Annotated in this window: 78 protein-coding genes, 1 other RNA gene and 3 pseudogenes; 14 read left to right on the top strand and 68 right to left on the bottom strand. The window is 59.0% G+C overall.

Features of this window, described 5'->3' with window-relative positions:
* Nucleotides 1-112 precede the first annotated feature (112 nt).
* Together I6L32_RS23485 and I6L32_RS23480 are read right to left on the bottom strand one after the other, a co-directional pair.
* Nucleotides 113-536 (bottom strand): annotated as a pseudogene (locus tag I6L32_RS23485) (ATP-binding protein).
* Nucleotides 518-802: an ATP-binding protein gene (locus tag I6L32_RS23480; protein WP_254203951.1), complete on the bottom strand. Its 285-nt coding sequence runs from the start codon at nucleotides 800-802 to the stop codon at nucleotides 518-520. Before I6L32_RS23480 ends, I6L32_RS23485 begins: the two are co-directional and overlap by 19 nt.
* Nucleotides 803-1,512: 710 nt before the next feature.
* Between I6L32_RS23480 and I6L32_RS23010 the strand changes: the two genes are divergently transcribed.
* On the top strand, nucleotides 1,513-1,788 hold the full coding sequence (locus I6L32_RS23010; RefSeq protein WP_216945396.1) for a hypothetical protein: 276 nt from the start codon (nucleotides 1,513-1,515) through the stop codon (nucleotides 1,786-1,788).
* 334 nt (nucleotides 1,789-2,122) lie between these two features.
* On the opposite strand, the gene I6L32_RS23005 is transcribed toward I6L32_RS23010, so the two are convergent.
* Nucleotides 2,123-2,317, bottom strand: a complete 195-nt coding sequence (locus I6L32_RS23005; protein ID WP_216945394.1) for a helix-turn-helix domain-containing protein — start codon at nucleotides 2,315-2,317, stop codon at nucleotides 2,123-2,125.
* A gap of 293 nt (nucleotides 2,318-2,610) precedes the next feature.
* Here I6L32_RS23005 and I6L32_RS23000 point away from each other — a divergent pair, with 293 nt between their 5' ends.
* A complete protein-coding gene (locus I6L32_RS23000; protein ID WP_216945386.1) occupies nucleotides 2,611-2,856 on the top strand; it encodes a hypothetical protein in 246 nt (81 codons plus the stop codon).
* 1,155 nt (nucleotides 2,857-4,011) lie between these two features.
* On the opposite strand, the gene I6L32_RS22995 is transcribed toward I6L32_RS23000, so the two are convergent.
* From I6L32_RS22995 to I6L32_RS22970, 6 genes are all read right to left on the bottom strand, one after another.
* On the bottom strand, nucleotides 4,012-4,395 hold the full coding sequence (locus I6L32_RS22995; protein ID WP_302056403.1) for a DNA replication terminus site-binding protein: 384 nt from the start codon (nucleotides 4,393-4,395) through the stop codon (nucleotides 4,012-4,014).
* A 1,519-nt stretch (nucleotides 4,396-5,914) separates the two neighbouring features.
* Complete coding sequence (locus I6L32_RS22990; protein ID WP_210538248.1) at nucleotides 5,915-6,517, bottom strand: hypothetical protein; 603 nt, start codon at nucleotides 6,515-6,517, stop codon at nucleotides 5,915-5,917.
* A 343-nt stretch (nucleotides 6,518-6,860) separates the two neighbouring features.
* Nucleotides 6,861-7,751 (bottom strand): hypothetical protein, encoded by an 891-nt coding sequence (locus I6L32_RS22985; RefSeq protein WP_210538247.1) that lies wholly within the window; start codon nucleotides 7,749-7,751, stop codon nucleotides 6,861-6,863.
* A gap of 570 nt (nucleotides 7,752-8,321) precedes the next feature.
* A complete protein-coding gene (locus tag I6L32_RS22980) occupies nucleotides 8,322-9,179 on the bottom strand; it encodes a hypothetical protein (RefSeq protein WP_210538246.1) in 858 nt (285 codons plus the stop codon).
* Between the two features lie 177 nt (nucleotides 9,180-9,356).
* On the bottom strand, nucleotides 9,357-10,253 hold the full coding sequence (locus tag I6L32_RS22975) for a hypothetical protein (RefSeq protein ID WP_246876657.1): 897 nt from the start codon (nucleotides 10,251-10,253) through the stop codon (nucleotides 9,357-9,359).
* A 590-nt stretch (nucleotides 10,254-10,843) separates the two neighbouring features.
* The gene (locus tag I6L32_RS22970; RefSeq protein WP_210538245.1) at nucleotides 10,844-11,719 is read right to left on the bottom strand and encodes a hypothetical protein; all 876 of its coding nucleotides are present in this window, start codon (nucleotides 11,717-11,719) and stop codon (nucleotides 10,844-10,846) included.
* Between the two features lie 301 nt (nucleotides 11,720-12,020).
* Between I6L32_RS22970 and I6L32_RS22965 the strand changes: the two genes are divergently transcribed.
* The gene (locus I6L32_RS22965) at nucleotides 12,021-12,830 is read left to right on the top strand and encodes a hypothetical protein (RefSeq protein WP_210538244.1); all 810 of its coding nucleotides are present in this window, start codon (nucleotides 12,021-12,023) and stop codon (nucleotides 12,828-12,830) included.
* A 76-nt stretch (nucleotides 12,831-12,906) separates the two neighbouring features.
* On the opposite strand, the gene I6L32_RS23590 is transcribed toward I6L32_RS22965, so the two are convergent.
* From I6L32_RS23590 to I6L32_RS22945, 4 genes are all read right to left on the bottom strand, one after another.
* Entirely contained in the window at nucleotides 12,907-13,737 is an 831-nt protein-coding gene (locus I6L32_RS23590) for a hypothetical protein (RefSeq protein WP_270822672.1), read from the bottom strand.
* 176 nt (nucleotides 13,738-13,913) lie between these two features.
* The gene (locus I6L32_RS22955; protein ID WP_254203950.1) at nucleotides 13,914-15,065 is read right to left on the bottom strand and encodes a methyl-accepting chemotaxis protein; all 1,152 of its coding nucleotides are present in this window, start codon (nucleotides 15,063-15,065) and stop codon (nucleotides 13,914-13,916) included.
* Between the two features lie 265 nt (nucleotides 15,066-15,330).
* A complete protein-coding gene (locus tag I6L32_RS22950; RefSeq protein ID WP_026141915.1) occupies nucleotides 15,331-16,311 on the bottom strand; it encodes an IS5-like element IS5 family transposase in 981 nt (326 codons plus the stop codon).
* A gap of 275 nt (nucleotides 16,312-16,586) precedes the next feature.
* A complete protein-coding gene (locus tag I6L32_RS22945) occupies nucleotides 16,587-17,618 on the bottom strand; it encodes an IS630-like element ISAhy2 family transposase (protein WP_202041482.1) in 1,032 nt (343 codons plus the stop codon).
* Nucleotides 17,619-17,698: 80 nt separating this feature from the next.
* Between I6L32_RS22945 and I6L32_RS22940 the strand changes: the two genes are divergently transcribed.
* Nucleotides 17,699-18,211 carry a transposase gene (locus I6L32_RS22940; RefSeq protein ID WP_254203908.1) on the top strand — a complete coding sequence of 171 codons (513 nt, stop codon included), beginning with the start codon at nucleotides 17,699-17,701 and terminating at the stop codon, nucleotides 18,209-18,211.
* Between the two features lie 184 nt (nucleotides 18,212-18,395).
* Here I6L32_RS22940 and I6L32_RS22935 read toward each other — a convergent pair whose 3' ends face one another.
* The 5 genes and pseudogenes from I6L32_RS22935 to I6L32_RS22915 all read right to left on the bottom strand — a co-directional run bounded on the left by I6L32_RS22935 (nucleotide 18,396) and on the right by I6L32_RS22915 (nucleotide 21,631).
* Nucleotides 18,396-18,596 (bottom strand): acyl-CoA/acyl-ACP dehydrogenase, encoded by a 201-nt coding sequence (locus I6L32_RS22935; protein ID WP_164522547.1) that lies wholly within the window; start codon nucleotides 18,594-18,596, stop codon nucleotides 18,396-18,398.
* 127 nt (nucleotides 18,597-18,723) lie between these two features.
* Entirely contained in the window at nucleotides 18,724-19,587 is an 864-nt protein-coding gene (sul4, locus tag I6L32_RS22930) for a sulfonamide-resistant dihydropteroate synthase Sul4 (protein WP_128681947.1), read from the bottom strand.
* 104 nt (nucleotides 19,588-19,691) lie between these two features.
* The gene (folK, locus tag I6L32_RS22925) at nucleotides 19,692-19,976 is read right to left on the bottom strand and encodes a 2-amino-4-hydroxy-6-hydroxymethyldihydropteridine diphosphokinase (protein WP_122129129.1); all 285 of its coding nucleotides are present in this window, start codon (nucleotides 19,974-19,976) and stop codon (nucleotides 19,692-19,694) included.
* A gap of 126 nt (nucleotides 19,977-20,102) precedes the next feature.
* Nucleotides 20,103-20,941 (bottom strand): annotated as a pseudogene (aadA1, locus tag I6L32_RS22920) (ANT(3'')-Ia family aminoglycoside nucleotidyltransferase AadA1).
* A 57-nt stretch (nucleotides 20,942-20,998) separates the two neighbouring features.
* The gene (locus I6L32_RS22915) at nucleotides 20,999-21,631 is read right to left on the bottom strand and encodes a type B-3 chloramphenicol O-acetyltransferase CatB8 (RefSeq protein WP_010635894.1); all 633 of its coding nucleotides are present in this window, start codon (nucleotides 21,629-21,631) and stop codon (nucleotides 20,999-21,001) included.
* A 168-nt stretch (nucleotides 21,632-21,799) separates the two neighbouring features.
* Here I6L32_RS22915 and intI1 point away from each other — a divergent pair, with 168 nt between their 5' ends.
* The 4 genes from intI1 to I6L32_RS22895 all read left to right on the top strand — a co-directional run bounded on the left by intI1 (nucleotide 21,800) and on the right by I6L32_RS22895 (nucleotide 26,980).
* Entirely contained in the window at nucleotides 21,800-22,813 is a 1,014-nt protein-coding gene (gene intI1, locus I6L32_RS22910) for a class 1 integron integrase IntI1 (protein ID WP_000845048.1), read from the top strand.
* Between the two features lie 336 nt (nucleotides 22,814-23,149).
* Complete coding sequence (locus I6L32_RS22905) at nucleotides 23,150-23,710, top strand: recombinase family protein (RefSeq protein WP_001161490.1); 561 nt, start codon at nucleotides 23,150-23,152, stop codon at nucleotides 23,708-23,710.
* A gap of 3 nt (nucleotides 23,711-23,713) precedes the next feature.
* On the top strand, nucleotides 23,714-26,680 hold the full coding sequence (locus I6L32_RS22900) for a Tn3-like element TnAs1 family transposase (protein WP_216945382.1): 2,967 nt from the start codon (nucleotides 23,714-23,716) through the stop codon (nucleotides 26,678-26,680).
* Nucleotides 26,681-26,737: 57 nt separating this feature from the next.
* Entirely contained in the window at nucleotides 26,738-26,980 is a 243-nt protein-coding gene (locus I6L32_RS22895) for a transposase (protein WP_000844627.1), read from the top strand.
* Between the two features lie 31 nt (nucleotides 26,981-27,011).
* On the opposite strand, the gene tetR(A) is transcribed toward I6L32_RS22895, so the two are convergent.
* Nucleotides 27,012-27,662: a tetracycline resistance transcriptional repressor TetR(A) gene (gene tetR(A) / locus I6L32_RS22890; protein ID WP_000164043.1), complete on the bottom strand. Its 651-nt coding sequence runs from the start codon at nucleotides 27,660-27,662 to the stop codon at nucleotides 27,012-27,014.
* Between the two features lie 105 nt (nucleotides 27,663-27,767).
* On the opposite strand from tetR(A), the gene tet(A) reads away from it, so the two are divergent.
* Complete coding sequence (gene tet(A) / locus I6L32_RS22885) at nucleotides 27,768-28,967, top strand: tetracycline efflux MFS transporter Tet(A) (protein WP_000804064.1); 1,200 nt, start codon at nucleotides 27,768-27,770, stop codon at nucleotides 28,965-28,967.
* Nucleotides 28,968-28,998: 31 nt separating this feature from the next.
* Here tet(A) and I6L32_RS22880 read toward each other — a convergent pair whose 3' ends face one another.
* Entirely contained in the window at nucleotides 28,999-29,883 is an 885-nt protein-coding gene (locus I6L32_RS22880; RefSeq protein WP_000058717.1) for a DMT family transporter, read from the bottom strand.
* A 137-nt stretch (nucleotides 29,884-30,020) separates the two neighbouring features.
* Nucleotides 30,021-30,413, bottom strand: coding sequence for a cysteine hydrolase family protein (locus tag I6L32_RS22875; RefSeq protein ID WP_001351729.1), 393 nt, complete (start codon nucleotides 30,411-30,413; stop codon nucleotides 30,021-30,023).
* A gap of 3 nt (nucleotides 30,414-30,416) precedes the next feature.
* Between I6L32_RS22875 and I6L32_RS22870 the strand changes: the two are divergent.
* A pseudogene (locus tag I6L32_RS22870) lies at nucleotides 30,417-32,168 on the top strand (Tn3-like element TnAs1 family transposase); the annotation flags it as partial.
* A 292-nt stretch (nucleotides 32,169-32,460) separates the two neighbouring features.
* Here the strand turns inward: I6L32_RS22870 and I6L32_RS22865 are convergent.
* From I6L32_RS22865 to I6L32_RS22845, 5 genes are all read right to left on the bottom strand, one after another.
* Nucleotides 32,461-32,793, bottom strand: coding sequence for a hypothetical protein (locus tag I6L32_RS22865; RefSeq protein ID WP_210538569.1), 333 nt, complete (start codon nucleotides 32,791-32,793; stop codon nucleotides 32,461-32,463).
* A gap of 111 nt (nucleotides 32,794-32,904) precedes the next feature.
* Nucleotides 32,905-33,801, bottom strand: coding sequence for a hypothetical protein (locus I6L32_RS22860; protein WP_246876688.1), 897 nt, complete (start codon nucleotides 33,799-33,801; stop codon nucleotides 32,905-32,907).
* A 144-nt stretch (nucleotides 33,802-33,945) separates the two neighbouring features.
* Nucleotides 33,946-34,782 (bottom strand): aminoglycoside O-phosphotransferase APH(6)-Id, encoded by an 837-nt coding sequence (locus I6L32_RS22855; RefSeq protein ID WP_000480968.1) that lies wholly within the window; start codon nucleotides 34,780-34,782, stop codon nucleotides 33,946-33,948.
* Nucleotides 34,782-35,585: an aminoglycoside O-phosphotransferase APH(3'')-Ib gene (gene aph(3'')-Ib, locus I6L32_RS22850; protein WP_010794532.1), complete on the bottom strand. Its 804-nt coding sequence runs from the start codon at nucleotides 35,583-35,585 to the stop codon at nucleotides 34,782-34,784. Before aph(3'')-Ib ends, I6L32_RS22855 begins: the two co-directional genes overlap by 1 nt.
* Nucleotides 35,586-35,650: 65 nt before the next feature.
* On the bottom strand, nucleotides 35,651-36,265 hold the full coding sequence (locus I6L32_RS22845; RefSeq protein ID WP_000904906.1) for a recombinase family protein: 615 nt from the start codon (nucleotides 36,263-36,265) through the stop codon (nucleotides 35,651-35,653).
* A gap of 125 nt (nucleotides 36,266-36,390) precedes the next feature.
* Here I6L32_RS22845 and I6L32_RS22840 point away from each other — a divergent pair, with 125 nt between their 5' ends.
* A complete protein-coding gene (locus tag I6L32_RS22840; RefSeq protein WP_010794533.1) occupies nucleotides 36,391-39,276 on the top strand; it encodes a Tn3 family transposase in 2,886 nt (961 codons plus the stop codon).
* 204 nt (nucleotides 39,277-39,480) lie between these two features.
* Here I6L32_RS22840 and I6L32_RS22835 read toward each other — a convergent pair whose 3' ends face one another.
* The 3 genes from I6L32_RS22835 to I6L32_RS22825 form a co-directional block, all read right to left on the bottom strand.
* Nucleotides 39,481-39,753 (bottom strand): hypothetical protein, encoded by a 273-nt coding sequence (locus I6L32_RS22835; protein WP_042041025.1) that lies wholly within the window; start codon nucleotides 39,751-39,753, stop codon nucleotides 39,481-39,483.
* Nucleotides 39,740-40,639 carry a hypothetical protein gene (locus I6L32_RS22830; RefSeq protein WP_254203949.1) on the bottom strand — a complete coding sequence of 300 codons (900 nt, stop codon included), beginning with the start codon at nucleotides 40,637-40,639 and terminating at the stop codon, nucleotides 39,740-39,742. The genes I6L32_RS22835 and I6L32_RS22830 overlap by 14 nt, the downstream gene beginning before the upstream one ends.
* Nucleotides 40,640-41,479: 840 nt before the next feature.
* A complete protein-coding gene (locus tag I6L32_RS22825; RefSeq protein ID WP_210538567.1) occupies nucleotides 41,480-41,815 on the bottom strand; it encodes a hypothetical protein in 336 nt (111 codons plus the stop codon).
* An 876-nt stretch (nucleotides 41,816-42,691) separates the two neighbouring features.
* Between I6L32_RS22825 and I6L32_RS22820 the strand changes: the two genes are divergently transcribed.
* Complete coding sequence (locus I6L32_RS22820; protein ID WP_210538566.1) at nucleotides 42,692-43,144, top strand: hypothetical protein; 453 nt, start codon at nucleotides 42,692-42,694, stop codon at nucleotides 43,142-43,144.
* 70 nt (nucleotides 43,145-43,214) lie between these two features.
* Here the strand turns inward: I6L32_RS22820 and I6L32_RS22815 are convergent, their stop codons facing one another.
* Together I6L32_RS22815 and I6L32_RS22810 are read right to left on the bottom strand one after the other, a co-directional pair.
* Nucleotides 43,215-44,333 carry a tyrosine-type recombinase/integrase gene (locus tag I6L32_RS22815; RefSeq protein ID WP_210538565.1) on the bottom strand — a complete coding sequence of 373 codons (1,119 nt, stop codon included), beginning with the start codon at nucleotides 44,331-44,333 and terminating at the stop codon, nucleotides 43,215-43,217.
* Nucleotides 44,330-45,445 (bottom strand): DNA-binding protein, encoded by a 1,116-nt coding sequence (locus tag I6L32_RS22810; RefSeq protein ID WP_210538564.1) that lies wholly within the window; start codon nucleotides 45,443-45,445, stop codon nucleotides 44,330-44,332. Before I6L32_RS22810 ends, I6L32_RS22815 begins: the two co-directional genes overlap by 4 nt.
* Nucleotides 45,446-45,745: 300 nt before the next feature.
* Between I6L32_RS22810 and I6L32_RS22805 the strand changes: the two genes are divergently transcribed.
* Complete coding sequence (locus tag I6L32_RS22805; RefSeq protein ID WP_210538563.1) at nucleotides 45,746-46,219, top strand: hypothetical protein; 474 nt, start codon at nucleotides 45,746-45,748, stop codon at nucleotides 46,217-46,219.
* 124 nt (nucleotides 46,220-46,343) lie between these two features.
* On the opposite strand, the gene I6L32_RS22800 is transcribed toward I6L32_RS22805, so the two are convergent.
* The 9 genes from I6L32_RS22800 to I6L32_RS22760 form a co-directional block, all read right to left on the bottom strand.
* The gene (locus I6L32_RS22800) at nucleotides 46,344-47,057 is read right to left on the bottom strand and encodes a hypothetical protein (RefSeq protein ID WP_210538562.1); all 714 of its coding nucleotides are present in this window, start codon (nucleotides 47,055-47,057) and stop codon (nucleotides 46,344-46,346) included.
* 2,958 nt (nucleotides 47,058-50,015) lie between these two features.
* A complete protein-coding gene (locus I6L32_RS22795; RefSeq protein WP_109113040.1) occupies nucleotides 50,016-50,240 on the bottom strand; it encodes a hypothetical protein in 225 nt (74 codons plus the stop codon).
* Nucleotides 50,237-52,186, bottom strand: coding sequence for a hypothetical protein (locus I6L32_RS22790; protein WP_210538351.1), 1,950 nt, complete (start codon nucleotides 52,184-52,186; stop codon nucleotides 50,237-50,239). Before I6L32_RS22790 ends, I6L32_RS22795 begins: the two co-directional genes overlap by 4 nt.
* A gap of 27 nt (nucleotides 52,187-52,213) precedes the next feature.
* Nucleotides 52,214-52,618, bottom strand: a complete 405-nt coding sequence (locus I6L32_RS22785; protein ID WP_210538350.1) for a hypothetical protein — start codon at nucleotides 52,616-52,618, stop codon at nucleotides 52,214-52,216.
* Nucleotides 52,619-52,640: 22 nt separating this feature from the next.
* Nucleotides 52,641-53,693 carry a hypothetical protein gene (locus I6L32_RS23470; RefSeq protein WP_236748028.1) on the bottom strand — a complete coding sequence of 351 codons (1,053 nt, stop codon included), beginning with the start codon at nucleotides 53,691-53,693 and terminating at the stop codon, nucleotides 52,641-52,643.
* A 3-nt stretch (nucleotides 53,694-53,696) separates the two neighbouring features.
* On the bottom strand, nucleotides 53,697-54,893 hold the full coding sequence (locus I6L32_RS22775) for a hypothetical protein (RefSeq protein ID WP_210538349.1): 1,197 nt from the start codon (nucleotides 54,891-54,893) through the stop codon (nucleotides 53,697-53,699).
* Nucleotides 54,894-55,008: 115 nt separating this feature from the next.
* Nucleotides 55,009-58,629, bottom strand: a complete 3,621-nt coding sequence (locus I6L32_RS22770) for a curculin (mannose-binding) lectin protein (RefSeq protein ID WP_216945377.1) — start codon at nucleotides 58,627-58,629, stop codon at nucleotides 55,009-55,011.
* Nucleotides 58,626-58,994 carry a hypothetical protein gene (locus tag I6L32_RS22765; protein ID WP_180907223.1) on the bottom strand — a complete coding sequence of 123 codons (369 nt, stop codon included), beginning with the start codon at nucleotides 58,992-58,994 and terminating at the stop codon, nucleotides 58,626-58,628. The genes I6L32_RS22770 and I6L32_RS22765 overlap by 4 nt, the downstream gene beginning before the upstream one ends.
* Nucleotides 58,991-61,837 carry a tape measure protein gene (locus tag I6L32_RS22760; RefSeq protein ID WP_210538347.1) on the bottom strand — a complete coding sequence of 949 codons (2,847 nt, stop codon included), beginning with the start codon at nucleotides 61,835-61,837 and terminating at the stop codon, nucleotides 58,991-58,993. Before I6L32_RS22760 ends, I6L32_RS22765 begins: the two co-directional genes overlap by 4 nt.
* A gap of 496 nt (nucleotides 61,838-62,333) precedes the next feature.
* Between I6L32_RS22760 and I6L32_RS22755 the strand changes: the two genes are divergently transcribed.
* Entirely contained in the window at nucleotides 62,334-63,626 is a 1,293-nt protein-coding gene (locus I6L32_RS22755) for a HEPN/Toprim-associated domain-containing protein (protein WP_210538346.1), read from the top strand.
* A 122-nt stretch (nucleotides 63,627-63,748) separates the two neighbouring features.
* Here I6L32_RS22755 and I6L32_RS22750 read toward each other — a convergent pair whose 3' ends face one another.
* The 28 genes from I6L32_RS22750 to I6L32_RS22620 form a co-directional block, all read right to left on the bottom strand.
* Complete coding sequence (locus tag I6L32_RS22750; protein WP_210538345.1) at nucleotides 63,749-64,498, bottom strand: hypothetical protein; 750 nt, start codon at nucleotides 64,496-64,498, stop codon at nucleotides 63,749-63,751.
* Nucleotides 64,495-64,932, bottom strand: coding sequence for a hypothetical protein (locus I6L32_RS22745; protein ID WP_210538344.1), 438 nt, complete (start codon nucleotides 64,930-64,932; stop codon nucleotides 64,495-64,497). Before I6L32_RS22745 ends, I6L32_RS22750 begins: the two co-directional genes overlap by 4 nt.
* Complete coding sequence (locus I6L32_RS22740; RefSeq protein WP_210538343.1) at nucleotides 64,929-65,345, bottom strand: gp436 family protein; 417 nt, start codon at nucleotides 65,343-65,345, stop codon at nucleotides 64,929-64,931. Before I6L32_RS22740 ends, I6L32_RS22745 begins: the two co-directional genes overlap by 4 nt.
* Complete coding sequence (locus tag I6L32_RS22735) at nucleotides 65,342-65,650, bottom strand: hypothetical protein (protein WP_210538342.1); 309 nt, start codon at nucleotides 65,648-65,650, stop codon at nucleotides 65,342-65,344. The genes I6L32_RS22740 and I6L32_RS22735 overlap by 4 nt, the downstream gene beginning before the upstream one ends.
* Before the next feature lie 95 nt (nucleotides 65,651-65,745).
* Nucleotides 65,746-66,654: a Mu-like prophage major head subunit gpT family protein gene (locus I6L32_RS22730; RefSeq protein ID WP_202014440.1), complete on the bottom strand. Its 909-nt coding sequence runs from the start codon at nucleotides 66,652-66,654 to the stop codon at nucleotides 65,746-65,748.
* A 54-nt stretch (nucleotides 66,655-66,708) separates the two neighbouring features.
* Nucleotides 66,709-67,854, bottom strand: a complete 1,146-nt coding sequence (locus I6L32_RS22725; RefSeq protein ID WP_210538341.1) for a phage protease — start codon at nucleotides 67,852-67,854, stop codon at nucleotides 66,709-66,711.
* Between the two features lie 202 nt (nucleotides 67,855-68,056).
* Nucleotides 68,057-68,503, bottom strand: coding sequence for a phage virion morphogenesis protein (locus tag I6L32_RS22720; RefSeq protein WP_210538340.1), 447 nt, complete (start codon nucleotides 68,501-68,503; stop codon nucleotides 68,057-68,059).
* The gene (locus tag I6L32_RS22715; RefSeq protein WP_210538339.1) at nucleotides 68,503-68,703 is read right to left on the bottom strand and encodes a hypothetical protein; all 201 of its coding nucleotides are present in this window, start codon (nucleotides 68,701-68,703) and stop codon (nucleotides 68,503-68,505) included. The genes I6L32_RS22720 and I6L32_RS22715 overlap by 1 nt, the downstream gene beginning before the upstream one ends.
* Nucleotides 68,700-70,175 carry a phage minor head protein gene (locus tag I6L32_RS22710; protein ID WP_210538338.1) on the bottom strand — a complete coding sequence of 492 codons (1,476 nt, stop codon included), beginning with the start codon at nucleotides 70,173-70,175 and terminating at the stop codon, nucleotides 68,700-68,702. Before I6L32_RS22710 ends, I6L32_RS22715 begins: the two co-directional genes overlap by 4 nt.
* A complete protein-coding gene (locus I6L32_RS22705) occupies nucleotides 70,175-71,746 on the bottom strand; it encodes a DUF935 domain-containing protein (RefSeq protein WP_210538337.1) in 1,572 nt (523 codons plus the stop codon). Before I6L32_RS22705 ends, I6L32_RS22710 begins: the two co-directional genes overlap by 1 nt.
* Nucleotides 71,746-73,305: a terminase family protein gene (locus I6L32_RS22700; protein ID WP_210538336.1), complete on the bottom strand. Its 1,560-nt coding sequence runs from the start codon at nucleotides 73,303-73,305 to the stop codon at nucleotides 71,746-71,748. Before I6L32_RS22700 ends, I6L32_RS22705 begins: the two co-directional genes overlap by 1 nt.
* On the bottom strand, nucleotides 73,305-73,880 hold the full coding sequence (locus I6L32_RS22695) for a DUF3486 family protein (protein ID WP_130627555.1): 576 nt from the start codon (nucleotides 73,878-73,880) through the stop codon (nucleotides 73,305-73,307). The genes I6L32_RS22700 and I6L32_RS22695 overlap by 1 nt, the downstream gene beginning before the upstream one ends.
* A gap of 2 nt (nucleotides 73,881-73,882) precedes the next feature.
* Complete coding sequence (locus I6L32_RS22690; RefSeq protein WP_010674005.1) at nucleotides 73,883-74,179, bottom strand: hypothetical protein; 297 nt, start codon at nucleotides 74,177-74,179, stop codon at nucleotides 73,883-73,885.
* Entirely contained in the window at nucleotides 74,176-74,478 is a 303-nt protein-coding gene (locus tag I6L32_RS22685; RefSeq protein ID WP_128296927.1) for a DUF2730 family protein, read from the bottom strand. Before I6L32_RS22685 ends, I6L32_RS22690 begins: the two co-directional genes overlap by 4 nt.
* A 59-nt stretch (nucleotides 74,479-74,537) precedes the next feature.
* Nucleotides 74,538-74,765: a TraR/DksA C4-type zinc finger protein gene (locus I6L32_RS22680; RefSeq protein WP_042074576.1), complete on the bottom strand. Its 228-nt coding sequence runs from the start codon at nucleotides 74,763-74,765 to the stop codon at nucleotides 74,538-74,540.
* Between the two features lie 21 nt (nucleotides 74,766-74,786).
* Entirely contained in the window at nucleotides 74,787-75,008 is a 222-nt protein-coding gene (locus I6L32_RS22675) for a hypothetical protein (protein ID WP_043133770.1), read from the bottom strand.
* The gene (locus I6L32_RS22670) at nucleotides 75,001-75,303 is read right to left on the bottom strand and encodes a hypothetical protein (protein WP_069652688.1); all 303 of its coding nucleotides are present in this window, start codon (nucleotides 75,301-75,303) and stop codon (nucleotides 75,001-75,003) included. The genes I6L32_RS22675 and I6L32_RS22670 overlap by 8 nt, the downstream gene beginning before the upstream one ends.
* Entirely contained in the window at nucleotides 75,300-75,887 is a 588-nt protein-coding gene (locus tag I6L32_RS22665; RefSeq protein WP_130627554.1) for a glycoside hydrolase family 108 protein, read from the bottom strand. Before I6L32_RS22665 ends, I6L32_RS22670 begins: the two co-directional genes overlap by 4 nt.
* 285 nt (nucleotides 75,888-76,172) lie before the next feature.
* Entirely contained in the window at nucleotides 76,173-76,490 is a 318-nt protein-coding gene (locus I6L32_RS22660) for a hypothetical protein (RefSeq protein WP_216945375.1), read from the bottom strand.
* An 826-nt stretch (nucleotides 76,491-77,316) separates the two neighbouring features.
* On the bottom strand, nucleotides 77,317-77,553 hold the full coding sequence (locus I6L32_RS23735; RefSeq protein ID WP_216945373.1) for a Mor transcription activator family protein: 237 nt from the start codon (nucleotides 77,551-77,553) through the stop codon (nucleotides 77,317-77,319).
* A 95-nt stretch (nucleotides 77,554-77,648) separates the two neighbouring features.
* Entirely contained in the window at nucleotides 77,649-77,972 is a 324-nt protein-coding gene (locus I6L32_RS23465) for a phage protein GemA/Gp16 family protein (protein WP_367950700.1), read from the bottom strand.
* A 261-nt stretch (nucleotides 77,973-78,233) separates the two neighbouring features.
* Nucleotides 78,234-78,623, bottom strand: a complete 390-nt coding sequence (locus I6L32_RS23460; RefSeq protein ID WP_254203947.1) for a hypothetical protein — start codon at nucleotides 78,621-78,623, stop codon at nucleotides 78,234-78,236.
* A gap of 54 nt (nucleotides 78,624-78,677) precedes the next feature.
* An RNA gene (locus I6L32_RS22640) (hammerhead ribozyme type II) lies at nucleotides 78,678-78,746 on the bottom strand.
* Nucleotides 78,747-78,959: 213 nt separating this feature from the next.
* Nucleotides 78,960-79,217, bottom strand: coding sequence for a DUF3164 family protein (locus tag I6L32_RS23730; RefSeq protein ID WP_367950701.1), 258 nt, complete (start codon nucleotides 79,215-79,217; stop codon nucleotides 78,960-78,962).
* Nucleotides 79,218-79,287: 70 nt separating this feature from the next.
* Entirely contained in the window at nucleotides 79,288-79,398 is a 111-nt protein-coding gene (locus I6L32_RS23725) for a DUF3164 family protein (RefSeq protein WP_367950699.1), read from the bottom strand.
* A gap of 212 nt (nucleotides 79,399-79,610) precedes the next feature.
* Nucleotides 79,611-79,838, bottom strand: a complete 228-nt coding sequence (locus tag I6L32_RS22630; protein WP_216945371.1) for a hypothetical protein — start codon at nucleotides 79,836-79,838, stop codon at nucleotides 79,611-79,613.
* Between the two features lie 55 nt (nucleotides 79,839-79,893).
* Nucleotides 79,894-80,112 carry a hypothetical protein gene (locus I6L32_RS23455; protein WP_254203946.1) on the bottom strand — a complete coding sequence of 73 codons (219 nt, stop codon included), beginning with the start codon at nucleotides 80,110-80,112 and terminating at the stop codon, nucleotides 79,894-79,896.
* Between the two features lie 484 nt (nucleotides 80,113-80,596).
* Nucleotides 80,597-80,982: hypothetical protein (locus tag I6L32_RS22620; RefSeq protein ID WP_216945369.1), on the bottom strand; the 386-nt coding region annotated here is incomplete at its 5' end.

The raw sequence follows: 80,982 nt of genomic DNA, 5'->3' as shown, positions 1-80,982 counted from the left end.
TCCGGCCATGGCCGTTTCGTGTGATCCGCCAGCATGATCTGACCTTCGTTATCCTCTCTTTTTACCCGACTTCTTCACCCTGAACCAGTGTTTTTTACGTTGTGACTCACCGTTAATTCCAGTCGGTGGCATTGTGGATCACTCTGTCTAACAGCGCATCTGCAACAGTTGGATTATCCATTAAGCCGTACCACTCCGAGACGGTAACTGACTGACGATGATTGTGCTGCGTTTGCTCGTAGCGATCTTCAATGACGTCCAGTAAATCGCTGACTTGTTTACCTTAAATCCCTCAAGGCCCCAATCATCTAGGATCAACATATCTACCTTTTGTAGCTGTACCAGTTGTTTCAGATAGCTACCATCAGCATGCCCCATTTTCAGCTTTCCAGTAACCGACCTAACCGGTAATACAGCACGCGTTTATTCTGTCGGCAAGCTTGCTCACCTAAGGCGCAGGCAAGATAGGTTTTTGCCGCTGCCGTGGGCCCGGTTATCAAGATATTCTGGTGGTACGTCAGGTGATGTCCTTGCATAAGTGTGTAATTTGTTCAGCTCGCAAGCCGCGCTTTGCCGGATAGCGTAAGCCTTCTGGTGTCGCTTTAAGGCGCAGATTGGCTTGTTTGCGCAAGCGTTGTAAGCGGGTGTTATCCCGCGCCAGATGTTCTTGCTCGACCAGCAATCCCAATCGTTCATCGAAGCTAAGTTCGGCATAGGTATGGGGCGCAAGACGTTGTTGCTCCAGCGCACTGGCCATGGCCGCCAGCTTAAGCTGGCGCAGTTGGATAAGCAGTGAGTCCATTGGTGGTCCTTATTGGTAGTATTTTGAGCCACGGATGTTGGTGTGTGTGCCAGGGATAATGGTTTTAGTTTCATCCGGTTGCCAGCGCATATCTTCACCGTTTTTCAGTAGCTTTTTGATGACCGGTATATAAGGTAGTTGGCGACTGATGGCCAGTGCGCAGGCCTTTTCCAGCCGGTCACTGCCATAGCGCTTTTGCTCGCTCAGGATCCCAGGCAGGTGCGCTGCGCTTGGATAAGATGGTCTTTGTTACGCTCAACCGCTAAGACCACCGCCAGCGTGTTAGTGCCGATATGGGTTGCCCAGCTGCGAATGCGCTCAGGGCTCCATTCCAGATGGGCAGCATGGTTTTTGGCATATGCGCTATATCAGTCGTGTGCCGGTAGCGGTATAGCGCGCGGATGCTGAGCGACGCATTTCGCCTATGGTAAACCTTTATCAGCGTCTGCGTTGCACTGATTTCAACCCGCTCACCGACTAAACGGTGTGGCACCGAGTACCAGTGATAGTCGTATGTACGTGGTAGTCTTTGGCGACTTTGGCAATGCGATAATCGGTGTACTCATAAGCGTAAGGCGGCAGTGGTTGTAATGCAGGCGCATCGAGCAAGTTAAACAACTGCTCACGGCTGGCACCGTTGTAATGCTTCATTGGCCGCTGATTGAGTTCTGTATTCAATGCGCGGATGGCCTGATTTAACGCTGCCAGTGATGAAATACCTGATGGCGCAGCCGGCTAATACCCAGCGTTCCACAATCAGCACAGCCGATTCGACTTTGCTTATCCTGCGGTTTGCGTGGTCGGGTCGGCATCAACGCACAGCCATAATGTCTGGCCAGCGCTTTGTAATTGTCGTTAATCACCGGCTCGAACTTATCCGCTTTATCAACCGCCGCTTTGAGATTGTCGGTATCAATAATGCGGGTACGCCACCTAAAAAGGTCAGGCAACGACTGTTCGCCATCAGCCAGGATTCCCTATCCTGACCTTTACAGGCTTCAATATAGGTGTAGTTAGATGCGCCCAGGTGGCGACGAAGATAGCGGCCGGTTTTATCTCACCTGTTTCTGGGGTTCACAATCGGCACTGTCGGGCCACGAAGTCGATAAACTGCTTCTCACCGGCTCTTGATGCTGTCGCATCGAGCGTTTTTGTACAGCACACCAACGCCGGTAATGTTCACAGTACTGCGTGTAGCCAAGTGCTTTACTGCCGTGCTCTGCCTGATACTCCTGCCATAACAGCAGTTTGGTGACGCCTTTTCTACGCAGCTCAAGATGTACCTGCACCCACGACGGCAAGACCCGCTGCGTACTGTAATCACGGCAGGAAAATAACTTTGTCGAGGCTATCAAGCGGATAGTCGGCTGCCAGCGGCCAACTGAGGCCTAAGTTGTTAAAGCGGATAACCAAATCACTGATGGTTGCCCGGCCAATATTTAGCGCCTGAGAGATTTGCCTGTCACTTAACTTGGCCTCAAATTTGAGGCGGAATATATCCAGATAAGTTTGCATATCTGTCCTTACCATTTTTCTTTTTACGTGTCATGACTACTCCGGCAAAACAGTTAAAAAACTGTTATGCCAAAGACCGTAAAACGAAGGAAGAACAAACTGGCCGGACGATACCGAAACAGGTGGCCGGATGAAGCCGAAATCAGTGGCCGGATGATACCGAAATGGGTGGCCGACTCAGCCGAAATCGCTGGCCAGATCATCCCGAAATATGCTTTTGTAATCGGAAAGGGGGTGTGGATTGACAGTCATTATCGGGCTCTTGACAAAGAAACGGGGCTGAATTAGAAGCAATGGAAGAACAGAAGAAGTTAACCTATCGAATGCAGAATAGGGAGCTTGAAATTCGTGAGGAACTATCGCGAAACTTCAGCTGGTCATCTAGATATTCCCCCTATGCCGATGGACACCCAGAGTATGACATGCCTTATGATGAAGAGTTGGAGGAGCGAACGATTGAAGACCTGACTACTGAGCTGCGGGCAAAAAAAAAACCACGCCTATGGGCGTGGTTTTTTTTTTTTAACTTCGGGCCTTAATTCGCAGGATGCGTGACCGCTCAAAAGCGGCTGCATCCTCCCGGCACATAAACCAGAAACGAATTGCAAAGGCTAAGCCGACGACTTCAAGTGCTAAAACAATGTTGATCCACATAATGAGATCCTTGGCCGAAAGGCCTGGTTGAGGTAGCCAGATGGGCGGATTGGAGGTTGGCAGCCGCGGTTAGCGGTACAGGCTGGTTATGCCATCGCCTGTCAACTCACTCTCGGGAGAGAGCGGTTTGGGCTGTGCACATGTGAGTGTGCTCAGGCCAAACATGACAGTCTGAGAACGACAAAACGCAGCCAAGGCTGCGTTTTGTGATTGAGGTGACTCCGATGCATTTCTGCGTGTGCTATGCGGATAAACCGAAGGAGAATGAGCACTTTGGCTAAGTTAGCCTATATGCGGTCGCCATGCAACGACAGTTATTTATTGCCATGATGTTTGTAACCAATTTCTTGATCATCCCGGGTTCTTGTTTCCCTCCAGGGGCAGGGGATGGCTCTGTTCACTGTTTGGTAAATGTCGGCGGGAACGTTCTTGCCTATCACGCTCGGCCCGATCCAACGCGACGCGATAAGTGATACTACCGCGCATAAAGCCAATCAAGGCGTTGAAGCTGAGGCAAAATGCCTGGCACAGTTCTGCGGCTTGTTTCATGCTTGTCTTTGGGTGAGCGATTATGCGTCAGCAGTTTCCATAAACTGCAGGTCACGGTCGCTGGGCCCGTCTGGAATAATGATGCCTGTTGGAGGGGTGATGTCGAATACTTCCAGGATCGCTTGCTCTGGAGAGTAACCCATATCGAAGACAAACTGGCGCAGCCTAGTGATGTCTGCTGCCGTGCTCGTTCTGCCCGCCGGTCGGCTTCAATCATCTCTAGTTTGGTGGCACTCGATACCTGGGGTACATAAGGTTGTTGCGTTGATTGGCTTGATGTTGACCGCCAGATACCCTTTTTGTATGGCTCGTCGTGCGCTGAACTCTACTTTCATGCCGACTTCGGGGGGGGTCTCCCCCAGCCAGTTTTGAGGGTAATGAAGTAATCGACGCCGGAGATGTCTGCGATGGTGCCGATGGGACCTGTATCATTGATCACTGTACCAACGACAAAGCCTCGTAGAGGGCCAAATGCCGATGCACATGATTTTCTACTGCTCCTGGTAAAGCCAGAGGCGCGAGATAAGCGGCTCATTGGCGGTTGTTTTTGCTTGCCGCGGAGGGCGTTTTTGGGTGATGTCGTAGTTCTTTAGAAGACCGATCTTCACTTTCTGAGCTCCGAGAATGAGAACCGGGGTCGATGCTACTTGCATACGACGACTGTTTCCTTCCACCAACCAGGCTTGTGGGTGGACTGGATTGGGGCGCCGGATGACAAGGCGAGCATCATCGGAGAGGGCGGATAGCAGCACAATTTCATCCTCTAGCTGAGCGACCCAACCAGCTGATCGAGTACATGCGCGGGGGTGATCCTGTGATGCTCTGAGCGTACCGATGATCTGTTGTTTGGTCATTCTCGTGCATGGTGTTTTTATGAGCCCAACAGAACGAAATTGGAACGGGCCGTGTCGCCGGCGATTGTGATTTGTCGGTAAAACTGCAAAGTGATCAACCCCTCGAACATGCCTTTTGCTATGCAGGAACTCCCACCGGGTATTGGGTCCCCCGAGTATCGGACCTGAGGTTTGTCACCAAGTCTCGGAAGGTTTATCGGTCTGCATTTATGGCCTCAATTATACCGAACAGCTCCTCGCTGTGCCTGGAGTGAATCTGAATTGCTCCCGGCAAGCGGTACACTAGGCGAGTGTTTTCACCAGCGTCAGCGTAGAGATGGCCCCAGGCATGGTGAGCAGCATACAGAGCCTCAAGACCGTGAGCGGGAGTCACCGCTAATAGAGGGAGTGTCGTGCGGGTATCCGTGCCTCGGATCGTGCGGGGGGAGGGCAAAGGTGCTGCCTTGGATGAGCTCGCTATCGTCTATAAAGTCTCGCAGCATGGCCAACAGCTGGTGTTGACGCCGCTCCAGAAACGCGGAGCTGTGCAGCCAGTTCGTGTTTATTCATGAGGCATTCCATCGAGGGTTTCAAGCTGGTGTTATTATGACCAGGTAGAGGGCACTTTCTCAACCAACATTCCTAGTGACTATTTTCAACCAGAGCACAGCCCTTCGGCTGGTGAGCTCCCCCTGGGCTATTTTGTTCTATACCTGCCCCCGAGTGCCAGGTTAGACCTCGAACCGACACTTCTGCTGTGCCCGCGTTCGCGCGAAGAGAAAGGGGGAGAAAATGAAGAGAAAGAGAGAAAAATGAGATCTAATTTAGTTCTCGGGCTACACGAAATGAACACCGGTTCAGCAGGTTGGTGTCTTGTAGCATTTAAGGATATAGGAATTGTTGGGTGAGATTTTCTTTTTGGCCACATCCTTCGTCCGGCTCTAACTCTGCAAGTCCACCACCCTATGGCACCACCTAGTGGTTATCACTGCCTACTCACGACATAAAAAAGCCCCGCAATGCGGGGCTCTCTCTTGGAATTCAGTCTATCACTGCATCCAATGTTGAACAGGCCTCATGAGAGGTAAACCTTTTACTCTGAGCAGTTCAGTACCGCCTTACGCAGATTCTGATCTGACTCTATATTCAGTACAGACTCGAGAATAACTTGAGCCAAGCAATCTCCATCATTGTTATTTCGCATGATCGTAGTCGAAGATGCATCCAAGACGGGTGTAATCTAACTAGCTCAACAAGCCAGGCTGAGGTTTTGCCACAGGCAGTGACCAAGGCATCCATTATATCGCTTGCCCCCCCTGTCGTGATTGAGAGGTCCGCGTAAGTGCAATTGCCAAGTGTTAACAAGCAGGTAACCCATGGTGCTATCGAACATCGGTTTGGTAGCCATTGTGTTAGTAGCTGTTTCTTGCAATGAGTTGTGCATTTGTATTCCAAAAGCCCAGAGGGCTGGTTAAGCCTTCAAAACGAATGTTGAGGCGAAAGGCCGTTGGCCTAGTTGATGAAATAGAGGTATAGCCGCCCAAAAAATCAGACTGACGACCTATTCGTTATGGAAAAGAACATATCCTGCTCCGATTTTGCTGGCATCTCTGAACACCGGCCACAATCGTTCTGGGATTACTCCTTCATCGAGGGCGTCGTAGTTCGCCATATTAAAAAGAAACTCATAAGTTGGGTTGTCATGGTGATGGTTGCCCTTATGAGAGAAGGAGGCGTGCTCACGCACCCAATCCCACTCCGGGACGTCATATGCGCAGTCATAATCTCCGACGGTTTCAGGCATGCTGATTTCCAGCACGTGACAGATACGGCCGGCAGTGACTGCCGGTATCCGAAATTTTCCGTCTCTGAGAGCAATGACCTCGATTACTGCGTTCCGCATTAACGACGCGATACTCTCAACGACCCTTAGAAGCTCTGGAAGAGCGAGGTTTTCATAGGTTTCGCTAGGCACATAGCTACATAGGGAATCGCCTGATTTGACAGAATTCAGAAGATCTTGGTACGCAGAAAGCCACTGTTGTTTATCAATATGTGGGAATACTTGAGCCATCGCATGAGCGAAAAGCACATCATCGATTGCTTGGTTCATAAATTGGACCTCGTTGAAATTGGGCTTTACGCCCGGGTTGATGTTGGTCACGAGTGGCACATTGCGGACCGAGTGCCATAAGACAGCCTTGGGCTGTTTCTGCATGTGCGCTGACGCCGGAGAAATTCCGGTGAACGGACATGCAGAATCAGCCAACTAGGGCTTGGGTGATATATGACAGGTGGGGTACCTGCAGAATGCAGGGAGAGTTGAAGTTGGTGCCTGGCCGGGCGGCCTGTCCCCACGTGGGCACCGAGGACAACTGCAGGATACCGAATATCATGAACAGGAGCAACAGCATCAACATCAACTTAGGTTGCCCTAAGCGAGGCAAAGCAGCAATGTATGGGGGGGGCACTGCCCCCCTACAAATGTGCAGAGTTTCCTGATCGAATTAGCCACCCCTCAAGGTTGCCATCCAACTCTGTGCCTGCGCCGTCAGTATCCCTCCGCCGGCGCTCTCCAGGAGCGTCCGCAAACTGCCGACCACGGCGCCGATCACTGGCCATTTGGGGTTAGGGGAGGCGGCCTGGGCCTTGAGGGTGTCCAGATCGGCCTGCAGCTCTGCACACGCCTCTCCCTGCAGCTGCCCTTGCGCGATCACCTGCTGCAGCCACGGCAACAAAGCCGCCAGCGCCTCGGTCTTCTGCTCGCCTGTCACCGTCTGTTTTTGTTGGCCGCCGGGCGAGCCCAACATCATTTGACCTCCGATGACATCCCCCCCAATGAAAATATTGGTCACCGATTCCGCCTGCTTCTGCTCCTGGGTTGTAAAGCTCATCCCTTCACCCTGGATCCCCAACTCATCCAGATCGAGTGCCCATTCAAGGACCTTAGTACGCACCGCGCCGATCAAACGCTGGACCTGGTTTGCTCCAAATCGAACTTGTGGTGCGATTGGCATTTTATAGAGAGCCGCTACCATCTTCGATTGAGACGGGTCCATGGGCAACACTACGTATTCTGTCCCTGAAGCCAATGGTTCCACTCCATCGATGGGGTAATAGAAGGGACATGTTGTCATCACCTCGTGAAGCTCTGCATTCATGACCGGTAGCAGTACAAGACCTTTCCCCGGGTTAATGGCGTAGAGTTGCCCCGTCAAAATCCGGTACGGAGGGATAACAGCCGACTCTGGGTAGCCATCAAGTTCGTTTTTGATCCAGCTAATCCAGTCAGGCTGCTTGAGCTTACGTGCGGCCACCAGTGCGTTTCGCAGTAGATCGGTTGTCTTGACTTCGGGATTACTGGCCATGGTGATTAGTTGAGGGATAAGGGCGGGCATCAATGCGTTCCTGGGCGATATTGGGTCCTCATTATACCCGGGTTCGGTCGTGCGGGTTGTAGTGCTACAAGCGGAGAGGATCCGCTCCGAGTCAAAAAAAAGGGAGGCCGAAGCCTCCCTCCAAAAAGTCACTTTTTGAACCAGTTTCACTGGCCTACGTGTAGGTGAAAGTGAAGAGAAATCTTCACTTGATACACGCAGATCAGCATCAAACCGCTAGCGATAATCATGCTTGATAGCATATAGATCTCCATATCAAATCAGGCGAATCCGTTCACCTGTGGGTTATTGGCCTCTTGGCTAGCCATAAAGACTCGCTCTTGTGCCCGTGTTGACATTATACGCCATGCCCCCCAACATTTTTCATAAATTACAGATAAATCATGCAGATAAAATATAATTCTCACGCTGGTATCACATCACTCGCCCCCCAATACTTGACCAGCCCTGTTTATCTACGAAGTATTCCCCGCGCCCACAATATGGGCGGCACCAGTTGATCTGGCTTGTATCTCGCAACGCCACCCGCCGCACGAAGAAAACGTGGCCTGCTGCCTCTGCCGGACTTGCTCAGTGGCCGTTAAGGGTTGCCAGCCACTTCAGCACCAGTTCGCTCAGAACTCCGCCGCCGGCGCCTTCCAGAATCGCCACAACAGTGCTGGCCACCGCAGCGATCACCGGCCATTTCCACTTGGGGGCGGCGGTCTGGGCCTTAGTAGTATCCAGCTCGCTCTGAAGCACATTGCCGTTTGCCAGCTGCAGTGGCATCTCCTGCGCCACCCCAGGCTGGTCCGTAGCCTGCTGCTCGCCGGTGATGGTTTGCTGTTGCTGGCCCCCGGGCGAGCTCACCATCAGTTGACCACCGTTGAACCCGCCCTCGATGCGAATGGTAACCGGCGCCAGCGGCTGGGGTGAGGAGGGCATTTCATCCCCCTCGATCCCGGCCTCAACCAGGTCGAGCGCCCAGGTCAACAGTTGGTCCCGGACCGCATCAACAAGTGCGCGGATCTGATTGCCGCCAACCACCCGTACTGGCTCCATTGAGATATTCAGGTCTTGCATCAGCATGGCCATCATCTCCGGCGGGAGAACCATGCTCACATTTTTCCCGGGAATAGCCACGTCCTCCAACCCGCTGATGGGCTGACCAATGCTGCATGTCGAGACAACTTCTGCGAATTCAGGGTGGTTGATGATGATTGGGATCAGCCCTCGAAAGGGATTCCGAGCTTTCAACTCACAACGTATGACACGATAGGAGGGCAGCTTGGCATCATCCGGATAGCCCCGCAGCTCATGGTCGATCCAGGTAGCCCACTCAGCCTGTTTTAGCATACGGGCGACCACCTTGGCCTTGCGGAGCAGATCGGTGGTCTTAACTGCCGGATCACCGACCAGGGCAATCAGGTCAGATAGCGAGGTGGACATCGAGGTGCTCCTGGGCGACGAGGGAGGCCCAGTGTACCCGATCTGGCCCGGTTAGTTGCAACGCTGCAAGCGGGTCGGATCCAGCCGGTCCGCTCTGACTGGATTTCAGTTTGGCTTTGGCCGTTGGCCCAGAAAACAAAGCGGGGCTGCAGCCCCGCCCATGCCCTCCGATATCGATCAGCTGCCGCTCAAGGTGGCCAGCCACCCCAGTGCCTGCGCAGCCAGCACCCCGCCGCCAGCCCCTTCCAAGATCCCCCGCACACTGTTGGTCAGCGTCCCAATCACCGGCCAGCTCTGCGTAGAGGCATTGGCCAGCGCCTGTAGGGCAGTCAGGTTGGCCTGCAGCTCGGCCTGCACCGGTGGCGAGAGTTTCCCCTCGTCTATCACCTGCTGCAGCCACGGCAACAAGGCAGCCAGCGCCTCGGTTTTATGCTCGCCGGTCACCGTCTGCTGTTGCTGGCCCCAAGGCGAGTTCAGCTGGACTTGTACACCGGTGGCATTCCCCCCAATGTGAATGCTCATCGAGGGCACCTGCTGCGCCTGTTGCTGCTCCTGGGCGGTGAATGTCATCCCTTCCCCCTGGATCCCAGCCGCCTCCAAGGCTAACGCCCAGTTCAACACCCGGTTCTTTATCGCATCGAGGCAGCCGGCAAGTTGGCCATGAGTCAGTGCAATCACCGGCTCCAAGTTAGTGCTCAGTATCTGCTGGATATGCAGTACCTCATCAGGCGGCCGCCGAAAACGCACAGACGCGCCGGCGGCCATCAATGTTTCGAGCTCCCGCAGCGGGTTGTTCAAGGGGGTAATCGACAGGCGTTCTGCTACCCCTCCATCCTCGACCAGCAAGGGAGTGGTGTCCCCGCCTGGGTGGATGGCATACAAGACGCCACGGGGGCGCCGGTAGGCCGGCAGCTCATCAAAGGTGTCGTAGCCATCGAGCTCGTGCTGTAGCCAAGCGGCCGCCTCGGTCTGCTGCAGTCGGCTGGCGGCCACCAGGGCGCGGCGCACCAGATCAGAGGTGGCCCCCCCCGGATCGCTGGCCAGGGTAATCAGTTCGGGGATGAGGGCGGGCATAGAGTGCTCCTGGGCGACGATAGAGTCTCTAGTTTAGCCGCCCTGCAAGCGGTGAGGATCCCGCTTGCCCTCGCTGGCTGGTTTGAGGGCGGGCTTTGGCCGCTGACCAAGAAAACTAAGCCCCGCAAACGCGGGGCTTGGTCATTCAATAACGGATCACATAACCCGTTTAAAGTAAGGTATATGATCGGCGCTCCAGATCTGCACTGGACGGTCAGGGATATTCACCCTTAACGATTTGCCTCGTACTCGGCTTTCCTTTTCCAACATGATTTGGCGGCTGACTCTGTGCAGCCTGTGCCGGTGATCCAGTGTCCTCTGAACAGACCGACCACTTTCACTGAAGATCCTTTGCCTTGCAGCGACACGGCAACCACTTCACCGTCTATCGCGATCCAGTCCTGCTTTGATACGAACATACAAACCTCGCTATCACGTGATGTTCAACTCACCGAAATGCTACGATCACGACGCAGAACAGATGCCATCATTTCAGCAGCGCGGCAGCTTCCATTTTCCCAGGCACTTTGGCCGTTGGCCCAGAAAACAAAGCGGGGCCGCAGCCCCGTTCATACCCCGACCGATAGCGATCAGCCGCCGCTCAAGCTGGCCAGCCACTTCAGCACCAGCTCGCTCAGCACCCCGCCGCCGGCGCCTTGCAGCACGGCCAGCACGCTACTACCGGCCAGCACGACGATCAGCGGCCATTTCCGTTTGGCGGTGGCGGCCTGGGGCTTGAGGGTGTCCTGCTCGTTCTGCCGCGTGTCGCGGTCTGCCGGCTGCAGTGGTGCATCCGCGTTCCCCTGCGCCAACCCGGACGGGCAAGCGGCCTTCTGCTCGCCGGTGACGGTTTGCTGTTGCTGGCCTCCCGGCGAGCTCACCATGACTTGGCCACCGTGGACTCCGCCCTCGATGTGAACGGTCACCGGTACCAACGGCTGGGGTAGGGAGGGCATCTCGTCCCCCTCGATCCCGGCCTTGGTCAGCTCGAGTGCCCAGTCCAACACCTTGTCACGGACTTGAACTACGACGGCATGCAGTTGTGATGCGTCCAGTTGATGCACGACCTGGTACTGATCGCGGGCTTTCGCTGACAAGCCATCGTAAACGCGATGCCCAGAGGGGAGTTGCACATAGAGGGAGCCTTGTGACCCCAGAACCTCCAACTTGCTGATCGAATCAAAACAGAGGTGAGCCTGAGCGGGAATCTCACCGTCAGCTTGGAACGTAAACAGATCAGTCAATTTGCCTGTCTGGACATCCCGCAGGTACACCGGGGCACGGATAAAACGGTATAGAGGAAGAGGATCTGACTCACGGTAGCCCCGCAGCTCCAGGTCGATCCAGGCTAACTGGTCGGATAGCTGGCACCGGTGGGCGATCACCTTGGCCTTGCGCAGCAGATCGGCGGTCTTGACGGCTGGATCGCTGGCCTGGGCGATGAGTTCAGGGAGTAGGGCAGGCATCGAGGCGCTCCTAGGCGACAAAAGAGCCCCAGTGTACCCGATTTGGCCTGCTCGCTTGCAGCGCTGCAAGCGGGGCGGACCCCGCTCGCCCTCGCTGACCCGATTGGGGGCGGGCTTTGGCCACTGACCAATAGTGCAAAACGGGTCGGAGAGCAGGTCAGCGCGTCAAGCTGGCTATGCAACTGATCATAGTAGCTGGCAGGCTGGTATCTATTTCTTCTGATTGTTTTTTCTTATAGATACCGACATGGCTCCTGCCATAAGTACCATAGGCATGGACTCAATGAAGGAGACTTGCCCAATGACCAAGAGAAGAATCGATGCCGTCGAAGTGTGCGAAGGTATTCTCAGAAAGGAGATAGAAAACAACGAGAAGAACAACATATGGCCTTCCATCAACGCCACGGTCAGGGTACTGCTCCGGCAAAGCCGGACCATGGCCCCCGTTTATGAAGAACTCTGCGAGCTGCTCCCCCTAGAACGGTACGTGACGAGTTTTTTGGATGCGCTGATCAGCACATTCACCTTCTGGGATGAAGATGACATGCGCAAGGCTAGGGAAGAACGTGGCAGGCTCATCCAAATCAACGAGGACATAGCGGATCTCGCAACTCGCTTGGGTGATTTGCTGAGGGAGAGAGAGGACATCTGTAATCGAGCGGGATTTGGGTGTGAAAGAGAAACCGGTCTGGCGGCGCTATTTGATCGTGCGGGTGAGCACAACCCGCTCTATACCCTGTACCCCCAGGATGAATTTATACGCCTTACGCACAGATACGAGCACAAGTATTGGCCGAGTATCGAAGACCTGCTCAGTGAGCTCGCAAGCGATGCGGAACAATCGGAGGTGTATGCCCACGATGCGGAAACGGAGGCTGGCACCTCATCTAGAAAGCCATCACAGTACGACGTCCTTCGCGCGTTCCAAGCAAAACTCGATGACTACGCACTCGGCGGCGAACTTCCATCCAAACTCAGACTGTCTGACAGCGCCATGGCCACCATCCTGAACTGTATCACGGAGCTCGATGCAGACTCCTTGGTCACAGCCGAATACATCAAGAGCTTTCGACAGAAGGAGCGAGCGAGAGCCAAATCACGGCAGAAGTAGGTCGCGAACCGTGGGGTTGACCGTTCACCCAGCATACACCGCAATGCCGTTGCGCCGCCCACCCCCCGGATATCGCTCAGTTGCCGCTCAAGGCGGCCAGCCTGCCCAACACTGTTTCCGTCAGTACCCCGCTGCCGGCCCCTTCCAGGATCGCCCGCACACTGTTGGCCACGGCGCCGATCACCGGCCACTTGGGCTTAGGGGAGGCGGCCTGGGCCTTGAGGGTATCCAGCTCGGCCTGCAGCTCCGCACACGCTTCTCCCTGCAGTTGCCCTTGCGCGATCACCTGTTGTAGCCACGGCAACAAGGCCGCCAGGGCAGCTTCCTTCTGTTCACTGGTCACAGTCTGCTGTTGCTGACCGCCGGGCGAGTTTTGCATCACCTGAAGACCATGAGCATCTCCATTGATGTGAATGTGGGTCACCGGCGCCACCTGCTGGGCTTGCTGCCGCTCTTGGGAAGTGAAGCTCATACCTTCCCCCAAGATCCCCTCCTTTTCAAGCTGCAGTGCCCAATTCAAGACCTGATTTCTGACCGCCCCCAAGATCCGGTTCATGCTGGCCAACGTGAACCGACGAAGAGGGGTACAGTTCGTATCACATGCCGCCCGCAAAGCATCAGCTTCGCGCGGGGAAAATTGCATATGAATATCGTCAGATTCAGCGCACCACCCCTCAATCTCGTCAACAGGCGTGTCAAAGTGGCAGAGTTGCCATCGAAATGCAGCCTCTGCAGACGGAAAGACCACCCCCTTCAGCCCATGGTGCCCATCGATCAGGACTTCTCCTTGCACATGCCGATAGACTGGGATGGCATCATCCGGCCCGTATCCATTGAGCTCGTGTCCAAGCCAGGTAACCCACTCGGGCAACTGCAGGCGGTGGGCCGCCACTAGGGGGAACCGCAGAATTCGGAAAAAATCGTACGCTAAGCTAACGGTGTTCTCGTGACAGCTCTTTGACTAGGCTTTCTAAGGCCATTCTGATAGCCCTGACTTCCTGAAAAGCCATGGCTAAAATTTGTGCGGCTAAAAGGGATAACCGATGGTAAAGTAAGTTATCCCTGTCGAGATACTGAAAAGCGTTATCCTCGTTTTTCCCAAAACTGTTTTGCCAGTTCGCTCAGAGCGCTAGTTAACTGAGCGACAGATTTCGCACTTTGCAAATTATTCTGCCCGGTCTGTACATTGGTATCAGCAGCATCGCGTATATTGATAATACTGCGGTTTATGTCTTCACTTACTGCTCCCTGCTGCTCGACCGCAGTCGCTATTTGCGCGTTCATGTCGGTAATTTCGTTAACGCGTTGGCCAATTCCATCAAGAGCTGTAGCTGCTTCCTCTGCGTGAGCTACACTCGTGTGCGCTTGCCGACTACTTTGCTCCATGACTGTAACAGCGGATTGCGCTCGCTCTTGTAGAGCGCTGATCATGCTTTGAATATCCGTTGTCGATTGCTGTGTGCGAGCAGCAAGACTGCGAACCTCATCGGCGACAACAGCAAAACCACGCCCCTGCTCACCAGCACGCGCGGCCTCAATTGCTGCGTTGAGTGCCAACAAATTCGTTTGCTCGGCGATCCCTCGTATAACGTCAAGAACTTTTGATATCTCGTTACTTTGACCTTCAAGCTCATGAATAACCTGAGCGGCTTGCCTAATTTCACCTTCAAGGGCAGTGATTGACTGGCTTGTGTGGGCTACCAGACGCTGGCCAGATGCCGTCTCAGTGTCTGCTCTTCCGGCCGCATCTGCAGCATGCTGTGCATTGCTCGCAACCTCTTGAATGCTTGCCACCATTTGGTTTACTGCCGTTGCTATTTGATCTGTCTCTGCCTGCTGCTCAACTGTAAGTACATTGCTTGACTCAATATCCTTTAGTAGGCCTCGGGTGTGTTCGCTAAGCCGATTTGATGCATCACCTATGCGACCTACTATGGCGCCTGTTTCAGCTTGCATCATTCGTAAAGCAAACTCTATTTGGCCAAACTCATCGGTGCGCCCAGTGTAGAGGGATTGACTTAATGGGTTATTGGAAATATTCCTGGCTCTTTCAACCAGTCTTCCAAGAGGAGAGAGAATAGCCAAAACACTAACAGAGCTTAAGCTTCCTGACATTAAAGTGGCTAACAATAAGCTGCTTATTGATGTATCAGTAAGCATGCCGGCAGCCATTGCGCTTGATATAATACTACCCCATATGAGCAAGAGTATTTTCACGGAAAAGCTAGCAGCCAATTTCGGCCTCGCGGCCTTCCCGCTTCTCAATTGAGCATATAATTTTTCCGCAGCCAAAACCTGCTCAGGTTCAGGCTTGGTCCTTACAGACTGGTATTCAACAATCGAACCATTCTTAGGGAAGGTGCGAATAAGCGGGGAAATTCTTCTCGGCTGACTCAGTCATTTCATTTCTTCATGTTTGAGCCGATTTTTTCTCCCGTAAATGCCTTGAATCAGCCTATTTAGACCGTTTCTTCGCCATTTAAGGCGTTATCCCCAGTTTTTAGTGAGATCTCTCCCACTGACGTATCATTTGGTCCGCCCGAAACAGGTTGGCCAGCGTGAATAACATCGCCAGTTGGTTATCGTTTTTCAGCAACCCCTTGTATCTGGCTTTTACGAAGCCGAACTGTCGCTTGATGATGCGAAATGGGTGCTCCACCTTGGCCCGGATGCTGGCTTTCATGTATTCGATGTTGATGGCCGTTTTGTTCTTGCGTGGATGCTGTTTCAAGGTTCTTACCTTGCCGGGGCGCTCGGCGATCAGCCAGTCCACATCCACCTCGGCCAGCTCCTCGCGCTGTGGCGCCCCTTGGTAGCCGGCATCGGCTGAGACAAATTGCTCCTCTCCATGCAGCAGATTACCCAGCTGATTGAGGTCATGCTCGTTGGCCGCGGTGGTGACTAGGCTGTGGGTCAGGCCACTCTTGGCATCGACACCAATGTGGGCCTTCATGCCAAAGTGCCACTGATTGCCTTTCTTGGTCTGATGCATCTGCGGATCGCGTTGCTGCTCTTTGTTCTTGGTCGAGCTGGGAGCCTCAATGATGGTGGCATCGACCAAGGTGCCTTGAGTCATCATGACGCCTGCTTCGGCCAGCCAGCGATTGATGGTCTTGAACAATTGGCGGGCCAGTTGATGCTGCTCCAGCAGGTGGCGGAAATTCATGATGGTGGTGCGGTCCGGCAAGGCGCTATCCAGGGATAACCGGGCAAACAGACGCATGGAGGCGATTTCGTACAGAGCATCTTCCATCGCGCCATCGCTCAGGTTGTACCAATGCTGCATGCAGTGAATGCGTAACATGGTTTCCAGCGGATAAGGTCGCCGGCCATTACCAGCCTTGGGGTAAAACGGCTCGATGACTTCCACCATGTTTTGCCATGGCAGAATCTGCTCCATGCGGGACAAGAAAATCTCTTTTCTGGTCTGACGGCGCTTACTGCTGAATTCACTGTCGGCGAAGGTAAGTTGATGACTCATGATGAACCCTGTTCCATGGCTCCAGATGACAAACATGATCTCATATCAGGGACTTGTTCGCACCTTCCCTAATAGATCAAGCCCGAGTGAACATGCTCAGAGACTGGAAGCATTCCGGCTTTAGCATCGAGAGCGAAACCAGACTATTCAACAAGGCCGATCGAGAAGCCCTCGGCCAGTATGTCGTTCGCGGCGCTACCTGTGCAGAAAAAATTCAGTATGATCCAGCTTCCGACACGATAATCTGGACAGCTAAATAACTGATCCCAATAGTGCTACACCTTCGCTGTGCCATAGCCATTCCCCGGGAAAGGAGACACGGTATCCATGAAGTGTTTCACTCGGGCCAGCAGGTTTGCCATCCCTATGCATTGATGATTGCGCGTGATGGTTTCATGTAACTTGTGCCATAGCCGTTCTATGTGATTAACCCAAGGGCTGTAAACTGGCTGGAACACCAGGCAGAACTTGGGATTCTTCTTCAACCATCGCTCGGTCTGTTTGCTTTTGTGAATGATGTAGTTATCGAGGATCAACGTGATGGTTTTGGCTCGTCGGTAGTGGTGGCGCAGCTTTTCCAGCATGGCAATAAACAGCGATGAGTTTTTCTTGATCCCGCTGACGTAAAGTACCCTTCCGTTGCCTGCGTGGAGAACGCCTGCCAGATAATGCTTGGCATTCTGCCCCGGTGTGACAACCCGCTTTTGCTGCGCTCTGAACATCCAGTCGGCTCCTAATTTGGGATTGAGGTCTATATCGACTTCATCCTCATAAAACACCGGATTATCGGCATCACAGCGGGCCAGCGCGGCGTCGATATTCGCCATTTTTTCCTGATAGGCTGGGTCTTTTATCCGCAAGGTCGGCACGGGCCTGCGCCAGACAATGCCCATACGAGGTAACCATCGGCGGAGCGTGGAGGCTGCCACATTGAGCCCTGTTAACCGATTGATTTTTATAGCCAATAGTTCGGTACACCAACGGCTGCGCTGATAACCAAAATCTTGCGGAGAAAACTGCATGAGCAGCACCAGTAAGGTGACAATCTTGGCGATAGGTAAGACTGGGGCACGGCCAGCCGGTAAGGCTTCTAGCGCATCTATGCCTTCATCTCGATACCACCGAAGCCAACGACCGATGGTCGAGCGCGCAGCGCCGGTAAGGTGATGAACATCGGTGATCGTGCGTCCTTCATGTAACAGCAAGATGGCCATCAAGCGACGAGCATGTCCTTTATCACGGGTGGCATGGATGATTTTGTGAATGCGGCGCCGTTGTGGTCGTGGCAGAGGTGGTAGGATAGGCATCAACTCAGTCCTTTGGGTGTGGCTTGTTTTGTTTAGCGACTAATCAGATCGCACAAACTGGACTGAGTTCCCTTCCTCCGGTGATCTACTATTCGGAACAGCTATTTAGCCCAAAGGGATTCTACAAAGGAAAAACAGAGACCTTCAAAGGCTTTGAATTCGTCGACCAGCTTGTGGCCCATTTACCACCAAGGCGGGTTCAATTGCTTCGTCGCTATGGCGTATATGCGGGCAAAGTCCGCAAGCAGTGGCAAGAGCGCCCCAATATTTATAGCCTGGCCCCAGAAAGTTGGCAAAAAGGTCATCCACGCGAATCCAAAATTGTTCCAGCCATACCTCAGGAGAAACCGGAAACTGTCCAAGTTTCCGATGCCTGGTCCAAGTTGCGCAAACAAAGTTGGGCACGGTTGTTACAGAAAGTCTATGAAGTTGACCCGTTTGTTTGCCCAAAATGCCAGGGAACAATGTCGGTTGTGGCGATAATCGAGGATCCCAAGGAGCTTGCCAAGATTATTAACTGGGCAAAGCAGCAGGAACGGGAGCAGCCAGTGGCCGTCTGTGCTCGTTCACCTCCTGAGCTTGCTTTGGTGTAGGTATAATACCCAAAAACGAAGTTTATGCGGAACAGGATAACACCTCGAAATCGGAGTTTATATGGCTTCGTGGGGGAGTTATGTGTTTGAGCTTTGTCGCATTAACGCGAATCAGGGGTTGACGGCAGAAATAGACTGGAATTACACTTCTTGGAGTCGGCGTTGCCGGAAAATTCTGATTGGATTAGTTGTTCGGGGTGCGAAAACAGTCGTAGTTCGGGGGAAAAACCGAATTTTGACCCGAAACCGCAAAAAACCCGAAATGACAGTTCCTATCAGTTTCTTCGTCCGCATCCCGAAACACTTTCCGTATGCGCTCTTCCGCCAGGCGGCGGATGGCATCGGTTAGCATCTTTTGTTCCTGGTCTAGTTCAAAATCGATCATGTGCAGCTCCTATAAAATGTGTCTAAATTCAGTGTGTTTGTGGTTTGATTCGTAATGCGTAATGCGTAATAAACCTTACGCATTACGTTTTACGCATTTCACTAGTGACTGATAGCACTGAAATCCTTTAACGTCTCACGATTGCATCTGTCATACGGGCGACCCGAACGATTGCTTTGACGTCATGGACGCGCACAACGTCGGCTCCTCGGTCAATGCCAATGGCGACGGTGGCCGCCGTTCCTTCTATGCGCTGGTCTGGCGGCAAATCGAGCGTATAGCCAATAAATGATTTGCGCGACGGACCTATTAAGATGGGAAATCCCATTGTTTTGAACTGATTAATCTGGTCGAGCAGTTGCAAACTTTGCTCGACGGTTTTACCGAAGCCGATGCCGGGATCCAGGATAATTTGGGACTCTTTTACGCCGGCTTTTAAGGCGATGTCGATGCTTTCTTGTAATTCACGTTTAACGTCGGTGATGAGGTCGTCGTATTTTACCCCGATGAAGCGCCCGCCCAGCTTTTTTTCTTGCGCTATGTTCTTTGGTTTGCTGCGGTTGTGCATAAGGACGATGGGGCAGCCGGCTTGTGCTGCCAGGCCGGCCATGTCCGGGTCCATGCGCAGCCCCCTGACGTCGTTGAGCCAGCTGGCGCCTGCCGCCAGGGCCGCTTCGGCCACGGAAGCGCGGTAGCTGTCGATGGAAATAACGACGTCCACAGCCTGGCGTACGGCCTGCACCACCGGCAGCACCCGCGCCAGTTCTTCCTCTGCGCTTATAGGTGAGCTGCCAGGGCGGGTACTCTCGCCGCCAATGTCGATGATGTCTGCGCCGTCGGCTACAAATTGTTTGGCCTGGGCTACCGCTTTGGCGATGACATCTTCTTCAACCATAACGCCATCTCCAGAAAAGCTGTCTGGAGTGACGTTGAGGATGCCCATGATGTAGGTGCGTTCACCCCATTTGAAGCTGGTTAGTGTGGTTGACATCAATAGCAGTTCCTTGAAAATTTTTTACACCCTCTCCCCAGCCCTCTCCCACCGGGAGAGGGAGATGTTCCCTCCCCATTTTAGGGGGAGGGTTAGGGTGGGGGTTAAGTGCCCATGAAGTTTGGTTGATCCGGTAAACGGTAAACGGCCGTTGTGGCCTCATCTACGGATGAGGATACGTCAGCCAGCATTTGGGCTACAGACTTTTGGGTCTGGGGATGTTCGTAATCGGGCGCAATGTCAGCCAGGGGTGCCAGGACAAAAGCACGTTCATCGACGAAGGGATGAGGAATAGCCAGGATATCGTCGTTCATGATCATGTTGTCATAGAAAAGGATGTCGATGTCGATGAGGCGCGGCCCCCATTTAAAAGTGGGTTTACGCCCAATTTCAAAACTGGAAGAAAAACGCTGTCTTTCTTACAATTTCCACAAATCCGACAAAATCCACTTTTAGTTTTATTATAAATTGATGACATTTTCTCCTCCGCCCGAAGGGTCAAGCTAACGCTTGAGTTAAGCCGCGCCGCGAAGCGGCGTCGGCTTGAACGAATTGTTAGACATTATTTGCCGACTACCTTGGTGATCTCGCCTTTCACGTAGTGAACAAATTCTTCCAACTGATCTGCGCGGGAGGCCAAGCGATCTTCTTCTTGTCCAAGATAAGCCTGTCTAGCTTCAAGTATGACGGGCTGATACTGGGCCGGCAGGCGCTCCATTGCCCAGTCGGCAGCGACATCCTTCGGCGCGATTTTGCCGGTTACTGCGCTGTACCAAATGCGGGACAACGTAAGCACTACATTTCGCTCATCGCCAGCCCAGTCGGGCGGCGAGTTCCATAGCGTTAAGGTTTCATTTAGCGCCTCAAATAGATCCTGTTCAGGAACCGGATCAAAGAGTTCCTCCGCCGCTGGACCTACCAAGGCAACGCTATGTTCTCTTGCTTTTGTCAGCAAGATAGCCAGATCAATGTCGATCGTGGCTGGCTCGAAGATACCTGCAAGAATGTCATTGCGCTGCCATTCTCCAAATTGCAGTTCGCGCTTAGCTGGATAACGCCACGGAATGATGTCGTCGTGCACAACAATGGTGACTTCTACAGCGCGGAGAATCTCGCTCTCTCCAGGGGAAGCCGAAGTTTCCAAAAGGTCGTTGATCAAAGCTCGCCGCGTTGTTTCATCAAGCCTTACGGTCACCGTAACCAGCAAATCAATATCACTGTGTGGCTTCAGGCCGCCATCCACTGCGGAGCCGTACAAATGTACGGCCAGCAACGTCGGTTCGAGATGGCGCTCGATGACGCCAACTACCTCTGATAGTTGAGTCGATACTTCGGCGATCACCGCTTCCCTCATGATGTTTAACGCCAGAATTAAGCCGTGCCGCGAAGCGGCGTCGGCTTGAATGAATTGTTAGACGGCAAACTCGCGCCAATACTTATGCAGACCAAAAATATTTGACGAGCACAGCAGAGGCATTGCTGTCTTAATTTTATCTAGTGGCCAGTTCCACCACTCCATCTCCATGAGCAATGAGATTTCCTCATCGGAGAAGCGCTTCTTAATTTGCTTTGCGGGATTTCCCCCGATGATGGCATAAGGCTCTACATCTTTTGTCACCAACGAGCGACTACCTATCACGGCACCGTCTCCAATTTTGATGCCAGGCATAATCATTGCCTCCGAGCCTATCCAGACATCATTGCCAATGACGGTATCACCTGCTCTTTGGAAGGCGTCGAGTGCTCTTGAGAAAGCAGGCTCCTCTTGCATATAGAAGAAGGGGAAGGATGATGCCCAGTCATGCCGATGCCCCTGATTGCCAGCCATGATGAAGGAAGCCCCGCTTCCTATAGAACAAAAGCTGCCAATGATCAATTTATCAACGTCATCACGATCTGGAAACAAGTATCGCGCGCATTCATCAAATGAGTGCCCGTGATAGTAGCCAGAGTAATAGCTATACCGGCCTACTCTGATATTTGGATTTTTCACTTGCTCAGAAAGAAGTTCCCCTTTGAAAGGGCTGTTAAAGTAGTTTTTCATCAGAGTTCGTGGAACCTTTTCTTGCCGTCTAACTTTGTTTTAGGGCGACTGCCCTGCTGCGTAACATCGTTGCTGCTCCATAACATCAAACATCGACCCACGGCGTAACGCGCTTGCTGCTTGGATGCCCGAGGCATAGACTGTACAAAAAAACAGTCATAACAAGCCATGAAAACCGCCACTGCGCCGTTACCACCGCTGCGTTCGGTCAAGGTTCTGGACCAGTTGCGTGAGCGCATACGCTACTTGCATTACAGTTTACGAACCGAACAGGCTTATGTCCACTGGGTTCGTGCCTTCATCCGTTTCCACGGTGTGCGTCACCCGGCAACCTTGGGCAGCAGCGAAGTCGAGGCATTTCTGTCCTGGCTGGCGAACGAGCGCAAGGTTTCGGTCTCCACGCATCGTCAGGCATTGGCGGCCTTGCTGTTCTTCTACGGCAAGGTGCTGTGCACGGATCTGCCCTGGCTTCAGGAGATCGGAAGACCTCGGCCGTCGCGGCGCTTGCCGGTGGTGCTGACCCCGGATGAAGTGGTTCGCATCCTCGGTTTTCTGGAAGGCGAGCATCGTTTGTTCGCCCAGCTTCTGTATGGAACGGGCATGCGGATCAGTGAGGGTTTGCAACTGCGGGTCAAGGATCTGGATTTCGATCACGGCACGATCATCGTGCGGGAGGGCAAGGGCTCCAAGGATCGGGCCTTGATGTTACCCGAGAGCTTGGCACCCAGCCTGCGCGAGCAGCTGTCGCGTGCACGGGCATGGTGGCTGAAGGACCAGGCCGAGGGCCGCAGCGGCGTTGCGCTTCCCGACGCCCTTGAGCGGAAGTATCCGCGCGCCGGGCATTCCTGGCCGTGGTTCTGGGTTTTTGCGCAGCACACGCATTCGACCGATCCACGGAGCGGTGTCGTGCGTCGCCATCACATGTATGACCAGACCTTTCAGCGCGCCTTCAAACGTGCCGTAGAACAAGCAGGCATCACGAAGCCCGCCACACCGCACACCCTCCGCCACTCGTTCGCGACGGCCTTGCTCCGCAGCGGTTACGACATTCGAACCGTGCAGGATCTGCTCGGCCATTCCGACGTCTCTACGACGATGATTTACACGCATGTGCTGAAAGTTGGCGGTGCCGGAGTGCGCTCACCGCTTGATGCGCTGCCGCCCCTCACTAGTGAGAGGTAGGGCAGCGCAAGTCAATCCTGGCGGATTCACTACCCCTGCGCGAAGGCCATCGGTGCCGCATCGAACGGCCGGTTGCGGAAAGTCCTCCCTGCGTCCGCTGATGGCCGGCAGCAGCCCGTCGTTGCCTGATGGATCCAACCCCTCCGCTGCTATAGTGCAGTCGGCTTCTGACGTTCAGTGCAGCCGTCTTCTGAAAACGACAGTCAGAATAGAGTCTGCTTTCCCATTTTTTGACACATGCCCGCGAAGGTTATAGATTTCAGCCTGACAGAAATGGGCTTTGAGGCACAACGGAACAGAAAGTGCACTTAAGCCGCCTTCAACCAAGGAGACATCGTGCAGGGGCACCGCATCGGCTACGTCCGGGTCAGCAGCTTTGACCAGAACCCGGAACGCCAGCTGGAACAAACCCAGGTGAGCAAGGTGTTCACCGACAAGGCATCGGGCAAGGACACCCAGCGCCCCCAGCTCGAAGCGCTGCTGAGCTTCGTCCGCGAAGGCGATACAGTGGTGGTGCACAGCATGGATCGGCTGGCCCGCAACCTCGATGACCTGCGTCGCTTGGTACAGAAGCTGACTCAGCGCGGCGTGCGCATCGAGTTCCTGAAGGAGGGCCTGGTGTTCACTGGCGAGGACTCGCCGATGGCCAACCTGATGCTGTCGGTGATGGGGGCCTTCGCTGAGTTCGAGCGCGCCCTGATCCGCGAGCGGCAGCGTGAGGGCATCGCCTTGGCCAAGCAGCGTGGCGCGTACCGGGGCCGCAAGAAAGCCCTGTCCGATGAGCAGGCTGCTACCCTGCGGCAGCGAGCGACGGCCGGCGAGCCCAAGGCGCAGCTTGCCCGCGAGTTCAACATCAGCCGGGAAACCCTCTACCAGTACCTCCGCACGGACGACTGACACATGCCGCGTCGCTTGATCCTCTCGGCCACGGAGCGGGACACCCTGCTTGCGCTGCCGGAAAGCCAGGATGACCTGATCCGCTACTACACCTTCAACGACTCCGACCTGTCGCTGATCCGCCAGCGACGCGGCGACGCCAACCGCCTCGGCTTCGCCGTGCAGCTCTGCCTGCTGCGCTACCCCGGTTACGCGCTGGGAACCGACAGCGAGCTGCCCGAGCCGGTCATCCTGTGGGTGGCGAAGCAAGTCCAGGCCGAGCCGGCGAGCTGGGCAAAGTACGGCGAGCGCGACGTGACCCGTCGCGAGCATGCCCAGGAACTGCGCACCTACCTGCAACTGGCCCCGTTCGGCCTGTCCGACTTCCGCGCCCTGGTGCGCGAGCTAACCGAGCTGGCCCAGCAGACCGACAAAGGCTTGCTGCTGGCCGGTCAGGCCCTGGAGAGCCTACGGCAGAAACGACGCATCCTGCCGGCGCTGAGCGTGATTGACCGGGCCTGCTCGGAAGCCATTGCGCGAGCCAATCGGCGGGTCTACCGCGCCCTGGTCGAACCACTCACGGACTCGCATCGGGCCAAGCTGGACGAGCTGTTGAAGCTCAAGGCCGGCAGCAGCATCACCTGGTTGACCTGGCTGCGCCAGGCACCGCTGAAACCCAACTCTCGGCACATGCTGGAACACATCGAGCGGCTGAAGACATTTCAGTTGGTGGACTTGCCCGAAGGCCTGGGCCGGCACATCCACCAGAACCGCCTGCTCAAGCTGGCCCGCGAGGGTGGGCAGATGACGCCCAAAGACCTCGGTAAGTTCGAGCCGCAGCGCCGCTACGCGACCCTGGCCGCCGTGGTGCTGGAGAGCACCGCGACCGTGATCGATGAGCTGGTCGATCTGCATGACCGCATCCTGGTCAAGCTGTTCAGCGGCGCGAAGCACAAGCATCAGCAGCAGTTCCAGAAGCAGGGCAAGGCGATCAACGACAAGGTGCGCCTGTACTCCAGGATCGGCCAGGCGCTGCTGGAAGCGAAGGAAAGCGGCAGCGACCCCTATGCCGCCATCGAGGCGGTGATTCCCTGGGACGAGTTCACCGAGAGCGTCAGCGAGGCCGAGCTGCTGGCCCGGCCGGAAGGCTTCGACCACCTGCACCTGGTCGGCGAGAACTTCGCCACCCTGCGCCGTTACACGCCGGCCTTGCTGGAGGTGCTGGAACTGCGCGCCGCGCCGGCCGCGCAAGGCGTGCTGGCAGCCGTGCAGACCCTGCGTGAGATGAACGCCGACAACCTGCGCAAGGTGCCGGCCGATGCACCCACGGCCTTCATCAAGCCGCGCTGGAAGCCGCTGGTGATCACCCCGGAAGGCCTCGACCGGAAATTCTACGAAATCTGTGCCCTGTCCGAGCTGAAGAACGCCCTGCGCTCCGGCGACATCTGGGTCAAGGGCTCGCGGCAGTTCCGCGACTTCGACGACTACCTGCTGCCGGCCGAGAAGTTCGCCGCACTCAAGCGCGAGCAGGCCCTGCCCCTGGCGATCAACCCGAACAGCGACCAGTACCTGGAAGAGCGTTTGCAGCTGCTGGACGAGCAGTTGGCCACCGTCACCCGCCTGGCCAAGGACAACGAGCTGCCCGATGCCATCCTCACCGAGTCAGGGCTGAAAATCACCCCGCTGGATGCGGCGGTGCCGGATCGGGCGCAGGCGCTGATCGACCAAACCAGCCAGTTACTGCCGCGCATCAAGATCACCGAACTGCTGATGGACGTGGACGACTGGACGGGCTTCAGCCGCCACTTCACCCACTTGAAGGACGGGGCCGAGGCCAAAGACAGGACGTTGCTGCTGTCCGCAATCCTCGGTGATGCGATCAACCTCGGGCTGACCAAGATGGCCGAGTCGAGCCCCGGCCTGACCTACGCCAAGCTGTCCTGGCTGCAAGCCTGGCACATCCGCGACGAAACCTATTCGGCGGCCTTGGCCGAGCTGGTCAACCACCAGTATCGCCACGCCTTTGCCGCCCACTGGGGCGACGGCACGACCTCATCCTCCGATGGCCAGCGCTTCCGCGCGGGTGGCCGGGGCGAGAGCACCGGGCACGTCAACCCGAAGTACGGTAGCGAGCCGGGACGGCTGTTCTATACCCATATCTCCGACCAGTACGCGCCGTTCAGCACCCGCGTGGTGAATGTCGGCGTCCGCGATTCCACCTATGTGCTCGACGGCCTGCTGTACCACGAGTCCGACCTGCGGATCGAGGAGCACTACACCGACACGGCCGGCTTCACCGATCACGTCTTTGCCCTGATGCACCTGCTAGGCTTCCGCTTCGCGCCGCGCATCCGCGACCTCGGCGAAACCAAGCTGTACGTGCCGCAGGGCGTGCAAGCCTACCCGACGTTGCGCCCGCTGATCGGCGGCACCCTGAACATCAAGCACGTGCGTGCCCACTGGGACGACATCCTGCGCCTGGCCAGCTCGATCAAGCAGGGCACCGTCACCGCCTCGCTGATGCTGCGCAAGCTCGGCAGCTACCCGCGCCAGAACGGACTGGCCGTGGCCCTGCGCGAGCTGGGCCGGATCGAGCGCACGCTGTTCATCCTGGACTGGCTGCAAAGTGTTGAACTGCCCCGCCGCGTGCATGCCGGCCTGAACAAAGGTGAGGCGCGCAACTCGCTGGCCAGGGCGGTGTTCTTCAACCGCCTTGGGGAAATCAGGGATCGGAGCTTCGAGCAGCAGCGCTACCGGGCCAGCGGCCTCAACCTGGTGACGGCGGCTATCGTGCTGTGGAACACGGTGTACCTGGAACGCGCCACCCAGGGGTTGGTCGAGGCCGGCAAGCCGGTGGACGGCGAGCTGCTGCAATTCCTGTCGCCGCTGGGCTGGGAGCACATCAACCTAACCGGCGATTACGTCTGGCGGCAGAGCCGCAGACTGGAAGACCGGAAGTTTCGGCCCTTACGGATGCCCGGAAAACCTTAGCGTACGATTTTTTCCGAATTCTGCGGGCTCCCCTATCTCATCTGCGCAAGGCAGAACGTGAAGACGGCCGCCCTGGACCTCGCCCGCGAGCGCCAGGCGCACGAGGCCGGCGCGCGGACCCGCGCCACGGCCCACGAGCGGACGCCGCAGCAGGAGCGCCAGAAGGCCGCCAGAGAGGCCGAGCGCGGCCGTGAGGCTTGGACGCTAGGGCAGGGCATGAAAAAGCCCGTAGCGGGCTGCTACGGGCGTCTGACGCGGTGGAAAGGGGGAGGGGATGTTGTCTACATGGCTCTGCTGTAGTGAGTGGGTTGCGCTCCGGCAGCGGTCCTGATCAATCGTCACCCTTTCTCGGTCCTTCAACGTTCCTGACAACGAGCCTCCTTTTCGCCAATCCATCGACAATCACCGCGAGTCCCTGCTCGAACGCTGCGTCCGGACCGGCTTCGTCGAAGGCGTCTATCGCGGCCCGCAACAGCGGCGAGAGCGGAGCCTGTTCAACGGTGCCGCCGCGCTCGCCGGCATCGCTGTCGCCGGCCTGCTCCTCAAGCACGGCCCCAACAGTGAAGTAGCTGATTGTCATCAGCGCATTGACGGCGTCCCCGGCCGAAAAACCCGCCTCGCAGAGGAAGCGAAGCTGCGCGTCGGCCGTTTCCATCTGCGGTGCGCCCGGTCGCGTGCCGGCATGGATGCGCGCGCCATCGCGGTAGGCGAGCAGCGCCTGCCTGAAGCTGCGGGCATTCCCGATCAGAAATGAGCGCCAGTCGTCGTCGGCTCTCGGCACCGAATGCGTATGATTCTCCGCCAGCATGGCTTCGGCCAGTGCGTCGAGCAGCGCCCGCTTGTTCCTGAAGTGCCAGTAAAGCGCCGGCTGCTGAACCCCCAACCGTTCCGCCAGTTTGCGTGTCGTCAGACCGTCTACGCCGACCTCGTTCAACAGGTCCAGGGCGGCACGGATCACTGTATTCGGCTGCAACTTTGTCATGCTTGACACTTTATCACTGATAAACATAATATGTCCACCAACTTATCAGTGATAAAGAATCCGCGCGTTCAATCGGACCAGCGGAGGCTGGTCCGGAGGCCAGACGTGAAACCCAACAGACCCCTGATCGTAATTCTGAGCACTGTCGCGCTCGACGCTGTCGGCATCGGCCTGATTATGCCGGTGCTGCCGGGCCTCCTGCGCGATCTGGTTCACTCGAACGACGTCACCGCCCACTATGGCATTCTGCTGGCGCTGTATGCGTTGATGCAATTTGCCTGCGCACCTGTGCTGGGCGCGCTGTCGGATCGTTTCGGGCGGCGGCCGGTCTTGCTCGTCTCGCTGGCCGGCGCTGCTGTCGACTACGCCATCATGGCGACGGCGCCTTTCCTTTGGGTTCTCTATATCGGGCGGATCGTGGCCGGCATCACCGGGGCGACTGGGGCGGTAGCCGGCGCTTATATTGCCGATATCACTGATGGCGATGAGCGCGCGCGGCACTTCGGCTTCATGAGCGCCTGTTTCGGGTTCGGGATGGTCGCGGGACCTGTGCTCGGTGGGCTGATGGGCGGTTTCTCCCCCCACGCTCCGTTCTTCGCCGCGGCAGCCTTGAACGGCCTCAATTTCCTGACGGGCTGTTTCCTTTTGCCGGAGTCGCACAAAGGCGAACGCCGGCCGTTACGCCGGGAGGCTCTCAACCCGCTCGCTTCGTTCCGGTGGGCCCGGGGCATGACCGTCGTCGCCGCCCTGATGGCGGTCTTCTTCATCATGCAACTTGTCGGACAGGTGCCGGCCGCGCTTTGGGTCATTTTCGGCGAGGATCGCTTTCACTGGGACGCGACCACGATCGGCATTTCGCTTGCCGCATTTGGCATTCTGCATTCACTCGCCCAGGCAATGATCACCGGCCCTGTAGCCGCCCGGCTCGGCGAAAGGCGGGCACTCATGCTCGGAATGATTGCCGACGGCACAGGCTACATCCTGCTTGCCTTCGCGACACGGGGATGGATGGCGTTCCCGATCATGGTCCTGCTTGCTTCGGGTGGCATCGGAATGCCGGCGCTGCAAGCAATGTTGTCCAGGCAGGTGGATGAGGAACGTCAGGGGCAGCTGCAAGGCTCACTGGCGGCGCTCACCAGCCTGACCTCGATCGTCGGACCCCTCCTCTTCACGGCGATCTATGCGGCTTCTATAACAACGTGGAACGGGTGGGCATGGATTGCAGGCGCTGCCCTCTACTTGCTCTGCCTGCCGGCGCTGCGTCGCGGGCTTTGGAGCGGCGCAGGGCAACGAGCCGATCGCTGATCGTGGAAACGATAGGCCTATGCCATGCGGGTCAAGGCGACTTCCGGCAAGCTATACGCGCCCTAGGAGTGCGGTTGGAACGTTGGCCCAGCCAGATACTCCCGATCACGAGCAGGACGCCGATGATTTGAAGCGCACTCAGCGTCTGATCCAAGAACAACCATCCTAGCAACACGGCGGTCCCCGGGCTGAGAAAGCCCAGTAAGGAAACAACTGTAGGTTCGAGTCGCGAGATCCCCCGGAACCAAAGGAAGTAGGTTAAACCCGCTCCGATCAGGCCGAGCCACGCCAGGCCGAGAACATTGGTTCCTGTAGGCATCGGGATTGGCGGATCAAACACTAAAGCTACTGGAACGAGCAGAAGTCCTCCGGCCGCCAGTTGCCAGGCGGTAAAGGTGAGCAGAGGCACGGGAGGTTGCCACTTGCGGGTCAGCACGGTTCCGAACGCCATGGAAACCGCCCCCGCCAGGCCCGCTGCGACGCCGACAGGATCTAGCGCTGCGTTTGGTGTCAACACCAACAGCGCCACGCCCGCAGTTCCGCAAATAGCCCCCAGGACCGCCATCAATCGTATCGGGCTACCTAGCAGAGCGGCAGAGATGAACACGACCATCAGCGGCTGCACAGCGCCTACCGTCGCCGCGACCCCGCCCGGCAGGCGGTAGACCGAAATAAACAACAAGCTCCAGAATAGCGAAATATTAAGTGCGCCGAGGATGAAGATGCGCATCCACCAGATTCCCGTTGGAATCTGTCGGACGATCATCACGAGCAATAAACCCGCCGGCAACGCCCGCAGCATCGCGACCGTCATCGGTGAGAAGTTCGGCAGGTATTGGGTGGTGACAATGTAGGTGCTGCCCCAAATGGCAGGTGCTATCGCTGTGAACAATAAATCGGGCGTGCGTAATGACATGCGATTACAAGACCTCCGCTACGGCGATGGGTTTTTGAGAGTTGCAGGCGCCGCGATGACCGCACCCTGACTTGGACTGGCCCTGCCTCGCACCAATCCACCTGCGGCTATGGCCGCGATCATGCGAGGCCCGAAAATTACACGACCTGTACACGTCCGCCGAACCCGGAACGCAACAGAGCTTCGTGGGCATCCCGATCCGGGTCGTAGCAGCAGTCCTGGACCAAACGCACGTCGTAGTCCGCATCACTAGCCCAGGCGACGCTTGAAAGAACAACGCCGGTGGTGCTTATCCCGGCCATGACAAGCGTGCTTACGCCGCGCGTCCGAAGGTCGGCGTCGAGCGCCGTGCCATAAAAGACGCTGGCTCGCGGACATGCATAGAAAAGGTCGCCCCGTTCGATCGCAAGCCCTTCGACGGGCAGACCGGTGCGAAATCGTCCGCTCGGGAGATACGGTGAGATTTGGCGATTCGTCGCCGGCGGCGCATGTTCATACTCTTCGCCGAGCGAAAAGTTGGGGAACAGCACGGGCCGGCCGCGCAAGGCGTGCTGGCAGCCGTGCAGACCCTGCGTGAGATGAACGCCGACAACCTGCGCAAGGTGCCGGCCGATGCACCCACGGCCTTCATCAAGCCGCGCTGGAAGCCGCTGGTGATCACCCCGGAAGGCCTCGACCGGAAATTCTACGAAATCTGCGCCCTGTCCGAGCTGAAGAACGCCCTGCGCTCCGGCGACATCTGGGTCAAGGGCTCGCGGCAGTTCCGCGACTTCGACGACTACCTGCTGCCGGCCGAGAAGTTCGCCGCACTCAAGCGCGAGCAGGCCCTGCCCCTGGCGATCAACCCGAACAGCGACCAGTACCTGGAAGAGCGTTTGCAGCTGCTGGACGAGCAGTTGGCCACCGTCACCCGCCTGGCCAAGGACAACGAGCTGCCCGATGCCATCCTCACCGAGTCAGGGCTGAAAATCACCCCGCTGGATGCGGCGGTGCCGGATCGGGCGCAGGCGCTGATCGACCAAACCAGCCAGTTACTGCCGCGCATCAAGATCACCGAACTGCTGATGGACGTGGACGACTGGACGGGCTTCAGCCGCCACTTCACCCACTTGAAGGACGGGGCCGAGGCCAAAGACAGGACGTTGCTGCTGTCCGCAATCCTCGGTGATGCGATCAACCTCGGGCTGACCAAGATGGCCGAGTCGAGCCCCGGCCTGACCTACGCCAAGCTGTCCTGGCTGCAAGCCTGGCACATCCGCGACGAAACCTATTCGGCGGCCTTGGCCGAGCTGGTCAACCACCAGTATCGCCACGCCTTTGCCGCCCACTGGGGCGACGGCACGACCTCATCCTCCGATGGCCAGCGCTTCCGCGCGGGTGGCCGGGGCGAGAGCACCGGGCACGTCAACCCGAAGTACGGTAGCGAGCCGGGACGGCTGTTCTATACCCATATCTCCGACCAGTACGCGCCGTTCAGCACCCGCGTGGTGAATGTCGGCGTCCGCGATTCCACCTATGTGCTCGACGGCCTGCTGTACCACGAGTCCGACCTGCGGATCGAGGAGCACTACACCGACACGGCCGGCTTCACCGATCACGTCTTTGCCCTGATGCACCTGCTAGGCTTCCGCTTCGCGCCGCGCATCCGCGACCTCGGCGAAACCAAGCTGTACGTGCCGCAGGGCGTGCAAGCCTACCCGACGTTGCGCCCGCTGATCGGCGGCACCCTGAACATCAAGCACGTGCGTGCCCACTGGGACGACATCCTGCGCCTGGCCAGCTCGATCAAGCAGGGCACCGTCACCGCCTCGCTGATGCTGCGCAAGCTCGGCAGCTACCCGCGCCAGAACGGACTGGCCGTGGCCCTGCGCGAGCTGGGCCGGATCGAGCGCACGCTGTTCATCCTGGACTGGCTGCAAAGTGTTGAACTGCGCCGCCGCGTGCATGCCGGCCTGAACAAAGGTGAGGCGCGCAACTCGCTGGCCAGGGCGGTGTTCTTCAACCGCCTTGGGGAAATCAGGGATCGGAGCTTCGAGCAGCAGCGCTACCGGGCCAGCGGCCTCAACCTGGTGACGGCGGCTATCGTGCTGTGGAACACGGTGTACCTGGAACGCGCCACCCAGGGGTTGGTCGAGGCCGGCAAGCCGGTGGACGGCGAGCTGCTGCAATTCCTGTCGCCGCTGGGCTGGGAGCACATCAACCTAACCGGCGATTACGTCTGGCGGCAGAGCCGCAGACTGGAAGACGGGAAGTTTCGGCCCTTACGGATGCCCGGAAAACCTTAGCGTACGATTTTTTCCGAATTCTGCGGGCTCCCCCACTAGGGCGCGGCGTAGCAGATCAGCGGTTTTAACGGCCGGATCGTTGGCCAGGGCAATCAGTTCGGGGATGAGTGCGGGCATGGACGTGCTCCTAGGCGATATTAGGCCCCCATTGTACTCGGTTTCGGTGGTTTGGATTGCAGGACTGCAAACGGCAGGATCCCGGCCCCACGCTGGCCGGTTTTTCCCGCCGCTTTGGCCGCTGACCAAGAAAGCAAACGCCCCGCATAAGCAGGGCGTGATCTGGGCACCATCGTTACAGGCCGTACTGGCCCACCTCGTGGATCCATTTTGTATCGTCATTGCCTGGCCGACCCGCGGTATACCCTGCCCAACAGAAGAACAGCAGGGCGCCTATCACCAGCAACACCTGCACAACCGTGAACCCCGCTCTGGCGCCATAACGATTTTTTTTCAACGCCTCCAGTATCCAGATCCCAGCGGCAACAAACAGCAGGATCAGCAGCGCTGTCATGCCCTCCTGTCTGATCCCCGCGATCAGCATCTTCAACGCATCCCAAACCCAAACCATCATGTCACCCTCCAGAACTACCAAGCCACGCTGTTTCGCGCAAAACACTGTATCCATATACAGTCTCGCAAGCGTACCATGCCGCCCCGCTCGAGCGCACCACCGACCATCCTCCCTTGTCGGGTGAGCGGCGGGATCAGCGCAACGCGGCAGCCGTCCCCCGTTCCATCAGCTGCCGCTCAAGGTGGCCAGCCAGCCCAGCGCCTGCGCCGCCAACACTCCCCCGCCGGCGCCTACCAGCACAGCCCGCACGCTGTCTGCCACGGCGCCGATCACCGGCCATTTTGGGTTAGGGGAGGCGGCCTGGGCCTTGAGGGTGTCCAGTTCGGCCTGCAGCTCTGCACACGCTTCTCCCTGCAGCTGTCCTTGTGCAATCACCTGCTGCAGCCACGGCAACAATGCAGCCAGCGCCTCGGCCTTCTGCTCGCCTGTCACTGTCTGCTGTTGCTGGCCGCCGGGCGAGCTCTGCATGAACTGAAAACCGGGGGCATCCCCCCCGATATGGATGTTCACCGGCGCCAGCTGCTGGGCCTGCTGCTGCTCCTGGGAGGTAAAGCTCATCCCGTCCCCCTGGATCCCCGCCTCGGCCAAGTCGAGTGCCCAAGTCAGCAGCTTGTCTCGGACCGCCTCAATAAGCCCACGAACTTGGTTTGACCCCAAGGCGAGTTCTGGCACGCCTGGCAGTGAAAGCTCTTGTATCAGAAATTGGCTCTGTTCGGGGGTGAAGAACGAACGAACAACTTCACCAGGTACAGCCAGGTCCTCCAAGGCCCCCATCGGATGACCAAACCGGGATTCCGTTATTAACCTGTTCATCTCGGCATTCCTAATTGGCAATGGAAGCCTCCCATGACCAGGCACATCGACTTTGAGCTCACCTTGCAGCACACGGTAGGGCGGTAAATCCCCGGGCTGCGGATAGCCTTGCAGTTCATGGTCTATCCAAGCGGCCCACTCGGGCTGCTTGAGCAAGCGGGCGGCCACCATAGCCTTGCGCAGCAGGTCGGTGGTTTTGACGGTCGGATCGCTGGCCATGGCGATCAGCTCGGGGATAAGGGCGGGCATCGGATGCTCCTATGGGTCGACAAGGGAGGCCCATTGTAGGGGTCGTTTGCGGGAGAGGGCGAAATCCTACGCTAAGGCTTTGGCCAACGATATTCTCCGGTAAGATTGATGTGTTCCGAGGGGATAGGAGAAGTCGCTTGATATCTAGTATGACGTCTGTCGCACCTGCTTGATCGCGGCCGCGATAGCTAGATCGCGTTGCTCCTCTTCTCCATCCGCGTTCCAAGCTGCGGAAAGGCACCCATAAGCGTACGCCTGGTCGAGCAGGCGACGCGGATCGACGTCCAGCGCACGAGAGAATGCGTCCGCCATCTGTGCAATGCGTCTGGGATCGAGACAAAGGTCGTCTCTGTCAGCCGGATCGTAGAACATATTGGCGGCGCCAAAGCCCACTTCACCGACCAGACCGACGGGATCTATCACCAGCCAGCCGCGACTGGAGAACATGATGTTTTCATGATGCAGATCGCCATGTAGCCCACGCAGTTCCGAGGCATTGCTCATCATTTGATCGGCTATAATCGCCGCGTGGACGTAGTCAGTTTGACAACCTGCGTTTTGATCATCGCGCGCCCGCTGAAACAAAGCTGCAAAGCGATCCCGGATCGGGAGAAGGGCAGAAGGCAGGGGTTCCTCAGATGCGGCATACAGCTTCGCCATTAGTTCCGCTGCAATTTCGGTCGCCTGGTAGTCGCCGTGCTCGGCAACGATGTGAGAGAGCATTCGCTCCCCGGCATATTCGAGCAACATCAGATTGTTCTCACGACCGAGCAACCGGACTGCTCCCCTCCCATTGCGCCATACCAGATAGTCGGCCCCGCGCAGTTCATCAGCAATGTCTTCTATAGGTTTCAATCCCTTGACGATTGCAGGAGTCCCGTCTGGCAATGAAACTTTCCAAACGAGGCTGGAAAAGGTGTCCGCAATGAGAACAGGTTGCGAAACGTGCCAATGAGCAGGAAAAACAGGCGGCATGAACATCAACCCCAAGTCAGAGGGTCCAATCGCAGATAGAAGGCAAGGCGTTCGCGGTCGGGGGCTTCGATCCCCAATACATTGAATAGGACAGCGAAGGCGCGCTCTGCTTCATCTGGCGCTGCCCAGTTCTCTTCGGCGTTAGCAATCATGAGTGCCAAATCGGCATAGCGATCTGCTGTTCCGAGCCGCCCAAGGTCGATCAGACCCGTGCATTGAAGAGTTTTAGGGTCCACCATGAAGTTCGGCATGCAGGGATCACCATGGCAAACAACCATATCGGTGCGCTCTTGGTCGAGCCGCACCGGTAGCTCTCGTTCGACACGAGCCAAAAGATCGAGCTGCGGCGTACTCTTGTCCTCGTCCGGTAAGAAGTCGGGATTGACGGCATTGCGGGACACCACATCAACGGCGCGTCCGAACATTCGCGACAGCCTGCGCTCAAACGGACATTGATCAACCAATAGGCTGTGAACAGCGCCAAGTTGCTGCCCCATTGACGGCCACGCTTTGAGCAAATCCGCTCCAGACAGATCAGCCGCCGGTACTCCCGGAATTGCCGTTATCACCAAGCATGCACCCTCCTGTTCCTCCTGCCAGTTGATCACCTCGGGGCAAGCCACACCTCGACCTTTGAGCCAAATGAGGCGGTCACGCTCTCCAGCGAGCTCACCGCGGCGGGAAGCAGGTGCGATTTTCGCGAAGGCATGCCCGTCACCACGTCGAAAAACAAAATCACCAGATTCTCCGCCTCTGACAGGCAACCAGTCAGAATGCGATTCACCAAAAAAAATATTAGTTCGATTCAATGGAGGTTCCTTCAGTTTTCTGATGAAGCGCGGAGGTGGCTCAACCTGCGAAAAGAAACGAGTTGCTACGTAAGTCCGAGAACATGCTTTCCATGGTCTCTGAGCTCGCCTTTGGGACCGACATATCGGTAGAGAGTGACGCGCTCGATGCCGAGTTCCTTGCAGAGATCGGAAACTGAAGTATCGCGCTGGGCCATGGCGGCTTGCGCGAGACGCACCTGAGCTTTGGTGAGCGCGAATTTTCGTCCGCCCTTGCGACCGCGCGCTCTCGCGGAGGCGAGACCCGCCATGGTGCGCTCTCGGATCAGATCCCGCTCGAACTCGGCTAAGGTGGCGAAGATTCCGAACACCATGCGACCGGACGCAGTCGTGGTGTCGATCTGAGCGCCCTTTCCAGTCAGAACCCGCAGGCCGATCTTGCGGTCTGACAGCTCCTTCACCGTGTTGACCAGATGGGCAAGCGATCGTCCGAGGCGATCGAGCTTCCAGACCACCAGCACATCGCCGTCACGCAATGACTTGAGGCAGGCAGTCAAGCCAGGGCGATCATCACGACCGCCGGAAGCAAGATCATCATAGATATTGTCCCGTTCGACACCTGCGGCGCGCAAGGCGTCGTGCTGCAGGTCGAGAGACTGCGAGCCATCGGCTTTGGAGACGCGGGCATATCCGATCAGCATGTATCACAAACGTTGGTTTGAGGCGGCGCTTCGGCCACGATTGCATTGACCTCTGGAAATGTATCTCAACCAGCTTCATAAATAAAGCGTCTTGAACGCTATCAGATTTTGAAAAAGGAACATGTATGCCGCGTCGCGTCACTCTAACCGATCGGCAGAAAGACGCGCTGTTGCGCTTGCCGACTTCACAGACGGATTTGCTCAAGCACTATACGCTGAGTGATGAAGACCTTGGGCATATCAGGCTGCGTCGGCGCGCTCACAACAGGTTCGGCTTCGCCCTGCAATTGTGTGTCCTGCGCTATCCCGGCCGGGTGCTGGCTCCAGGCGAACTGATCCCTGCAGAGGTCATCGAATTTATCGGAGCGCAGCTTGGCCTGGGTGCCGACGATCTCGTAGACTATGCTGCCCGCGAGGAAACACGGCACGAGCATCTTGCCGAGTTACGGGGGCTCTACGGCTTCCGCACCTTCTCCGGACGTGGTGCGAGGGAGCTGAAGGAATGGTTGTTCCGAGAAGCCGAGATGGCGGTGTCGAACGAGGATATCGCCCGTCGCTTCGTAGCCGAGTGCCGACGCACCCGCACTGTCCTTCCCGCGACATCCACGATCGAGCGGCTTTGTGCCGCGGCTCTCGTCGATGCCGAGCGACGCATCGAGACGAGGATCGCCAGTCGGCTGCCTATGCCGATCCGAGAACAGTTGCTGGCATTGCTCGAGGAGACGGCTGATGATCGGGTGACCCGTTTTGTGTGGCTGCGCCAGTTCGAGCCTGGCTCGAACTCTTCGTCGGCCAACCGGCTGCTCGACCGGCTCGAATATCTGCAACGCGTCGATCTCCCCGAGGATCTGCTTGCCGGCGTTCCTGCCCATCGGGTGACTCGTCTGCGCAGGCAGGGTGAACGGTATTATGCCGACGGCATGCGCGATCTCCCGGAGGACAGGCGGCTTGCGATCTTGGCTGTTTGCGTCTCGGAATGGCAGGCGATGTTGGCCGACGCAGTGGTCGAAACCCACGACCGGATCGTCGGCCGTCTCTACCGTGCTTCGGAGCGTATTTGCCATGCAAAGGTCGCAGACGAAGCGGGGGTGGTGCGTGACACCCTGAAATCCTTCGCCGAGATCGGGGGCGCCCTGGTCGATGCACAGGATGATGGCCAGCCGCTGGGCGATGTCATCGCGAGTGGGTCAGGGTGGGACGGCTTAAAAACCCTTGTTGCAATGGCAATCAGGCTGACCGCCACCATGGCCGACGATCCGCTCAATCATGTGCTCGACGGTTATCACCGCTTCCGCCGATTCACTCCACGCATGTTGCGCCTGCTCGATCTGCGAGCTGCGCCCGTTGCACTGCCGCTTCTGGAAGCGGTGACGGTCCTTCGTACCGGTTTGAACGATGCCGCGATGACCAGCTTCTTGCGGCCCAGCTCGAAATGGCATCGCCACCTTCGGGCCCAGAGGGCTGGCGACGCTCGCCTATGGGAGATCGCGGTGCTGTTCCATCTGCGCGATGCGTTCCGCTCCGGAGATGTCTGGCTTACTAGGTCCCGGCGCTATGGCGATCTGAAACACGCACTCGTTCCGGCACAAGCCATCGCGGAAGGCGGTCGTCTCGCTGTGCCATTGCGGCCGGAGGAATGGCTGGCAGACCGGCAAGCTCGCCTCGACATGCGGTTGCGCGAGCTTGGCCGTGCCGCTCGCGCAGGCACGATCCCGGGCGGGTCGATTGAGAACGGCGTTCTGCATATCGAGAAACTCGAAGCCGCCGCGCCGACAGGCGCCGAAGATCTGGTGCTCGATCTCTACAAGCAGATCCCGCCCACGCGCATCACCGATCTCCTGCTGGAGGTGGATGCGGCGACCGGCTTCACCGAAGCGTTCACCCATCTGCGCACAGGAGCACCCTGCGCTGACCGGATCGGGCTAATGAACGTTATCTTGGCGGAAGGGATCAACCTCGGCTTGCGCAAAATGGCGGATGCGACAAACACCCACACCTTCTGGGAATTGATCCGCATTGGACGGTGGCATGTCGAGGGCGAAGCCTATGACCGGGCGCTGGCCATGGTGGTCGAGGCACAGGCAGCGTTACCCATGGCCCGGTTCTGGGGCATGGGCACGTCGGCTTCGAGCGACGGACAGTTCTTCGTCGCTACAGAGCAAGGTGAGGCCATGAACCTGGTCAACGCGAAATATGGCAATACCCCGGGCCTGAAAGCCTATAGCCACGTCTCCGACCAATATGCGCCGTTCGCAACCCAGGTGATTCCTGCAACGGCAAGCGAAGCGGCTTACATCCTCGATGGCCTGCTGATGAACGATGCTGGACGCCATATCCGCGAGCAGTTCACCGACACGGGCGGCTTCACCGATCACGTCTTTGCCGCATGTGCCATTCTCGGCTACCGGTTCGCTCCGCGCATCCGCGACCTGCCATCCAAACGGCTCTACGCGTTCAATCCGTCGGCCGCCCCGGCGCACCTGCGAGCGTTGATCGGCGGAAAGGTCAACCAAGCCATGATCGAGCGCAATTGGCCCGACATCCTGCGCATCGCCGCCACCATTGCTGCCGGGACCGTCGCGCCAAGCCAGATTCTGCGGAAACTCGCCTCCTATCCGCGGCAGAACGAGCTCGCGACAGCCCTGCGGGAAGTCGGTCGCGTCGAGCGCACCCTGTTCATGATCGACTGGATTCTGGATGCCGAACTCCAACGGCGTGCCCAGATCGGGCTCAACAAAGGCGAAGCTCATCATGCGCTGAAGCGGGCAATCAGCTTCCACCGCCGCGGTGAAATCCGCGACCGTTCCGCCGAAGGCCAGCATTACCGCATCGCCGGCATGAATCTGCTCGCCGCCATCATCATCTTCTGGAACACCATGAAGCTCGGCGAGGTCGTTGCAAACCAGAAACGCGATGGAAAGCTGCTATCGCCCGATCTCTTGGCCCATGTTTCGCCGCTCGGATGGGAACACATCAATCTCACCGGAGAATATCGCTGGCCAAAGCCTTAGCGTAGGATTCCGCCCCCTCCCGCAAACGACCCCTTGTACCCGGTTTGGCCCTGTCGGTTGCAGGGCTGCAAGCGGCAGGATCCCGGCCCCTCGCTGGCCGGTTTTCCCCGGTACTTTGGCCGCTGACCAATAAAACAAAGCCCCGCAGGGCGGGGCAATGTGTGACGGCAAGGCCGGTGATCACGGTCGGAGCGGGGGAGGCGGTCACCTGACTTTGTGGAAGATGATGAGGATCAGGGGGACGCAGATCAGGAAGCCCAGGGAGGCCGCGTCAAACACCACACCGGTGGCTTGCATCACCGCGTCCATCATGGCGCGGTGATACTCCAACGAGACGGGGCCGGTCCCGATCACGCTCTCCTTCTCCGCAATGTGCCCGAAACTTGTCGAGGCCACCCCCAGCCAGAGGTAATAGCCCAGCGACACCAGCGCAATGCCGGCCCAACGCAACACGGTTTTGGTCTTACTTGCTGACATGGTTTTCTCCACCTAATAACCCCCCTACCGTGCCGCCAGAGTACGGCGAGACTGTGCCAAGGGCAGACGCGGCCTCGGCCATGGCCCGGTATGCGCGGGTGTCTGGGTTGTCCTCGTTCGCCGGCATCACTCCATCGGTATTCGGGTATTGCCGCCGAAACTCGCTGGTCATATCGACAACCAGCATCGAGGGCTCGGCACTTTTCTTCATCAGGTAACGCTGCAGCGACAACGGTACGGCAAAGTCCTCTTCCGACTCAACCCGCATCTGGGAGTGGGTGGTATAGCCGCCCTGGAACACCACGGATCCCGCCATTTTCAGGCCATCGGTGGCGTGGGTCGTACAGTTCTTCCCGGTTACATCGTACTGATCGATGGTGTGGCCACCGCGCCGGGTCATGTCGCCCATGGTGGGGGTGGGGATCGCCGGCGTCCCCTTTTTCCACAGGCGCTCGAAGTAGGCGCGGGTGATCGCGGGATCCGCGTCATCAATGCGAAATGCCTTGGCGCTCACGCCGTACAAGGCTGTTTGGTAGTAGGTTCGCGCATCCCCGAACTGGAAGAAGTTCAGCACCCCATCGCCAACGGCTCCCAGGGAGCCGCCCGTGCGGCCAAACCGCCCGTAGGTGTAAACATAGGGGTTGTTGTCCTGATGCACCGACACGAAGGCATGGCCGGCGCCGATGATCTCGGTCCACAGAAACACGCCGTTGGCCAGCGGGTTAACCGACTGGGTGCCGTCATAGGTGGGCTCAAGCCAGCAGCCTTGGGCCTGCGCCACGGGTGTGACGCTGATCGGGTGGTCTTTGCGTAGATAGGAGATCGGTTCGGCGGTTGCCAACCGCTTGTCTTGCCATAACCCCAGCCCTTTGCCGTACTGCCTCATACGCTCCGGCGTCATCATGCCCCCTATGGCAGACTCAAAAATGCCATTGTGTCATGTGTGGGTAAGCCGGCCAACCGAGGGGATGGCTTGATAAGTCACGGCCTGACCGTTGCAGTGCTGCAACCAGGGTCAACGCTGGGCGGTAAGCGCAGCGCGGCAGTGTCCTTTTACCCGCCGCTTTGGCCGCTGACCAAAAGCCAAATGCCCCTTGGCCACCCCCACACCCCAAGATGTTGTGTTGCTGCAGCTGGCCGGTGCCACTATATCTAGTGGATCTGCCAAGGATCTGGCCCGCGCCGCCCCCTCCCTGGCTCCCCCCGCGCTTTTGACTTTTCGCGCCATCCGGTAAAACACCCAAACCGGCGCCGGGCCGGTGCGGATTTATTGCCACTGACAGCGGCCCCCGGGATCTGGCATCCTGCCGATCACCGACTCACCCCCGCGACGAGGCTCCCGATGCAGATCGCCCCCCTTGTTCATGATCATGGCCAGGCGCTTGGCCATCTTCACCCGGACGACCTCCAGGAGTGCCCCGCCAGCAACCATGAAGAGTGGCGACTGCAAAACCGGCGCAGGCGCGGCATGTGCCGGCCCAGGGCAGGGGAGGCCGCCAAGCGGGTGGTGCTGTTGCCCATGGCTGGCCAACGTGCTACGTCAGGTCGGGATGCACGGTCTGGGGGCATATCTGCAGCGACATCATGGCTATCCGAGCAGGCCGAACATTGGTTGTCACGGCTAGCCCTGAACCGTGGGCAACTTCCACGTCCAGAGGTGAACTGAAAGCAAAAAAAACCCCGCATAGCGGGGTTCGATCGATTTTTACTGATATCAGTAGCAGTGCTACACGTACTTATTGACCCAGTGCGTAAACATGAATCCTGCGGCGACAACCAGAACGGCAAGAATATTAACAGTAGATGATTGAGCAAGTATTGTGCCTGCGTACTTGTAGACCAGTATTGGTTTTATTGCCAACACTGACCAGCCCAAGAGGATTGGCCAATACCTCGCATACCCCAAAGCCACCGTAATAACGCCTACAATGATGACGGGGATGAGATTGCGGCCTGCATCAACGACAGTATCAAGCGGCACGCCAATTGTTTTGGAAAGCCATAATAAAGCAAGAAGCACCGCGATTGCGATGACAACCACAAAACCACCACTGTTATTCATAGAACGCTCCTGATTTTTCATTATATTGGTGCATATCGAACTCCATTATTTTTGCTCAGCCGGTGGATTTCACCGCCTGTATCTTTGCTGATAAGCCTGGACGGATTGCCCGGGTTTGTGTTGGTCGCAAGTGGCACATTGCAGACCTAGTGCCATGAGACAGCCTTAGGCTGTTTCTGCATGTGCGCTGACGCCGGAGAAACATCGGTGAACAGACATGCAGAATCAGCCAACGAGGGCTTGAATGATAGATTGCGAAAAGGAACTGCCGGCAAGGTGAGGTCCGGGAATTGAAAATTGGGGCCAGGCCGATGGGCCGATCCCCTCACAGGCTCCGAGGACTGCGGCCAGATTACTCTTGTGCACGGAAAGCAGCAAGAGGAGTCGAATAGAAAGCCGAATTGGTGAACACAGTTGGAAATCTGACTCTACGTATCATGCATGCCGATATTAACTGCCATTCATGACAACAGGCTCAAAACCCCACAATGTTTCGACCTCATCAAACCGTGGTGCTTCAGCTCTGCTCAGCCACATCATGATAGCCTCAGTATGATTTGAAGCTAAGTCAATGCCTTGATCCCTGCACTGCTGAAGCCATGTCAATACAGAAGGGGATCTAGAGTCAATAATGATCTCTGTTGACTCCAATTCGATCTGGCAGCGGGATGGAAGAATGCTCGCGTACATGATCATGATTTCGCCCAATGAAGGGGCAGTTTGTGTATCTGTTGCCATAGTGTCTGTCTATCAATTTTTCCCTCGGCAGCATAGCTCAAAGCACTTCCGATAATCGGGTGTCAAAAGACAGGGGGGTTTTTGCATCCCTGTAGATAGCCTGTAGAATGCCAGAAAACATATGAAAATGAGTGGGTTATGACGCAAGAATTCGGCAAAACATTCAAGGTTTACCGGCAGGATCTATCAATGGCCGCCACCTTCCAGGCAGTGAAGGCTCAGGCCGGTTATCTAACTGTGCGACTTGAGTTGGCCCCCATGTCCGGAAGCAATGCGCACTGGGAGAATAAGTGGGGGATTAACATTTCATTCAAGGAGCTGCATGCAGTTGCGTCCGTCCTAACTGGCATTAAGAAGACTTGCACAGGCACATTTCATGGAGAAGGGAAAAACCATAGTTACGACTTTTCAAACAATGGGGCAGGGATACAATTGGTGATACATTTTGCAGGTCATCGCCGCTCGATAACCCTCAACGGAAGTGATTCATTTTGGTTGTCTACCCTGGTCATTGATGCCATTGCGAAAAATGCCCCCCCGGGGTTTGCAAGCAATCTCATAATGCCGCTCATCCAAAGAACTCAGTTTTGATCCGATTATTACTTGGCGCCAATTACCACTCATTGGCGCCATGAACATTGAGGCGGTTTATAATTCTTGGTTAATTATCCCCCCCCTCGGAATAGCGGCTAAATACATCTTCCTCTGCAATAACAGCTCGCATTTCATCCCTACTCGTTTCAGTGTAAATCGAGGTGGTTGATATGTTTGAGTGCCCCATCAAATCTGACACTGTTTGAATGTCACTACGTTTTAGATTTTTTTGTGCGAAGGTATACCTTAGGTCATGTGGCGTGGCTCTCTCAATACCAGCCAAGATCAGCCTTTGCTCCATCATACGGTTTACGCTTGAACGGTCGAGAGGTCTCAATTGCCCAAGCATGTGAGTCGGAATCCGCTTCCTAATTACATCATTCTCTGTATATCGTACCGCTTTACCACCTCTATTGATTGAGCAGAATAATGGCCCAAGGTCATCACCTCTGACCTCTGTCCAATTTCCAAATATTTCACGCAGCCCTCTAGGCATGGGCAGTGTTCTTGGCTTATTCCCTTTACCTTTGTATACCAGCAATTCCCCATCAATAGCACCAGCCCACCGAATATGTTCAATCTGTAGGCCAACAACTTCCATCCGCCGTAATCCACACCCCCTCATAACAGACAGCATTGCCATATCACGAAGTCCTTTTGGGCTTTGATCTGCCCCCAACATACTGAATAAACACGATATTTCTTCGTCAGTTAAGCTCCTGTGGGGGCGAATTTCGCCACGCCCTTGCGAACCCTTGATGTTCTTTGACGCCATGATAGCATCATATTCGCCTTGATTTTCATCCGGGATCATCCGTAGCAATTTTGCAGTTTTTAATACTGAGCGAATCATGCTCATATGTCGATGTATCGTCTTTGGGGCTAACCCTTGTTGTTCGAGATAACGCATTGTTATCTGGTAATGATTGGACGTCATAAGATGCCACGGAGCAACTTCAGGTTCTGAGCTATACAATAGCTGGCTTATTTTACCTAATGTTGATTTCGCCGTCGAACGGCTGCCAGAAGATAGTGTAGCGAGGTATCCTGTATATGGTGAATCAGGAAATTGGTCAATTCTGCCAGCAAGTGTGTTATCACCGTACCGAGCGAGAGTTGTTGACTGCCTCTGCATGGTAGACTCCCTGCTGTCCGCGGGAATTAATTCACCCTTGAATTTATTCAACTAACCTTCCCCCCTAACATGCGTAGCATTTCGTTCATAGTCTGCAGTTTTGCTTCCTGCTGAATAATTACAACTCTTGCCGCTTTTAGTTCATCCTGTGCGACCGTGGCATTGTTGTTGGCAGCAAGAATTTGTTCTGAAAGCTGAACAATATCATATTCAAGTTTATGTACTTTCATAACTAACTGTTGCTCTGCAAGCCCAGCATTTTGCAACTGCTGACGCAGGGTTTCGCATTCGTTCTTTACTGTATCCATGTCGGTCAATTGGTTCTGAAACATGAGAGCCTTATGCTCTAGCTCAATGCTATTCCGCTGGCATGAACGCAATGCTTCTTGTGTGGCGTCAAGCTGACTTGCTTGGGCAAGTAATTGATCTTTGGCCTGGAGCAATTCCGCCTTTGACGAGGAATTTTCAGATTGAAGTTGACCTACGGTGGAATGGGATTCAGCAAGCTGACTCTGTAATTCAACGCGTTGCGCAGTCGACATATCGAGGGCTGATTGTAAACGGGTGGCTTCGAGCTGAAACGCTGTCGATTTTTCTTTTTCATTCTGGGCTATTGCTTGAGTGTCATCGACAAGAATCCTGGCGTCCTGCAAATTATCTGATGCCATTTCGAGCGCAGAGGTTAGTCTAGCCACTTCCAACTTGGAAGAACTTAGGGCTTCTGAAACTTCGGCATGCCGATTTTGAAGCTCCTGAGCCTGCGCATTCATCTGGTCATTAAGTGCCTGCTGCCGTTCGAGTTGTTCCACCAACACAACATTCTCTGCCTCGATTGCCTCGATTGCTGATTCATTCATCTTGGCCTGATCATCCATTCGACGCCGCTCGGCAAGTAGGTCCATTTGTGAGCATTCTGCCGCAATGCGCCACACCTGCTCGATGAGTTCCATGCCGGCGGCCGATACCGACGAAGGCACATTAGTGCTGCTCGGGGCAGGGCGATTTGCGCTTTGCCATTCCCTCAACACCGGGCCGACCTGGGAGTTAGAGCCACGGCCTAGCCTTTGAATAATGAGCTTGTATGTTGGCGCATGGCCAGTAGAGGCAACCTCCTCAATGGCATTCCAGATATCGTCTCGCTGCAAGGCTACCTTCGTTTTCATATCCCCTCCCAATGATGATCGCTCAAAAATATTAACTTTGTAGTGTGTAGTATGTCCCTACATACGACATTACACAACAACCAGAAGCGTGCATGGAGGTAAGCGGCGCTAAAATCCGATTCACAATCTATACCAGCCGTCAAGATAACCCACTAAAAATACATAACGCAATGAAATGTATATTCTATTGCGTTAGATTTCTGCTGGGGGTAGGATTGCACTTGTCGTTGTAATCATTGCTACATTGCGACATTACATGCGATGTGAATGAATCCATGGCCATATGCTACCAGTCACGATATGGTTGATGAGCTGGAAAACAAAGAAGAAGGAGGATGTGTGAGGAGCTTGTTTTTGGGGGTTGACCACCGATTTGTCGCGCTGGCCTTTCTGGGGTCCACGGTTGCGGCCGGTTGCGCACTGCGGTTTGGGTCTGGAGCAGATTTCGCAGCTGGTTATTATGCACTCACAGCGCTGATCATGGCCATAGGACTAGGGTGCCTGTATGGCGGGGTATCAGCGAACTACCAGGGCTTAAGTTGGCAATTATTCCAGTACCCATACGACACAGGTGCCCGTGCCCGCCTGGCATCGCTGTTGGTTATTCGCCGCCGAGCAGCGATTGGGTTCGGAATTGCAATGGCAATGACCAACAATTGTCTTATGTTGGCGGCATTTGGGAGCGATGTATTTTCTGTCACTTCACTCGGGGTATTGGCGGGAGGCTTTTTCGTGTTGGCGTGTCAGTGGCATTCCAAAAGGAAAGTGGCTTAATACGAACTTGAATGCGATTGATGAATCGTCAAAAAAGCCCACTCTCTTTGAAATCTAGCGCCTTGAGCTACCCATTTCCCAAAACGCCTCGAATCGTCATCTCTCACGATGTAGATCTGCACTCTCAGGCGCAAAAGGCACCGAAATCGGCTGCACTTTCAGGAAGTGTCATCTCCCATGGACGAGGTGTTGGCTCGTAATAACGGATCCCTACCGTTTTAGCAGCGTTCTTCATCTCGCTCAATATCAATTTAGCAGAGTTCGCGACAGCGAATCGGTGTGATGGGAGAACTGAACTGATTCCTTCCTGCAGGAGGGATGGATAAAAATGATTGGATTGAATATCACCGATACCAACTTGAATGCCGACTGCATCATATATTTCGGCAAGCCCTTTGGTATCTAAACGTTCGGGAAACATGCCTAGTGAATCTGGGGTTCCCATTAAAATAAAATGTTTATTGTGTGCTAGCAGTGCGACATGCTTTGTCACGGTTTCAACGAAACGATAATCAGCCAATATTTGCATGCTAATTGGGATGAACATTTTCGGAGCTTCACCAATAGCATCACGAGGAATGCTTTTCCAAACATCCAATGCTTTACCAAGAAGGTATGAACCAAGTAAAAACTCTACATCGTAGGTGTAGGTTGCAAAGCGCATAGAAAGCGGTAAGCGCAGTACAAGTGCGTTCGTAGTATCCCCATCAGCCGGGAATACCGGATCTAGGGTAAGCTTGATGCTATCAGCAGCAATTGCCTGGCGAGCCAATTGAGCCGCCGTGAGTTTGTCTGGTTTCATGTTGTTATGTTTTTTTCTCCGCTTGTCTTTAGGCATTGTGACACACCTCCGTAAGCGAAATTAATAGTCAGCTGAGGTGATGGTTTTTCACAGCAGCAATCACAGCATGGCAGTTCGGGACTCAAATTACAACTAACCAAATGTGTGGTTTGGCTACATTACAATGCCTGACCACATGAAAATGTTAACATACTATTACGCGCTTCATTTCATTTGGCAAGGTAAACCCCCTCCTTCGTTCAGCGTTGCGCAAGGTAATCCAACTCTCCTATAGCGCCTCTCATACGTAACCCATTTCATTTCCCTTCATTTTTCCCAGAACTCCCCCCTACCCCCGCCAATGGTATTGAGCTTCGCACAAAGGAACGGCTGAGACAGGATCGGACGCAGGCCTCAAGGGGTAACAACGCCACCCAACAGCCAAGGCCGAGACCTTGAATCCGCACCCCATCAGCAGGCACCACCCACAGTGATGGGTGCTCTAGGTCCCGACAGCCAGGCGGGACAGGCCCCTCCTGCAACACATACCAGCCAGCGGTGGCCGGCTGCCCGCCAGATACACCTTGCCGGACGCAGCACCGGATCCCTTTCCCCGCTCCCACCCTGGGCCCCGAGCTCGTCGACGACCCAGGGCGCCGGATCCCGGAGACGGCCCGGGGACAACCTGCAGCACCGGACCACCCACCGGTGGCCACCCTGGGCCCTGGGCTCGTCGGCGGGCCGGGAGCCACCTGCAGAACCGGTTCACCCGCCGGGCCGCCGGCAGTGGCCACCTTGGGCACCGAGCTCATCGGCGACCCGGGGCACCAGGTCCCGACCCCCGCCCGGGGGCCACCTCCCCACCGGATCACCCGCACGGCCACCGGCATTGGCCACCTGCAGCACCGGTTCACCCGCCTGGCCGCCGGCAGTGGCCACCCTGAGCCCTGGGCTCGTCGGCGGGCCGGGAGCCACCTGCAGAACCGGTTCACCCGCCGGGCCGCCGGCAGTTGCCACCTTGGGCACCGAGCTCATCGGCGACCCGGGGCACCAGGTCCCGACCACCGCCCGGGGGCCACCTCCCCACCGGATCACCCGCACGGCCACCGGCATTGGCCACCTGCAGCACCGGTTCACCCGCCTGGCCGCCGGCAGTGGCCACCCTGAGCCCTGGGCTCGTCGGCGGGCCGGGAGCCACCTGCAGAACCGGTTCACCCGCCGGGCCGCCGGCAGTTGCCACCTTGGGCACCGAGCTCATCGGCGACCCGGGGCACCAGGTCCCGACCACCGCCCGGGGGCCACCTCCCCACCGGATCACCCGCACAGCCGCCGACAGTGGCCACCCTGGGCCCCGAGCCCGCGGCGGCCCGGGGCCCACCGCGCACCAGATCACCCCCCCACCCGCCGCCGCTGGCCACCTTGGGCCCCGAGTTCGTCGACGACCCAGGGCACCGGATCCCGGCGCCGGCCCGGGGGCAACCCGCAGCACCGGACCACCCACCGGTGGCCACCCTGGGCCCTGGGCTCGTCGGCGGGCCGGGAGCCACCTGCAGAACCGGTTCACCCGCCGGGCCGCCGGCAGTGGCCACCTTGGGCCCCGAGTTCGTCGACGACCCAGGGCACCGGATCCCGGCGCCGGCCCGGGAGCCACCTGCAGAACCGGTTCACCCGCCGGGCCGCCGGCAGTAGCCACCCTGGGCCCCGAGCCCGCGGCGGCCCGGGGCCCACCGCGTACCAGATCACCCCCCCCACCCGCCGCCGCTGGCCACCTTGGGCACCGGATCACCCACCCACCGGCGGCCACCTTGGGCCCCGAGTTCGTCGACGACCCGGGGCACCAGGTCCCGCCCCCCGCCCGGGGGCCACCTCCCCACCGGATCACCCGCACGGCCACCGGCATTGGCCACCTGCAGCACCGGTTCACCCGCCTGGCCACCGGCATTGGCCACCTGCAGCACCGGTTCACCCGCCTGGCCGCCGGCATTGGCCACCTGCAGCACCGGTTCACCCGCCTGGCCGCCGGCAGTGGCCACCCTGAGCCCTGGGCTCGTCGGCGGCCCGGGGCCACCTGCAGCACCGGTTCACCTGCCTGGGCGCCGAGCTCGGCGGCGACCCGGGATCCCGTACTCAGCATGCACACCGACAAAACCCCACCACCACCCAGGCCCCTCCGCTCCCCGGCGCCGGCCGCCGCTGGCCACCTTGGGCCCCGAGTTCGTCGACGACCCAGGGCACCGGATCCCGGCGCCGGCCCGGGGGCAACCCGCAGCACCGGATCACCCGCACGGCCACCGGCATTGGCCACCTGCAGCACCGGTTCACCCGCCTGGTCGCCGGCAGTGGCCACCCTGAGCCCTGGGCTCGTCGGCGGGCCGGGAGCCACCTGCAGAACCGGTTCACCCGCCGGGCCGCCGGCAGTAGCCACCCTGGGCCCCGAGCCCGCGGCGGCCCGGGGCCCACCGCGCACCAGATCACCCCCCCCCACCCGCCGCCGCTGGCCACCTTGGGCACCGGATCACCCACCCACCGGCGGCCACCTTGGGCCCCGAGTTCGTCGACGACCCGGGGCACCAGGTCCCGCCCCCCGCCCGGGGGCCACCTCCCCACCGGATCACCCGCACGGCCACCGGCATTGGCCACCTGCAGCACCGGTTCACCCGCCTGGCCGCCGGCAGTGGCCACCCTGAGCCCTGGGCTCGTCGGCGGCCCGGGGCCACCTGCAGCACCGGTTCACCTGCCTGGGCGCCGAGCTCGGCGGCGACCCGGGATCCCGTACTCAGCATGCACACCGACAAAACCCCACCACCACCTAGGCCCCTCCGCTCCCCGGCGCCGGCCGGGGGCCCACCGGATCACCCACCCAGCGGCCGGCAGTGGCCACCTTGAGCACCGAGCTGTAGCCCGCCGCGAAAAATGAAAAACGCAACTGGGTAAAACGATAAACAGAGCAGAGGCCACATTTATCAAACTCGGTGAATCAGAAATCACCCAGTTTGAAAAACGCTTAACAGGGGTTTAAACCTCGATTTCATAGGTTGGTAAATCAGGAGCGGGCCCTATGATAGCACCACTCTGGTAGAACGCCTTCTGGCCGATGGCCACCCCTCCCCCTCGCACCACCACCACACCGCCCCCCATCGTTTGCAGCGTCGTCGTCGTGGCACCGACAGCGGTCACGGTACCAACCAGCAAAGGGTCGGCACCGGGTACCAGCTCCAGGAACTGTTTGAACAGGTTCATACAAATCGCTCCACGCTCAGTTGTTGGCGTACCTTCATAGCCCTGTCCTGCAGCTCTGCAGAGACCCGCACGCTCCGGTTAAAACCCTTCCAGCCATCCACCGCGAGCAACGCCCCCGGCAAGATGAGTCCGGTGTCGTTCGATAGCGGCAGCTCGATGGCCTGCAGGCGCTTCGGCATGGTCTTGGCCAGGGCCACCACCCCCTGGGCACGGGCCGCCACCACATCGCACACCAGCGGGTGGGTGATGGTCGGTGCCTGTTTCTCCCCTGCCGTGCCTTGGCGCAGCACCCGGGCGCTGATGCCCTGATGACCACCACTGACCCAGACCCCGTTCGCCGCCTGCCCGGGCTGGGAGTCACTGCCCAGGGTCGTGATGATGGCGCGGGGAATGGCCATGTCGGCCAGCGCCCCGTCGAGCTGCCAGGGGACGGTCGGGTAGCGTGGCTTGATGACCAGGTGCCGGTTGCGCTGGTGCGGCAGCACGAACCCGCCTGCCGCCTCGGCCAGGTACTTGATCGCCTCGATCGGGGTCTGCTTGTCCAGGCTGAAAAAGCCTGCCGGTACCAGCCAGTCCGCTGCCTGCCAATCCAGGGTCCAGCCAAACGGCAGCAACGCCTCCGCCAGCTGGGCCATGGTAGCCAAGGCGCTCTCGCTCACCGCTTGCGCCAGTACGTGGGTCGGCGACAGATAAGCGGTGCGAGAGCGACCGGTCAGGGTCGCCGACTGCCGGGCAAAGCTCTCGCTCGACTGCCAGCCATCGCATACGCAGTCCCACTGCTGGCCGTTGACGTGGATGCTGACCTCTTCATCGTCCGTCATGGCCGCTGCCGCGACGCGCGGGATCTGGGCCGTGAACTGCCAGGCCCAGGAGTCGGTGTCGAGTTCGATGCTCAGCGAGGTGGTTGGAATATCGACCCCATCCCTCACCCGTACAATGCTTGCTGTGTTGCTCACCAGATAAACCCTCCGGGTTGGGATAACAATCTGAGCCTGTCCGAACCAGACGAACTCCAGGGAGGCGTCCCCCCGGGGCCGGCCGAACGCCAGCACCTTGGTCCGTTTGTCCGGGCGTACCGGTGGCGTCGTCGGCTTGGGCGGTGGCGACATGCCCCAGGGGGGCTGCATTGCCTCCTCCCAGCGCGACAGCCAGCCCTTGTGCAGCTGCAGGCCGAGCTGCCAGCGCTGGCCGCCCAGGGTGAAACCGAGCGGGGTGGCCTCCTGCCAGTGGTCGGCTTGCCACACCTTGTCCTGGCGCGGGGGGTTGCGAAACCCGCTCACCTGCCAGCGCCCCACCGGGGCCCCCTCGACCCAGAGCGAACGGGTCACGGCATGGCCGGGGGGCAGGCTGTCGAACCCATGGCCATTGCTTGCGTCGAGGGCCAACCCCTCATCGAACGGCACAAGCACGGTGCCATCCTCCCGGGGCAGCTGTTCGGCCAGGCCGGTCCACTCGCTCTGCAGGGGGCTGGCCTCCTGCCAATGATTCTGACAGGGGGAAGAAACGAGGGCTGGCTGCTGCCAGTCGCTTTGCACTGCCCGGGTCACCAGCGCGGCCCGCTCGAAATGATCGGTGCTGGTGTGGCTCGGCCCCCGGAACACATTGATGTCGTGGCCGGCCTCGATGGCAGGCAGCAGGGGGCGAGCCGTGCTGGCCAGGGTCGCCTCGATGACCACGGCGGCACCGATCTCGACCACCGGCTGCGGCGCCGTGGCCAGCAGGGCAGCCGGGTAAACCGGTATCACCGCCAGGCTGGCCTGGGTCGCGGGCCCCGTCCCCTGCAGTGCGCTCGGTAGCACCAGGCCCGGGGAGCAGGTCAGGCTGGGCGGCAGGCTGGTGCCCCGCAGCACGGCCGCATAGCGCTGCACCATGAGCGGGTTCAGCTCCAGGGCGGCGCTGGCCTTGCGGGCCTTCTGCAACTCCAGCCGGGCGTCGGTTCTGGCCATGCTGACCTCGTGGCTCACGGGGAGCGGTTAGGGTTCGGTAAAGATGGCGTCGTTGATGCGCACCATGGCGCCGGTGAACAGCTCACTGGCGGGGATTTCGATGTCGGCGCCGCTCTCCGGTGGCCCCACGTCGAGATCCGCCACAAAGCCCCCGTCCCGGTTGGCGATGCGCCCCCAGGCCTGGACCCCGCTGGCGGTGACCATCTGCTCGGCCAGGGGCTTGAGCGTCAGCACCCCGCCCGTCACGCTCTGGGCGCACGGGTGAGTGAACTGCAGCGTCACCAAGAGCACCTGGCTGGTGACGGCCGCCCCCGGGGCGGGGCGGGTGCCGGTGTAGATCTTGAGGGTCGCGGGCCCCGCGCTGCCCTCGTCGATGGCGGTGGCCAGCAGCTGGGCGCGGCTGGTGCGCAGGGCATCTGCATACGTGAACATAGTACCTCCTGGTGCGGCCCTATCAGGCCAGGCCGACCCCCTCACCGGGGGCGTAGGGGGTGGGGAGCTGGAAGTCGGCCGCCACGGCGTTGTAGTCGGCGGGGCCGAACGCCGGATCGTCCTGGGCGACCAGCATATAGCGGCGGTTGAGCCACAAGAGATCGAACCGGTATTTGCCATCGCTGGCGCGGCTCATGGTCTCGCCGACCAGGTTGCCCGCCTGGCCGAAGCAGAGCACCCGGCGGGCGACCCCCTCCCCGTTGATCGTGACCGTGCTCTCGATGTAGCCCTGCAGCACGTTCTGAACCCCATCCCGCAGCCAGTACCTGTCCAGCCCAGAACAAAGGAGATTCGTGTCTAGCTGGGTGGGGTTCACGGGGCCCGCATAGCCTCTGCCCTCCCCACTGACCCAAGCCACGTCCTGCGGCTGGAACACGCTGCGCGGCTCCTGATTGGCAGGGGTGAACCTCATGCGGTGGGTTCTCACCTCCCCCAAGGTGAGCGCCGAATCGAGATGCCGCCAGATAATCTTTGAGACCTGCACCGTACAGCCGTAGAGGAACAGGGCAGGCCTCAGATTAAAGTGGGTGTTATCACTGGCCTGCATGACCTGTACGTCATTGACATACAGCGTCAGGTTGGTGCCGACCTTCGTGAATTTCACCCGGTAGCTCTGGCCCACCACTAACCCGCTACCAGTGCTATTGGAGGCGGATTGAACTGAGGACTCAACCGCATTGATCCATTTACTTATCCCGAAGGTGTTATCGAGCGCAAAGAAGCGGTATCCATTAGCTTGGGTGCCCGTGGGAGTCACTAACCAACCCCCAACGTGCTTTCTACCCGCAGAGTCCGACACTATCTTGAGCGTGAGTTCACACTCGGCGTCATACTCCTGACAGGTAGGCTCCCCACTGAAAATAACGCCGCCCTGCGCGAGGCCGATGCTGGCCTGCAGGGTCTTGCTGACGGACTCGTAGGCTGCGGAGATACCCGTGCCAAAGAGGGTCGTGGGTACGTTGGGGGTAACAGCGAAATCAATCACCTTCTCGTAGACAACATCGCCAAGCGCCATGGCTTACCTCCAGGGACCTGTGAGATCAAAGCCAATCAGGGTGGGAGCATAGTTAAAACTATTCTCGTTGTAGGTGGCTTGGACAAACCGCACGATCTTGCCGGGCAGTGCTGGCATGTCTTTAAAGTTTTTACGACCCCATGCGGCTAGGTTGGCATAGGGCACCACGACCCCGGGGAGATGGCCCCGCAGGTGGTTATTGGTCTCCAGCACCATGATGGGATCCGTACACAGATAGAACCCGTTATCCGGCCCGTTGGGGACCGTCAACCCCGTACCAAATCTGGGAAATACCCCCTTCAACCACCACACGGTCGTACCATAAAGCTGATGGTAAGCTCGGGCTATGACCCTGTGACTGGACTCATCGAAGGAAAGCAAGTTGTTATACACATAAGCGTAAGAGGGTGATGAAGTCGATGCGTCCCAACGGCGCGCAGTATCATTCGCACTCTGGACACAGTATGTCGCCAAGAGCGCATGATAACGGTCACCGGGGCGCACCGAGTTGATATAGCCGAACATCAGCAATGCTTGGTAGTTGTGGGCGGCATACGCGGGCAGGAAAAAGAGCAGTTGACTGTCGCCTATGAGATCCCAGCGCCCGTCGCTGTAGCGCTTGGTCGCGGGCCAGCGATGATCGTAGATCAGGGTATAGGTATCTATGCCCACCACATCCTCGACGAGCTGGGCCTTAGCCAGATAGGCACTGCTGGTTCCTGTCCAGCCGCTGAATGCGGTGTTGTCGATACGCAAACTGACGTTGCCAGATGCCGATACATCGGTCGGGCGGTAGATGGCCACCATGCCGTCTGCACTCTCGTGGGTCAGGGTCCAGCCGAGCGGGGCCACCTTCATGGTGAGGGTGCCGCTGGCAGAAGCCCCGGGGTTGCCACCGTCCAACTCGAACCACACCTCGGTGGTGCTCACCTTCTTGACTCGGTGCTCGCCGTTGTAGGCGGCAGGGCTTGCACCGGTCACCTCAATCACCGAGTCTTTCAGGTAAGCGTGACCGCCAGAGATGGTCGCCTTGGCGGCATTCTCGGCGGCGTCCCACACCAGACTGTTAAGGGTGAGGGTGCCGAACCCGGTCACCAGCACGGCCTTGAGCAGGGCCGTCAGGGCCCCGGCGCTGGTATCCCCCAGGTTGGGGGCGCCTTGCATCTCGCTCGCATACCACTTCACGGGGAAAGTAGCCATGGTGTTCTCCAGTTGAATCAGTCAGGGTGGGGCAGATTGCCCCACTCGCATCAGTGGCTAGCGCGTCAACGGGGTGCAGGCCCTCGGCGCCGTCACTTTCCTGCACTGCTACCTGTCAGCGGTTGACGTTGCCGCGCAGCTGCAGCTCGAACTTGTCGGTTTCCTGGGCTGCCACCGACTGCAGGATGGTGCGGATCACCCAGAGCGGGTACGCCGCCGCCTGGGTGGTGAAGCGCAGCACGTTGCCGCTCGACCAGCCTGCCCCCCAGCCACGGTGATCCAGCAGGAAATAGGGCTGGCCGTTGTTGGGGTTGATGGGCGCCAAGTCGGTGTTCACGTCCCCCACCGCGATCTGGCCCACATGCTCCCCGACCAGCACAAAGTTGGTGCTGGAGTTGAAGATGATGGCCCAGCGCTCCTGCAGGGTGGCGCGGTTGGAGACCTGGATCGGGTAGTCGGTGTCGTTGTACTGCGCCGTGGACTGGTCGCCGATGAGGTAATCAGACCAGACATTGGTCCAACTCTTCTGATCGAACAGCCCGGTGTAACGCGCCCACAAGTCGCCGATGATGAGCGCACTGGACACCAGGGTGTCGGCGGCGTCATAGGCGTGGGACAAGGGCCTGGCCAGTCTGAGCCGGCCCGAGATCTCCACGTCGCTGACCAGGCTCATGTCCTCGATGCGGTGGACCACGTAGAGGGGTTCGGCGTAACCGGTCAGGTTCAAGGGGCTGGCAAGCGTCACCACGCCGCTGTCCAGGTTGACGCTGTAGAGCGCCTGGGGCAGTTGCTTGCCGTCCTTGTCCTCCACATGGGCATAAGCCAGCCGTTCGCGGCCGGTGTTGAGCTGCTGCCCGGCACTGACCCCCATCGGGAAGGCGGCCTTGCGGGTGCTGTGCACCACCACGATGTTGCCGGTGCGGATGAACGGCACCCGGCCATCGGACGGCAGCCGCACCGGATCCAGCCCGATGATGTCGGCATCGAGCGGCAGATAGCTGAACACCACGCAGTTGAACCGGATGGTGTCGGCCACCACGCTGAGCGGGCGCCAGATCTTGCCGTCCTCCCCCACCTGCTCGGCGTCATACCAGGGCTGCCCCTCGTTGCCGGCGGCCGTGACCTTGCGGCCAAAGCGCACCCACACCACCCCGGTCTGGTAGTTCACCCGGCCATCCATGTCGGTGGTGGTGAAATAGCCGTCCCCGTCTGCCGTCGCCTCGATGCGCCGCCCGGTGGCGGTGTTGGCACTGAGGTAGAGGCTGCCCGGGGCCACCGGGGCCCCGGGGGTGCGGAAGGTCACCGCATCCACCGACTGAACGCTGAACGAGGTGGCCAGGGACTGCAGCGACGGCTGGGCCCCCTGCCCTGCCGCCCAGTCGGCCAGCACCGCCAGCCCGTTGCTGTAGTCGATGGTGCCCGCCTGGATGCCGGCACCGGTCTCCGGGTCAGGGTTGCGGTAGAGCAACCCCTGGCGGTCCACGTAGGTGCTGCCCCCCAGGGTGAAGCGCATCGAGCCCTCCAGGATCGCCTCGGCATAGCCCGGGGTCACGTCGATCCGCAGCGCCTGGGCGGTCAGGGTGGCATTCTGCGCCAGGGCGCTGTTGTTGTTGCGGTAGGTCACATCGACCCAGCCCCCCTCGCCATCGGGGAAGGTGTAGGCGGTGTTGACGTACTGGAAGCCTGTCAGGGTCCAGCGCATGTCGGTGTACCAGGTGCCCGTCACCGGGTCCTGATGGCTGCCCGCCGGCACCCAGGCATAGGTGGGTTCTGGCAGCAGGGCGGTGCCGTCCGGCATGAAATGCAGGGTGCCGGCGCCGTAGTCGATGGCGCCCAGCACGTTGCCGCTGGCGTCTTTCAGGTTGCCCTGCCCATCGTCCTGCAGCGTGATGATGGGGTCCTTCTTCTCGATGGAGAGGATCCGCTCATCGGCCGCCACGATGTTGTAAAGCGCGTTGAACTTCACCCGCACCGACCCCGGGGTGAGGTTGAGCGCACCGCCGCCGTCACCGTCCAGGGTGATGGAGAGGTGCCCCACCTGGCCGGGGGTGCTGAGGCGCCCGGGCTCGATGTGGCGCTCGGTCACCGGCTCGCCGTACTGGTACTGGGCCACGTACTCCTGGCCCAGCGCCGGCAGGGTGATGTGCTCCAGATCGATGATGCCCTCGGCATAGTCGATGGTGCCGGTGATGTCGCCCCGGATCCGCCCATCCCCCACCGCATCGTTGGCAGTCAGGCCCGCGCCCCAGGTCAGGATCAGGCTCTTGGGGGTGATGCCGGTGTGGGGCAGCTGCCAGGCGCTCTTGCTGATGCTGATGGCCTGGCCGCTGCGGTTGGTGTAGTTGACCGGGGTGGCCCAGCTGAACAGGATCGCCGTGTCCACGTCCGGCAGCGCCCCCAGGGTCAGCATGACCGAGCCGGTGGCCAGATTGACCACACCGGACCCGTATGACCTGTCTGCCCCGAACAGCTCGCCCCGGCCGTTGTCCTTCAAGTCGTACCATTTGCCTTGCGCCATGAACGACACCGTCAGGGTGCCCGGCGCCGGGGTCGGCTGCAGGGTGATGGTGTAGGCATAGCCCCGGTTGTTGGCCTTGATCTCGATCTGGGCCGTGTCGGCGATACGCGACGGGCGGGCCGCCGGCCAGAAACTGACGCTCTTGCTCGCGGTGCCGTAGTTCGGGCACTGGGCGTTGAACTCCAGCTGGCCCCGGCCATAGTCGATAGCCCCCACCACAGACCCGGCGACAACCAGCTCGCCCCCCTTGTCGGTGATGGTTGCCGCGCCGATGGTGATGCTGAGCGTCCCCGGCTTGACGCCGGTGCCGAGGAACAGGCCCCGACTCGGGGCGATGCTGGCAACGGTCGAGAAGGTGACCAGGGCCTTGCCGGAATCCACCAGGCTGGCCAGCTCGCCGGCAGCGGTCAGATCCACCGCCGGGGTCTCGCTCCTGGCCGCCGGCACCAGCTGGGTGAAGATGGTCTTGGCCTTCACCTGCATGGCCCCGAACGCCGCATTTTCCGCGAGCTTGGTGGTGGCGAAGTAGTTGGCCGCATCGGCCACCACGGTCTCGCGCAGGGCGGTTTTGAGGTTGGTCACCACGTCATAGGGGGTCGGCTGCTCCCCCTCGAAGGTGTAGCACAGCGGATCCGCCAGCTTGCAGGTCACCACGTTGCGGGTGAACTCGGGCACCCCGGGGATCTGGAACTTGGCCAGTTGCTGGGTCACCTCCAGCACCCGCACATACTGCTCGAACTCGCCGGCCTTGCCCTCGTTGCCGACCAGCACCAGGGTCTCCCCCACCTCCGGCAGGCGCACCTCGACGCGCTGGAAGAAGCGGATCGCCCGCTGCCCTTCCAGCTGGGTGTCGTACAGAAAGCCGCGCCACTTGGGCCCACGGGCCAGGTAGCGCTCCAGCACGTCGCGGGCCTCGGCGCGGGTGTCGTGGTGATCCCCGGTGCTCATCAGGCACAGGCCCACGTTGGGGTCGCTCGGCGGCAGCAGCACAGTAGTGTTGGCGCCGTAATAGGTGTCGGTGTTGTCGGTCTGCACCGTCAAGAAGGCCTTGCGCAGGTTGACCACCCCATAGGCGCGGTCGAGATCGCTGATGTCGGGGAACAGGCTGTTGTGCTCGCCACTGACGATCTCGTGGCCGGTCACCCGGCCGCCGCCATCGGGGGTGTCCGTCAGGCGCTGGCTGCCGAGCAGCTTGATGTCGCCGGAAAGAATGCTCATCGGATCACCTCGGTGAAGTTAAGGGTCAAGGCATAGGGCTCACCCGCCTCGGGGTCGGCCATCTCGATCAACGGGGTGGCCACGATGCCGGGCCTGCGCCAGAACACCTCCCGCTGCAGTCCATCCAGCAGGGTCAGGGTCATCAGCTGGGCCACCTGGGCCTCCAGCGCCTTGAGTGCGAGCACGGTGGCGCGGGGGCAATGACCCACCAGAGTGATGGGGCGCCCCTCCGGTTTGGCCGTTTCCTCGACCAGGAGAGCGCCAGAGAGCGTCGGCGTGACCACTTGCTCGACGGGGGCCCAATCGAACTCGTCGCGCCAGATGAGATCATCGGGCAGGTGCAGCCCGTTTAAGGTGACGTTCATGAGCGCAGTCCCTGCTGTTTAAGGAGGTTGATAAGGGCGGCGGCATTGGCCTCATCGGCCTGCACCTCGGCCTTGGCACCGTTCGATGCACGCAACTCGATGATGATCCGCTGGGGTTGCCCCGGATTGAACGAGGTTTGGGGCAGGCTTGATGGCCTGGCTTGGCCGGCGGCCGAAGTGGGGGCTTGCGCCTGCTGGGTCTCTTTCGCCTGGGCTTTGCTCAGTTCCTGCTGGAGCTTAGTGCGCATGGCCTCCATCTCCTTCTGGAATTTCTCGCCGTAATACTTGCTCCACTCGCTATAGGCGGGAATGTCCCTGACCTTCTGGCTGTAGCGGGCCAGCTCCTCTTCCACGCCGGCGAGGGTATTGGCCAGGGCATCGGCGTTGCCGCGCAGGTTGTTGATGTCCACGGTCTTGTAGAAGAACGAGCCGGCCCCCACGCTGCGGGTGACCTCCCCCCGGCCACTGCCCGCACCGCCCCCGCCACCGGCCGAGGCCACGGCGTTGCCGGTCTGCTCCGCCTCATCCTGTACGCCACGAAGGCCCGAGCGCATGGCATCGGTGGCACTCTTGGCCCTGGCGGCCGCCGAGTCGAAGCCATCGCCGATCGCCGCCACCGCCTGTTTGGCGTCACCGCTGCCCCCCTTCACCTTGCTCATGGCGTCAGCCGCGATGGCCATGGAGCGGGTGATGCCATCCCCGGTGAGCTGGCCCTGCTTGGTCATTGCCTTCATGCGCTCGATCACCGCGTCGATCTCGGCCTTGTTCTTCGCCTGGTTGAACGCTGCCGCCAGGTACTCCTCACAGGCCGCCGAACTGGAGCCGCTGTGCTGCACCAGGGTATCCAGGGCGCTGAGGGTCTCCTTGAAGCTCTCGCCGATACGGCCATTGGCCCGCTCGAAGTCCAGCCCCAGGGTCTGGGCTGCCTTGCCCAACGTGGCGGGGAGCTCTGCCGCCGTTTTCCTGGCGACGGCGTTGATCTCATCCAGGTAGTCGCGGGTCTGCTTGGCCTCAGTGCCGAGCGCCTGAACGGCGGCGGCCCCCGCTCGCCAACTGCCGGTGGCCTCGTCGTAATGTACCTTGCCCTCGGCGACCAGGCGGTCGAGATCCGCCATGCTGGTGATAGCCACTCCCAACTCGGCAGAGAGGGCAGCCAGTTGGCCATTGAGCTGAGCCTGGGTCTGCGCACGCAGCGCCTGGGATTCTCGCAGCGCCAGCTCGGCCTGCATCCACTCCTTGAGGGCGGTGGCCAGACGGATGATCTGGAATATCGACTCGACAGTGACGGCGGCCAGCAACCCCTTGATCGCCATCCCAAGAGCTTGCATCCCGATAGAGGCGGCGGCCGCTGCCGTCCCTGCCGTGGTCATGCCCCCCGCCGCCGTGGCCGTCGCCGCCGGCAGGGCGATGAACTGACCATAGAGGCCGCGCAGATCGGCAATCCAGCCCGCGATTTTCAGGCCATACCAAGCCTGGGCCATCACCAGCAGGGCATCTCGCCAGGCATAGACGGTCTGGATGAAGGCCTTGATGGATTCCCCAAGCCCGACGATGCCGTCGGAGAGGCGCTGGGCCCACGCCTGCAGGCGGCCATCCTGGGCCATCTGGTCGAATTCACGGTTCAGGCTGGCCAGCTGGTTCTTGAGCCAGGTCAGCGCCCCGTTCTCCGCCACCATGCGGTAGAACTTGGCCAGGTTGTCCTGGGCGTTGGAGATAAGCCCCGAGAGCAGGCTCATGTTGTTGGCCGCAGCTCCGCTCGACTGGGCGGCGATCTCGTTCATTAGCGCCTGGATAGTGTCCCGGCCGAGCTTGCCCGCTTCCGAGAGCTTCTGCAGCTCGGCGGTGTTCTTGCCGGTGACCTGCTCCAGCAGTTGCCACACCGGCACCCCGCGTTCGATAAGCTGCAGGATCTCTTCACCCTGCAGCTTCTGCTTGGCCCAGGCCTGGCCGAGGGCCAGGGAGATGCCCTGCACTTCCTCAAATCCGCCGCCCAGCTTGTAAGCCTGATCGACGATGCCCTGCATCGAACCGTTCATGGGATCGATGCCAAAGGCCTTCAGGCGCACGAAGACCTGGGTCACCTCGTCGAGCTGCAGCGGGGTGTTCTTGGCGAAGTCCTGGATCCAGGCAGACGCCTCTTTGCCACCGGCAATCGACCCCATCACCGCCTTGAGCTGCACACTGAGCCGCTCGGCCTGATCGCCGGTTTGGAACATGGCCATCAGTTGGGTGGTGAGGGTCTGGATACCGAACCAGGTACCGGCCATCGCCACCAGGCGGCCGGTCAGGCTACCGATGGCTCCCTGGAAGCCGCCAGCGCCTTGCGCTCCCTGCACCAGGGAACGCCCCAGCCGTTCGGTTTGGGCCGCGCTCTCGCGCAGTTCGCGCTGCAGTCTGTTCTGTTCCTGGGCAAGGTTGCGGGTATCGATCCCAGCTTGGGATAGGCCCCCACGCAGGCGGCCAACTTCGCTGTGCTGGGCAATCAGCTGGCGCTCCAGCTGCTTGACCTCGGAAGCCAGCAGTCGCTCCTGGTCGGTGAGCTGGCGGGCGCTACCTGCCGCCCCCTGCTGCTCGCGGCGCAGTTCGGCCAACTTATCCCGGGAGAGTATGGTGGCCAGTTCGAGCTGGGTCAGGGCGCGGCCGCTGGCCTCGAACTGAGCGATCAGGTCGCGCTGCTGGGTCAATCCTTCCAGGGTTTGCGCCAGGCGCTCGGTCTCGGCGGCAGTCTCGTCAGAGAGTGGGCCCAACTCCTGCACCTGCCCCGCCAGCGCGGCCAGATCCTCGCGGCCGGTGACTTTGGCCGCGAGTTCTAACGCGAGTTTTAGGTTGGAAGAGGTAGACATGGGCATTCCTGAGAGATTCAGATATGCCCCATGGTAAAGAGATGACAAGATGGGAGGGTTTATGGCCAATTACTGAGATATATCATAGAAAAACCATCCTTTGCCGAGTATGATTTGCTGAAAGATGAATGCCCCAGATTTCCTTTCTTCTCCCCGTCGGTGAAGCCACATTATTGATTGATTAGTTGATGTTGTTCATGAATAACTCATCTCACTCTTTCCCCTTAGCCCACAAGCAATTAATATGACCGAGTGGCAGTTTCACCTCAGCTTTCACAGTCAGAGGGAGCTAGGCGAATATGTAATGCTTTAGAGATAATTTGGTAGTGCAATGATTTAAAGCTTATTTTCGTGGTAATGATTAAGGTGAGGTGGAATTATATGAAAGACTATACTATCGGATTAGCCCCATCTCCTATCTCATCGCTATTTAGCAGTACAATTACCGCCCACTTTAATCCGCAACAATAACATTCATAATGAGAAGGGAAATTAAATGGGAACTTCGATAGAGCTACGCCTTGGAAACGTCTCCCTATCATATTCTAAAAATAGCATGGGGAAAGATTATGGATTTTTATTTCAGAATGGTGATCTAAGACGTGATAAATCAGAAGTAATAAACTACGGAGATGATGAAGAGCATCCAGAAGAAGAACCGGACCTTGGTGAAGCAGAGGAGATTTTTGCTAGAAAATTGTCTCGCGTTATACCTAGACTTAATTTACTAGGTTATACGCTTGAGAATGCACGCACTGAATATCAATCAGTAGTCTCATATGCAGAAGAAATATCAGATATTTGTGATGCGGCAAATTCTGTTAAAAAACATCTCACTTTTGAAGAATTCTGCAACTTGGCATGTCGTTATCCGCTAGCCGAGTTAAATGATGATTATGTCAATCACAATATGCCATCCCGAGACATAATCTCTCAGGGGCGTTTTGCCGATGACATCGACTTGTTTGATCGCATTCCTTGGAATGAGAACTCAAATCTTTATTGGTCTGAAGCCAGTTACCTTTCTGCGAATGTTTGCATTCTCAGCGCGGAATCTATGCTGCAGATCTTTGCCCTAAATGAAGCGAATACAGACGTTGAGGTTAGATGGGCTTTTGGTCATATTGTCTACGCGGGCTGGGTCGAACGCGAAGCATTCCGAGCTGGAGCGATACAAAAGCAAAAGGTTCTGATCGCTACTGAAGGTTCATCAGACGCGCGCATTATTCGACGAGTACTTGATGTCCTACGCCCTGACGTAGCTGATTTTTTCAATTTCATAGATGTCGATGAGAGCCATCCCTTCTGGGGAACTGGTAACCTTGTGAAATTCGCAGAGGGACTTTTACGAATAGAAGTTCTTAATCAGGTGTTATTTGTTTTCGATAACGATGCAGAGGGTGTTGATGCTTTTCGTAAGCTTGAGAGGTTGAACCTTCCATCCAACATGAGAGCAATGCTACTGCCTGACCTTGAGGAATTAAGAGATTTTAAAACTCTCGGGCCTGAAGGTATTAACACCTCTGATATCAATGGGCGGGCAGCAGCAATTGAGTGCTATCTTGACCTTCATTTAGATCAATACCCCCCAGCTCAAATTACATGGAGTAACTTCAAAAAAGATATCGAAGCATGGCATGGTGTATTGGATTTCAAAGAGTCCTACTCAAAGCATTTCTACGATCAGTCCGAGGATATGCTGAGAAATGGTAGTTATGACACATCTAAATTATTAAAATTAATAGATGCGTTAATCCGAGAGTCAGGGTTGGTAATTCCTGTTATTTAAGCTTTCCCCTTTGCTCTTCATATCTGCGTATAGTAGTTCGTAGATTCGATTAGCGAAGCGTAATCTGACGTCCAAGGAAAAGCAAAGCGGCGGCCCCCCCGCCGCTGCTTATTCCCCAACCCTTACGCCGTCTCCGGCCGATCCACATAGAAAGGCGCATCTTCGCCGTCCAGGGCCAGCAGCTCCCCCTCCAGTTCGATCTCGATGGGCTTGTCGCTCAGGAAGTCCACCGCCTTCTTGGGGGCCAGACTGGCGCGGGGCACTGTCAGGATAATGGACTCCCCACCGATCACACTGCGCCCATCCAGGGTGAGCTTCGCCTTCACCTCCGGCTGCACGTTGCCGGCAATGCGGGTGCCGGTGACGGCGTTATAGCTGGCGCTGACGGTCACGGGCCCACCGTCTGCCACCGCGCCTGTCTTGGTGGCCCGCAGCAGCCCCAGGGCATAGTTGATCTCGAAGTCGGTACCGAGCACCAGCGGCGTGGCCCCTTCCGTCACCACCAGGCCGGTGGCCGAGAGGTTGGTTTTGCCCAGGCTCACCCACTTGGGGTGCGCCAGCAGGGTCACCGGCACCTCGGTCAGCGTCCCCGCCCCCTGGTTGATGGGGCTCTCCAGCCCCATAAAGGCGGCGGCCAGCAGCACCGGCGGGATCTCGCTGGTCTTGATGTTGACCGTGGCAGGCTTGGGCACGAAGTAGCTTTCCCGGGCCTGACCCAGCTTGTGCTTGCGCTTGCTCGGGATACTGATCTTCTCGCTGTCCGGTTTGACTTCCAGGCTGTTGACGTCCACCGGGCCAATCACCCCGTTCGAGACGTTGTTGGTGAAGGTCTCGATATAGAGATCCCCTTCCAGGTGCAGTGTTTCGCTCATGACCGTTCTCCCTTGAATTTCACTGTCGTCTTGAAGGCGAGGGGCAGATAGACCACCCCACCCTTGTAGCTCGGCTTGACCGGTGCGCTTTCACGCCGAAAGGTACTGTCACCGCAGGCCCGACCGGCCACGGCCTGCAACATGCGCCCCAGCCACACCCCGGCGCTGGCCTCCTTGGGGGTGGCCCTATGCACCAACACCAGCAGCCAAACCTGGTCAAACGCGCTTTGCCGCCCGCTTTGGCTGCTCTCGTTCTCTCGCTCTCCCTGGTAAATTACATGAATGGCCGGGGTGTGCTGCCCCAGGTTGGCCACCGCCTCCAGGTCGGTGGCCACAAACACCTCCTTGAGCCCTTGCCCTTTCAAGGGCAGCAGCAGCTCGCGCAGCCGCTCCCCCGCCGCCAGGTAGTCGAGTTCAGGCGTGGGGGCACTCATAGGAAGCCCCCAGTTCCCCGGCCAAAGATCCGGCCATCGGACTGCAGCTGGGCCAGGTTCTGGCTCTCCACCTGCTCGCCGTCTGCCGCGAGGCCCAGCGCCAGCTCTCCCTTGCCCACCGATTTGAGGAAGGCCAGGGCCGCCTCATAGCGCTTGGCGATCTGCTCCGGCGCCTGCTCGCCATAGAGGCGGTGGCGGGCGATATCGGCGCAGATGGGCACCAGGGCGCTCGGCACATGGGCCAGCGGCAGCGGGTAGCGTCCCGCCAGGTAGCCATCGATCAGGGCGCTGGCGTCCTGCAGGGCGACGGTGATCGCCGCGTCATCCAGCTCGCCGGCCGGGGTCATAGCGAGGCGCAACAGCTCCGCCTCGCCAAAGCGGGTCACCATATCGCTGACGCTGGCGTAGCTCATTTGCCTTTGCTCTTGCTGCTGGCGGGTGCGGCCGCAGGCTCTGCCGCATCAGGGGCCGGGCTCAGGCCGCCCACTGCTGCGTCCAGATCCCCGTTCGTCTGCGGTGCATCAGCCGACGCGAGGGCGACGTCTTCACCCAGGCGGGTGACCACCAGGCGCGGATCGGCCTCCAGGGTCTCGCACTGCACAGGCGACACAGCCAGCTCAGACTTACCAGGTGCAATCGCCAGGGCCGCGCGATAATAGACCTGACGAACCGTCGATGTGATGCCAACTCGAATAGCCTGTTCCATCTCGTGTTCCATCTCATGTTTCCCTCTGTCTCGTTCAATCCAGGATCCGGTTTAAACGGGGGTTAAACGCCCACACTCGCTCGTTTAACCCTGCCGTTAAACAGCGCTTACAGGTAGTCCGCCACCACCAGTTCCAGCTTGCCCTTGAGCTCGTTGCTGGAGCTGCTTTCCAGCTCGCGCTCCAGCATCTTGGTCGCCAACTTCTCCAGGGCGGGCGGCACCACCAGCAGGGTCGGCTTGATACCAAGCTTGCGGCCGCCGTCCGCCTGGAACTCCCGCATCCGGCTGTAGGCATCCCACAGGTTGTCGGGGGTCAGCGCCCGCTTGTTGGCGAACGCCAGCTGCCAGAAGCCAAAGCCGGCGGCGTCGCGGCAGTCCACCCCGTAGCGGAACTCCTTGCGGGTGAACACCGCCTCGTCGTCGATCTTGGTCATGGCGATGAGCTCGGGGGACTTGCGATCCTGGAAGATGATCGGCTTGAGGGCGCGGCTGGTATCGAGCAGGAACCAGGGCTCGCCGGTATAGGCGCCATCCACCACCAGGTTGGCCACCAGCGCCGGGGTGCCGGTGCCATCGACCTTGGGATAGACCGGGTGATCGGTATCGAAGAAATACTGGGCGTCGTAGCAGGGTGTGGTGAAACCGGCTCCCAGCAAACCGAAACAGAGCTCGTCGGGATGTACCCCGGCCGAGCGCCCCATCTCGGCGAACAGCGGGGCATAGATGCCCAGCTCGTCGTCCGCGATATCGTTGCGATCGACGGCCACGGTGGCTTCGAAGTCCTCGTTGACGATCTGGTAACCGTGGGTCTTCATCGACTCGATCACCCGATCCCCGACCCACTTGCGCAAGCTCGGGAACTTGCCGAGCCAGCCATAGGTGTTGGACTTGGTGGTCGATTTGATCACGGTGGCGATCTTGGTGTACTGGGTCGGCGCCTCGCTCTTGGCGTCCTCAAAGTTCTTCTTGAAGCCGGTGAAGAGGGACTGCAGCAGCGCGGGTGTAATCATGGCCATGGTCTATTCCTTCTCTGGTTAAACGGAACTGCCTTCGCGTGAAACGGGGCTTGCTCAGGCCTTGGCCTTGGCAAAGTCCTCGTGGCTGATGCCGAGCTGGTCGGCGGCGTACTTGTCCTCGGCCGAGAGCACGGCCTCCCCCTTCTTCTCCGGCAGGGTGACGGCAGCGGTCTGGCTCGCCGTGAGCGCGGCGATGGCCGGGCGCGGCTCCAGCAGGGCCTTGAGGGCGGCCACCCCCTTCTGGGCGGCATAGGCGGTCAGGTACTCCTCTTCGGCCGCCACCACCTTGCCTGCGGTGCGGGCCTCCTTGATGAGGGTCGCGGCATCGGTGGTGTCCACCTGGGCGGTCAGGGCCGCCACCTGGGTGACCAGGGCGTTATAGGTCGCCACCGGCACGTATTGCGCCAGGTCAACCTGGGCTCCTTGTTGTACTGAGGTCGTCTGCGCCTTGAGCGCGGCCAGAGCGGTCTTCTCGGCCGAGAGCGCGGCCTCCAGCTCCGGCGCCTTCTTGGCGCTGGCCTGCAGGCTGTCGAGCTCGGTAAGCGCCTTCTGCAGTTGCTCGTCGGTCGGGTCACCGGTCAGCTCGATGCCGAGCTTGGCCAGCAGCTTTTTCAGCAGTTCATTCATGGAGTTCTCCTTGGTGAGGGTGGCCGGCTGGCCGGGTTGGATCGGTTGAGCACTCAAGGCCGCCAGCGCCTGCATACCCACCACCCCGGGATCGTTGGTGATGGCGGTCATGCGCAGCTCCAGGGGGCGGCCCTGGGCGTCATAGGGGAATACGGCAGAGAGGAAGCGATACTCTTTGGCAGCGACCAGGGCGGCGGCCCGCTCGGTCCAGCGGGGTTTGATAAAGAGTCCCTCCCCCTCGCGCCACTCGATTTCGTCGCCGTTGTACCACCCGGCCGCCGGAGCGGGCTGGCCGTTCTGATCCACCTTGAGGGTTTGGTGGTCGTAGTCGATGAGGATGTCTTGACCGAGCGCCTTGGCCCGGTTGATCAGGGTAGTGGCGATGGTCTTGTCGAGCTGCCAGTGGCCACCAGGCACATCGAAGGGGCGGCCATCCCTGGCCTTGAACGGGCCCACCGGCAGTAACTGGTGCCAACCGTCGTCGCTCGGGCCAAGCACCGCATCGAGCACGGCCAGCCCCAGGGTAGTGGGTCTGGCATTCAAGATGGCCACGGCAATCGCAGATGGGGGCATCACTCTTACTCCGGCTGGACATAGCAAAAATCACTGGTGCCAGTGTCAGGGAGGAGAGAGAGGGGTGGGGTTTATGGTGGGTTACTGCAACAGCAGGGGGTGCCGGTACTGTTTAAGGGTGTTTAAACACCGTTTTGCTGGGCCAAGAGCGGACGGGCCATGCCATCGCACCGGCCCTGCCCCCGTAAACGCACTCAGAGGCTTAGGGCGCGTCCGCCGTCAGATAGCCTTCCAGCGTCTCCAGTACGCTCTGCTGGTCTGTTTCCGACAGCCCCAGATAGGGGCGCTCAGGCAGGTTGATCTCGGGGCGGCCGAACTGGTGAGCGGCGCCGTATTCCAGCGGGGTGCCGAAGTAGAGGGCCTGGGGATCGGCCTGATAGTTGAGGGTGTCGCGCAGATCGTCGTTCAGGCGCAGCACCTCGTCGGCATGGCGCGGCTTGCGGGCGCGGTACTTGTCCGAGAGCGGGGCCCAGGGATCTCCTTCCGGGGTCTCCTGCGCATCCCAGCGATCTCGGTGCGACAGCAGCAGTCCCTCGCCGATATCCGCCAGGGGCTCGCTCAAGTCGCCGGTGCGCTGATAGAGCCTGGCCAGCAGCTCATGGGCATCGGCCACCCCGTGGTGGCTGATGGCGATAAAGCTGCCCGCCATCAGGCGTCATCCTCGAAGGTGGTCATAAAGTGCATGGCCTCTTCATCAGCCGCAGCCATGGCGGCGGCCCAGAGATCCCCCAACAGTTCTGCCTCTTCACCTTCGGCTTGTTCGCACAAGGCATCCAGCGCCTTGGCCTGTGCCAGGGTAAAGGGGCCATCTTCTGCCAGCAGGGCGCTGGCTTGTTCCAACAGGGTCATCCTTTCTCTCCTTTGCGGCTGGCGGTCGTGGCCTGGGCCAGCATGGCCTCCACTCGTTTGGCCAGTTCGGGGAAATGCGTCACCATGGCATCCCTCGCCAAGACCCAGGCGGCAAATGCCTCGGCGGCGGCTTCCATCCTGGTCTTGCCGGCATACTCCGTCAGCAGTCCCACCCCCGTCAGGTCAGGCTCCCCGGCCCAGAAGTGAACCTGGTGACCGAGTTCGTGCAACCAGGTTGAGAGCCGCTGGGCTGATTCCCCCTGCTTGCCGCCGACGTTGGCGGAGATGCTCCAGTGACGGCGCAAGGTCTCGCCACTGGTCCCCCTTGGCAACCAGTGACGGGGCCCGGTGTTGGCATGGGCATCGGTGACCACCTCGGCCGCCGCCGCTTGCACCGCCTGCATGTCCACTGCTTTGAGTGTATCACCCGCCTTCACTTTGATAACCAGATGGCCCCAGCTTTTGGCCGTAAAGCCGTTGGTCGCGCTGGCCCGGCGCGTGTAATAGAGGGAGCGAACCAGGTAAGGGTCTGTGCCCAGGTACTCGGCGATGGCCGGCGCAACCTTGAGCCCTGCCGCCCCCTTGCCCATCTCGGTCTGCTTGATAAACAGGGTCTTGACCGGGTGCGCCTTGAGGAAGGCCGCCAAGGGCTCACGCTGGGGTGCGGGTAGCTGGGCCAGCAGATCGCTGACCCCCTGCGCCGTCACCCCCTTGGCGGTCGAAAAGGCGCTCTCCACCAACCGCTGCGGCAAGCGCTCGGCCAGCGCGGGTTTCGCCGCCTCCCGCTTGGCCACGGCCTCGGTCAGGGCGGCGGGCGTCTTTGGCCGGTAATCGAAACCCGGATCGATGCCACGGGGGATCCGGTGTATCTCCCCGGTCGCCTTGTCCACCCACTCATAATTGCCGTCATCCGGTGCCTGGCCCACCGTCAGCCCCCGCCGTTTGAGATCTGACTCGGAGAGCAGGAACTTCTTGCACTTGCAGCCATAGCCGTTGCTGGGGCTGTGGGTCTCCCACCAGGGATGGTCCACCGGCAGCACCAGGTTGTTCCACTTGAGGTGCAGCTCCCTGGGGTGCTCGGAGTCGCCGTGGCGATAGAGCGCATAGGGGCGCTTGTGCTTGATGCGCTCTATCTGGTCATCACGCCCGGCGTTGTAGCTCTGGCGCAGGTTGGTCTCGAAGATGACGCGAGAGCGCCACGACGCCGGGCCGGTATGCACCCAACCGTGGCGAGCCACGATTTCCTTGAACGCTTTCTGGAATGCACCGAGGGATTGCCCCTCGCTGATCGCCTTGTCCACCGCCCCGCGCAGGTCGGCCAGCAAGTCAGTCTTGGTCGCCCCCGCCACCATAAAGGCGCGGTTATGGGCGTCCCGCCACACATCGGCCCAGCGCTCGCTCGGCATATTCAGCTTCTGGCGAAAGAAGGCGATCGCCTCCTCAAACGGCAGACTGCCGTAACGAACGGGCATCAGTTGCCCTCCTCCATCTCCAGCATGCCGAGCAGTTCGCTGGCGGCAATGGCCTGGGCCAGCAGCGCCCCCAGTTCGTCATGACTGAGGTTGGGCTCCAGCGCCAGCAAGCCATCCCGGATCTCCTCCAGGGTGGTGGCCTGCATCACCAGTGCCTGGACAGCATCGGTCATGCCGGCGAGCAAAGGGGCCACCTCGGCCTGCAGCCGGGCCAGCTGGGCATCGTTGTTATCACCCCGGGCAGGGGACTTTGCCGCCAGCGCCGCCAACCCTTGCGCCTTGAGCGCCGCCTCCCCGGCCCCTGCCTGCTTGTCGACGATGACCAGCACCTCTTCCCCTTCCTTGGGTGCCGGGATCTGCAGCTTGTCCCGCACCCACTGGGCCGGGATCTGCATCCCCATGCCCACCAGGGCCCGCAGCGGATAGGCCAGATCGCGCATGTCCTCGGGCTCGGTCACGTCAAACTCCAGGCGCGGGCAGCGGCGCGGCCCCTGGAAGCTCTTGCCGTTCAGGGCAAACAGCGGATAGACCAGATCCCGGGTCAGGGTCGCGGCGAGCTGGCGAAGGTCTGCATCCCGTACCTCCTGGCGCACCTCGTTGTGGACGTTGCCGAGCGCATGGGTCGAGCTCTTGCCGTCGGCCTGGCTGGTCAAGGTTCCCCCCAGGATGGCCTTGCTCATGGAGCGCTCACACCAGTCCATCATCACCACAAAGGGATCGGCCTGACCGTTGGCCGCATTCTGGAAATCGATCTCCATCCCCCGGGGGATGATGCCGCCAGCGTTATGGCCGATGGAGAGCACCGCCTGCAGCAGGGTCGCCTTCTCCTTCTCGGTCGCCCCTTCCGGGTATTTGCCCAGGCGCACCGGCAGGCCATAGATCTCCAGAAACTCGGCGAGATCCCGCACGCTGTAGTTCTTGAACAGGAAGGGCCAGACCAGGGTGCGGATAAGGCCGGTGCGGGCGAGATACCCCGACTTCGACTTGGCCTTGTGCATGACCCAGCCGAACGGATTGAGGGCTGCCCCCTCCTTGCTACCGTCCCGCAGCCGCAACTGGTTCCAGTCATCCGGGTGGGTCTGGAACCAGGCGGGATCGCGCCAGACGATGCCCTTGGGGAGCTGCAGCCCCTCCACCATCTCCCAGCCGCTGAACTCCTGGGCACTGAACCCCTTGAGCACCGCATCGGTGGCGTCAAAGATGGCGTCATCCAACCAGGTGAAGTCCTCCAGCAGCTCGCGGATCATCTCGCAGTCGCGCTGCTCGGCGGGGGTCGCATTGCGGGGCGGCTCTATGGTCCAGCTCACCCCGAGCAGGGACCGGCGCCGTTTGCCGAGCTCGCTCTGCAGGTGGGCGTCCTTCTCCTCCATGTCTTCGGCCAGCTCGCACTGGGCGATGAGGCTCCCCTCCTCCGCTTCTTTCAGCGCTGCTGCAGCCTTGCCCGGGGTGAGCCCCACCGTGGGATGCTCGCTGTAGTGACGACGCAGTTGGGCCAGCTTGGCGTCGTTCTCGGTCTGCGGCTCCTTCTGCAGGCGCAGCGAGTTGCCATGAATGTCGATGAGTCCGGCCATTACCAACCCCCTCTTTCATATCGGTGATAGTCGTCGTTGCGCTCTGAATCGTGTTTACCAGGTAAGGGGGTGAACTCGATGGCGCCCCCTTCCATCCAACTCGCCCGCACTGCCATGGCCAGCGCCACCGCAAAGTCGCCGTGACGCTGCTGGCCGCCCTGGCCGGTGTTCTTGCCCTTGTCGATCTTGGGTACCCCGTTGATGACCTGGATTTTGCCGAGGTCGTCCTGCACGTCTGCATGGCGCGGGATCACCAGGTTGTCGTCCTCGAACTCGGCCTTGAGCTTGGGCATCCACTCCCGGTACCAGGGGTCATTGAGCATCACGCACTCGATCATGCTGGCGCCCCAGCGCAGCCGAGCAGCTTCTGCCAGATAACCGCCGTTACCGGTGGCATCGAAGGCGGCCGCCGTGAAGCGGTGTAGCCCCTGCAGCAGGTAGAACAGGATTTGGCGCTGGGTCTCATAGGGGGCATTGACCAGCTCCACCACGAAGGGCACGGTCTTGCGCAGGCTGGTCGCGATGGATAGCGGAACAAACACCGAGAGATCCCCCTTGCGGGCGAAGTCCTCCCCCAGTACATGACGGCAATTGCGATCGAGCGCTTCCAGGCAGGGCTTGAGGTTCTCCTCACACCAGATCTCCGCCACCGCCTTGCGGGTCTCCTCGCTTTGCAGCTCGAAGTCCGCAGGGGAAGTGAAGCGCAGGATGGGGATCTCCGGCTGCATGGCCCGCTCGATCAGGGTGCGCTTGATATAGACGCCGCTGCTCTGCTTGGGCACGCAGAAATACTCCTCCAGCGCATCCTCTTCGGTGGCGGTGGCCTTGAGCAGCCCGGCCTTCCAGCTCTCCTCGGCCTCCGGCGTCCAGGGCGTGCCCTTGACCTGGCAGATGCGACGATAGAGCCCTTGGCGGCAGGCGTCGTCCAGGCTGATGGTGTGGATGGAATACTCTTTACGGCCCGCACGGCTGTCGTTGATGAGCTGGTTAAACAGGTTGTCCACGCCGTTGTGGGTGCTGATAAGCCGCACCTTGGCCCCCCACATAGTCAGCGCCATCGCAGCTTTCAGCACCTCGGCGAGCCGGTCGTGGAACGCCGCCTCGTCGATGGTGACATTGCCCTGCATCCCCCGCAGGTTGGAGGGGTTGCTGGAGAGCGCCTGCACCTTGAAGCCCGAGGCGAAATAGACCACGAAGGTGAGGATCGCCTTGTCCTCGTCGTCGGTGAACACCTCCTCCTGGATCTCGCCTGCTGCCTTGTTGTACGCCTTGGCCCACATGGCCACGGCATCGATAAACTCTCGCGCCATCTCCTTGTTGCTGCCTACATAGAAGTGGTGGCAGCCCCCGGCCGTCTTGGTCTTGGAGGCCGTCAGGGCGGCGTCGGCCGCCTCCGCCCAGGTGATCCCGGTGCGGCGGCTCTTCTCGGCGATCTTGAGCGGGCTCTCGTCGGCTATCCAAATCTTCTGGTAGGGCAGCAACACCTCGTCGGGGCTGTATTCAGTACCGAGGGTCTGGGCCAACTGCTGTGCGATAGGGGTCTGTACGATCGTGGTCATCAGACAATCCCCAGGATTTCGCGGCGTATCTCGGCGGCGGCCTCACCGCTCAGGCCCGCCTGGGTGACGATGGCCTCGGTCTTGGCGGCCACTTCCTCGGCAAAGGCCTGGCGGATCTCTTTCTCCCGGCGATGCGATTGCATGGCGGTGGATTCGAGCCGCTGGGCCGCCAACATGGCGTTTTTCAGCATGTCGATATCCACCGCCTCCTCCGGGTTCTGCACCTGGGCCAGCATCGCCTTGAACAGCTGGGAACGGCCGAGCTCCAGGATGAGCTTGGTGGTCTCTCCCATCGGCTTGTCACCGAGCTGGGAGGTGAGCGCCGCCGTGGTCTCCCGTAAGTCGCGCAGGTGCTGGCCCACCTGCTCCACCTGACTGGCGTGGCGGCTGAGCCCTGAGCGGGAGAGCTTGAGATCATCGGGTAACCCTGCGCCCTCGATAAGACCATTGATCTCGTCCAGGATGGCGGCCTGGCTGTTGCCCTTGTCGCGCAGCATCTCGTTGAGGGCGTTGCGGATAGCTTCGGGCAGCAGCCACACCTTGCTGGCGCGGCCCCGGGTCGGTTTCTCGGCCATGGTCAATCCTCCGCCCGAGGCTTCTTGACACCCGGCACGCTGGATCGCCCTTCAGCCACGTCCTGGCCCCGGCCGGTCAGGTGCGCCACCTGCACCTGGGCCAATTTCTCGATGCGCACCAGCCCCTGCTCATCCAGCCAGGCCAGCAGGGTCTTGACCCGATCCCGGGACACCCGGCCGGTACCCAGCTGGTCGAGGCAATCATTGAGGATCGACTCGTTGGCGGCCCCGCCGATATCGAGCAAGGATCGCAAGATCACCAGGCGTTGCTGGGCGTCCAATATCCCTTGAATGCTCATGTTCTCTCCTTGAGTTCATTTTCCAGCAGCAGGTCGGCGAGCCGGCGGGCCTGGCGCAGTTCCGGCGCCAGTGCCCGCAGCTCACCACGCAATTCGCTGATCTCCAGTTGCAGGGTGTGCAGCTCCTTCTCGGTCGGCAGATCCGAGAGTTGCTGCTCGACCCTGGCCACCCTGGCGGCCAGGCCGGTGACATCTTCACGCTTGGCGTAGGTCTTGGAGAGCAAGATGATGACGATCAACCCCACCAGACTGGCCAGGGCGTACAGGGGCCCCCAGTTTTTAACGATAAATTCCCACATCGGTGGCCCCCTTCGTCTGGTTCGGCAATATCGGGCCTAGCAGCGGCCTCCTGTTCCCCTTAACGATGAAATCCCACACGGATTGCCTCCTTGCGCTCGAATAGGGTCTGGCACTCGATGCAGCGCGGCGCATCGGGTTCGGCATGCAGCCGTGCAATCGGGATGGGCTCATCACAATCGCAACAGATGCCATCGCCACGGGGTTTGGGCCTTGCCCGGTGGGCGTCAATAAGGCGCCCGGTCCGCTCGGCGTCGAGCTGCTGGGCGCGGTCTATGGGGTCGCTCAAGGGTGTCTCCTTGCGAACCGATTACTTGATGACGTGGGTCGCCTTGAGGCGGCCCCAGATGGCCAGCAGGCCGCCGATGGCACTGGCCAGATCCACGGCGGTGGAGACCAGGCTGGTTTGGGTACCGACATCGACCGGCACGCCGAACAGGCCGGCGATACCGGCCCCCACGGCGATGACGCCGCCGATGACGGCGCGGCTCCTGAGCGCAGGCTTGGCTTGGGGTAACAGGGAATCAGGCATGATGGGTTTCCTTCTGTTGAGGTGGGGTAAGACGGGCACGGGCCCGCAGGCGATCCAGCTCCCCTACCGACCGCCAGCCCTGCTCGTACAGGGATTGGCGAGTGGCGTGATGGCTGTAGAGCGGGATGGCCTCCAGATCCGCACCGGCCAGGGCGGCCTTGAGATGGGCGCGGCGCCCATCCTTGAAGCAGGCAAGGTAACGGGGATTCTTGAGTTCGGGGATGCCGAAATACCCGGCGGCCTGGATCCCTTGCAACGCTTGGCGGCGCTTGTTGATGAGGCTGGGTTTGCTCATGCCGCCCCCTCACCGAACCGGGTCGAGAGCAGGTAACTCTGCAGGCGCAGCAGGCGGTTGCTCCAGCCGTGGGCATTGGCCCACTGGCTCGGGTCTTTGCGCACGATGCCGAGCATGAAGCCGGCGCGGATCTCAAGCAGCGTGAGCAGCAGGGCCCGACCACCATCTCGACCGGTCTTGGCGGCCAGCACCCGCAAGGTATGGGAGCCCAGCACCCCATCGGCCAAGACGCCGAGCGCCTGCTGCAACTGGCGCACCGAGCGACCAGGGCCGTGATGCACGGCGCCGTCGAACAGGGCAATGGCAATCAGCGGGCAGACGCTATCAACCCGATCGCAACGGGCGGGCAGCCAGTAGTTCGCGCGGTAAAACAACTGGGCGTGGGCAGGGGTCGCATCCCCGACGGCAATGTCCGGCCGACCATCCCGATCGAGGTCGATCATGCCGTCCTTCCTGCCGTCGGCGACATCGGCCATGCCGAACTTGGTATGGCCGCCACGGTCGGCCGGATGGTTGACCTCGCCCCCTTCCACATCGGGACGGAGCAACCAGGCAAGCGCTATGGGATAGGTATCAGGCAACATAAAAGGCCCCTCGATAAACTGCGTTATCGCAGCGTACCGAGGGGCCTTAATGGGAGCGGGGTTTATGGTGGTTAGAAAGGGACTTCATGCTTGAGTAAATAAAGCCCGCATCATCTTTAGTCTTACTTTCTGCGCACACAGCTCGTTGGTAAAACTATATTCAATTGCTAATACCCTTTGTCGGAAGCATTTGCACAGCAATAAGCCAATCTTTGATAGATGTGGTAATGCCTTCCCGCACCAGACCAAGTGGTAAAAAGATACGTTCCTTCTTCGGTAAGGCTGTCATCCAATCTTCCGGCTCCAATTGACCTGACCTAAAAAATCTACTCTTTTGTGTGCACCGTATCGCTCATCCAGTTTTTTCTCAAAATCATCAAAGTTTGTAACTGATACTGACTGCGTCAAAATGTCCTTTCCAACTGCTTTAATCCAACACAACCCAGCCTTATCTGAAATTTGCACCACATACTGCTCATATTGAGGATGTGGTTTTGGTGGGTATTGAATATGAAAATGCCATTTCCGGCAGGTGTTAAATGGCCTTTGAACATTTCCTTCGTCTCCCCATGGAAACACCAAATGGCCATCGGTAGCTAGCATAGCGTTTTCATCAACGGTAGACTCTGACGCTGGCACTAGTGTATTGGCTTGGTTGCTGTAGATGCCCCTACAGGCTTACTGGCGGGTTCCGCAGATACTTTGTCTGTTAATGACAGTCCATATTCGCAATTAAATATTGCTGTTCAGCATGCCAGTGTCTGTTCCTGGTTGCTACCGTAGACTGGCTGATTGCAGCAATTAAACCACCGCTATACTGGGCTGCTTTTGCTTTAGCCTCAACTAGTTGCTGTTTTGCCTGTTCAATCTCGCTTTGCAGTGACTGCGCACGCTCGAATCAGTTGACTGGTAGGTGCAATCACAGTCACCTTTGCGCCAGTTTCAATAGCTTGAATGCGCTGGTTAACTATGTCTCTGCTCAACTTCAGTGTTTCTTCTCGACCTGTTTGATGTCTTAATCAGTCCACTGTTGTACTGTGCAATTTCGCCAGAAACAGTCTCGATTTCTTGCTCCAACTGACCCCGTTCCTGTTTAAGCTGATTGACTAGCTCTTGCTCTTGTGGAGTCAAAGTTCTTTGCCCATTACAAGCTGGAAGGATAAATATTGAACACACCAATAAATGCTATCTGAGTTTTTTTAAGCATTGTATCCCCTAATCCCTGATTCAACTTATCGATCATCAACTCTTGTACGAGAGTAACTCAATCCATACAGCACCCGAACACTGTAATCAGCCATAAAAAAGAACCTCGTCAAATGAGGTCCTTTTGTATCTGTGAAGAAGCGCGCAATTTAATGACAGCTACTTCAGTTACCTAAACAGATCTGGCTGATGGCGCGCCGTGTAAGCTCCCGCTGCTCTGCCACTACCGCATAAGTCTGCGGCACGGAGAGGCCGTGCTTACGGGCCAACTGTCGATGTTGCGGCCATTGAACTCATCCCAGATGGCCCGATCACGCAACGCCGCCTTGAGGTGTTCCCCGGTCGGGATGGTAGTAGGCCCGGCCGCCCATATAGTGAGCCTGCACCAATGCCAGCTTGCGGGCCTGGGCAAGGCCTTATCCGCTGCCATTCCGCTGCGCCCCAGCTCACAGGCGAGCACATCGACCAGCTCGGCCAGTGCCTTGGGCCACTTGGCGGTCAGCTCAGCCGCCGGGATTTGATCCAGTCGTCCACCAACTGCCCCAAGGATTCATGTCATCGGCGAACAGGTCCAGATTCTCTTGCTGCTATCCATGTTGCACCTCCGCCTGCATCTCTCAAAGGCTGCCACAACGGCCTGATAGCCCGCCACACGCCCGGTTTTCTCATTGATTGGGACAGTTTTCTGGCCGCCTGCAGCGCCTTGACCATCTCTCGCTTGTGCCAGTGCTTGAGGGACTCCACTGAATAAGCCAACGCACCATCAAGCCAGGACACCTCGGCCACACCCACCCCGTTGTTGATCCGCACCGTCTGACGCGCCACATAGTGATTGAGCGCAGTCTCGCTGCCATCACACAGCAGGCCGTGGCGGTGCATGGTGATCCAGATAGCCCGGATCACCCCTATCTCAGCCGTCCGAACCGGGGTACCGCTGACCGGCTTAAACGCTTCTGCTTGCCCCCTTTTACGCCACGTTTAACGGTCGTTTAAACCCTGCCCCCTTCATGACCTGCAGCACTTGTCCAACTCCTGATCGACAGCGCTGCCGCCGAACGCTTGCCGCTCTGCTGGACCAGCAGCGCTCGATAGGTCTCCTCATCCAGCCCCAGGGAGCGGCGGCCCACCTGCACCAGCCGATCAAGCGGTGCGTTCATTGCTTGCTGTCATGACTTCTCCCCACTTTTGCCACCCAGATTGACCGGCAGGCACATCGTTTCCATTGCGCCACTCAGGGCAATGACTATCGAGCCACTGCTCGGCACCTTGCTGGTTCAAGGGGCCAAACTTCATCACATAGGCCAGCAGGCTGCCAATTAGACGCCGCCATGACTGACCTCTGCTGCTCTGGCTTGCTGCAGCTCTGCCACGAGTTGCCAGCGCATCTGGCTGGCCTCTCCTGCCAGGCAAACAGCCTTGAGCACGAGCCTCTCTATCAAACTGCTTGAGCTGTCTGCACACAGCCCGTTTATCAGGGGTCGCCTGTGCAATGGCGGCCGCGCTGAAAATCTTGGTAAGCCGAATATCCATCTCTGTTTTGTCATCGCCGTGCTCCTTGTTCGAGGCGGTGAAGACCTGGGCCCAGGTCGGCTGCTCATCATGCCCGGCCACCACGCCGGGCAGACAGGGCGGCGCGGCCACCCTGTTTCGCATCGTTACTGCTCGAACTGCAGCGGCATAAGATCCTGGTACTCCTCTCGCTCAGCGGCGCCGGGCCCAGCCCCAGCACCCACAACAAGGCAGCCTTGATGCCATCCTCATAGGTGTCATCGGGATAGCAGGTGCCTTCGGTCGCGCTGATCTGTTCACAGAGCTGCAGCTGCTCTTCGGCCTGTTCTACGTTGATATCCATCGCGCACGCCTCCCTTACAACTTCGCCAGATCCAGGCATCTGGACGTAACGTCCCTGGGCGTCACGCTCGTAGAGCCGCAGTATTGGCTGGTACCGGTCACCTGGATGGCGTCGGCGATCCCTGCATGGCCTGCTCCCAGTCGGCGTCGTCGATGTTGAGCTGACGCAGAGGAGCACCTGGTTGACGTCGATATGACCGCCTTGGACACCCGAAAGGCGTGGTCCACCAGGGCACGGATTCTCGGGCTGGCGCCATCACTCCAGCGGGCGATGCACTGGTCGATCAGTACCTTGGCCGCCTGGATCCGTTCATCAAATTTGCGTGCTCCCCCACGGCCCGGATCAGCTTGTAACGACCGTCGAAACTGAGCAGTTCACATTGCCCTTGGTGCCACCCCAGGCCACCCCGTACCGCTCGGCAGAGAGGTCCACAAAGTCGGCGATCTGCTGCATGGCGCCGATCTTGAAAGCAGCCAGCGTGAGCGCTCTTCCTTGGCAGCCGCGATGATGCCCATTACCACCTCATCGCGCAGCTTGTCAGCCGGGGCGATCAGGTTCTCCGGTACCCAGTGCCCCTGGGCTTCTGCCGCATCGGGTCGTGTCTTTGGTCTGTGCTTCTTGCATAAGGCTCTCCTTGATTTATCCCGTTGTTGTTCGGTGGTCGCTCACTGGCGCCAGTGCAGCAGGCAGCCACCAAAGCGAACATGGCCACCTCGCTGACCACCCAGCCAGGTACTCGCGCCCCCACACGGCCCGCCGGTCATCTCCGGCGGCAAGGGACCGGTCACCATCAGCAGTGGGGTATCGCGCACCTGGCCGGTGCGCACTTTGCAACCGTTCGCCGTCAACCAGAGACGCAGCTGGTCGGCCGTGTTTTGCAGATTTCTGTTCATCCCGTTCTCCTTGTGATGTCTCACTGGGCCCACCGCACACCCCAAGCCCGCTGGTTTATTGGCCGTGTTTCTCAACCTTGTCGAGCAACCGGTTGTATTTGATGCCCAGGATCTTGAGCTCTTCGGCAAGCAGCTCTGCCAGAATGCGCAGGCTGTTGCTGGCGTTCTCACCATCGCTTTTTGCCTGGCGGCGCAATCTGGAGAGGGTGGCGTCAGCGTCATAACGAACGCTTCTGTCCCCACCTCTGCCGCCTTGTTCGACGGCGAGACGCATCGGCCGGCGCAGTTGCTGATCCTCACTGAGCTGGCTATGGGGCAGCCGCTATGGCACGCCTTCCAGAGCTTGATATCCATCGGTCTGGTTCCGACCTCATCCGCCCGTCGGCGCTGATGGGCCAGGCACTGATGCACCGGGATCTCCCCCAGAATGGGGCAGGTCACCTTGGGCCCATCAGGTTCCCCTCCACCAGCTTCTGTACCCGCGCCAGATCGCCCGGGTACTTCTGGTTGCAGACCTGGCTGATGTGGTGCGGGACAGACCGAGCTTGTCGGCCACCACGGCCAACGAGCTGGCCGCCACCTCGGCTTGCAGAACCTCAAGCCACGTGTCCATGAGGGCCTCCTTCACATCGAACTGGTAAAAACGCTGTTCGTTTTGATCCCAGCATCCCCCCTGTGTGGCCCTGACCATGGGGGCGAATCGCCCTGTATCCCTGACCAACTGGTAGCGATTCTGGTCACCCTTCACTTTGAAACGCTCATCTTGTCCACCAGCCGGACAAACCAGCCCGGACCAGGAAGGTGGTGAAGGTACTCGCGCCGCTGTCATCTACCCCAGACGTGATCGCGAGGTCATTCAGGGTGAAAAAACGGCTGATTTTCATGGTGTTCCACATCTTTTGTTGAACCGTTTTACGCCGTTCCGCCGCTCTTGCGGTGCTTGGTGCTGCGGTTTCCTGACCCGATTGAGTGTTAGCGCTGCATCCACAACTGATAACGACTGCCCCGGAACGATATACGGCGACCAAATGGTTTCTGGTAGACACGCGCAGATGGCCATTGGCCAACCAGCGCCGAACAACCAGATAGACATTCCCCAGCTTTAATGGGCTGGCTGCCGCTAACTCCAAAAGATCAAAGGATT

The sequence above is a fragment of the Aeromonas sp. FDAARGOS 1402 genome (assembly GCF_019046925.1).
Taxonomy (GTDB): domain Bacteria; phylum Pseudomonadota; class Gammaproteobacteria; order Enterobacterales; family Aeromonadaceae; genus Aeromonas; species Aeromonas caviae.
The sequence above is the reverse complement of the archived record's forward strand: the minus strand, read 5'-3'. Positions and strand labels throughout refer to the sequence as shown.

Coding starts and splice junctions, on each gene's coding strand:
- I6L32_RS23480 (WP_254203951.1), bottom strand. CDS start 802: ATGGACTCACTGCTTATCCAACTGCGCCAGCTTAAGCTGGCGGCCATG.
- I6L32_RS23010 (WP_216945396.1), top strand. CDS start 1,513: ATGAAATACCTGATGGCGCAGCCGGCTAATACCCAGCGTTCCACAATC.
- I6L32_RS23005 (WP_216945394.1), bottom strand. CDS start 2,317: ATGCAAACTTATCTGGATATATTCCGCCTCAAATTTGAGGCCAAGTTA.
- I6L32_RS23000 (WP_216945386.1), top strand. CDS start 2,611: ATGGAAGAACAGAAGAAGTTAACCTATCGAATGCAGAATAGGGAGCTT.
- I6L32_RS22985 (WP_210538247.1), bottom strand. CDS start 7,751: ATGCCCGCCCTTATCCCTCAACTAATCACCATGGCCAGTAATCCCGAA.
- I6L32_RS22980 (WP_210538246.1), bottom strand. CDS start 9,179: ATGTCCACCTCGCTATCTGACCTGATTGCCCTGGTCGGTGATCCGGCA.
- I6L32_RS22975 (WP_246876657.1), bottom strand. CDS start 10,253: ATGCCCGCCCTCATCCCCGAACTGATTACCCTGGCCAGCGATCCGGGG.
- I6L32_RS22970 (WP_210538245.1), bottom strand. CDS start 11,719: ATGCCTGCCCTACTCCCTGAACTCATCGCCCAGGCCAGCGATCCAGCC.
- I6L32_RS22965 (WP_210538244.1), top strand. CDS start 12,021: ATGACCAAGAGAAGAATCGATGCCGTCGAAGTGTGCGAAGGTATTCTC.
- I6L32_RS22950 (WP_026141915.1), bottom strand. CDS start 16,311: ATGAGTCATCAACTTACCTTCGCCGACAGTGAATTCAGCAGTAAGCGC.
- I6L32_RS22945 (WP_202041482.1), bottom strand. CDS start 17,618: ATGCCTATCCTACCACCTCTGCCACGACCACAACGGCGCCGCATTCAC.
- I6L32_RS22935 (WP_164522547.1), bottom strand. CDS start 18,596: ATGATCGATTTTGAACTAGACCAGGAACAAAAGATGCTAACCGATGCC.
- sul4 (WP_128681947.1), bottom strand. CDS start 19,587: ATGTCAACCACACTAACCAGCTTCAAATGGGGTGAACGCACCTACATC.
- I6L32_RS22915 (WP_010635894.1), bottom strand. CDS start 21,631: ATGAAAAACTACTTTAACAGCCCTTTCAAAGGGGAACTTCTTTCTGAG.
- intI1 (WP_000845048.1), top strand. CDS start 21,800: ATGAAAACCGCCACTGCGCCGTTACCACCGCTGCGTTCGGTCAAGGTT.
- I6L32_RS22900 (WP_216945382.1), top strand. CDS start 23,714: ATGCCGCGTCGCTTGATCCTCTCGGCCACGGAGCGGGACACCCTGCTT.
- I6L32_RS22880 (WP_000058717.1), bottom strand. CDS start 29,883: ATGTCATTACGCACGCCCGATTTATTGTTCACAGCGATAGCACCTGCC.
- I6L32_RS22865 (WP_210538569.1), bottom strand. CDS start 32,793: ATGGATACAGTGTTTTGCGCGAAACAGCGTGGCTTGGTAGTTCTGGAG.
- I6L32_RS22860 (WP_246876688.1), bottom strand. CDS start 33,801: ATGCCCGCCCTTATCCCCGAGCTGATCGCCATGGCCAGCGATCCGACC.
- I6L32_RS22855 (WP_000480968.1), bottom strand. CDS start 34,782: ATGTTCATGCCGCCTGTTTTTCCTGCTCATTGGCACGTTTCGCAACCT.
- I6L32_RS22845 (WP_000904906.1), bottom strand. CDS start 36,265: ATGCTGATCGGATATGCCCGCGTCTCCAAAGCCGATGGCTCGCAGTCT.
- I6L32_RS22840 (WP_010794533.1), top strand. CDS start 36,391: ATGCCGCGTCGCGTCACTCTAACCGATCGGCAGAAAGACGCGCTGTTG.
- I6L32_RS22835 (WP_042041025.1), bottom strand. CDS start 39,753: ATGTCAGCAAGTAAGACCAAAACCGTGTTGCGTTGGGCCGGCATTGCG.
- I6L32_RS22830 (WP_254203949.1), bottom strand. CDS start 40,639: ATGAGGCAGTACGGCAAAGGGCTGGGGTTATGGCAAGACAAGCGGTTG.
- I6L32_RS22825 (WP_210538567.1), bottom strand. CDS start 41,815: ATGAATAACAGTGGTGGTTTTGTGGTTGTCATCGCAATCGCGGTGCTT.
- I6L32_RS22820 (WP_210538566.1), top strand. CDS start 42,692: ATGACGCAAGAATTCGGCAAAACATTCAAGGTTTACCGGCAGGATCTA.
- I6L32_RS22810 (WP_210538564.1), bottom strand. CDS start 45,445: ATGAAAACGAAGGTAGCCTTGCAGCGAGACGATATCTGGAATGCCATT.
- I6L32_RS22805 (WP_210538563.1), top strand. CDS start 45,746: ATGGTTGATGAGCTGGAAAACAAAGAAGAAGGAGGATGTGTGAGGAGC.
- I6L32_RS22800 (WP_210538562.1), bottom strand. CDS start 47,057: ATGCCTAAAGACAAGCGGAGAAAAAAACATAACAACATGAAACCAGAC.
- I6L32_RS22795 (WP_109113040.1), bottom strand. CDS start 50,240: ATGAACCTGTTCAAACAGTTCCTGGAGCTGGTACCCGGTGCCGACCCT.
- I6L32_RS22790 (WP_210538351.1), bottom strand. CDS start 52,186: ATGGCCAGAACCGACGCCCGGCTGGAGTTGCAGAAGGCCCGCAAGGCC.
- I6L32_RS22785 (WP_210538350.1), bottom strand. CDS start 52,618: ATGTTCACGTATGCAGATGCCCTGCGCACCAGCCGCGCCCAGCTGCTG.
- I6L32_RS23470 (WP_236748028.1), bottom strand. CDS start 53,693: ATGGCGCTTGGCGATGTTGTCTACGAGAAGGTGATTGATTTCGCTGTT.
- I6L32_RS22775 (WP_210538349.1), bottom strand. CDS start 54,893: ATGGCTACTTTCCCCGTGAAGTGGTATGCGAGCGAGATGCAAGGCGCC.
- I6L32_RS22770 (WP_216945377.1), bottom strand. CDS start 58,629: ATGAGCATTCTTTCCGGCGACATCAAGCTGCTCGGCAGCCAGCGCCTG.
- I6L32_RS22765 (WP_180907223.1), bottom strand. CDS start 58,994: ATGAACGTCACCTTAAACGGGCTGCACCTGCCCGATGATCTCATCTGG.
- I6L32_RS22760 (WP_210538347.1), bottom strand. CDS start 61,837: ATGTCTACCTCTTCCAACCTAAAACTCGCGTTAGAACTCGCGGCCAAA.
- I6L32_RS22755 (WP_210538346.1), top strand. CDS start 62,334: ATGGGAACTTCGATAGAGCTACGCCTTGGAAACGTCTCCCTATCATAT.
- I6L32_RS22750 (WP_210538345.1), bottom strand. CDS start 64,498: ATGAGCGAAACACTGCACCTGGAAGGGGATCTCTATATCGAGACCTTC.
- I6L32_RS22745 (WP_210538344.1), bottom strand. CDS start 64,932: ATGAGTGCCCCCACGCCTGAACTCGACTACCTGGCGGCGGGGGAGCGG.
- I6L32_RS22740 (WP_210538343.1), bottom strand. CDS start 65,345: ATGAGCTACGCCAGCGTCAGCGATATGGTGACCCGCTTTGGCGAGGCG.
- I6L32_RS22735 (WP_210538342.1), bottom strand. CDS start 65,650: ATGGAACACGAGATGGAACAGGCTATTCGAGTTGGCATCACATCGACG.
- I6L32_RS22730 (WP_202014440.1), bottom strand. CDS start 66,654: ATGGCCATGATTACACCCGCGCTGCTGCAGTCCCTCTTCACCGGCTTC.
- I6L32_RS22725 (WP_210538341.1), bottom strand. CDS start 67,854: ATGCCCCCATCTGCGATTGCCGTGGCCATCTTGAATGCCAGACCCACT.
- I6L32_RS22720 (WP_210538340.1), bottom strand. CDS start 68,503: ATGGCGGGCAGCTTTATCGCCATCAGCCACCACGGGGTGGCCGATGCC.
- I6L32_RS22715 (WP_210538339.1), bottom strand. CDS start 68,703: ATGACCCTGTTGGAACAAGCCAGCGCCCTGCTGGCAGAAGATGGCCCC.
- I6L32_RS22710 (WP_210538338.1), bottom strand. CDS start 70,175: ATGCCCGTTCGTTACGGCAGTCTGCCGTTTGAGGAGGCGATCGCCTTC.
- I6L32_RS22705 (WP_210538337.1), bottom strand. CDS start 71,746: ATGGCCGGACTCATCGACATTCATGGCAACTCGCTGCGCCTGCAGAAG.
- I6L32_RS22700 (WP_210538336.1), bottom strand. CDS start 73,305: ATGACCACGATCGTACAGACCCCTATCGCACAGCAGTTGGCCCAGACC.
- I6L32_RS22695 (WP_130627555.1), bottom strand. CDS start 73,880: ATGGCCGAGAAACCGACCCGGGGCCGCGCCAGCAAGGTGTGGCTGCTG.
- I6L32_RS22690 (WP_010674005.1), bottom strand. CDS start 74,179: ATGAGCATTCAAGGGATATTGGACGCCCAGCAACGCCTGGTGATCTTG.
- I6L32_RS22685 (WP_128296927.1), bottom strand. CDS start 74,478: ATGTGGGAATTTATCGTTAAAAACTGGGGGCCCCTGTACGCCCTGGCC.
- I6L32_RS22675 (WP_043133770.1), bottom strand. CDS start 75,008: ATGCCTGATTCCCTGTTACCCCAAGCCAAGCCTGCGCTCAGGAGCCGC.
- I6L32_RS22670 (WP_069652688.1), bottom strand. CDS start 75,303: ATGAGCAAACCCAGCCTCATCAACAAGCGCCGCCAAGCGTTGCAAGGG.
- I6L32_RS22665 (WP_130627554.1), bottom strand. CDS start 75,887: ATGTTGCCTGATACCTATCCCATAGCGCTTGCCTGGTTGCTCCGTCCC.
- I6L32_RS22660 (WP_216945375.1), bottom strand. CDS start 76,490: ATGCTAGCTACCGATGGCCATTTGGTGTTTCCATGGGGAGACGAAGGA.
- I6L32_RS23465 (WP_367950700.1), bottom strand. CDS start 77,972: ATGCACCGCCACGGCCTGCTGTGTGATGGCAGCGAGACTGCGCTCAAT.
- I6L32_RS23460 (WP_254203947.1), bottom strand. CDS start 78,623: ATGGATATTCGGCTTACCAAGATTTTCAGCGCGGCCGCCATTGCACAG.
- I6L32_RS23725 (WP_367950699.1), bottom strand. CDS start 79,398: ATGCAGCAGATCGCCGACTTTGTGGACCTCTCTGCCGAGCGGTACGGG.
- I6L32_RS22630 (WP_216945371.1), bottom strand. CDS start 79,838: ATGAACAGAAATCTGCAAAACACGGCCGACCAGCTGCGTCTCTGGTTG.
- I6L32_RS23455 (WP_254203946.1), bottom strand. CDS start 80,112: ATGCGTCTCGCCGTCGAACAAGGCGGCAGAGGTGGGGACAGAAGCGTT.